Below are 111,531 nucleotides of genomic sequence, written 5' to 3'. Positions count from 1 at the left end.
TCTCATTTCACTTTCCTATACACGGTTTCAAGAACCCAACATACTCCAATCGAATTTCAAAAGGCGAGAGTAAAGCTGATCGGTTTTGACTACGGATTTAAAATCCAAGAGACCGCACGATCTACTTTTCTCTTTAACTATAAAAAATAGCTATGAAAAAATCTATCGTCATAGATTTCTTCATAGCTAATCTTAGTATGTTTTCTCTCTAGTCAAAGACCATTATCTCCCAGCCTCATAAGGTCACTTTATGAAGAGGTCACTATCAACCAGTGCGATACAGATACAGGAGTTTGAAACTGCATAGATAAGCGTTTGGTAAAGGGCAGGAAAAGATGTGCGCGCCGTGGTTACTATTTGGTATATGAAGAAGTGTATGGTAAATTATCTATAAACTAAAAGTAACAAAGTTTGCTGAAGTGCGATGAGGAGGACGAGTCATGCACTCTCAATCACCAGTTCAAAAACGTACGGTTCAACATATCTTATGGGTGACGTTTGATCTTTTAAAGTCTAATTACTTCGATGTGCTTACAGTGCAACAAATTTGCGAAGAAGCGGAAATTAACCGCAGTACTTTTTACCGTTACTTTGAAGATAAGTATGATTTGCTTTATCACTTATCACAGCTTATAGGACAACAATTTGAAAAACGAAGTAAAAATACTGAGAACAATTTAGATAGTTTTGTTTCTTACTTTGATGAGAATAAAAAAGTATTTAAGCATTTGATCACTTCTGAGCGTTCCATCGATGTCTTAAATGAAATTAAGCGTATACACAGTAAGATGATGTTGGAGGCGTCTCGCTTTAATGATGACGAGGTGGCTAGAAAGGTGCGTGAAAGTAAGCATCCAGAAATGCTATGCGACTTTATGAGCAGTGGCGTGGTAGAAATATTACGAAATTGGGTTAATAATAAATATGAGCAAGGTACGGAAGCGCTCTTTGATTTCCTAAATGATAGAATGAATAGCGTTTAATTTGCCTTTTGGGAGCAGGACAGAAATCTTTTTATTCAAATTAGATTTCTGATCCGCTCCCCTTTCCTATGATTAGTCAAGTGCTTCAACAATAAACTAAGCATGCTTAACTAAACCATTTTTGCAGTAATTTAAGGAAATTATGTCTTAGACGTTACTCTAGATGATTTGTGCGTAATATTTAACTAAAAAAGAGAAGTGAGACCACAAACAACATTAGCGCTACCTCACAGATTGCTATATAATAATATATAAAGTATTGAGAAAATTCAGATATAAATCTAGCTTTTACTCAAAAAGAGAAAATTTGATTAACGCCACTTTAAGATAAGCTGCTTCAAATAATAGACAGAATGAAAAAGGGGTTGGAGAAGATTAACATACTTAGATTCATCACTATTACCCTGGCACTTGCACTTACTACTCAGCTTGTGAAGCTCCATTTGAGTGAGCAAGCACAAGAGAAAGAGTGGCTAGCGTTTGTAGAGGAACAAGAAGAGCGACTCGAGTTGTACACACGCTATAATTATGCTCACGTCAACGAGATAGATATTAAAGCGGGCGACATTAATTTCATTAAGAAACATGATAAGATGCCTATAAAGGTTATCATTAACAAAGATACGACTAAGACCATCGATGTTGAGTTAAATCAGGAAGCGGTATTTAATGGAGAGCATTGCCGTAGTAGTAAAGCTTTACAATCGCAGCAACGCTACCCGTCATTAATGACAGTATCTAAAATTTTAGACGCCGAGCATACTGATTCTGTCGAGGAAGCCCTACACCATGTAGAACAAGAAGGTGAGCAGCATGATTAAACTGAGAGACATTTGGATTCGTGGAGCGCGTATCGTAGGCGTGTTGTTTATTATATACACTATTGGCGTTTTACTATTATTAATTATTAATTTGTGCTCAATCTTTATCATGCCGCACTACGTCTTAACGCTTCATACTTGGTGTTTGAAAGCAGCAGTATTTGTCATTATAGGGGCGATGATTGCTGTTATAAACTCGTATTTTAGACCGACGCAACATCACTCACAGAGCATACTACTGTTATATATCTTAGTGATGTTCTGTTTAATCATGGCAATAGAAATGATTAAGCACATACATTAAAGTTTGGGAGGATCGACTTTAAAGGAGGTCATATGTTTGCGTTTATTTAAAGGTTTGCATCTGAAAATCATTTTCTACGCGCTGGTTCTGACATTAGTATTATATTTCAGTATGCTCCTCATAGATTTGATATTCCAAACACACTTGGGCGCGCTATTATTAAATTTAGATTTTTTACTTCCCCCACAAAAGACCCCTTTTATACTTGAATTAGGGTGTCATTTTTTGATAACGCTCATCATTACTTATGTGAGTATATGGGTAAACCATCGGCACATATGTAGTTTGAAGTTATGGATAAGCATGTTAGTGCTGTTTTTTGTTGGTCTCTATCCTATTATGACAACCCTGTCGGTACGCAGCATTTTTGATTATCAATGGAGCGCACATCTCTTATGGGTTGTGGCTCATAGTATCTTCCTAGGTGGGCTGTATTGGGTAGTTAAGTATCTTAGATAAAAGTACTTTAGTGTTAGAAATAAAATTATTTTCAAGGAAACGGTTCATTTAAGTCAATTTTGTGACAACCCGTTGAAATTTTTAGAATCTTTTCCTTTTCTGTGACATTAATTTAGCAAAAAGGGTATGGATTAGGTAAGTGTTAAGAGAACGACACTGATTTACTAATTCAATCGAGAAGGAAGACGAGGTCTCTGGTTATTTACTTATTAAATAGCCACTAACTCGTCTTTTTTTTATTAAAAGTTATTTTTAAGGTGGATGCGTTATCATTTTACAGTATTTAAAAGAGTAGAATTGTAGAGGGGTAATGGAGGATATAATCAGCTTATTGTCACATCAGTTTGCACTCAATTTACATATTGGTGGCGGGTGTTGAAGTTATGGGAGCGGGACAGAAATCTAATTTGAATAAAAAAGATTTCGTAGTCCCGCCCCGGCAAAGATGACTAGAATTGAAAAAAGCTTGATACAAGCGCATTTTCAAATCAGTCATCTACTGCCAAGATACTGAAAGAGGGAGCGGGACAGAAATCTAATTTGAACAAAAAAGATTTCGTAGTCCCGCCCCGGCAAGGATGACTAGAATTGAAAAAAGCTTGATACAAGCGCATTTTCAAATCAGTCATCTACTGCCAAGATGCTAAAAGAGGTTGAGGACATTACATTTTCTCCCAGCCTCTTTTTCTCTAGTCAAAGACCTTTATGTCCCAGCCTCTGTAATAAGCTCAATAGCTTCTTGCAACGCGTTCTAGAAACCGACCATTAAATAGATCAACTTCAGGCGTTTATTAAAAGTGTAATTGAGGAAATTCACAAAATGGCCAGGAACACTTAGCACTTAAGAAGTAATAAACTTTCTATTTGATTTTAATTTAATTGTTAAGACGATATTATTAACTATAGCAATTAAGTTGTATAATAATTATTTTGCAAGCGTTTACATTAATATTTATATTGAGAGGTAATGAGATGGCTCAAACTAATACACAGCAACTCATTCGTGAAGGTAAAGTTTCAGTTGGTATTGAGTTGGGTTCTACGCGTATTAAGACCGTTGCAATTGATCCTAATTGTCAAACTATAGCTACAGGGTCATATGAGTGGGAGAACCAATATCGGGATGGTTACTGGACGTACTCGATCAATGAGGTATGGATTGGGATTCAACAGAGTTACCATGAAATGACGAAGCAACTTAAAGTAGACTATGGCACGTCTCTTCAACGAGCGGCCTCCCTCGGCATAAGTGGAATGATGCATGGGTACCTCGTGTTTGATGACCAGGGTGACTTACTCGTGCCATTTCGAACGTGGCGCAATAATAATGCTAATCAAGCAGCTGAATTATTAAGAAATGATTTTCATGTTAATATACCTGAGCGCTGGAGTATTGCTCAACTCTATCAATCAGCTATCAACGAGGAAGCGCACGTTTCTCAAGTCAATTATATGACTACTCTGGCTGGTTACGTCCACTGGTACTTAAGTGATGAGAAGGTGTTAGGTATTGGCGATGCTTCAGGGATGTTTCCAATTGATCATGAAACGTTGACCTATCGTGAAGATCTGCTTAAACGTTTTGACGCGCTCTTCCAACATAACGGCTACAAGCAAAGTATTAAAGACTTATTGCCTAGAGTCGCTGTGACGGGTGAGTCTGCCGGCACTCTAACTGATATAGGGGCTAAGCTAGTAGATCCAAACGGCGAACTGCAGTCTGGTGTGCCTATGTGCGCTCCAGAAGGCGACGCTGCTACAGGGATGGTAGCGACAAACAGTGTGGCGCCTAGAACAGGAAACGTCTCTGCGGGAACAAGCATTTTCTCCATGATCGTCCTTGAAGCTCCGCTTAAACACCTTTATCCAGAAGTAGATGTTGTTGCTACGCCTGATGGACATGAAGTAGCGATGATTCATGCGAATAATTGTACCTCAGACATTAATGCTTGGGTTAATTTATTTGAAGAAGTCCTACAAATGATGGGCGTGGCTTACGATAAAGATGAGCTCTTTACACGTTTATTTGAGAGAGCTTTAGCAGGTGATGAAGACCTTGGGAAATTGCTCTCCATGGGTTACGTCTCCGGTGAGTTTATCACAGATGTTCATCAAGGCTACCCTCTTTTCATGCGCGCGATAGATAGTAACTTTACTTTAGCTAACTTTATGAAATCTCATATTTGTAGTGCCTTTGCTACGCTTAAAATAGGTATCGATTTATTGAAAGAAAACGAAGACATTAAGATTGATTCCATAGTAGGACACGGTGGAATCTTTAAGACAGAGCAAGTGGCGCAAACGCTGATGGCTGCAGCTTTGGAAAGTCCAGTCAGTGTGATGCAGACAGCTTCTGAAGGAGGCGCGTGGGGGATAGCCGTACTCGCACGCTACTTGATTGAAGAGGATGAGGAGGATTTAGCTCAATATTTATCTGACTTTGCTTTTAACTATACTGAAGCTATGACCATTGACACGAATCAAAGTGAGATCACACAGTTTCGTGATTACATGACTCGTTTTAAAGCGGGAGTTAAATTAGAGCAGAACGCTAATGCGCTATTTAACAACGCTAAACATACTGAAGGTTAGATTGGAGTAGTGAAAGATATGCAAACGTCAAATCAGAAACAATTTCTAGGTTTACCTCTTATTCTAATCTGGGGTTATATCGCAGTGGCGATCTTTATGACAGGAGATGGTATCGAACAAGCCTTTCTATCTAAATATATTAAGATACTTGGGTTCACTTCTAGTAACGCCACTAATGTGCTGACAGTTTATGGTTTCGTCGTCGCAATCGCTTCATGGTTGTCAGGTGTACTCGCTGAAGTATTTAGTCCGCGCAGGATAATGACTATCGCCTTTATCATGTGGATTGTCTTTCATGTCGGTTTCTTAACTCTCGGTCTAGCACAACATAGTTATCCTCTGATGTTAATCATGTATGGTATCCGTGGCCTAGCATACCCAATGTTTATCTATAGCTTTGTGGTTTGGATCACTATTTCAGCCCCGAGACATAAACTCGCTTCAGCCATGGGTTGGTTCTGGGCTATGTACTCTATAGGAATAGGGGTGATCGGCACGTATCTCCCTAGTTTCACGATTCCATTCATCGGTTATATGGGCACGTTGTGGTCTTCGATCCTCTTTATCTTCATCGGCGGTATGCTTGCGATGTTCTTAGTTAAAGATAAAAAAGGTGCTACGTCAGATTCGAAAAATATGTCTAAAACCGAGATATTACGTGAGTTTGTGAAAGGGGTAACGATACTTAAGAATCCCCAAATCGTAATTGCCTCTTTAATCAGAATCATCAACCAACTCGCACTCTTCGGTCTTGTTGCCTTTATGCCAGCAGTCTTTACTGATCAATTCGGTTATTCCATGTCAGAATGGTTGAGAATTTGGGGCTTGATGTACATCATTACTATTTTCACTAATCTGTTATGGGGGCTCGTAGGAGATAAGATTGGTTGGAAGCGACAAGTGCGTTGGTTTGGCTGTATGGGTATGGCAGTTTCAACGCTTGCATTCTATTACTTACCTTTATGGAGTGGCCCTCAATTTTGGAGTGCGCTCATAGCGGCGATCTTATTCGGTTTTGCGGTAGCCGCTTTCGTACCTATGACAGCTGTATTTCCTACACTTGAACCAGAACAGAAAGGTGCCGCTATTTCGATTCACAACCTATCAGCAGGGTTAAGTAACTTTATCGGACCATTGATTGCGACAGTCTCGTTACAAATCGGAGACGCCGAATTTGCGATTTGGGTTTATACAGCGATTTATATTATCGGGTTTATATTAACCTTCTTTATGAAAGTTAAGCAACCCAAGGAAATATATCAGAAAGGTGAATGACAATGACAAACGTTATGGAACAATTTAAATTAGATGGAAGGGTTGTGATTGTGACAGGTGGTGCTATGGGTTTAGGGAAAGCCATGGCACAAGCGCTTGCTCAAGCAGGAGCCAATATAGTCATAGCAGACATTAACCTACCTATCGCTCAGAAGACAGCTCATCATATTAGTGAGGCAGAACAAGTTACTGCGTATGCCATTGAAGTCGATGTGACGGAACCTCAAGCTGTTGAGAATATGGCGCATAGTGTAGTTAAAGAATTTGGTAAAATAGACATTTTAGTCAATAATGCAGGAATGACGATCAATGAAAAGGCTGAAGATATGTCTTATGAAAGTTGGAAAAAGGTCATGGATCTCAATTTAAATGGCATTTTCTTAGTAGCCCAAACGGTAGGACGAGTGATGATCAAGCAAGGGTTTGGTTCTATCATCAACACGTCATCCATGTCAGGTCTAATAGCTAATAAGCCTCAAGAGCAGTGTTCCTACAACGCGTCTAAAGCGGGGGTTATTATGCTGACGAAAAGTTTAGCTATGGAATGGTCTAAATATGGTTTGAAAGTAAATACTATAGCGCCTGGCTATATGAAGACAGAATTGACAAGACCTTTCTTTGATGAAGGGGGCGAGATGATAGACGATTGGATGGGCTTCACTCCAATGGGGCGACCAGGTGCTCCTCACGAACTAGGAGGTATTGTCGTCTACCTCGCTTCAGACGCTTCATCATATGCACAAGGTAGCGTGTTTACGATAGATGGCGGCTATACAGCTTTATAATGAGTTGCTTTCCTCTATAGGTTGCTCTGTTTAAGAGGCGACTTATAGAGGCTTTTTTCTAGAGTCATAGATTTTAAGGTTTGACTTTTGAAGATCACAATTTATGTGCATTTTGAAAATAAAAAACTTTTTCTTTATCTTTCTTATATTAGGAACTTTATTGTGCTACTATAGTTGTTGTATGACCTGCTATTAAACATTCGATTCTGTTGCACAGTTAGAAGATTCCTATCTAATGAGCGCCTGCATAAGTGGAATTATTCTTAACTCACTAACTTGTGCCGAATGTCGGAATACGGCGAAATCTATCGCTGGGAAGAGACCTACGATTCCTTTTATTTGAGTCTGGGGCATAATGGTCTTTGACTAGAGAGAAAGAAGCTGGGACATAAATCCCAGCCTCTTCAACATCTCGGCAGTAGATGACTGATTTGAAAATGCGCTTGTATCAAGCTTTTTTCAATTCTAGTCATCCTTGCCGGGGCAGGACGACGAAATCTTTTTGTTCAAATTAGATTTCTGTCCCGCTCCCATTCAAGTCGTTTAAGTGTATGCTTAACGAATGGTGTAATAGAGTGTTTCATGAACATAGAAGCTGAGTGAGGATCACTTTTTTACGTAGCCATCTCTAAAGATAGACCAGCAGCGTTAATAGCGAGGTTTAAATCATATTAATTTTCTTTATTTAGTTACATATTTCATCTATTTATTATCTTTGTTTAATTACATAACGTATTAGTTTAGCTCATTAGATGGGGATGAATGTTTTAAATAATAAGAAAGAGAGGTAGTTTATGGACTATTTATTAGAAGTCAATCGGTTAGAGAAGTCGTATAAAAAGAACGATTTCAATATTAGAAATATCTCGTTGACAGTTCAACCTGGAGAAGTTGTAGCTTTAGTAGGGAAGAACGGGTGCGGGAAATCCACACTTATTAATACATTGGTCGGCAATCGCTTCAAAGATAACGGAGAGATTAAGTTCTTTGGTGAAGTGGTAGCTGATTCGGACAATAAGCATAAAGAGTATTTAGGCGTAGTATTTGATGACTTGCGCGTGCCACACAAGTTAACGATCTCAGAAATTGATAAAGCATTTGCTCAGATATATCAAACATGGGATAGTGATCAGTTTAATTCTCTCATAACTGAGTTTGATTTACCTTCAAATAAAAAAGTTAAAACTTTTTCACGTGGGATGAAGATGAAAGCGGCGATCGCAATTGCGCTTGCTCATGATAGTCGCTTGCTTATTCTAGACGAAGCGACTGCTGGTATGGACGCTTCGGGTAGAGAAGAAGTGCTAGAAATCTTAGAGGACTATGTGAAAGAAGATAATGGAATCATGCTATCGTCTCACATCTCAAGTGATATTGCTTCTCTAGCCACTAAGATTATTTTTATGAAAGATGGCAGAATAGTACTCACAGAGGAGAAAGATAATCTCTTTGATCATTATGGCATCGTTGAACAATCAGAGGAGGAATTCAACGTCCCTGAAGAGTTGATAGTTGCTAGTCGTCTGTATCAAGGTAAACGCCGCACTTTAGTTAACGATTGTGCTCAAGTTGAGGGAGCGGAACCGCTGCGCCAGATTGACGATGCGACTAAATTATTAATGCGAGGTGAACTTAAATGAAGGGTCAATTTATAGCTCATTTGTATGCATCGAAAAAGGTATTTATTACATATTTCATTATTTCAATACTAATGTGTGTTGGTTTTAACTTTCTTAACCCGATAATGACGTGCTTTTTACCAATGATGTTTCTGTTATCACCTATCAGTGACAATATGAAACAAGAGAAAGAATCACATTGGATGTATTATGTAGCTACTTTACCAGGTGGCAGAAAAGGTTATATCAATAGTTATTTTACCTTTGTTGTTATAGCCTTTGTGATTGGCTCAATATTAGGGGTTGGAACATTGTTAATCTTTCAACAGTCATGGAGCATTATTGTATTGTCATTCTGTTTGGGAGTAGGAGCTATGGGGATCTATTCATTTATCTTCCCTTTTACTTTTAAGTTTGGTACTGAGAATTCGAATGTGATCATGATTACTGTCACAATCGTCTTAATGCTATCGTTCTTCGGACTTTTTTACGGTATGATAATGCCTAATATAACTGAGTCAGGATCATTTGAAAGAATTATTTATCAACCCATCGCAGCGACGAGTATTATAAGTTACGGCGTATTAGGAGTGATACTACTCATCGTTTCTTATCTCTGCTCGATCGCAATATTTAGTAAACAAGAACTATAGTGATAAGCAGACAACCAGCCATTAGAGTGAGAGGCAATATAATTGTTCTAGTCGCTCATAAGGCTGGTTTTTTATAATAATAATACTTTGGATTAAGGTGATTGATCATCAGAATGTGCCTTTTAGTAAGCGTATATAATAGGAGACTTGAAATTAGTGTGAAGTCAAAGGAGTCAGATGTTCACTCTACATAATTCCGGTGTAACTATAAGTTTTTTGCCCCATTTTTAGCGGGTATAAACACATTAGGATCATACTAATGAGGAGGATACCATTGAAAAGTGCTAAAGATCTCAATCAATTATTACATTCAATCGATGGTGGTAAATACGGCGCTTATAAACGTTTAAATGGCAACCACTATCAGTTTAGTGACTTTCAATTTATAGTTGAACATGTACAAGCAGATCCCTTTGCGCCACCTTCTAAAGTGCGCGTGTTAGTAGACCGGCAGACTGCTGGCATACCTAGTGAGTTGCTCGATACTAAAGATAAGGTCATTGCAGTGACTGATTTTTTAACTCGTGCGGTAGGAAGAGAAATTCAACTCGCTCAAAAGCATGCTAAAGGATCCAAAGGGAAGATGACTATCGATCGCTGTGGCCAAGAAATACTCGAGCGCTCAGCAGTTCAAATAGATGACGACTCCATCGAGGTAAGATTTGAAATAGGCCTCCCAGCTGCTGGGCGAAAGATATTAGGAAAAGCAGCGGCAAACATTATGATGAGTCAAATGCCACGAGTTATAGATCGAGCTTTGAAATACCATCATCTCAATCAAGAAGCGCTTCATGAGCAAGTGCGCTTGTATGTAGATCAACAACACATTCGAGCAGTACTAGATGACAAACAACTCGTTGCGTTTGTAGGTAATGGTGCTATTCTACCGCGAAAAAACGGTGTTTCTGATTTACCATTAAATGACGCTATCCCCTTTAATAGCCCGAGCAATTATGAAATCGCTATAGACTTACCGAGTGGTACAACTGTAAAAGGAATGGGTATACCTGATGGCATTACACTGATTGTAGGCGGAGGCTTCCACGGTAAATCGACACTTTTAGAAGCTTTAGAAATCGGTGTGTATAATCATATCGCGAAAGATGGCAGAGAAATGGTCATCACGCGTGCAGACGGTATGAAGATTCGAGCTGAAGATGGTCGCAGCGTTGAGAAAGTCAACATTACACCCTTTATAGATAATCTGCCTGGTAAGAAAGATACTGCGCGCTTCTCAACTACGAATGCGAGCGGTAGTACCTCTCAAGCTGCCAATACGATGGAGGCACTTGAAGCTAAGTCCTCTCTCTTACTTATCGATGAGGATACGACAGCTACGAACTTTATGATTCGTGATGATCGCATGCAAAAACTTATCGCGCCTGAAAAAGAACCGATCACACCTTTTGCTAGCAAAGTAAAACCACTGTACGATGATTACAATGTTTCTACTATTCTCATCGTCGGAGGCTCAGGTGATTACTTTGATGTAGCAGATCAAGTCTTTATGATGGATGAGTATCGCTTGAAAGACGTGACGAGTGAGGCGAAGAAGATAGCGGATTCACCGGAATATCATCGCGACGATATTTCTGATCGCGAATTTGGTAATATACCGGCACGTGTGCTCGCGCGCTCAAGCTTTAATCACAAAGGAAAAGCAAGCCGTTTGAAAGCGAAAGGTAAGCATTCAATTATGTATGGCAAGGAACCGATTGATATTTCAGGTTTAGAACAGCTAACCGATCCTAGTCAGACCAATTGTATCGCATTAATGCTAGATTATTATCAACGGAAGTTAGCGGATGGTCAGTCAACTTTATATGAAATTGCTGATGCGATTTATAATAAGATTGAAGAACAAGGGTTTGATGCGATAGCTCCGAATAATCGTTACCCTGGTAACTTAGCCTTGCCTCGTAAACAAGAATTTATCGCAGCAGTTAATCGCTATCGTGGGTTAGATATTAAATAAGAGAGAAAAAGCGATAGTAAAGTGATCTAAAAAGGTAAAGTCACAGATTCGATATCTCATTTTCAATTCACATAATTACAACTATGAATTCATAAAATTTGAGCCAGCACTTCTTAGTCATGATTTTCTTTAGCAATCAGGCTAAGTGCTGGCTGTTTATCTGTGTATTGAATTAAGAGCTTTAAGTCGTGGCTAACTCATCATCAAGTAAGTTAACGGTCAGAAAGGTCATGCATAGCGTGTTAGTTACCTTATCTTGAGAAGGGTATTTTTACTAGTCACACTTTTAAATAAAGACCGCTACTTAAGTGTAACTTCACTATGAGCTTGCTTGATGGCATTATAGCTTACGACTTGAAGGAATAGAACAGTCGAATTTAACCCTTAATTATTCCATTTATTTCCCGGGAAAACAGGACTGAACTGAAGTCGAGACAAAAGCGCTTAGGATTTGAGCAGGGGCCCCAACACAAAGAAACTGGTAAACCAGTTTCAACAAGCAATGCGAGTTGGGGTGGGGCCCCAACACAGAGAAACTGATAAACCAGTTTCAACAGGCACAGCGAGTTGGGGTGGGCCCCAACACAGAGAAACTGGGACATAAAGGTCTTTGACCAAAGAGAAAAAGAGGCTGGGACATAAATCCCAGCCACTTCAACATCTTGGCAGTAGATGACTGAAATGAAAATGCGCTTGTATCAAGCTTTTTCATTTCTAGTCATCCTTGCCGGGGCGGGACTACGAAATCTCTTTATTCCAATTAGATTTCTGCCCCGCTCCCCTTACTTGAGCTCTAGTCGTTTCGTTTCTAATGATTGTTATGAACGCTAGCGTAGGTAATATAACCTTGGTTTTCAAAGAATTGTACATGTTTATTACCGAGTGTATAAGAATACACTTTACCTTTAGGTGTCTTTGTCACCTTAGATTCTGACTTTCCGTAAGCTTTGATAATTTGTTTTTCTGACACTTTGCCGTACTGAAGATCAAACCATACGCCATTAGCTGTGTGAGTACTAGCTTGGTAAAATTTCTGGTCGTATTGCTTTACGTTCGTACGTGTATTGTGTTTGTTTTTAGTAATTTTATAACCATTGATAGTAAAGTTGTCGTGCTTTAAAGCATTAATAAAGTTTTTATCTAAGATGAATTTGCTTTGTGCAGTAGTATAACCTTTGTAAGAATAATAAGGTTTTGTAGCTGCTTGTGCTTGATGGTGAGATGAACTAATATCAGTTATCCCTGTGTATCCTACGCTAAGTCCTAAAGCGAGGGTGCTAGCTAATAGACCTTTAGTTAAGATTTTCATAGTTATCTCTCCTTTAAGTTCTTACTGTAAGCATACATTCATTACAATGTTATTACAACTATTTATCATTTTGTAATAATTTACAGAGGTCTCTTTTTGCTTGTTTAATAAGTCAGGGATAGCGACGTTTGATTAGAGTGAATAATAGTCAACTCAGTATGAACATAATAAAGCCAGAGGTTAATGAGGAGATTAATTGAAACGATATAAAATAGTTTAGGGTCTTCATCCTCTTGTTAAAGGGTAAGTGTTCGGTTTGTCTGATGTCAGTGTGAGGGAAGTCTAAAGATATGAGGGGTAGTGAGTTGAGCGCTTCTTTCTCATACCTTTATACCGCGAAACATCCTCAGTTCAAAAGTACAGATGTATATAGAGGTTAAGGAACTTGTATAATAAAGTTAAAAGTTTGTAATTAAAGAAGGTGAGACGCTGAGCAAGACGAACGGGGTAGGTGAGTGGATAGAACGCACTGAGTATTATCAGCATATAGAAAGTATGGTTGTGTACGCTCTTATATAAGTGATCATTCATTAACGACGTAAGAGTAGGGGGCAGTTTACCACGAGTCAACTTAAATAATGAGGGGGCGGGACAGAAATCTAATTTGAACAAAAAGATTTCGTAGTCCCGCCCCGGCAAGGATGACTAGAATTGAAAAAAGCTTGGTACAAGCGTATTTTCAAATCAGTCATCTACTGCCAAGACGCTGAAAGAGACTGAGACATTACATTATGTCCCAGCCTCTTTCTCTCTAGTTAAAGACCATTATGTCCCAGCCTCTTCCAATACCTTAATTATCATAATTTAATACATAGATTAAAGCCAGCGCTCAGTCTGAGGCCTAGAGGTAGAGTAATAATAGATGACTTTAGAGCACTCCTAGGCAAGCAAACACGGAGGCTGGCTAAATTTTTACACAATAGTTTCCATAAATATTTCAAATGACATCGCATTATAACTTCCCACTCTATATTACTCGCTGCACTTATCTAAATGAAAGTGAACATGGTCAGCTATAACTTGAGTAATCTTGGGATGAGAAAACTGTTTAAAGTAATCTTGGAAACGTGGATCCTCATCGTAAGTATCAGCAATACAACAGAGTAAGTCATCTGAGAAATCTGCATACTGGTTGAGCATACGCTTCCAACGTTCAACAATGTGTTTAGAATCTTCGTAAGGTGCATTGCGTTCAGCAAGTTGATTAAACGCTTCGAAGATAGAATCCATTTGTGCTACCTCCTCCTCTGAATAAGATGCCTCGTTCCCTCTTCTCTTGTCCGCTAAGCTTTGATATACAGCCGTATGCCCATAGCGGTAAGATGCTTCTGTTGCATATTGCTGTTGTAACGGTAGCTCATAAATATCTAATTTCAGTAACGGTGTGCCGTCTAAAAATGATAGAAGGTTGTCGTTAAGTCGTTGTAGATTGTTAATTTTTTCTTTCATCTGCGTTTGATAGGTTTGCAGTGACCGGCGTAGCGTCTCCTCGTCTAAGTCGATCATTTTATTAACTTCATTTAATGATATGCCTAAACCTTTGAGAAAGATGATCTTTTGTAAGCGTATAAGATTGTCCTGGCTATACTGACGGTAGCCATTATCTTGACGCTGACTAGGAGTTAATAAACCTATTTCGTCGTAATGGTGTAAAGTTCGCTTCGTCACACCGGTGATTTCTGTTATTTGTTTCATAGAATAATAATGAGTCATTTCGTTCCCTCCAATATTCAGATTAAAGGTAATTGAGCATACTAGTTCAGAGGCCTCTCAATTTTCACATCATCCTAATTATAATCTCTAAGATGAGTGAAAGAAGAAATACACAATTCCTTTCTGATATAAACTTTAGAGGGTAACGTTACGTGAAGGTCAAGCTATGATGAACAATTTTTTTCGTATTATGGTAATGCTGTGAACAATCGGGCTTTACACCGAAAGATAGCTCATTTGTGAGAGATTTTAGCTACGTATATTAAATCACCTTTGAGGTAAAAATTGACTACAAACTTTTATAATCGCTTGTTCGTATGATTTAATTCTGCATTGCTGCACTTTCTGCATAATATGATCGGGCGACTTAGTGAGAGCGACAGCTTTATTGTTAAATTAAACCACGTGCTTAATCCACTAGTGAGTCGAACGAGCGCTAGAGTGATAGCACCATTGAGGAGCTGCTACACTATGTGCTTGACTTACCAGGCAGCTTGAGGCCTCTCTTCATTTTTAAATTCTACTGTTAATAGGACTGTACTTTAGATGTTTCAGGGTTGAAATAATGGATAAATTCTTTTCGCAATTGCTCTTTTTGACCATTACTTAAAGCGTGTTGGTTATGATAAACGGTTGATTCTCAATTGCCATACATAGGGTTAGGGAAGATGATATCCTTTTTACCAAATTTTTTACTATGCTGGCCTAAAAATTCATTTCTTGAGTGGGAAGTCGGTTGTTCAGGGTTATCAAAGTCTAATAAATTATCTCCAAACAACATCACTAATTTATGGTTGCGTCGAACTGTTTCACGACGACTTGATTTATCTTTATCAATTTTAGCTTTTAATTTAATATGTGAGGCGCTCGTTTGAGGTAAGCCGATATTTCTTAACTTGCGTTGGGTGGCTTTGAAATCTTTCGCAGCATCTCTATCTGATATGTAATAAATGGCGACTCCTTTTTTATCCGCATATTTTAAGAAATCTTTCGCACCATAAACGGGTTTAGCTTGAGCGGATTGAACCCATTCGTGCCACCCTGTAGGAAGAGAGACATTATTTAATGATGCGTATCCTTGATATGGAGAGTTATCTAGAACTGTTTCATCTAAATCTAATGCTATAGCAAGCTTTTTCTTACCTTTATTTAAATCTAATGCTATAGCAAGCTTTTTCTTACCTTTATTCTTTTTAAGTTCCTGCTGTAAATGTGTCTTGGCAGTATTATAGCCTTGAGCATATAAAGCTTTAGCTTCAGTAGAGTTTTAGTACCAGGAGACGGCCATGATGTTTTCTGAGCCTATGTCTGCTTGCTCCACAGAAGCACCATTTTGCGCTTGTTATTGAGAAGTCATATTCACGGTAGGACTACCTGATGCGTTCGCACTCATGGGAGCTAAGAGTGTTACAGAACTTGCAATCGTTAAAGCTGAAATGTATTTAGATAATCTTTTCATCTTAACACCTCTATTAATGAGGCTGGGACATAATGGTCTTTAACTAGAGAGAAAGAGGCTGGGACATAAATCCCAGCCTCTTCAACATCTCGGCAGTAGATGACTGATTTGAAAACGCGCTTGTATCAAGCTTTTTTCAATTCTAGTCATCTTTGCCGGGGCGGGACAACGAAATCTTGTTATTCAAATTAGATTTCTGTCCCGCTCCCTCTTTCAGCATCTTTGCCGGGGCGGGACAACGAAATCTTTTTATTCAGATTAGATTTCTGTCCCGTTCCCACTATAGCTAAGCTACTCTGAATAGAGATTGAAGTAAAGAGACACTGTTAGGGGAGAGTGAACGAGCTGCAAGTGTGAGCGCTAACGGTCGAGAACTTTCTTTAAAGATTTTGTAAAAATTGTAAACCACTGCACCCAAAGGACACTATCTAAATATTTTCCACAATTAAATATAATTGATTTAAAGTAAAAAGCCAGATAATATTGTCTTATCAATTGCAATCTCAAATAAAAAGAGTATATTAATACTATACAACTAAGAGTGGCTAGTAGTTATTGTGAAAATAAAGGAGGAAAATATGGAAAAGTTATTATCCATTATTGTTCCTGTCTATAATAAAGAGAAATATTTAAGGGAATGTTTAAATTCGCTCACTCATATACGTTTTAAAGAAGAGGAGCTGGAAGTCATTCTTGTTGACGATTGTTCAACAGATAGCTCAGTAAGTGTTATTCAGGAATATGTCGATTGCTATCCATATATACGTTTGATTCAACTGGAAGAGAATACAGGAAGCCCATCTGAGCCACGCAATATCGGTATGAGAGAGGCTAAAGGCAAATATTTGACCTTGTTAGACGCCGATGATTGGTTAGACCAAGAGGGGTTCGTGCCATTTGTCTATCAGGTAAATGAAAATGATGCTGATATTGGTTTTGGGAGATATTATCGTCACGTAGATAATAAGATATCTTATGTCGCTCGTTTCTCTTCCTACCAAGATAAATCAAATTTAGTGCCGTATGAGATTCCAAGTATCTTTAGAGGCGTAGGTCCACCAGGTAAAATTTTTAAAAAAGAACTTGTCATAGATAACGATATCAAATTCGAACATCTGCAGTATGGGGAAGATAAGTTATTCTTTAGCGAGCTATTTAGTAAAGCGCGTTCTGCCACGATGTCAACGTATGATACGTATCATATCAATCGGTTCGGAGACAATGCTTCACTCGTTAAATCGACTTCCATACTAGAGAAAACTCAAATTAATTTACGAGTATTACGTAAAATTTGCGATTTAGACATCCCGCAGACTGCTCTTAAAGAAATCATGTCTCGATATATGGAAGTAGACTTCATGAGCCGACTCTTCTATACTAAAGCTTTTACGAATGCAGTTGATAAATCACCGTATTATGACGCGTTTGTGCAATTTATCGAGTTGGTGCAGTCACAAGGGTTTAAACCTGAAGACTTACTTCAGAAACCTAAATTTCGATACACGTATGAGATGTATAAGCGTGTAGAACAAGAAACCTTTGAGAAATATGTGGCAGCACTTTACAAGGATGAGGGTGCTCAACGTTATGAGGAAGATGGTTTAATATATATCACTCCGTCCGCTGACTTTGCTGAAATTGAACCACTAGCGGTTGAAATTTACCCGGTATATGAGGGAACCGTTAAAAGCAAAGATGCCTTCTACGATGTGGTTCGCTTGCACAAAGATGAGACTGTAGAGGTTGAAAAAATATTAGCGGTACAAATCAATAATGCGCAAAAAGCATGTGAACTTGACTGTCATATCGAAAGAGACTTAGTTTATATACCGATTGCCCAATATGCTCAAACAGGGATGGAAGGTTTTAACATCACAGTTCGATATAATCGTTTTGAAGAAGCTAAAGTATTTGCATCTCATCCAAGCACGCAGCTTAATCAAGCGAAAATGAAGCGGAAGCGTTTTAAGGTGGAAATGGTAACAGCTAAACCTTCAAAAAAGAAACCTGAGTATTTGACTGAGGCGCCGCCTAAAGTAATAACGCTGAAGAAATGTAAATTCTATGAGGATGCCAATTTCAAATCACCTATATATGAAATAGAGCCAGGTTCTGTGATAGATATCAAACAAATTTCGCAGTCGGGAAATGGGACGCCTAGATTGGTAACGACTGACGGATATTATTTAACAGCGAACTTGAAGTTTGTCAAAAGCTTTGAAATTCCTCAAACGACGAAATACATTACAGAACCGCCTCGTGCAGTTGAAGTGCTTAAAGGATGTAAGCTATATTCAACTCGGGATTTCAATGACGATTTCTTACGGCTCATACAGGTTGGGGAGAAATTTGAAATTGAAACGATAATTTATACTGAAAAGTTAACCCCACGTTTAAAAACGACGAACGGTTTCTATTTAACCGCAAACGCATCTTATGTGAAGCCAATTTAATAATTAAGAAGCGCAGGCTTAATGTTAATAGGAATAGAAGAAAGGTATATGGTGTTCATTCCTGTAACTTGAGAAGGGCGGGTCTCCGAAATCTTTTTATTCAAATTAAATTTCTGTCCCGCTCCCGAATCGTGAGTGTTTCTGGACACTCCTACCTTTGGGACGCCGTTAATCGGTTTTCCAGAGCACAAAAGCTTTATGTCTCAAACTCTGCTATTTAGGTTCTGTTTCAATACTGGATCTTCCTATAATTTCAACAAAATTTTGAGATTTTATATATTTACCCTTTCCAATTCAGGGACTTGAATAATTAAATGATTGATGTAATAGTCCCTTTGTAAATTTCTAAAAAATTTTAAATATGAGTTATAGGGACTAATAAATTTATGAATAAGGGAGCTTACTATGGAAACTGTTGCGACAATATTAGGCATACTTCTTGTACTACTTGCTATAATAACAATTGCTCTGTTAATTATAGAAGTTATTACCAAAGGGCCTGAGACGAGAAATTTTAAATCAACTTATATTTTTGCTGGCTTAACGATACTTTGTTTAGTGGTATTTTTAGTACTAATTAATATTTTAATATAGCTATATATTCTTCCGGAGCCTGAGTCATAAAGCCCAAAAAAAGAGAGGTCAGGACAAAAGTGTTTAGGATGTGAGCAGGGGGCCCCCAACAAAGAGAAACTGGTAAAACAGTTTCTACAAGCATAGCGAGTTGGGGCGGCCCTATAAAAGCGAAGTCGGAGGCTGAGACATAAAGGTCTTTGACTAGAGAGAAAGAGGTTGGGACATAAATCCCAGCCTCTTTAACATCTCGGCAGTAGATGACTGATTTGAAAACGCGCTTGTATCAAGCTTTTTTCAATTCTAGTCATCTTTGCCGGGGCGGGACTACGAAATCTTTTTATTCAAATTAGATTTCTGTCCCGCTCCCTCTTTCAGCATCTTGGCAGTAGATGACTGATTTGAAAATGCGCTTGTATCAAGCTTTTTTCAATTCTAGCCATCCTTGCCGGGGCGGGACTACGAAATCATTTTATTCAAATTAGATTTCTGTCCCGCTCCCTCTTTCAGCATCTTGGCAGTAGATGACTGATTTGAAAATGCGCTTGTATCAAGCTTTTTTCAATTCTAGTCATCCTTGCCGGGGCGGGACTACGAAATCATTTTATTTAAATTAGACTTCTGTCCCGCTCCCTAATCGTGAGCGTTTCTGTCGACAATCCTACCTTTTGGATGCTGTTAAGCTGTTTTCCAGAGTACAGAAACTTGCTCTCTTAATCTCATAGTTCAAATCTTTAGGTCATACAACATCTCCTAACTGTTTAAAGTATTATATCTTTATAACTATCAATCACTTTCATTTGCAAATTATATCATCATGTCAAAAGGGGAAATATCATCAATGTAGTGTAGATGTTTTAAAATAATACATAAACGCTAGTTTGTCGCATGTTTTTTATAGGTCAATACAGCGAATGTTTAAGGTTTATTTTATAACTACAACACACTGTTTAAGATAGAAAATAATACACCATTATTTATATATCGTGGTATGATCCAACATAATAAGAATGCTGCTTAGCGGCAATGTTTAATCGCAAAGAACGACAAATGAATGGTGCACGTATGAAAGGTATAAATTACACTCCTTGGAGATAGGTTCATATCATCATATAATACCTGGTGAAACATTTAATACGATTGATGTATATACGCATGTCACTTTACATCAAATCGTACACTTCGCTTGTTATAAGGTATAGAGGGGAGAATAATATATGAAAAAAACTACATATTTATTGCTACTTGGTGGGGTTTCATTATTGCTCGTTATAGAACTTGTTATGATGCTATTAAATAAGAGGATTAACTTGCACACACCCTTTAATCCACTGCATATTATCATTACAGTTGCTGTTTGGGTAGTGTTGCTAATTGTTATTCTAGCTATGCGTGCTATAAGTTTACGAAAAGACCAACAAGGTGCCAGTGAGCCAGAAGAAATGAGGCGAAAATTGATCTCAGAAAAACTAAATCTTCAATCTAATGAATACTTTTTTCAAACACCCTTTTACTATATTGGTGAACGTTATGTCACTATTTATAATAGTGATAATATAAATATGTACTTTAGAACTACTTTCAATACTCAAATAGAAAAGTGGTTATCGCTAATAGGTGCAGCTATGTTCATAGGCATTGAAGTGATTTCTGAGAATCATAGTGTGAAAGTGAAAAGGATTAAGTACTTCTCTTATCCAGCCTCCTATAGAGTTATATTAGACGACCATCCTATTGGTGAATTTAGAAGGCAAAAGTTTGTTAGTGAGAAAGGCTATAAAAAGCGATTCGGTTATAAGTTGTTTACCGACAAGTCAGAATACACATTGAATAGTCCATATTTAACTAAAGAAACAACTATTGAGAAAGACGGTAAACCTTTCTATTACGCTAAACGTAATTTTTTAGATGTTTCGAAAAATAAAGCTACAAAGAAACGTGGAGAACAACAGCGCATTAAATTTGATGACAGTCTACAAGACTACCCGGTTGAAGTCTGGTTAGCCATTTATACTCAAGCTATAGTGATGTTGCACGTAGAAGAGAAAGCGAGCGTATCGACAGTCGCTACGTAATATGATGTAGTGAAGGGGGGATTTAAAGGTGATACTCATAAGTGCTTGCTTGACAGGTGCACAGGTGCGTTATGATGGGAGTCATAAACTTGATCGTCGGCTACGTCAATTAGTAGAAGAGGGCAAAGCGATTAGCGCCTGTCCTGAAGTCCTCGGTGGATTAAGTACTCCTCGTGATCCAGCAGAAATTGTGGGTGGCGATGGGAATGATGTGTGGACAGGTCAAGCACAAGTTCGAACGATACGAGGTGAAGACGTTACGGCACAGTATAAAGCTGGTGCGTTGCAAACCTTGAGGATGGTGCAAGAACTCAATTGTGATACAGTGATATTGAAATCTAAGAGCCCCTCATGTGGTTCTATAGAGATCTATGATGGCACGTTTACTGGTAGCAAGAAAGTAGGTAACGGTGTGGTTACTGCACTTCTTAAACAGTACGATATTAAAGTTTACGATGAGATTAGCTTTTTTAAAAGGTAATACGAGGAGCAGGGAGTAAGGGGATCAGTAAATCATTTTATAAATATATACGATGGTCATAATCATAGCAATGAATGAATTCAGTGAACGAACATCGCAAACGGGTGTACGATAAAGGCACGATGTCGCCATCATCTCATCTTAAATGTATAGGTTACCACTTAAAATTGGAGTAGTAAGATTTTATTAGAAATATCAGAAAAATATTTACTAATCTATAGCTATAGTATAAACTAAAAGTGGTTATAACCAGTTAGGAGATAAAATGAGTCATTTGCAAAAACCTTTGTATCTTCAGGTGTTTGAAGATATAAAAGAAAAAATCAAAAATCGAATTTATAACGAAGGGGATAAACTACCTTCTGAAAGGCAGTTAGCTGAAGAGTACGAAGTCAGTCGTATCACGATTCGTGAGGCGTTAAAGCACCTTGAAGAACATCGATTTCTACGCACCGAACATGGGCGCGGGTCGTATGTATTAGGCAATCAATACAATCAAATGTTGGATAAACTCTATAGTTTTAAAGATGAAATAGAGAAAAACGGCGATACTCCGAGTACAATGATGTTGAGTATTGAGCCAATTGATCCACCTACTTATGTGCAGCAACACATGGGTTTAACTCGTTTCCAAAAGGTGTACAAATTGCGGCGCTTGAGACTTTCGAATGACACACCGCTTATTTATGAAACGACGTACTTACCTTTACATGTTTGTGAAGGGTTAGATCAATTTGATTTCAACCAGCATTCGCTTTATGAAACTTTGCATGATTACTACAATATTGCAATCGATTACGCTTATGAGACTTTAACTTCGCGTAAGATGTCAGAACAAGAAGCGAGTTACTTAGAAACAGATAAGGAATCGGTATGTATGTTTATCGAACGTCATAGTTATGTAGAGGATAAAATTGTAGAATTTACAGAATCTGTAGCGAAAGCTCAGGATTACAAATATACAGTTAAATTGATTCAACAGTAAGCGTTTGAAAGTAATAGTGACATCGACGTTGGTACTGAAGTCATAACACGGTTCATAGTTACTGCTGTTAGGCAATCTTTCAACTCATTAGTACATTAAATAAGCTATGAAGCACCGCTTTAATTTAAAAGTGTAGGGCCTTTAACTCCGAGTCACTATACTTAATATTACAACTGGTTATGACAACATGACCAATATGGAGGTGGCAGCTGTCCTCCATGACCCCCATACTTATCAAAATAAATAGCAAGAACTAGAAATATGACGCCAACTCCAAGCAATAGTTGCTGATCGCCAGCTAGCGTTGGAAGACTTCAATCGACACGCGAATTGATAATGAAACTTAGCGATTGTTCAGGAAAGCGTGTTGAGATTTCACGTGAAACAACGTTAGTGTTTCATCATATACCTAGAGTTGGATTCTATGAGAATACGCTATAGGTAATGTTAAGACATAGTGAGCCATATCGACGTTGATATGAGAACGACTTTAATCTTGAAGATGAAAGTGGACAAACAGAATACAAATTTTGAACCTGGGTAGCGACGGAGCTGATTCTGACTATGCTACAGCACTAGATTTCGCAACTGAGTTTAATGATTTGGTACGGGCTATAACTTATTTAATGTTCAGCCGGTTTGTTATGGAAACGACTGTGAGTTATGGCTTCATTCCTGATAATCCTAGTCTAGAGGGTTACAACAATCGCGTGGTTAGAAATGTGAAGTTACATAATTACGAAGGGTAAGGAGACTATGACATGATATTGACACATACATTCAATCCTTCGATAGACATCACCTATACTGTTCCCGAGCTGAACGTAGGTGATGTGCATCGAGTTAGAGAAATGATTAAGAACCCAGGTGGTAAAGGTATTAATGTTTCTAAGGTGTTAAAGCAACTTGGTGCGCCACTGCATGCCTTGTTGTATAGTGGTGGTGCAAACGGGAGATGGTTAACATCGAAATTAGCCGACCTTGATCTTTCTTATACCGCACTTCAAATTGAAGGGGAGACGAGACAATGCATTGCGATCAATGACGGTAGAGCACAAACAGAGATATTGGAGGCAGGACCCGTAGTCTCACAAGAGGCACAACAATCCTATTTAGATGAGATGGCAGCGCAATTAGTTCAAAGTTCAGTCGAGGTCATGACTATTAGTGGAAGTTCGCCCCAATTAGCTCATATAGACGCAGAGACGCATTTAAAGCGAGTGCTTGCATTGTCTCCTCACAGCTATAATATTCTAGATACTAAGCCTGAAGATTTAGTTTCAGCATTAAAAGCAGGCTTAGCTGTAGATTGTATTAAACCTAATAGAGACGAGTTTAGGCAATTGCTCCGCCTTGAGCAGGATAAAGGGTCTGTTGATGAAGCTGATTTCGAAGAGAATAATATGTGCCACATTATGACAATGCACCCATTATTTAAAGATATCGACGTATTTCTGACATTAGGTGCACAAGGAGCCATCGTCAAATACCAAGGACAAGTTTACCGCGCTACTGTACCGATTATTCAAGCTGTAAATCCTGTAGGATCAGGAGATTCGACAGTAGCAGGTATTGCCTACGGTATTCAGCATTTTTCTCGCCAACCGGAACGTCTGATTCAACACGCGTTAGCTTGCGGTATGTCTAACGCGATGCAGCAAGAAACAGGTTATATCAATATTAAGCAAGTACAAGAGTTAACGACAGAAATTAATGTGGAGATGATATAAATGACGATCAAAGATTTAACACCATTATTAGATGATAACGGTATTTTTAGTGCCATAGCGATAGACCAACGTGGTGCTTTAAAGAGATTGTTGAAAGACCAAGTGACTGATGAGAACATCTCAGAGTTTAAAGGCTTTGTTTCTGAAATTCTGACACCTCATGGGTCTAGTATCTTACTCGATCCAGAATACGGTTTGCCGGCTGCTAAGAAACGAGATAAGCATGCAGGTCTTATCCTTTCATATGAACAGACAGGATACGATAAATCAGACTCTAGACGATTGCCACGACTAGTGCTTAATCAATCTGTGAAACGTTTAAAGGAAGTAGATGCTGACGCAGTTAAGATCTTAATCTATTATGACGTAGATGATGAAGTAGAGACTAACGAGATTAAACATGCGTTTGTAGAGCGAGTAGGAAGTGAATGTGAGGCTGAGAACGTCCCATTTCTACTAGAAATCTTAACCTATAATAATCAGATAGGTGATGAAAAAGGTGAAGCATTTGCGAAAGTGAGACCAGATAAAGTAAATCGTGCCATGAAAGTATTTAGTGATGCGCGCTATAAAGTGGATGTATTGAAAGTAGAGACGCCAGTGAATATGAACTATGTAGAAGGTTTGGGAACAGACAATCCAGTTTATACTCAGGAAGAGGCCGCGGCATACTTTAAAGCACAAGACGACAGCACACACCTTCCTTATATTTACTTAAGTGGTGGAATGAGTGCTGATTTATTCCAACAGACATTGAAATTTGCCAAGCAAGCCGGTTCAAAATTTAATGGCGTACTTTGTGGACGTGCTACGTGGAAAGGGGCTACTGAAGCATTTGTTAATGACGGAAGTCTGAGCGCGAGAGAATGGATTGAACAACAAGGGTTAAGTAATTTGAAAGCTTTAAATGAAGTTAATGAGCGCTATGCCACGCCGATTAAGTAACCTTGAAACTCTTGAGTCAGCGTTGCTGAGTGGTTTGTCTATGGGGCTATTAAAGGGGAGCGGGACAGAAATCTAATTTGAATAAAAAGATTTCGTCGTCCCGCCCCGGCAAGGATGACTAGAATTGAAAAAAGCTTGATGCAAGCGCATTTTCAAATCAGTCATCTACTGCCGAGATGTTTAAGAGGCTGGGATTTATGTCCCAGCCTCTTTCTCTCTAGTCAAAGACCTTTATGTCCCAGCCTCTGGCTTCGCTTTTATAGGACCGCCCCAACTCGCTGAGCTTGAGGAAACTGGATTACCAGTTTCTTTTTGTTGGGGCCCACCCCAACTCGCAGTGCTTGAGGAAACTGGATTACCAGTTTCTTTTTGTTGGGGCCCACCCCAACTCGCAGTGTTTGTTGAAACTGGATAACCAGTTTCTCTTTGTTGGGGCCCCACCCCAACTCGCAGTGCTTGTTGAAACTGGATTACCAGTTTCTCCGTGTTGGGGCCCCCTGCTCAAATCCTAAACGCTTTTGTCCTGACCTCGTACGTGGATAGCTAACTATTTCCTATTTTCACTCACACTCTTGTCTGCCTATTTTAATAAATGAAATGATTAACACAATCTCTACAGCCCTTTTACCATAATTAAAACTCTAATCTTTGTAGTGATGTTTAAAGAAATCGCTACTCAACGCTTTTACTTTAGGCGATAAGAGGAGAACCGCAATAATGTTAGGTATCAGTACAAATGCTAAGGCTAAATCGAGAAGACCCCACAGTTGTTTACCCACACCGATAGCACCTAAGATAATAGAAATGGTGTAAATGACTTTAAGAACCCAGCCTCCAGTTAGGCCGAAGAGATATTCAGCCATGCGAGATCCGTAGAATATAATGACGATGACCGTAGAGAACACGAAGAAGATCATCGAAATAGCTATCAACACGCTGCCCCATGAACCAAAGACCTCTTGATAAGCGCGGGCAGTTAGAGCGGAGGAATTTACCTGAGCATCACTCGCTTTCCACACGCCTGAAAGTAATACGACCATTGCTGTAGTTAGGCAGATGAGTACGGTATCAACGATGATTTCGGCTACACCCCAGAAAGCTTGGCGTGCAGGGTGATCAGTCTTGGCAGCCGCATGAGCGATAGGAGATGTACCGAGTCCAGCTTCATTCGAGTAAATACCACGCGCAAAGCCCCAGCGAATCGTATTAGAAAGTACTGCACCAAAGCCTCCGCCAGTCGCTGCATGAGGATTGAAGGCTTCTTTAACGATGAGCGCGACGATATGAGGGATAGCTTGGACGTTAATGAGTATAATGATGAAACCAAGTAAGAGGTAGATTCCAACCATGATAGGCACAATTTTTTCAGTGAAAGCCGCGATACGACTTACGCCTCCAAAGACGACGAGAGCAGCTAATGCAGCGATCACAATCCCTGTGATAAGTGGATTAATATGGAAGGTATCTTCTACATTCGCAGTGACAGAATGGCCTTGCACCATGATACTAGGTATGATTTCAATCATTAATGCAAAGGCGAAGATTAAAGCGAATACCTTTCCGAGTTGCTTGTTGTTAAACCCTTTACTCATATAGTGGGTTGGACCGCCAATAAATTCTCCTTTTTTATTCTTCTCTCTATACGCCACACCGAGTATATTTTCACTATATTTCAACGCCATGCCAAAGAACGCGATGACTAACATCCAGAAGACTGCACCTGGACCACCCATCATTATGGCGGTAGGTACGCCTACAATATTAGCAGCGCCTACTGTAGAGGAGAGCGCTGAGGTAAGTGCTTGTCTCGGGGTAATCGTCCCTTCCCCTTTAGGGCGCTTATTAATACTGCCGAAAGTTTGCTTTAAAATGTAGATAAAATGGCGAAATTGGACAAAATTCAGATAAATTGTTAGAAAGATACTGGCAATTAATAATAAAGTAATGATCGGATAACCCCATAACCAATCAGTAAATGCTAAGATATGCTTCACTTGGATGTCCCCCTTGTTTAAGCATATTGATTTAAATAAAGAATTAATTTATAATACAACCTAATTAATGAAAGCGCTTACTTATAAATAGTGTAAACTTTTAATTATTTAATTGCAATTTTTAATAAAAAAGGGGCTGTAACATGGAACACTTATATTGGCAAACACCAGAGCAAAGGGAAGACTTGCTTAAGGCACTGGTGAACTTTAACACTGTTACTCATTCTGAAGGGGAGAAGGCCTTCCCTGAATTTCTAATCAATCAACTGACACAATTAACGTATTTTAAAACCAATAGCAATCACATCCACTTGGTAGATACTGAAGATAATAAACAAGCCGTCGTAGCGTATTATCAAGCACCAAACACGAAGCGAACGGTCACGCTCATTAGTCACTTCGATACTGTTGATACTGACGATTATAGTGATTATGAACCTTATGCGACTCAAATGGATCTTCTCACTCGCAAGTTCAATGAGGATTCATCCTTTTTAGATGAGAATGCTATTGCCGATTTGAAATCTGGTGATTACCTCTTTGGACGTGGGTCTATGGATATGAAGCCAGGGCTGATGTTACACATGTCACTGTTGGAGAAAGCGATAAGCGAACTGTGGAATGTTAATCTAGTGCTTATTGCAGTCCCAGATGAAGAGGTGAACTCTTCCGGAATGCGCGCCGCTATGAGTTTTCTTAAGAAGTTGAAAGATCGAGAAGACCTCGATATTCGTCTACATCTAAACAGCGAACCTACATTTCAACAAGAAACTGGCGATAATAGCCACTACACCTATACCGGTTCTATAGGTAAGATCATGCCATCGGTGCTTGTTTACGGTCGTGAAACACATGTCGGCACGCCTTTGAATGGCGTAAGCTCTAACTTCATTCAAAGTTATATCAATCAGCAAGTTGAATATAGCACCGCATTTCAAGAGACATTTGAAAGTGAAGTCTCACCTCTTCCCGTGTCTCTCGTCATGCGAGATATTAAGCATCATTATGACGTGCAGACACCATTTAAGACACTTACTTTGTACAATGTATTTCTGTTCAAACATACTCCAGCTGAGGTGTTCGAGAAGTTTAATACGCTTGTTCGTAAAGGGGTCAATCAAGCAAAAGCCGCCTATGAAGAACGTTCTCAGACTGCCGGAAGTCATCGGCGTATAGACATTCCTGTCATTACTTATGACTCATTGTATTATAAAGCGATTGAATTATTAGGAAGTGCGCGTGTAGAAGAAGAGATCGATCAAATCTTAGAGAGGGAACAAGATATCTTACAGCAAAGTGTGAAAATCGTGGATCGATTATTGAGTTTATGTCGATCACTTACACCTACAGTCGTCACATTCTTCGCGCCGCCATATTACCCAGCGGTCAACAACTCTTATGAAGACTTTGTGGAAAGATTAGTTACAAAAGTTTCAACGACTGCTCAGTCTCAATTTGGACGTCCAAGTCGACGAATTCATTACTTTAATGGCATTTGTGATTTGAGTTATGTGCGATTGACTCATGCGTTAGGAGATATGGAAGTCTACCGTCACAATACACCTAATTTCGAACGCTCCTATACGATTCCGTTTCAAGACATCTATGAGATTAGTGCTCCCGCATTCAACTGTGGACCTATAGGTAAGGATGCGCATCGTGTGTCCGAGCGGATATATAAGAAGAGCGCATTTGAAGAACTGCCAGTATTAGTTGAAGCAGTGGTGAGAGAAGTGGAAGCGCAGTGACGTGAGTGTTAAATGTTAGAAATGATGAAGGGTAATTTAGTGTGAATAGTAAAACTGATCGAGTTAAAGTTGAGAATTTGGTTCTGTAAAGCGCATGCTTATGTAACCTGGAAGTACATTAAGCTCGGAAGCTATTACAGGGTTTCCCCGTTCACTTTGCACGTCTATGCTTTAGATAATATATAGTGTTGTTTGGATGAAAAGGGCTTCCTTACCATCGAAGAAATAAAAAATGCATTCATTAATATTTCCTATAAAATGTTATGCTATAAGTGAGCAACAAATAGAATTTTAGGGAGGATATCTATATGAAAAGAACAGCAGAAAAAGTACTCACATGGATCGGCTTCGGTTTTAATATTTTAGTGTTCTTTGGTTGTATCTTATTTACATTGCTATTGACTACGAGTAAAGAAGAATTTTCTAAAGCTTTAATGGAAGAAAATGCATTTTCTCTAAATGAGGCAGGAACGATCGCTGATATTTATACATTTATGAGTATGGTAGGGCTTGTCTTAACCGCTATCTATTTTATACTTTGTATTTTAGCGGCAGTTTGGATAGGTAAGAAAAATAAAGCAGCTGGAATTATTTTAATTGTTATCGGAGCTTTAAGTTTCATATCTCCAAACTGGATAGCGGGTGTATTATGGTTGATTGCTGGTATTATGCTACTAGTAAGAAAGCCTAAAGCGTATCATTCTAATTTAGCTAATGACTATAATTATAATAACGATTACACTCGTTCAGAAAATCGCGACCAGAATGATTCAGGCTATGAAAGAAATTTAGGAGAAAATACTTCTAAGAAGGTGGACGAAGATCCATATAAGTACTAATTGAAGTTTAGACGGGGTATATCGCTTTGGATGTGGGATTAAGTAACCGTTTGGTGCTTAGTCCCTCTTTTTATGTTTATAATTCGAAAGAGGGAGCGGGACAGAAATCTAATTTGAATAAAAAGATTTCGTAGTCCCGCCCCGGCAAGGATGGCTAGAATTGAAAAAAGCTTGATACAAGCGCGTTTTCAAATCAGCCATCTACTGCCGAGATGTTGAAGGGAGCGGGACAGAAATCTAATTTGAATAAAAAGATTTCGTAGTCCCGCCCCGGCAAGGATGACTAGAATTGAAAAAAGCTTGGTACAAGCGCATTTTCAAATCAGTCATCTACTGCCAAGATGCTGAAAGAGGGAGCGGGACAGAAATCTAATTTGAATAAAAAGATTTCGTAGTCTCGCCCCGGCAAGGATGGCTAGAATTGAAAAAAGCTTAATACAAGCGCGTTTTCAAATCAGCCATCTACTGCCGAGATGTTGAAAGAGGGAGCGGGACAGAAATCTAATTTGAATAAAAAAGATTTCGTAGTCCCGCCCCGGCAAGGATGACTAGAATTGAAAAAAGCTTGGTACAAGCGCATTTTCAAATCAGTCATCTACTGCCAAGACGCTGAAAGAGACTGAGACATTACATTATGTCCCAGCCTCTTTCTCTCTAGTCAAAGACCATTATGTCCCGCTCCCACCCTCTTCCTACGATTAGTCAAGCGCTTCTACAGTAAATAAGCATACTTAACTAAACTGTTTTAAATGATACACATACTGATTCTTTCAAATTATTTGATATAATTATTAGTAAATCTATTTTCCTAAAGGAGTCTTATTTTGGGTATTAAACATAAATTGAGTAATTTCAAAAGGAATCAAGGCCCTTATCATTATGCGAGTGCACGACGACACAAGCCTATTAAGAAGAATTGGTTTTTGCTTGAAGCGATGCATGGAAGCGGTGTTTCAGGTCAAATTTACTACCTATTGCCTGAAATTCAAAACGTTGCACCTGGGAGTAAAATATTTATAGTTTCTCAAAATCCTAAGCAGGATGAGGCGTTTTTGAAGAAGCGGGGGTATACTCATTTTTCCATAGTTGAACACCTCTCTGTTAAGTATTATGACTTATTGGCAACCTGCGAATTTCTAATCAATGATACGACTTTCTATCCATTTTTCAATAAAAGAAAGGAACAGAAATACTTTATCATTTGGCATGGCACCCCTCTCAAAAAGATGGGGAAGGACACCCAACCTATTGCTGATTTAGCGAATGTTCAACGGAATTTCTATATGGCGAACCAAGTTATCTTAAGCAACGAGTACTCGAAAGATGTGATGGCACATGCTTGTAATTTAAATGCTATTTATGCAGGCATGATGATTGTGGGACCGATGCCACGTAATAGCGTGTTCTATTCTCATAAGTTACGGGAGGAAGTACGAGATAAGTTAGATTTAGGAAATAAAAAAGTGCTATGTTACATGCCGACGTGGCGAGGACATATCGGTGGGGTGAGTGATGCTCAACACATTGAAACAATGCTGATGTACCTTAATCGACGTTTAGATGACGATACCATCCTGTTTGTGAAATTGCACTATCTCGTTAGACAACAGTTGAAAATGAATTTTGAGAAGATTAAATATGTGCCAGAGAACTATGAAATTTATGAGTTTTTAACAGCCACAGATGGATTGATTACGGATTACTCTTCAGTGATGTACGATTATTTAAATATGGATAAGCCAGTCTTTTTATATGCTTATGATTTAGAGCATTATACGAATGAGCGAGGGCTATACCATTCACCTGCTCAGTACCCATTCACTTTAGTTAAAAGCTTAGAAGCTCTCAATACAGCAATCCAACAGATGGATAACCAAGTGAGTTACCAAGAACTTAAAGCAGAAATGGTAGCTCATGATAATAGCAACGGAGCGCAAGAACTCGTTCAGTATATGATAAATGGTAAGACTTCAAAGAATATAAATGAATATAAAGTAGCTAATAATAAAGACAATATGGCTATCTATTCAGATGAGCAGGATAAGTATTCGTTACTTAAGCACTTAAATCGATTTAATGATGTAACCCAGAATGTAATTTACTTTTTTGATAAACGTGTCTATACAGACGCTGAGTACGAAGCATTATTACAATTGCCTAAAGGAATGATGATTTATTCAACACTAGGCGATATTAACGGAAACATAGTTGATCGTCTAGTGAAGAAAAAGTCGATTCTTAAAAGATTAGCGCAAAGAAGAATGACTCAACTCTATAATGAAGAATTTGACCGCTTGTTTGGAGATGTTCCACTAGATTGGTTAGTTTATTATATGAATGAGACAGATCAAGTTTCTGAGATGGTGAAATATTACAAAGGTCAGACTGCCGTGTGGCTCAGTGATGATATTGTTCAAAATAATAGATTGAAGTGGGAACAATTGTCTAAAGTGGATAGAATCGTCGTTAATCACTCCGATATAAGAGATCTGTTACCAACAAAATTACAAAAGAAAGTCGAACTAGTTGATGCTTTCTTTAGTTAGATAAACGCAGAATTTAACGAAATGAGCAGAAGATAAGAGAGAACCAATTTGAGTTCTCCGTCTCATCTTCTGCTCATATTTAGTAGTCCATCTCATTGATACTCCAACTAAATCGAAATCGATCAAACGAAAAAGTTCAACAGTAGGACGAGTAATAATATCAACGAACCTATAGCCTGAATATAGGAACCTTCTATCACCGCTATAATAACCAAGATCGTGGTTGCAATGCAAAAGAGGAGCTGAATTATAAAAGAGAGATACATGGGTATTTCCCAGCCCAGTAATTTTGCCGTCCATTCTATAAGAAGAGCAACACCCCCTATAATTGCTAGAGGGAACAATAACAAATACATTATTTCAAGGTGGTTGCTTAACGGTTTCTTCTCTCTACTCAAACTACATCCTCCTTCTAAAATGCCTTATTAAACAACTCGCAATAAACGAAAAGTAACGTACGACCTGCTACATAAATCACGACGTTGCATGGTCGAGACTACCAACTTGGCGAAATCTTCTAAACTTACACGCAAAGTCGGTGGCACCAATTTAATTCATCGTTAATCCTCCATCAACAGTAATATTTTGACCGGTAAGCCCTGTAGCGTGCTCTGATGCGAGATGAACCACCATATTCGCCACATCTTGAGGGGTTGTCACTTTCTTCAATGACGTAGTATTGGCGATTAAATCAAACACTTCAGGTGCCGTCGCAGAACTAGCATCCGTCGTCTTAAGCAATCCGCCTGAGACTACGTTTGCGGTAATTCCATATTGACCAAGTTCCGACGCTATATTGCGTGTGAAGCCGATCAAACCAGCTTTAGCAGTAGTGTATTCGTGATATGGGACTACTGGATTTTGGTAGAGGTTAGTACCGATACTAATGATGTTCCCCGCCTGACGCTCAATAAATTGTGGTATGATGCTTTGAGTAACGTTAAAGGCCGCTTTAAGCGTACCATCAATTTGCTGTTGGTAGTCTTCCCAAGTGAGGTTCTTGAATGACTGCTGATTGTTAGGGTCAAATTTAAAGTCTACTAACGCGTTATTGATAAGGACATCAATATGCCCAAAGTGATCAGTGGCGTGTTGAACCATTCGTTCTACTTGATCTCTTTGTGTGACATCTGCTTGCACGGCGATAGCACGTGACCTATCTACGTTAGCGATTAACCGCTCAGCAGCAGATCGACTCTTATTGTAATTGACTATGACGTTGAATTCTCTATCTAATAATGTTTGTACGATTGTCGAACCTAAACCTCTACTTCCTCCTGTAACTAGTACTGTTCTTGTCATTCGTAACCTCCTCTAGTACGGCTCTTTTATATATAAAACGAGGTCGAGACAAAAGCGATTAGGATTTGAGCCGGGGCCCCAACAGAGAGAAACTGGTAAACCAGTTTCAACAAGCACAGCGAGTTGGGGTGGGGCCCCAACACAAAGAAACTGGTTCATCAGTTTCCGCCAGCAATGCGAGTTGGGGTGGGCCCCAACAGAGAGAAACTGGTAAACCAGTTTCAACAAGCACAGCGAGTGGGGGCGGCCCTATAAAAGCGAAGTCGGAGGCTGAGACATAAAGGTCTTTGACTAGAGAGAAAGAGGCTGGGACATAATGTAATGTCTTAGCCTCTTTCAGCATCTTGGCAGTAGATGACTGATTTGAAAACGCGCTTGTATCAAGCTTTTTTCAATTCTAGTCATCCTTGCCGGGGCGGGACTACGAAATCTTTTTTATTCAAATTAGATTTCTGTCCCACTCCCTCTTTCAGCATATTGGCAGTAGATGACTGATTTGAAAATGCGCTTGCATCAAGCTTTTTTCAATTCTAGTCATCCTTGCCGGGGCGGGACTACGAAATCTTTTTTATTCAAATTAGATTTCTGTCCCGCTCCCTCTTTCAACATCTTGGCAGTAGATGACTGATTTGAAAATGCGCTTGTATCAAGCTTTTTTCAATTCTAGTCATCCTTGCCGGGGCGGGACTACGAAATCTTTTATTGAAATTAGATTTCTGTCCCGCTCCCATCTCAGTTCGTAAACACCCCTAGTGTCTGTATGTAGTTCTACTCTAAATGTAAAAGTTTTGAATGTGAGAGTCAAGAATGCTTCGTTTTGCCGAGGAAATAAGGTGAGACACTAAGTGGGAAGGGGGGCTTAAATGTTCTGAAATGACGCAATCTTAATAGCGTAAAGACGTAATAGAATATAACCTTTAAGGGTATAAGGTGATTAAAGCCACTCCTAAATTTATTTATAAGATGTATTAAAGACAAGAGAAATATTGTGTGAGCACTTAGAAGGAATTGTAACTCGAAGTGGTTCATGTGGTTATCATTATTTCTTCTCTATCTCATTTAGAAAGAGCTGAATTGAAACTTAAGTTTAAAGAACAACGCTGTGATTGAATGGCTCACCTCTTATTACGTACTCCTTATATTAAATATCAACCGGCTTATGTTGTAAAAGTGAAGAATATCTATTAAGATTGATAATTGCCTGTGACAATTATGATTTTAATAAAAGTATAAGAACTTTTTAAAATGATTAAAGAGTTCTTTTTGTTTTGAATAGTTTATAGATAAATTGTCATGTAAAAATTCTACTAAAGGAGCTTGGTTTTATAGCAGGAAGGGAGGACAATTCAATATGAGTAAAAAAGCGATTCAAATTCACTCAAAAAATATTATTTTCTGCCTATTAGGTACATTTCTCATTGCTATCGGGGTTAATACTTTTATTATCGCCTCTAATCTAGGTGAAGGTGGCACAGTGGGTATTTCCCTAAACTTGAAGTATACGCTCGGCTTGTCTCCAGCACTGACTTCATTCATCATCAATATCATTTTAATTATAGTAGGATGGAAATTCTTAAGTAAGACGACCGCCATTTATACGCTCGTTACCGTGATTGCGAGTTCTGTGTGGCTGGCTTTAACAGAGTCATTTAATTTACATCTACAATCTGATTTCATCAACACGATCTTCGGCGGTGTGTTTATTGGTATCGGTACAGGATTCGTAATTTCAGCGCGCAGTACCTTAGGTGGAACGTCAGTCATTGCGAAGATCATTGACAAATATACGGAAGTGAAGACGGCGCAAGCGTTGTTTGTGTTAGATACGCTGATTGTCCTCTCTTTCTTAATAACCATTAATATTCAAGATGTGCTCTTCACTATTGTGATGTTATTTATAGTGGAGAAATGTATGGCGTTTGTCATTGAAGGGTTCAATCCTAAAAAAGCAATCACTATTATTTCTGAACGAAATGAAGAAATTAGTGATCGTATTCATGACCAAACAGGTCGTGGGTCCACTCTATTAAATGGCGTGGGAGGTTATGAACGCCGACAAACGAATGTGCTTTATGTTGTAGTACCTCAAAATCAGCTTGCTCGTATTAAGAAGATTGTTAATGCACATGATGAGAAGGCATTTCTTGTCATCCACGATGTGCGAGATGTCTTAGGTAATGGCTTTATGAAATTATCATAAGCGTAGTAGCTTAGAAATAAAATACTATTAGCGTTGCACCTTAAAGGTCGGGACAAAAGCGTTTAGGATTTGAGCAGGGGGCCCCAACACAGAGAAACTGGGACATAATGTAATGTCTCAACCTCTTTTAGCATCTTGGCAGTAGATGACTGATTTGAAAATGCGCTTGTATCAAGCTTTTTTCAATTCTAGTCATCCTTGCCGGGGCGGGACTACGAAATCTTTTATTGAAATTAGATTTCTGTCCCGCTCCCGAGAAGAAACACTCAGATGAAATGACTTAAATCATCTGAGTGCTATTTTTTCTGGGATTTATGTCTCAACCTCTAGGGTGCATTTACTTTGTTAATAGGAAGCGCATTTTTTAAGAGATGTTTGTGATTTTTATAAGGAAGAAGTACAGATTGTAGCTAATGATTTTAAAGGTTTTCGTCAAAAGTATATCTCTTGTGCTAGAAGGTGGTATTACCATTGATGGGAGTAGGAAAGGGATGGTTAACTGTTTGTTTGAGAGAAGTTTATAAAGTGACGATAGAGAAATAAACAGAAGCGGTTAGCGCTGTATTTTTTTACTGTATATGTAAACTTAAATAATAAATAGGTTTACATTCAAACATTTATTATTTAAGCTATAAATATAGAATATAATTCGGAATGCAACGGGTGGATAGAATGAAAATTTTTATAACGAGTACAAATACGGATATTGGAAAGACGTACATTACTCAAAATTTATATCACTTTTTTAAAAATCACGGTTATTCAGTTACAATTTTTAAACCGTTACAAACTGAAGAAATGCCAGATGGAACGTATCCCGATTTAGAAACCTATAAAAGGGATTGTGGGCTCAGTTATGAGGAAACCGCTTTATATAAATTTAAAGATCCCGTGTCTCCGCATTTAGCTTTTAAAAGACAACCGGAGCAGATATTCAAAAGAGAATTAATCATAGAAAAATTGAATACGCTAACTAAAAAATATGAGATTGTGCTCATTGAGGGAGCTGGTGGTATAGCTGTTCCCATTTACGAGGGTAGTGATAACTTCTATATGACTACGGACTTAATAAGCGATCTCAATCCCGAACATATCATCAGTGTAGTGCCTTCGAAATTAGGAGCGATTGGAGACACCGTTGTGCATCAGCAATATTTGAACTTCAATGAGTTAACACACAATATCTTAATAATGAATGACTATACAGGTACGGATGTAGAAGAAGATAATAAACAGACTATTGAAAAGCTATTACATAAGCAGGTACTAACCTTTCCTCATAATGGACAATACACAGACTTTGACGTGCAGTTACTAAAGTTATTGGAGGAGGACGTCGTTGATGAAGTTGAATAAACACAATGAATTGGTAGATAAAAATTTAGAGTACGTGTGGCATCCCTTTACACAAATGGGTGTGTATGCGCAACATGACCCTATCATTATACAGAAGGGGAGTGGGAGTTACCTGTATGATACGAAAGGTAACAAATATCTAGATGGTTACGCTTCTTTATGGGTTAACGTTCACGGCCATAATAATAAGAAATTAAATAAAGCGATACATAAACAACTGAAAAATATTGCGCATTCCACTTTGCTCGGCTCTTCCAATATTCCGTCGATACAACTCGCTGAGCAGCTTGTGAAGCTCACACCGACTCGATTGCAGAAGGTCTTTTATTCAGATACTGGCAGTGCAGCGGTTGAAATTGCGATCAAAATGGCTTATCAATACTGGAAAAATTTAGATCCAGTGAAGTATAAGAATAAAAATAAATTTATTACCTTACATAATGGTTACCATGGCGATACGATAGGTTCAGTAAGTGTGGGAGGAATCGACGCATTTCATAAAATTTTCAATGACCTCATATTTGAGAATATTCAGGTGGACTGCCCTTCTTTCTATCATAGTGACTATGAAACGGAAGAAGAGATGGTCGAATCGATATTAACACATATTGATACCATTCTTAGGGAGCGCTCTGAAGAGATTGTCGGTGTTGTAATGGAGCCGCTAATCCAAGGGGCAACTGGTCTTTTCGTACATCCACAGGGATTCTTGAAAGGCGTAGAGCAGTTATGTCGAAAGCATAATATCTTACTAATTGTAGATGAAGTTGCAGTTGGATTCGGAAGAACGGGTCAGATGTTTGCTTGTTATCACGAAGATGTTGAGCCTGACATCATGTGTCTTGGAAAGGCTATAACGGGAGGTTACTTACCTTTAGCTGCCACGTTGACTTCTCAGAAGATATATGATGCTTTCTTAAGTGATTCACACGCGAAGAAGACGTTTTTCCATGGCCACACCTATACAGGAAATCAGCTCGTCTGTGCCGTAGCTTTAGAGAATTTGCATTTATTTAACAAACATAAGTTGTTAAAACATATCAACAAAACGTCCAAAACGTTAAAGCGAAGTTTAGAAAGCCTCAATAGCCACCCTAATGTAGGAAATGTTAGAGGCCGAGGTTTAATGTATGCAGTAGAACTCGTAGAAGATAAAGAAACGAAACAACCATTAGATATTCCGACTGTAGAACGACTGATTATGATGTGTAAAGAACGAGGTCTAATGATTAGAAATTTAGAGAATATAATTACTTTCGTTCCAGTGCTGAGTATGAGTAATAAAGAAGTGAAGAAGATGACTAACATATTTACTGAAGTCCTCTTTGAGGTGTTAGGTAAAGCTTAATTTGAGCGCGAAAAAAGGATAGTAATATTTCGTAAATTGGGTGTGACAACATGGACTTTAATAAAAAGCTGGAAAAAATTAGAGAAGCGGGGCACTTACGCACTTTAACTGATATTCATTCAATCGAAGGCAAATTCATTACGAGCACACGTGGCCGCTACATCAACTTCACATCAAATGATTATCTCGGCTTAGCACAAGAACAGGAATATCTACCTGTTCACCCTCAGAATCATATGGATTTAGCGAGTTCTCGTCTCGTTAGTGGAAATTCGATACTTTATACCACAATAGAAAGACGAATGAGTGAAATGTTTGGCTTTGAAGCGGCGCTCGTGACGAATAGTGGTTATGATGCGAATTTAGCGTTATTTAACATATTTAAAGGGGAAAGTGTAGTGGCGTTCTCTGATGAAGATAATCATGCGAGTATCATCGACGGATTACGGTTGAGTGATATTTCCAAGGAAATATATTCGCATTTGGATTACGACATGTTGGAGGCCAAACTACAGCAACACCCCAATTCTACAAAACTAATTTGTACGGATACGGTATTTTCAACTACTGGTGATATGGTGGATGTTGAGCGGTTACGAAAGTTAAAGCAGAAGTATCCTCAGACCCTCATTATGATAGATGACTCGCACGGGCTAGGCCTTGGCTTAATTGAGGATTACCGAGATATTGATATGCTAACTGCGAGTCTATCCAAAGGGATAGGTGCATACGGCGGGGTTATTCTCTGTAATAATACTGTTAAGCAGCTCATACTGAACTTAGGAAGACCAGTGATCTATTCAAGCAGTATGCCTAATAGTCAATTAACGCATATTTTGCTGAATCTTGATTTAGTCCAGAAAGCTGACGATAACCGAGCGCACGTGAAATATTTGAGTCAGTATTTTAATCATTTACTTGAAGCGCATACGGGTAGAAAGAATGACGCTCTTAGTCCTATTAAATTCATTGAATATGAAAGTCAAATTAAGGCCGAAAGTACTTATGAAAAGTTATTAGAAGCGGGTATTTGGGTGAGTTATTTCAGATACCCGACAGTGCAGAAACCAACTTTACGGCTGTCGCTCAATTATTATCATAGCGCTGAAGATTTAGAAGTAATTTTTAAATATTTAAATTTGATAAGTGAAGGTGGGACCGAGCGTGTATAGTGTGAAAATGAGATCGAGTCAACAAGGCGAACATCTGAGTGGCGCCGAAACGATTTGTGAAGCACATCAAATTGACCAGACAATAAGTAAGTTTTTTCATAAAGGGTTCACCCATCAAAATGGAGATAGTGATGCGCTTAATATAAAAGTACAAAAAATCACTCAACCTCTACGACACCTCAACGCACTCTCAATACTAGAGGAGGAGTCTGCTGATTTAAGCGCTCTCAGCCAGTCTCATGGGATTACAGATCAAGCGCTCCAACGTGGACTTGAATATATCCATGATAAGACGCGTTATACAGGCGCTTTGATTCTTTCTAAGGAGACAGGTGAACGCTTAGATCGAACAGGAGTGCGAGGTATTAGAGCTACTCATTTTTGCTTTAAATCTTTACAAGAACGTAGATTATTAAATGATCGTGTTCAAGATGCTTTAGCGATAGCGACGATAATAACGAGTTACCCTGGTGTTATAGGGGAGTTATGTGTTTCTGATGATCTTCATTATACGACGGGGTATTTTGCTTCTAAGGATACAGGTTATCATCGTCTCTATCATGTTAAAGAAGATCATTCTAGAGCGGGCGGCCGAATTATTTTCGTTAACGATGATATAGCTATCAATGACTTCATAGAATTCCTAGAAATTATACCGAAACAAGTGAATTACTAGTGAGGATTAAGATGTAAGTAATTGATTCATTTTTGAAAACGCTTGTTTGATGATAGCAGTACTTGTATGTGTAGGGAGGGGATTGAGAGTCATTTGGAGAACTCTATTCCCTATCGCAAGGCTAGCTGTAACGCCCCTTAGCGACTACGAGCATACCTATTTTTATAAAGGAGGCTGGGACATAATGTAATGCCTCAACCTTTTTCAGCATTTTGGCAGTAGATGACTGATTTGAAAATGCGCTTGTATCAAGCTTTTTTCAATTCTAGTCATCCTTGCCGGGGCGTGACTACGAAATCTTTTTGTTCAAATTAGATTTCTGTCCCGCTCCCATTTTTATAAACACTCACTTGTTGATGATATTCTCTCTTTGAACATGACGAGTTGGTTATTAATATACTTTAGACAAACTTCAGGCTTCCTTCTTAAGTGGGTAGTCATACATTAATGATATTTTCGAAAATGAGTAATTGGTATTGACGGCGTGCGCTATTTTGAATAGAATAAATATATTCTTATCGAATTACTAAGGATTTACATTTAAGGAGGACGCCGGTTTGATTGAGTTCAAAGAGGTAAATAAGGTTTTTCATAAGAAGAATGAGTCTACCCACGCTTTAAAGGATGTATCTTTCACTATTGAAGAGCGCGATATCTTTGGCGTAATAGGCTATAGTGGCGCAGGGAAAAGCACGCTGCTTCGACTAGTAAACCAATTAGAACGTGCCACCTCAGGACAAGTCATTGTTAATACGCATGATCTAGATACATATAATAAAAAAGAGTTACGTAAAGTTAAAAAAGATATCGGAATGATCTTTCAACATTTTAATTTACTGAATTCTGCTAATGTTTTTAAAAATGTGGCTATGCCTCTCATTTTAAGTAAGAAACCAAAAAAAGAAATAGAAGAAAAAGTAAGCGAAATGTTGAAATTCGTCGGGTTAGAGGATAAGAGAAACCAATATCCTGACGAGTTGTCAGGCGGCCAAAAGCAACGTGTGGCTATCGCACGAGCATTAGTTACGAATCCTAAGATTCTATTATGTGATGAGGCAACGAGCGCTTTAGACCCTGCTACGACTGATTCTATATTGAAATTATTGAAGAATGTAAATCAAACATTTGGGGTTACAATATTACTTATTACGCATGAAATGAGTGTGATTCAACAAATATGTAACCGCGTTGCTGTCATGGAAGATGGGGCAGTTGTAGAACTCGGTACAGTTAAAGACGTCTTTAGTCAACCTCAAACAGAGACGGCGAAAGACTTTGTTTCAACTGTGATTAATACAGAGCCTTCGAAAGCATTAAGAGAAGCTTTTAACTCGAGAGAAACGCAGAACTACACAGATTACAAGCTATTTCTTGAAGCGCATCAAATTACACAACCATTCATTACACAACTAGCTGAGGCGTACGACTTAGACGTTAATATTCTATTTTCTTCAATGTCGACCATACAAGAAGAGACAGTATGTTACCTCTGGTTAAGATTTGAGCACGATGCTAAGTTTCGTCCTTCAGATGTGGAAAGTTATTTTGCGGAAAAAGGTATTCAATATGAGGAGGTGCATGACTAATGTTCGGTTCAAGTATTGATGCCTCTCAACTGACGCAAGCACTTTACGAAACACTGTATATGGTGACGGTGTCGTTAATTATAGGTGCTATTATTGGTATACCCTTAGGCGTATTATTAGTAATTACTCGTAAAAATGGTATTTGGTCAAATCCTATCTTGCATCATCTACTTAATCCAATCATTAACATTCTAAGGTCGATACCGTTTATCATCTTACTTATTGCTATCGTACCGTTTACGAAGCTGTTAGTAGGGACTTCTATCGGAACGACAGCCGCGATAGTTCCGCTGACGGTCTACGTAGCGCCATACATTGCCCGCTTAATAGAGAATTCATTGCTCGAAGTGGATGATGGCATCATTGAAGCAGCTAAAGCGATGGGAGCGTCGCCGATACAAATCATTCGTTATTTCTTACTTCCTGAGGCTCTAGGATCGATAATTTTAGCGATTACTACAGCTATTGTAGGATTAATCGGCGGTACAGCAATGGCCGGAGCTGTAGGTGGTGGAGGTGTCGGTGATCTTGCGCTGGCTTATGGTTATCAGCGATTTGACACTGTAGTTATTATTATCACCGTAATTGTTCTCGTCATATTAGTACAAATCATTCAATCATTGGGTAACTTAATTTCTAAAAAGGTACGTCGCAATTAAGCGTACATTTCAAAAACGTATTGTAGTAAAAACTAAAAGGGGGATTACATATTATGAAAAGAATTATTACATTAGTTATTGCAGCGCTACTCATTCTAACTGCATGTGGAGGAAATGATAAGAAAGTGACTGTTGGAGTCGCTTCTAACGATACGAAAGCTTGGGAAAAGGTTAAAGAATTAGCAAAAAAAGATGGTATTGATGTAGAAATTAAACAATTTTCTGATTACAACGTTCCTAACAAAGCTTTGAGTGATGGCGATATTGACATGAACGCTTTTCAACATTTTGCATTTTTAAATGAATACAAAAAAGCCCACAAAGATGCCAAAATTTCAGCAGCAAGTACAACGGTTTTAGCTCCATTAGGCATTTATTCTAAGAAGGTAAAAGACGTTAAAGATATCAAGGAAGGAAGCAAGGTTGTTATACCTAATGATGTATCTAACCAAGCACGAGCGTTAAAGCTTCTTGATAAAGCGGGTTTAATTAAATTAAAAGATAATGCAGGTCTCAATGCCTCTACTAAAGACATAGCAGATAATACAAAAGATCTTAAAATTAAAGCAGTTGATGCCCAACAAACGGCGCGTTCATTAGATGACGTAGACTTCGCAGTAGTTAACAATGGCGTTGCATCAAAAGCAGGCTTGAATCCTAAAAAAGACCCTATTTTCCTAGAAAAAGTAAGTTCTGACGAAGTAAAACCTTATATTAATCTCATCGCAATTAATGACAAAGATAAAGATAATAAAACGTACAAGAAAATTATCAAACTTTATCATTCTAAAGAAGCTCAAGAAGCATTAAAAGAAGATACGAAAGATGGAGAAAAAGCAGTTAATCTTTCTCAAAAGGAAATTAAAGAAATTGAGAAAAGCTTAGAGAAATAATAGAAATTGGAAGAGGTAGGGAATGAACCGTAAAGCTCCTAATACGGTTCTCTCCTTACCTCTTCTTTATGTCATTGTTGAGCTAATAAGTGAACGATCTTAATTGTTTTTGTGTCTTTAACCATTGAATGGGAGCGGGGCAGAAATCTTTTTGTTCAAATTAGATTTCTGTCCCGCTCCCTTGAAGTATTAAAGCTTTAAGTAATATTAATTTCGCCAGAATCATTATTAATACTAATAATATTGTCTCCACTACCAATCTGATGATGTTTCAATTCAGATTTAGAAATGTTAATCTCTCCAGAATCATCAGTAGAGTTGTTTTTTATTTGAGTATTCCTTAGCTTCTCATCGTACGAGAGGTTAATTTCCCCAGAATCGTTATTTAAATTCATCGGAATATCTGTTGGCGTGTTAGAGACGTTGATTTCGCCAGAATCATTACTTAAGTTAGTACGTGTAAATTTAGAGTTTCGGAAGTTAATTTCGCCAGAATCGCATTTACCTGTAAGTTCACCTAAATCACTCCCATCTACGTCGAGATCTTCAGAATTGACGTTTAGGATAGACCGTTCAGCTTTCACACCACTAATATCTATTGAACCATTTTGAATTTCTAATTTTTTTAGTTTTTTAGGAAGTGTGATGATAATTTTATTTTTATCATTACTAAAAACATTGAATGAAATAATTTTCTTTTTTAGTTTGCTTGTGATATTTAACGTATCCCCTGTGGTCTCAGCTTTATTTGTAACTTTGTCTTTCGGACCACGCATCTTCACGTGAAGTTTATCGCCCCTTTTAACTTTAACCTCTGCTGAATGCGCATCAATTTTTAAGTTATGAATGTTGTCTTTGATGTCTTTATTGACCATTGTCGTGATGGTGTTCTTTTTAGCTTCTGTGCGCATTTCTTTAAAGGTTAAAAATCCGAATACGACTGCGAGGATAAATCCGATTATAAATATGATACTCAACGTTTTCTTCATGCTTTTACACTTCCTTTCACAATGTCTATATTCCATTTAAGATATTTAATGAATAGTATAGTTGACCACTTAATTAATATGATTGTGATGACTAGTAATACAAGTCCCACGCCGAATGAAGCAAGCGTCACATAGATATCTAGAGGGATGACTTCGCCTAAATCAGGTATGATCGCCTTGATTGCTAAGAAGACGGGTAAAGAAAGTAGTGAAATGTCTGTCATTATTAATGAAAATAAGATTCCTAATATGATGACGACAGGCACCATGACTACAAAGAAGTTCAATAATCCTAACCCCATAACTGCTACGATAGCTTTACCTATATTCGCAGTATCATGAGAGGCTTCAGCATGTCCGATGGCTAAGGTAGCATTAAGTTCACGAGCGACTTGTCTGGGGCTACCCAATTCTTTTGAAATATCTTCTTCAGTCTTACCGTCTTTTTGGCCGCTAATAAAATGTGTTTCGTACTCTGAAATAACATCTTCTTTATCTTCAGTAGACACGTGTTTTAAATATTTGCGGAGTTGAGCTAAATATTCATTTTTACTCACCTAAATCACTCTCCTCTAAGAATAAGTTGATAGCATCTGTAAAGTTCTGCCATTCTTCTAACAAGTGCTTTAATCTTTCGCGACCACTGTCAGTAATACTATAGTATTTACGTGCAGGACCTTCAGTAGAAGCCTGATAGTAAGTCGTGAGATATTCATCTTTAACGAGACGGCGCAATATAGGATAGACCGTGCCTTCTGAAATACTAATTCGCGGCGTGATTCTTTGAACCAGAGAATAACCGTATTGATCCTCAGCTTGAATGATGAGTAGCACAATAAACTCCAACGCGCCTTTTTTAAATTGTATATTCAATATTTCAACCTCCACATCGTTCAGTACTAAACAATGTATATTAGTTCTATAAGTAATATAGCACCGTCTATTATACATTGCAAGGTACTGGATATAATTTAATTATAAATATATATAATAGTGGGAGGACTGAGGTGATAGTGAAGAAATCGTTATTTAAGATTTAGTAAGAATAATAGCTCAATACTTAAGGAGATTTCTAATCATTATGAGTGAAGTAGAAGTGAAATCACTAAGTGATAAAGAGACAAAAATACAAACGACAACTTTAAATTCTCACTATTAAGTCAGTGATCATTGAAGGTTGTTGTAATCTTAAAATTTTCTCACATATAAAAGAGTGAATCAGAATATTAAATTTTACACATCTAAGAAAAATTTAATATTTTTCTAAAAAATTTATCCATATTTAAAACAAATTGATATATATCAACGTTCGGTAAATTATATGATTTTCTATAAAAAATTAGCTTAAAATTTATTGACTTTCACTAATTACCCGTTGTAAAAACCGCTTAAAAAAGTAACGGTAACTATTAGTAGTAAGTCGTTACTTAGACGAACCCTTATTTTATCTATATTAAATTAAAGTAAGTTAATAATTAGAAATGAGTTATATTTGAATAATAAATAGAATTTAAAGTTATGCGCAACAAAATTTAATATTCTAGTTATTTCTATTTAGATATAAAAAGCCATTAATAAGAAAAAGTTATAGAAGTGAGTAATTATATTTAAAAAAATATAGGTAGCGGGCTGTTTAGTGTTGTGGTACATTGTGGTAGATATAATAATAGTTAACTCTATTTTGGGAACTAACATTTTTATCAATCAATATTTTCGGAGGTAATATATTTGAAAAAGAGAAAACCACAAGGAAAGTTAGATTTCTTACCGAATAGAAATAATAAATATTCTATACGTAGATTTACAATCGGCACCGCTTCAATATTAATAGGGGTTACCTTAGTGTTTAGCACAGGTGGCGAAGCTAAAGCTGCCGAGAATTCTAATGTGCATAATAATACAAGTACCAATAATGATGGAGCGGCAAATGCTGAAGAGAACACTCAACAAGATCAAACTAACGAAACGAAATCTAAACACACAACTGATCAAGTAGATACTCATCATAATGACAACACGAGCCAAAATGAAGAACAAAATAATCAATCAAACCAGGAACCATCTGCCTCAGAAGATCAAAAGCAAACGTCTTCTGCTCAAAAACCTGATTCTCAAGACTCTGATCATACAGGTACTTCACCAAATTCTTCCTCTGACTCGGGTAATGAAGCCCCATCTCACAATAGTTCAGACCAAAGTAATGATCAATCACAAGAGGAAACACAGGATAATCAGTCTGCGGACAACCCAGCTAACGATAATACTAATACACAAGATAACCGTTCAAAAACTAACTCAACAGATCATGAAGCGCAAGACAAAGAACTACAGTCAGATGATACTTCTAAAGACGCTCACAGTGAAACACCTTCTAAAGATGGCAAGACAGACAATGTGAAGAATGACTCTAAGTTAGATAATGAGAATGATACTGAAAGAAAAGAACAATCAGATTCAGAAAAGTCAGATGTTGAAAAAGTGAAAAAGGGCGCTGAATCACGTACACATCACGACAAAAAATCTGATTCTAAGAATAAAGAGAACCAAACTTATTCAGTTTCAAAGCAAGAAGACAACAAAGCGTCCTCACAGGATACAAACCATAATCCGAAAGTAGACAAGCAAGCATCAAAAGAGAATGAGTCCGCGCAAGAAAAATCCACCGAACAGAGACGCTTCCCTACTAATAAAGCGCAAAAATTCTCATCTCAAAAAGACGAGTTATATTCAAAAATTTCAAAAGCCAAAGATAAAGAGAGCACCGTTAATACCTACTTAAAAGGTCAATTGGGCGATAAGCAAAGTAAAGAAATAGTAAAAGATGCAAATATTGATTATGAGAAAGACTCAGATCAAGAAATCTCAGATAAAATCTTAAAAACAGCGTTAATCAAATTCGCAAATGAACAAGATAAAAATTCACCTAAAGCTACACGTGAAAGTGCAACGTTCTTTAGAAAAGCATACTCTGTCGAAGCTGTTTCAAAAGCAGCCCAAGATTCAAAAGTTGAAAAATCACTCGGTTATGAGGACAACTATACATTTGCTTCATTGATGTTTGAACCGGGAGATTTAGAAAGTGATAGTGCGAAGAAATCGACATCCATACCATTTAAGATTCATAGTTATATGTCTGGTTCAAACTCTCTATCACGGTTTAAGATAGATCTTGGACTCGATCCGCGTTTAGCTAAACACGTAACTAAGATTAGTGTGAATCCGTCCGGAAGTAATCAGCCGGTAGAATTTCAACGTATGACGGATGAAAATGGTAATTTAACAGATAAATGGGAAATTAACTTTATCCGTGCTCAAGGCGGTTTATTCGGTGGGGCGGAAATATTATCTCAATACACTGCCGATAACGGTAAGATACAACTTGATGACACTATAGAGAACATCTTGAAAGATGAAGAATTAGACAACGACAAACTTAACTATAAGATGTATGTACGTAATGCAGATTCAAATAAGATCATCAGAACGAGTGAGTCTAATGGTTACTTCTTAACTACTGAAGATCAAGATTTAAATGATAAGAAAAAAGATCTATCATCAGCTAATAAAAATTCTTTCTTAAACAGTTCTGGTTCAGCCTCTTATCATTCTGATATCGGCAAACACGGCGGCGTTATATTAGATCAAACGATTATGAAAGACGGTATATTCTCATATACTTTTGCTCAAAAGAAACAGTGGAAATATAACTATCAAATTGATCCGGACCTACTACCTTACATTTCTGGTGCGGAATTACATCTTCTTGATTATGGCGGATTAAAAGGCTTCGATAAAGATTATCATGAAGGGAATAAAGTAGCAGATCTAACCTTAGATAAAGATGGTAAAGGGTCAATTACTGCAAAAGATTTAACAAAATTAATTGAGTTTAACAATTCTTTACCTGAGCCAATCGGCATTCGTATTGTATTGAAATTTAATCAAGATCCTAATAATATTTTAACGCGAGATGCAGAATATGATGATAAGGGTAATCTAATCAAATCTTCAGTTAAGCAAAAAGAGATATTCAACTTCTATGGTTACTTAAGCGATAGCGATAACAAAATGATTACGAATACCTTAAGCACTTCCGCCTTACAAATTCAAGACTACGATAAAGACGGTTTGCTTGATAGCTATGAGCGTCAAAACTCTTTAACTGATCCGTTCAATTCGGATACGGATGGTGATGGTAAGAATGATGGTGATGAAGTCGTTCGAGATAAGACTTCACCACTTGTAGGACAGCCTAATGCGAGCGATATCACAACAGAAGATAATATGGTCAGTGGATATGTCCCACTTAAAGAAGGTGCAGGTCAACAAACTGCAAAAATTATTAATAGCAACGGCGAAGTAATTGCTCAAGGGAATGTAGAGGACGACGGTGCTTTTAATATTAAAGTAGAGGGTCTATCTGAGGGCGACTATACTATAGCTATCGACTCCCCAGATTATGAGAACGATGAAACAAATACATTTAAAGTTATAGATGCGTCAAAAGTTCCTACGCCATCTATCAATCCAGTAGATGATAATGACAAGAATATTATCGTTAATGGTCAAGAAGGAAGTACAGTTACAGTACGAGACGATAAAGGTAACACAGTAGGAACAGTTCAAATACGTGAAGGAGAAAGCTCTGGCACTATTACACTTGATCAACCGCTCAAAGCAGGTACTCAATTGACTTCAACTGCTAGTAAAAATGGGAAAACAAGCGAAACATCAAGTGAGGTAACTGTAGAAGACAAAACGGCACCAGATGCTCCAACTATTGATGAGGTTAATCCAAAAAGCACTCAAATAACAGGACAAGCAGAAAAGGGTTCAACAGTACGTGTGACGCTTCCAGGAGGCACAACAGCGGTAGGTAAGGCTTCAGATGATGGTCATTACACGATCGATATACCTGATGGCGTGAAGCTCCACCCAGGTGATCGTATTGGTGTAACTGCAGAAGACGACGCGGGTAATACTTCTCAAGAAGAAACGATAGATGTTGTTAATCAGAAAGCACCCGAGACACCGACGATTAATCCAGTGACAAGCAAGGACCGTAATATTACAGGTGACGGAGAAGCAGGGTCTACTATCACTGTCACATACCCAGATGGTACGACAAGTACGGGTACTGTGGATCAGGATGGTCATTACAGCATCGATCTTCCTGACAACAAGACATTGGAAGGAAATGAAACGTTAAGAGTTTCAGCAAGTGACGATGATGGAAATAGTTCTCCTGAAACAACTACTATAGTTGAAGATAAGACGGCACCGGACAAACCAAGTATCGATGAAGTCCGTAGTGATTCTAGCGAAATAACAGGTAAAGCAGAAGCAAATTCAACAGTCATTGTTCAGTTCCCTAATGGTCAGTATCAAGAAACGACTGCTGGAGGAGATGGACGTTACTTAGTTGATATACCAGAAGGAATTAAATTAGCAGGTGGAGAAGAAATAACCGTTCAATCTAGAGATAGAGCAGGAAATAATTCAGAAGATGCAACGACTACAGTATCAGATCACACTCCGCCAAATGCACCAGATGTTAATGGTGTAAATAGTACAGATAACTCTGTTTCAGGTAAAGCTGAACCAGGCTCTACCGTTACAGTAAAATTCCCAGGGGATCATTCAGCGACTGCTACTACTGATTCTGAGGGTAACTATAAAGTGGATATCCCAGAGTCGGTTAAACTTAAAGGTGGCGAGACGTTAGAAGTTTCCGCAAGAGATAAAGCTGGCAATACGTCAGAAACAACGCTTGCTCCAGTAGCTGATAAATCTGCTCCAGAGGCACCAACAGCTAATCAAGTAAATAGTAACGATAGTCAGGTCCATGGTGAAGCAGAACCAGGTTCCACTGTAAAAGTAACGTTCCCGGGTGGTCAGGAAGGCTCTGCCACTGCAGATAATAATGGACATTACTCTGTCGATATTCCTAAAGACGTGAAGTTAAACGGCGGCGAACAATTAAATGTTACTGCTACAGATAAAGATAATAATACTTCCGCTCCAACAACTGTGACAGTAGAAGATAAGACAGCGCCAAACGCACCAACAGTTAATGGTGTGAATAGTGGAGATAAGACAATTACAGGTCAAACTGAACCAGGTGCAACAGTGACAGTCCGGTTCCCTTCAGGCGATAGTAGCGAAGCTAAAGCGGATAAGGATGGGAAGTTTAGCGTCGACGTTCCAGAGAATGTAACTTTAACTGGTGACGAAGAACTTGAAATCACAGCGACAGATAAAGATGACAACACGTCAGCAGCGACTCATCAAATAGTAGCGGATAAGACGGCGCCAGAACCTCCATCTGTTGACCAAGTTACTAGTAAAAGTGACAAGATTAGTGGACAAGCAGAAGCTCACTCGACAGTAACTATCCATTTCCCAGGCGGACAAGTCACTACTGCCACTGCAGATAAAGATGGTAACTTTGAAGCGGGAATACCAGCAGGTTTAACTCTTAAAGGTGGCGAAAAAATTACTGCTACGGCAACAGATAGAGCGGGTAACACATCAGATGAAACAACTACTAAAGTCTCAGATAAAACAGCACCTGATGTTCCACAAGTGAACAACGTAACGAGCGATAGTACACAAGTGACAGGCAATGCAGAACCAGGTTCAACGGTAAAAGTGCAATTCCCTGGTGGTAAAGTTCAAGAAACTACTGCAGATCAAAATGGAAACTATGTGGTTAACATACTAGAAGATGTGAAATTTAAAGGTGGCGAAAAAGTAAGCGTTACAGCAACTGACCAAGATGGAAATGAATCTGACGTGAAAGAAGTCACAGTTAAAGATACGACTGCACCGGATAAGCCAACTGTTGATCATATTACAAGTAATAGTACAGAAATTACTGGTCAAGCAGAGCCTAACTCAACAGTAACTATTCATTACCCTAATGGTGAAACAGCAGAAGGACAGGCTGATGAGGAAGGAAATTATTCTATTCAAATACCATCTAGAGTTAATCTCAAGGGCGGCGAAAATATAAGTGTGACAGCTACGGACAAAGATGGTAATACATCTAGCTCAGCAGAGACGACTGTAGAAGATAAAACAGCACCAGATACTCCACAAGTTGAAGGTATGACAAGTCAAGACCATAAAGTGACAGGAACAGCAGAGCCTGGTTCTCAAATTACAGTTACTTTCCCAGATGGCAAGAAAGTAACTGGACAGGCAGATCGAGATGGAAACTATAGTGTAGACGTGCCTTCTGACGTTAATCTTAAAGGTGGCGAAGAAATTTCAGTTACGTCTACTGACGATAATGGTAATGTGTCGACGCCATCTAAAGTGACGGTCGTTGATACTACAGCACCTAGCCGTCCTGAAATTAATGGCGTGAATAGCACAGATAAGCAAGTGAGTGGTCAAGCAGAACCAGGATCAACGGTAACAGTGACGTTCCCAGGCGGTGTAACAGCGACAGGAACAGCAGATGATGACGGCAACTTTACGGTGAAAATACCGGATAACGTGACGCTTAACGGTGGCGAAACAATCAGTGTAACGGCTACAGATCAAGCAGGTAATACGTCATCAGAAGGAAGCACAACAGTAGCGGATAAGACAGCACCGGAAGCGCCGACGGCGGATGACGTGACAAGTGAAACAGACAAGCTAACAGGAACAGCGGAACCCGGTTCAACGATCACGGTGAAGATAGATGGACATGAACCGATCACAACGACAGCGGACGATGATGGTCGTTATGCCGTAGATTTACCGACAGATTTAAATGGTGGGGAGCACATCACTATTACAGCGACAGATCAAGATGGAAACACGTCAGGAGAGACGACGAAGACGGTGGCGGATAAGACAGCGCCAACTCAACCGTCAGTGAATGGCGTGAATAGCACAGATAAGCAAGTGAGTGGTCAAGCAGAACCAGGATCAACGGTAACAGTGACGTTCCCAGGCGGTGTAACAGCGACAGGAACAGCAGATGATGACGGCAACTTTACGGTGAAAATACCGGATAACGTGACGCTTAACGGTGGCGAAACAATCAGTGTAACGGCCACAGATCAAGCAGGTAATACGTCATCAGAAGGAAGCACGACAGTAGCGGATAAGACAGCACCGGAAGCGCCGACGGCGGATGACGTGACAAGTGAAACGGACAAGCTAACAGGAACAGCGGAACCCGGTTCAACTATCACGGTGAAGATAGATGGACATGAACCGATCACAACGATAGCGGACGATGATGGACGTTATGCCGTAGATTTACCGACAGATTTAAATGGTGGAGAGCACATCACTATTACAGCGACAGATCACGATGGAAACACATCAGGAGAGACGACGAAGACGGTGGCGGACAAGACAGCGCCAACTCGACCATCAGTGAATGGCGTGAATAGCACAGATAAGCAAGTCAGTGGTCAAGCAGAACCTGGTTCAACGGTGACAGTGACGTTCCCAGGTGGCGTAACAGCGACAGGAAAAGCAGATGATGACGGCAACTTTACGGTGGAAATACCAGACAATGTGACGCTTAACGGTGGCGAAACAATTAGTGTAACGGCTACAGATCAAGCAGGTAATACGTCATCAGCAGGAAGCACAACAGTAGCGGATAAGACAGCACCGGAAGCGCCGACGGCGGATGACGTGACAAGTGAAACAGACAAGCTAACAGGAACAGCGGAACCCGGTTCAACTATCACGGTGAAGATAGATGGACATGAACCGATCACAACAACAGCGGACAATGATGGACGTTATGCCGTAGATTTACCGACAGATTTAAATGGTGGAGAGCACATCACTATTACAGCGACAGATCACGATGGAAACACGTCAGGAGAGACGACGAAGACGGTGGCGGATAAGACAGCGCCAACTCAACCGTCAGTAAATGGCGTGAATAGCACAGATAAGCAAGTGAGTGGTCAAGCAGAACCAGGATCAACGGTCACAGTGACGTTCCCAGGCGGTGTAACAGCGACAGGAAAAGCCGATGATGACGGCAACTACACGGTGAAAATACCGGATAATGTGACGCTTAACGGTGGCGAAACGATCAGTGTAACGGCCACGGATCGAGCAGGTAATACGTCATCAGGAGGAAGCACGACAGTAGCGGATAAGACAGCACCGGAAGCGCCGACGGCGGATGACGTGACAAGTGAATCAGACAAGCTAACAGGAAAAGCAGAACCCGGTTCAACGATCACGGTGAAGATAGATGGACATGAACCGATCACAACGACAGCGGACGATGATGGTCGTTATGCCGTAGATTTACCGACAGATTTAAATGGTGGAGAGCACATCACTATTACAGCGACAGATCACGATGGAAACACGTCAGGAGAGACGACGAAGACGGTGGCGGATAAGACAGCGCCATCCCAACCATCGGTAAATGGTGTGAATAGTACAGATAAGGAAGTGAGCGGTCAAGCAGAACCTAGGTCAACGGTAACAGTGACGTTCCCAGGCGGTGTAACAGCGACAGGAAAAGCAGATGATGACGGCAACTACACGGTGAAAATACCGGATAACGTGACGCTTAACGGTGGCGAAACAATCAGTGTAACGGCCACGGATCAAGCAGGTAATACGTCATCAGAAGGAAGCACGACAGTAGCGGACAAGACAGCGCCAACTCAACCGTCAGTAAATGGTGTGAATAGTACAGATAAGCAAGTGAGTGGTCAAGCAGAACCTGGATCAACGGTAACAGTGACGTTCCCAGGCGGTGTAACAGCGACAGGAAAAGCAGATGATGACGGCAACTTTACGGTGGAAATACCGGATAACGTGACGCTTAACGGTGGCGAAACGATCAGTGTAACGGCTACAGATCAAGCAGGTAATACGTCATCAGAAGCTGAAGTAAAAGTTGAAGACAGAACTTCACCACAAGAACCAAAAGTGAATAATATTCATAGTGGGGATTCTACAATTAGTGGAACGGCTGAGCCAGGTTCAACGATTACGATCACGTTCCCAAATGGGTCAACTGTTACAGGGAAAACTAATCAAGACGGCACGTTTATCATTGATGTTCCGAGCAATATCAATCTTAATCCAGGAGATTCTTTAACGGTAGTATCTACGGATCAAGCTGGTAATTCATCTCAACCATCTCATGTTGTTGTTCAGCAAGGTATGAATGATGGTGACACTCACAATAACCATAATAATGGCAATAGTACGAGTCCTAGTAATCAAGGTGGTAAAGAACCTAGCATAAATGGACATGATCAACCTGGGTCAAATCATTCAGGAGCTACTAAAAATAGTGAAAATCCTAACGGTACTGAAAAACAGCATTCAAATGATAGTACTGAATCAAATAAAAATCCTGGAGCTCATTCTGAAGGTATAATACCATCAGTCAATCCAATTCATACAGGTGATAATCAAATTACCGGACAACATGGAACACCTGGAAATATGATTCATATTACTTTGCCTGATGGTACTGAATTAACAGGTAAAGTCAATGACGATGGTACTTGGAAGATCGGAATTCCTAACCATATTAAATTGAAGAATGGCGAAAAGATTTATATTGAGGAAATAGATCAAGCAGGTAATGCGACAAGTTCAACAGTGGTTACAGTGGGTAATTCAAATATTGCTCAAGGAAGTCATCAATCTTCAGATGTGAAAAAACATAACTTACCTGATACTGGAGAACAAGCTACTAAAGGCACATTATTTGGTTCTATTTTCGCAGCATTAGGTGTTATATTCCTATTTGGTAGACGTCGTAAGAAGGAAGAAAACGAAGAATAAATAGAAAAAGTTAGATATTATTAATTTAATAATAATAGGGAGCGGGACAGAAATCTAATTTGAATAAAAAGATTTCGTAGTCCCGCTCCCTTTTTTGATAAGATGAAGATAAAGTAGATATTGATATTAGAAAAATGTCTTAACGATATATAGATTTAATTAGCTATTAAAGCGGTGAGAACGGAAATGCGATTGTATAAGCTTATCGTAGAAGGTGCATGCATAGTAATTGGTTAAAGATCGTGATACGGCTAACAAGCATCTCTCTTATCTCGTCTTTCTATGGTGTAAGACGAATTGAATATTATTAGTTAGATGAGCATTAACCGCGAATAATAATATTATCGATTAAACGTGCTTTTGAGAAATTAACTGCTAATGAGATAAAGATTTGACCTGTAATATTATTTTGTTTCACTAAATCTGGGTAACTATAGATAGCTACTTCTTGCACCTCTCCACTTATATACGAATTCAAATATTCTGTAACTCGGTTAATAATATTCTCACTATCACGTTCCCCTTGATCATAAAGTTGCTTAGCTAGCTGCAAACTCTTTGATAAATAGGTAGCTTCTTTACGTTCTTGTGCTGTTAAATAGACGTTGCGAGAACTCTTAGCAAGCCCATCTTCCTCACGGACAATGTCGACACCCTTTATTTTGATAGGATGGTTAAAATCTCGAGTCATTTTTTCTACTATAGCAAGTTGTTGTGCATCCTTTTTACCAAAATAGGCGTTATCAGGACGTATAATATTAAATAATTTATTAACAACAGTAACTACGCCTTCAAAATGCCCTGGTCTCTGAGCTCCTTCAAGAACTTTAGCCATACGACCTACTTCAAGTGTGACGCCTAGCTCATCTGGATACATCTCTTCTACACTTGGAGCAAAAATATAATCGACGTTAACTTTACTTGCAGCTTCAGCATCTTGTTCCAACTGACGTGGATACGTCTCAAAATCCTCATTTGGCCCAAATTGTAATGGGTTTACGAATATACTAATGATTGACACATCATTTTCCTCAGCAGATTGTTCCATCATACTTAAATGACCATCATGTAGTGCACCCATAGTTGGTACAAAGCCTATAGTGTTCCCCTGTAACTTTATTTTGCGGGATAAATTACTCATTTCATTAACGGTCGTAATGAGTTTCGTCATCTCTCATCGACCTCATTCATAATCTGCTTCTTATAGGTATATTCTTCAGAAGGGAACGCTTGTGCTTTAACTTCTTCGTGATACTGATTAAGAGCAGTCACCCCTATAGAGAAATCAGCGAATTGTTTTACAAATTTAGGTTTATGATCGGTGCCGTATTTCACTAAATCGTGGTAAACCAAGACCTGTCCATCTGTATCTTTGCCAGCACCTATACCGATAACAGGTATAGAAACGCTATTGCTGATTGTTTTGGCTAGATCACTAGGAATGGCTTCGACTACAATCATAACGGCGCCAGCCTTTTCAACTTCTTGAGCATCTTTAATGAGTTGTTTGGCAGTCTCTTTAGTACTAGCTTGTAATTTATAGCCTGTCACACCAACGCTTTGCGGGGTTAGACCAAGATGGGATACAACAGGAATTCCCATCCGTGTTACATTTTTAATAAAAGGGGCAAGGTGAGCTCCTTCAGCTTTAATAGCGTTAGCTTCAGTTTCGCGATATAGTTTAACTGCTTGCTGAATATCGTATGAATCACTGACACCTACAGAACCAAAAGGGACATCAACAATTACAAAAGTGTTAGGGGCTCCTCGACGGACAGCTTTAGCATGATGAATCATATCATCTAATGTTACTTGCACTGTACTTTCATAACCGAGGACAGTCATCCCTAGGGAATCCCCTACTAAAATGGTATCTAGACCTGCTTCTTCTGCTTGTTTTGCGCTAGGATAGTCATAAGCTGTCACCATGCTAATTTTTTCTTTTTCTTGTTTCATAGCTATTAAATCTTTTAGTTTTTTCAATATAATACCTCCCTTTGTTTGATATACTTATCTTTAGTATAGGTAATATCTATAGGAAAGGAAAGTTAAAATGATTCGTTACGGTATAGTGGGACCAGGTGCAGTGGGAACGACAATTGCTTATGAAATATTGAGAGCGCACAAAGATGTAACTTTGATGGGGAAAGTTGATAAAAGTGTTCACTATTTCCCGGGTAATGATCAGGATAAAAGTGAAATTCCGGTAAGTAGTCTTTCACATACGCACGAGAAGTTTGATGTGGTATTTATTGCTGTAAAAGCGCATCAGTTAAGCGGACTTATTCAAGATATACAACGTATTACTCATGAAAGTAGTATCGTTGTACTAGCCCAGAATGGTTATCGAGAACTTTCCTCACTACCGTTTCAACATATTTATCAAGCTGTGGTATATATTAGTGGCCAAAAAGAGGGGAATGAGGTTAAACATTTTAGAGATGAAATTTTGCACCTTCAAGACACCCCTCATACTCAATATTTAAAAGAAGATTTAAGTAACTCAGGACTTAAACTTAAACTAGAATCAGCTATTGAAAGTAAAATTTGGTACAAATTGCTAGTGAACTTAGGGATTAATTCTGTAACTGCTTTAGGTCGTCAACCGGCTCGTATTTTAAAAGTTAAAGGGATGACCACGTTAATTAGTCACTTAATTAATGATGGGATTAAAGTAGCGCAAGCCGAGGGACTTAACTTTACAGACAATATGATAGATGAAATTTTAGATATTTATAGTGGTTATCCAGAGGAAATGGGGACGAGTATGTACTATGATGTATTAAATGGTGATCAATTAGAAGTTGACTACATACAAGGTTATATTTATTCGTGTGCTCAAAAACATCACTTAGCTGTTCCGTATTTAGAAAGTATTTATACACTGCTATCTGCTTATAAAAGTAATTAGTATTTATGGTAAAGAACAATCGAATGATTTTGGTGTAAAATTAAACGATTAAGTTATGTGAGCGCCACAAAGGGAGCTATAAGCTTCCCTCAGAGTAGATTTTATAAATTTTCAGAAAAAGGGTTGACTTACGTACTAAAAATGGTTACCTTATTAACATATAAATCCGACAAAGTTGGTATGTGTTGGATGGATTGGTCTCGTAATGTAAGGGGGAACATATATGGCTGACGAAGTAATAACTTATGACAGTTTTACATCTGACCCATTTAGAAATTTCGAGCCAGATGACGAAACTAAAGGTGCTTACCACGTGTTGAAATGGGCATACGACACTTATGGTAACGATATTATTTACTCGTGCAGTTTCGGTGCTGAAAGTATGGTGCTAATTGATTTAATTTATCAAGTTAAACCAAATGCGCAAATTATATTCTTAGATACGGATCTTCATTTTCAAGAAACTTATGATTTAATAGATCGAGTACAAGAAAAATATCCAGAATTACGTATTAAATTAAAGAAACCGGACTTAACATTAGAGGAGCAGTCTCAAGAGTATGGTGCGGCATTGTGGAAGAAAGACCCCAATCAATGTTGCTATATTCGCAAGATTAAACCTTTAGAAGAGGAATTATCTGGAGCAGTAGCATGGATTTCCGGTTTGAGAAGAGCTCAATCACCTACGCGGGCAAACACTGATTTCGTTAATAAAGATGAACGTTTCAATTCAATTAAAATCTGTCCTTTAATTTTTTGGGAAGAAAAAGAAGTTTGGGATTATATTAAAGCACATAAATTACCTTATAATGAACTACACGATCATCACTATCCTAGTATTGGATGTATCCCGTGTACTTCTCAAGTATTTAACTCAGAGGATTCACGTGCTGGAAGATGGTCTAACTTTGGCAAGACTGAGTGTGGTTTGCATACGACTAAACCATAATTTTTTTAAACAAAAATCCTAGTAAAATGATTGGATATATAAACTTTTGGATGGTTGAACATGCGTCTTTGAATTATAAAAATCGCACAGAATAGATTCTAATGATTGAAGAACAGTATGATTATAAATTACGAACTTCATGACCTAACTAAATCAAGTTATAAGAGGTGGAACTTATTGAACTTAGATGTGACTAATAGTCCGTTAACTGAAGAACAGGCAGCTAAAGCGAATGACTTATTGTCTTCTTTAACGGCAGATCAAAAAGCATGGTTTAGTGGTTATCTAACTGCTATACAACATATTGGAGATAATAGTAAAAGTACACAAACAACTAGTACTGAAGCTAGTGAAACAGCAACACCACTTCAAACAGGATCTGCACAAAGTAATGTAGCTCAACCTAAAGCGCGCGACATTACAGTGTTATATGGTTCTGAAACTGGAAATGCTCAAGGTGTAGCTGAAATGTTTGGCGATAGACTTAAGGGCTTAGGGCATACAGTTGAAGTTAAAGGCATGGATGAAATTAAGCCTCGTAACATTAAAAAGGTTGAAGATTTATTTATTGTAACTGCAACACACGGTGAAGGGGACCCACCTGATAATGCTATAGAATTACATGAGTTTCTTCATGGGAGAAAGGCACCGAAGTTAGAAGGAGTACGTTTTTCAGTTCTAGCTCTAGGTGATCAATCTTATGAGCATTTTTGTCAGACGGGTAAGGATTTTGATTCGAAACTCGAGGAGCTCGGTGCAGAACGCCTATACGAAAGAATAGACTGTGACGTGGATTACGATGAAGATGCTGAAAAGTGGATTGCTAAAGTCATAGATGCTTTAAACGAAGAGACAGGTAGTACTGCTCAAGCTGAAGAAGTGGTTAGTGAAACTATTCAATCTGAACAACAACATAAGCATTCAAAGGCGAACCCGTTCTATGCAGAAGTACTAGAAAATATCAATTTAAACGGACGAGGATCGAATAAAGAAACACGTCACATCGAATTATTACTAGAAGATTTTAATGAAGAATATGAACCTGGTGACTGCTTAGTAGTGCTCCCAGAGAATGATCCAGCTTTAGTTAACCAACTTATAGCTGTTTTAGGATGGGATAGAGGACAAGAAATTAAAGTTAACGAAGATGGCGATAAGATGAATTTACAAGACGCCTTAACTCGTCACTTTGAAATAACTAAATTAACTAAGCCACTGATTCAAAAGGCAGCTACTCTGTTTAAGAATGACCAATTAACTGAGAAAGAACAAGATGAAGAATGGATCAAAGACTACATTTATGGACGGGACTTAATAGATCTACTAACAGATTTTAAGACCACAGATTTACAACCTGATGATTTGTATCAATTATTACGCAAACTCCCAGCTCGTGAATATTCAATTGCTAGTAGTTATCAAGCAGCTCCGGATGAAGTACATATTACAGTTGCAACTGTTAGATATGAAGCTCACGGAAGAGAACGTTCGGGTGTATGCTCTGTCCAATTTGCAGAACGTGTTGAGCCTGGGGATAAAGTACCAATCTATCTTAAACATAACCCTAATTTTAAATTTCCAAAAGATAACGAAACGCCAGTAATAATGATTGGACCTGGCACGGGGGTTGCTCCATTTAGATCTTATTTACAAGAACGTGAAGAATTAGATTTAGAAGGAAATACGTGGCTTTTCTTCGGTAACCAACATTTCACAACCGATTTCTTGTATCAAACGGAATGGCAAAAATGGATCAAAGATGGATACCTTGAAAAGTTAGATGTAGCTTTTTCTCGTGATACCGATGAAAAAGTTTACGTGCAACATAAAATACTTGAAAACAGCAAATTATTTAATGAATGGCTAGAGAACGGCGCAGCTATATACGTTTGTGGTGATGAAAAGCATATGGCTAAAGATGTTCATGAAGCGATTAAACAAGTTATTGCAAAAGAAAGAAGTATTTCTCAAGAAGATGCGGAAGAATACTTGAAACAATTGAAACGTGATAAGAAATATCAACGGGACATATATTAAAAGAAAGGATAGATTGCATGGTTAAGACGAAAGTGGATAATGGGGATAATCTAGTCGATGGCTTGCATGCGAACGAAAAAATAAAATATAACAGTAACTTTCTACGAGGAACCATTGAAGAAGGCTTAGCTGACCCACTTACTGGTTCAATATCTAGTGATGATACACAACTGACTAAATTTCACGGCACTTATCAACAAGATGATCGTGATTTACGTGAAGAACGACGTAAACAAAAGCTCGAGCCAGCATATATGTTCATGATACGCGTTCGTTTACCAGGAGGCACTTGTACACCGGATCAGTGGTTAGCGATGGATAAAATAGCTGATGATTACGCTAATGGAACATTGAAGCTAACAACGCGACAAACCTTCCAATTCCATGGAATTCTTAAACGTAATATGAAAAAGTCAATGCAAGGTATAAATAAAGCGTGCTTAGATTCGATTGCTGCATGTGGGGACGTTAATCGAAATGTCATGTGTAATTCAAATCCTAACCAATCAGATGTACATGAAGAAGTGAACCATTTTGCTAATGAAATTAGTAATCACCTTTGTCCACAAACTGGTGCATACCATGAAATTTGGTTGGATGGAGAAAAAGTAGCTGATTCTAAGGACGAAAGTGAAGAAGTAGAGCCTATATACGGTAAGACCTACTTACCGCGTAAATTCAAAATCGGTATTGCAGTTCCTCCTTCTAATGATATTGATGTCTACTCCCAAGATATTGGTTTAGTAGCTATAGTTGAGGGAGAACAGTTAGTCGGTTTTAACCTTCTCTTAGGTGGAGGTATGGGAATGACGCATGGTGAGGACAAAACGTATCCTCAAATTGGTAAATTAGCTGGCTATGTACCGAAAGAAAAGGTAGTAGATGCTTGTGAAAAGATAGTGACTGTACAACGTGATTACGGGGATCGCGAAGATCGTAAACAAGCGCGCTTTAAATACACCATTGACCGCTTAGGGTTGGATAGTATAGTTAGTAAAATCAACGAACGTCTTGGTTGGGAAATAGAAGAACCTAGAGAGTTTGAATTTGAAGACAATGGTGATCGTTTAGGCTGGGTGGAAGGAAAAGGTAAACTTCACTATACCTTGTTTATACAAAATGGTCGTGTTAAAGATACAGAAAATTATAAGTTGAAAACCGCGATCAGAGAAATTGCAGAAGTGCACAAAGGTTTATTTAGGTTGACACCTAATCAGAATTTAACGATATCCGAAGTTAACCCAGAAGATAAACAAACAATTCAATCATTAATTGATAAATATGATCTAACTGATGGTAAGAACTATTCCGGCTTAAGACGTAATTCAATGTCATGTGTTGCTTTTCCAACGTGTGGACTTGCTATGGCTGAAGCAGAGCGTTACCTTCCGTCATTGCTCTCTAAGATTGAAGATCTTCTCGATGAAGCAAATGTAGATGAAGAAGAGATTACTATTCGTATGACAGGTTGTCCTAATGGGTGTGCGAGACCAGCTTTAGCTGAAATAGGCTTTATTGGTAAAGGGCCTGGTAAATACAATATGTATCTAGGTGGCGGTTTCAAAGGTGATCGTTTAAGCAAGTTATATAAAGAAAACATAGGGGAAGACGAAATTTTGCAAAGTCTACGACCTATCTTGATTGATTATGGTAAGGACAAACAAGAAGGAGAACACTTCGGTGATTACGTCATTAGAGCAGGAATTGTAGAGAAAACGACCGATGGACGTGATTTTCATCAAAATATTAAATGATAAAGTGGTGAGATGATGAGCAAAGTATTTATAGTTGGAGCTGGTCCTGGAGATCCGGAGTTAATTACGATTAAAGGTTTGAGGGCTATAGAACAAGCAGATGTTATTCTATATGATCGGTTAGTTAATAAAGAAATTTTAAATTACGCTAAACCTTCTACTAAACTTTTATACTGTGGTAAGAATCCTAATCGACATTCACTTCCTCAATCGGAAACTAATAAAACTATGATTGCTTTAGCTAAGAGAGGTTATACTGTGACTCGACTGAAGGGGGGCGACCCTTTTGTATTTGGTCGCGGCGGTGAGGAAGCTGAAATTTTAAGCCGAAATCATATTAATTATGAAATAGTGCCTGGTATAACTTCGGGGATTGCTGCTCCTGCTTATGCCGGAATCCCTGTGACTCATCGAGGACTAAGTTCATCAGTAGCTTTCGTAACTGCTGTAACTAAAGAAGGAGTGAATGAGGACGTTCATTGGGAACATTTGGCTCAAGGTCCAGAAACGTTATGCATATACATGGGTGTGCGTAAATTGCCTTATATCACTCAAATGCTAATTGACAATGGACGCCCTCTCAATACTCCCGTTGCACTCGTACACTACGGGACTACTGAAGAACAACAGACAGTAACAGGTACGCTAGAAGATATTGTAATAAAAGCCAAGGAGATTTCAAATCCCGCGATGATTATCGTTGGTGAAGTAGTAAATTTAAGAGAACGCCTCAGTTGGTTTAAAGAAATAGTAAGTGACGAACTAACAAGCGGTACACTAAGTTAATATGTGACTAGTGTAGAAAGAGGGTTTATAATGACGAGTCATATGCCGCTCATGGTTGATATACGTGATAAACAAGTAATTGTAATCGGTGGAGGAAAAGTTGCTGCTCGGCGAATCTTGGTATTAGCGCGATATACTGACAACATCCTTGTCATTAGTCCTACTTTACATCGAGATTTAACAGAATTTGTTACGAATAAAAAAGTGACTTGGTGTAAACGTAAATATCAAAAGTCAGATGTTACTCAAGCTGATTTTGTGGTCATTGCTACAGATAATTCCGAGTTAAATGATGAGATTAGTCGTGAAGCTTCTTCTTCTGCGTTAATTAATGTAGCAAGTGATGCTGAAGCGGGCAATGTGACTTTTCCTAGTATTCTACAGCGACATAAATTAACGATAAGCGTTTCTACTAACGGTGCAAGTCCACTTTTAACGAAAGAGATTAAAAAAGAGCTTGAAGAAAAATATAACGAAGATTATGAAAGTTATATTGATTTCTTAGATCAATCTCGTTCAATTATAAAAAAATTAAATATAGAAGGGACAGAAAAGCAAAATTTATTAAAATCACTCCTTTCTAAAGAGTATTTAAGTATTACTAAGCAACAAGCTATGCTGAATGAATTAAAACGGATGATGTAGAGATAAAGCGGAGGTGTATAAGGGTATGCGGAAATTATTAATATTTGCTTTAGCTGGTTTCGTAGCACAGTTAATTGATGGCTCACTTGGAATGGGGTTTGGTGCCTCATCGTCTTCAATTCTACTTACCTTTGGCATAACTCCAGCGGTTGTTTCAGCAACGGTACATTTTTCAGAAATTGCTACTACAGCGGCATCAGGAACGTCTCATTTGAAGTTTAAGAATGTTCATAAGCCTACTATGTTCAAATTAGCCATACCAGGCGCTGTAACTGCGTTTGTAGGCGCAGCTCTATTAACGCATATTAAAGGCGATAATATTAAGCCGTTTATTGCATTGTTCTTATTATCAATGGGTCTTTATATTTTATATCAATTTTTATTTAAGAGAAACCACCCAACTGAACAGCGTAAAACTGGAAATATAAAGAGTTATGTAGCAGTATCCCAAGGTGCAATCGCAGGTTTTCTAGATTCTATTGGCGGTGGGGGTTGGGGTCCCGTTAATACACCTTTATTGCTCTCTAGTAAAAAGCTGGAACCTCGCTTTGCAATTGGCACAGTATCTGCAAGTGAATTCTTCGTAACTTTATCCGCCTCTGTTAGTTTTGTGATTTTTCTAGGGGTGAGCCAAATTAATTGGGGGCTAGTCATTGCATTAAGTATTGGCGGAATGATAGCAGCCCCTATTTCAGCATTATTAGTACGAATTCTTCCAGTAAATATCTTAGCTATTTGTGTGAGTGGTTTAATCATTTTTACCAATAGCAATGCATTGCTTCAATATCTAGTACCAAGTGCCTCTATAGCTAACATTATTAAAATAGGCATTGTGCTAGCGTTTATAATTCTTATGCTGTTCGTTATAAATCGCAATCGCAGTTTTAAGCAAGCAAAAAATAAAAAGAAAGTAGAGGTATAAATTCGATGACGTTATCTGCAGAAGTACTGAATCATACTATTGAACCTCATGGAGGAAAGTTAATCAATCGTTCCGTTGAAGGTACCGAACGTAATGAATTGATTGAAGCATCAAAGGATTTTCCTAAAGTAACTCTAAACGCTTGGAGCTTATCCGATTTAGAATTAATAGGTATAGGAGGGTTTAGTCCTCTTATCGGTTTTATGGGAGAAAATGATTATAAAAACGTAGTTGAGCATACTCACCTTGCTAATGGGCTAGTATGGAGTATTCCTATAACTTTGCCGGTCAGTGAAGATAAAGCAACAGAATTAAATATAGGTGATAAGGTAGCATTATACGGTGAAGACGACCATCTATACGGTGTATTAGAACTTGAAGAAAAATACACCTACGATAAAGACCACGAAGCTCAGAAGGTTTATGGCACTACAGACGAGAAGCATCCAGGTGTTAAAAAAGTTTATGAAAAAGGTTCGGTATATTTAGGAGGTCCTATCCGTCTTCTAGATCGACCTAAACACGATGAATTTTCAAATTATCATCTTGATCCTTCCGAAACACGTAAGTTGTTTTATGATTTGGGTTGGAAAACGGTAGTAGGATTCCAGACACGTAACCCAGTTCATCGAGCGCATGAGTATATACAAAAATGCGCACTAGAAATAGTGGATGGTTTACTACTTAATCCACTAGTAGGGGAAACTAAAGCGGATGATATCCCAGCAGATGTGAGAATGGAAAGCTATCAAGCCATATTAAATCATTATTTCCCAGAAAATAGAACGCGCTTAGTTATTTACCCTGCGGCAATGCGGTATGCGGGACCTAAAGAAGCTATCCTTCACGCTACGGTACGTAAAAATTACGGTTGTACGCACTTTATTGTAGGTCGAGATCATGCAGGTGTTGGAGATTATTACGGCACATATGAAGCTCAGGATTTGATTTCTCAATTTGAAGAAGAATTAGGTATTCACATATTGAAATTTGAACATGCTTTTTATTGTGAAGTTTGCGGAAACATGGCGACGGCTAAAACGTGCCCACATGACAGTTCTAAACATCTTCATTTAAGTGGAACTAAAGTCAGAGAGAAATTACGTAATGGTGAGGCATTGCCGAAAGAATTCTCTAGACCGGAAGTAGCTGAAGTGCTAATCAAAGGGTTACAACAAACTTAAGCTAAATGGGGGACAAGTATGAGCAAATCAACCAATATTACATGGCATGAATCTGAAGTCACTAAAACTGAAAGACAACATTTAAATAAGCAGAAGAGCGTTACAATTTGGTTTACTGGTTTATCAGGTTCCGGTAAATCTACTATATCAGTAGCACTCGAAAAAGCTTTATTTAATAGAGGAACACACACTTATCGTTTAGATGGCGATAACGTGCGACATGGTCTAAATAAAAACCTCGGATTTAGTCCTGAGGATCGACAAGAAAACATCCGCCGTATCGGTGAAGTAAGTAAATTAATGGTCGATGCTGGCTTGATAACGATAACAGCATTTATATCACCTTATCGTGCTGACAGAGATAAAGTCCGTGAGATTCTAGATTCTGGGGAATTTATTGAAGTTTACACGCAGTGCAGTGTAGAAACATGCGAGAAACGCGATCCTAAAGGGTTGTATAAGAAAGCGAGAACTGGTGAAATATCTGAATTCACTGGTATAAGTGCGCCTTATGAGGAGCCTCGCAATCCAGAGATTACTATAGATACTGAGCAAACAGATGTGAAAGCAGCAGTAAATCAAATCGTTAACTATTTAGAAGAAAATGATTATATATAAATATTTGGGAGGATATCACATGGGCTTAATCAGTAGCGCTGTTATTATCTTATTTATTATATTTCTAGTTAGTACAGTCACTGGTATATTTCTATTAGAAAATGGAAACAAACGTAAAAAGTTTGTTTTTGAAGTGAATATATTGTCTAAGTTCATGTGTGTTTCTTTCATTATTCTCAGTTTAATCTTAGTAATTATAGGACATTTTTCCACGAGTTAAGAAGAGAGCAGGACCAAAACGCTGAGGATTTGGGCCGGGGCCCCAACAAAGAGAAACTGGTTCATCAGTTTCCACCAGCAATGCGAGTTGGGGTGGGCCCCAACAAAGAGGAACTGGTAAACCAGTTTCAACAAGCACAGCGAGTTGCCGGGGCCCCAACAAAGAGAAACTGGGACTACAGTTTCCACAAGCTATGCAAGTTGGGGCGGCCCTATAAAAGCGAAGCCGGAGGCTGGGACATAATGGTCTTTGATTAGAGAGAAAGGGAGCGGGACAGAAATCTTTTCATTCAAATTAGATTTCTGTCCCGCTCCCAATATTTATTTTAGGGAGTAATTGCTTCAAAGTGAAATATTATACTATTTATAATTTCAGAATTATGATAATATTTAATGAAAAATCATCTTGTTGTAGAGGGGAGAATAAAAGATGGAATGGCTGAAACTTATCGGGATACTCATTATTATAATTGGCTTTTTAGTTAAGATGGATACTATAGCTATCATATTAATAGCAGCAATCGTTACAGGTCTAGTTTCTGATATGGACTTTTCAACTATATTAGCTACCCTGGGCAAAGCTTTTGTAGATCAAAGGCTAGTCACACTATTTATCCTTACCTTACCAGTTGTTGGACTCATTGAGAGATTTGGTTTGAAGAAACAAGCTTCTAACCTTATCGGTAAAATAGATAAAATAACCAGTGGCAGATTACTTACCTTATACTTATTACTCAGAGAAGTAGCAGGTGTAGCGTCGATTAGAATTAATGGCCACCCTCAATTCGTTCGACCACTTATTAATCCTATGACGCAAAGTGCATTACGAACGAAATATGGGCTGACAAATCAACAGGTCGACGAGAAAGATATTGATAAGATAAAAGCTAAAACGTCAGCTGTAGAAAATTATGGCAATTTCTTTGGACAGAATCTATTTATCGGTTCAGCTGGTGTTCTCTTAATGGTTGGAACATTTAAATCGTTACATATTAAAGTAAATGCAGTTGATCTCGTATTAGCCTCTTTACCAGTGGCAATTATAACGTTAGTTATTGTTTGGATTAGTAATATTAGTTTTGATCGATATTTAGAAAGAAAATATGGTCGTAGTAAAAGGGGTGACGAGGAATGAGTGAAGTAGTAATTAATCGTATACTTGAAGTTTTCTACATTATAGTCGGGCTGCAATTTATATATACAGCATACAGAGCTGTTACATCACCTGCTAAAGGCAAGCGTATAGGAACGGCGTTGTTTTGGTTGATACTCGCCATTCTCTTTATGTTTGGGCCCTATATACCGAATGTTATGAATGGGGTATTAATTGTGCTGTTGGGACTGTTAACGTTGTTTAAGCAAGTGAAAATTAAAAATATTGTTGACGTTAATGATCAAGAAGTTGAACGGGGAGCAGAGCGCTTTGGTAACAAATTATTTATACCAGCTCTTGTATTAGCTGTGGTTGCAGTTATTGTCTCAAATTGGACGCCACTAGGAGGTGCTATAGGGTTAGGTATCTCGTCAATTGTAGGTTTGATATCAGCTTTATTAGTTATTAAACCTAAAGCTAAATATATACTGTTAGACAGCGACCGATTAACTCAACAAGTTGGTGCTGTAGGTATATTACCACAATTTTTAGCTGCCTTAGGTGTTCTCTTTACAGTGAGTGGAGTGGGGGAAGTAATCTCCCAAGGTATTTCTTCTTTCTTACCAGAAGGAAATCATCTTCTCGGATCGATTGCATACATTTTAGGTATGGTAATTTTTACTATGTTAATGGGGAACGCTTTTGCTGCATTTACCGTTATAACTGCAAGTATCGGTATACCATTTGTTATTTCACAAGGAGGGGATCCAGTTATAGCTGGAGCATTAGCGATGACAGGAGGATTCTGCGGAACGTTAATGACACCTATGGCTGCAAACTTTAATACGTTACCTGTAGCACTATTAGAAATGAAAGATGAGTTTGGTGTGATTAAGACTCAATTGCCAGTAGCTTTAATATTAATTATTGTACATATTACATTAATGTATTTTTGGGCTTTTTAGAGCGGAGTTGAAGATTGCAGAAAATATTTAAACTCAGGCTAACGTGAAATCAGTTTAATCAATAGTTGATAAGGAGCGATAATAAAATGAGAATACTCGTAGCAGCTTTTGATCCATTTGGAAACGAGAGAATTAATCCTGCATTAGAAGCGGTGAAGAAACTAGATAATAAAATTGGTGAACACGAATTATATAAATTAGAAATTCCTACTGTGTTTTATAAATCAAAAGAAGTACTAGAAAAAGAATTGTTGAAGGGTCAATATGATGGTGTGCTAGTTATTGGACAAGCCGGTGGTAGATTTGAAATAACTCCAGAGAGGATAGGCATCAATATTGATGATGCGCGTATCGCTGACAATGACAACAACCAACCTATAGATACAGTTATTCAAAAAAAGGGAGCTGCTGCTTATTTTTCAAATATGCCTGTTAAAAGGATGACTAAAGCTATCATTGAAGCAGGCGTACCAGCGCGACTTTCAAACACTGCCGGAACTTTCGTTTGCAACCATATCCTTTACCAAATGGGTTACTTACACGAGACAAAGTATCCTGAAATATTATTTGGTTTCATTCACGTGCCCTACATACCGAGCCAAGTAACATCAAAGCCTAATCAGCCTTCTATGTCTCTAGAGACGATCGTTAAAGGTTTAACGTCAGCGATTAAAGCAATTTCTTTAGATGAAGATTCTAAAGTCACTCTAGGAGAAACGCATTAGAAATCTCTATGAGGGTTTTATGAAAATGAGATAGTAATTTGTATAGTTAAGAGTGAAAGATAATACTTTAACTTCGACCTCTTTAGATTGATGTTATAGAGATTGTATCCTAAAGAGTGTTAAAGGCGCAACTTACATTAAATTAGAAAGTAGCTAAAAAATGCCTAGGGAGCGGGCCAGAAATCTTTTTATTCAGATTAGATTTCTGGCCCGCTCCCTACTGCTGTTTTTAAGGTTTTATGTCCCTTATTCTTAGATTATTGTTTAGCGAATGATTTAAAGTTTTTTAAACGCTCTTGTTTTTCTTCTTCGCTAATATCATGACGTTTAACGTAGCGATTGCGCTCATCTGCAGCACATTCATAACTGCAAGCACCAAGATAACGTTTTTCATTTTCTTCTGATACTAGAATCTGTTTGTTACATTCAGGATTACTGCAATTAATGTAGCGTTCACATGGTGTGCCGTCAAACCATTCTTTACCTACGATAGTTTTATCAACTTGGTTTACGTCAACGCTAATACGTTCATCGAAGACGTACATCTTGCCATCCCAATATTCGCCTTGTGTTTCGGGATCTTTACCATAAGTTGCTATTCCGCCCTCAAGTTGACCTACATCTTCAAAGCCTTCACGTTTTAGCCAACCAGAGAATTTTTCACAACGAATGCCACCCGTACAATACGTAACAATTTTTTTACCGGATAATTCATCTTTGTGATCTCTAATCCAATCAGGGAGATCGCGGAAACGTGTAATATCTGGACGTACCGCCCCTCTAAAGTGGCCTAGGTCATACTCATAATCATTACGTGCATCTAAGATGATAGTGTCATCTGAGAGAAGCGCTTCCTTAAATTCACTTGGTGAATAGTATTTACCTGTGAGCTCTTTAGGATTGACATCTTCATCTAAATCGAAAGCTACGATTTCTTTTCTAGGGCGCACATGCATCTTTTTAAATGCGTGCTCTTCTGCTTTATCTTCTTTAAAGACGATATCTTCAAAACGTTCATCGGAGCGTAGATGTGCTTTATACTTTTCTGTCGCTTCTTTGGGGCCAGAAAGCGTACCATTTAATCCTTCTGTAGAAACGAGAATACGTCCCTTCAAGCCTAATGATTTACAGAAATCTAAGTGCTCTGCTGCAAATGTTTCAGGATCGTCAATAGTGACGTATTTATAGTAGAGTAATACTCTATAATCCATACTCATAATTACCTTCTCCTTTTATTTTTTAATTTATAAAAATGTCTCATGAAATGAGGTCCGTTAATTTAGAATATAAGTCTTACAATAATTCTCATATAGGGGAAATAAACCGTATAACAGTAATATTTTAACATGCTTGTCAATTTCACATAATATTCCCGCCTCATTTTAATAATAATTAAATTGCTACAAACTTTCTTTGAGTGAACAAAAGGGAGCGGGACAGAAATCTAATTGGAATAAAAAGATTTCGTAGTCCCGCCCCTAATCAAAACTGAATATTTAGAGGTCCGGCAGACTAACCGCATCTACAAATATTAGAGAATGACTCGCTCATACACTGAAAGTTGTATTTTCATAACGGATGTGATAAACCATAAAATTAAATAGAGACTATTAAAAAATCATGAAAAAAGGAAGATCTACGTTGGAAAATGTTGTAGTAGGTATTGATATCGGTACAAGTTCAGTTAAAGCAATTGCGGTCAATCGACAAGGAGAGGTAGTAAAGGTTGGCAAAAAAGAATTGAAAATATTTCATGATCAACCAGGCTATAGTGAACAAGATCCGAATGACTGGGTAGCAGCGGCTAAGTCATGTTTGAAACAAATTAATGATTATTGTCAGCGCGAGAAATATGTTATTAAAGGAATATCTTTCACTGGACAAATGCATAGTTTAGTATTGCTTGGTAAGAATTTCGAACCGTTGCGTAAAGCTATTCTATGGAATGACACACGGTCATCTAAACAGTGTGAACAAATTAGAGAAGAATTAGGTAAATATGTCTTAAGTAATCCAGTATTAGAAGGATTTACGTTAACTAAGTTGCTATGGGTGAAAGAGAACGAACCGGCTATTTGGGATAAAGCTCATGTGTTTATGTTACCGAAAGATTTCGTGCGTTATAGATTAACTGGAAAGGTTCACATGGAATATTCAGATGCCTCAAGTACGCTTTTGCTGAATCCTAAAACGAATGATTGGTCGAGGAAAACTGGTGACATCTTTGGTATGAAAGATTTATATCCTGCTCTTGTAGCTTCAACTGACCGAGTGGGGACGCTGTCAGATTCCATAGCTGAGGAACTAGGTTTAAGTAATAAGATTGAAGTGTTTGCTGGCGGTGGTGATAATGCTTGCGGCGCAGTAGGTGCGGGAGTAATGAATGAGGATGCAACGTTATGTAGTATCGGCACTTCAGGCGTCGTCTTATCTTGTGAAGCGCAAGAGGATAAAACGATGTATCATAATATCCATATGTTTAAGCACGCCAAAAAGCAGATGTCCTATGCAATGGGGGTAACGTTAGCGGCTGGAGATAGCTTAAGTTGGTTACAGAGAACAATTTTTCCCGATTTGAGTTTTCCTGAAATTGTAGATTTAGCTAGTCGATCTGAACCGGGGAGTAACGGTTTATTGTTTGCACCATATTTGTCAGGAGAACGTACGCCACACGGTGATGCGAGTATACGGGGCAGCTTTATTGGTTTGAGCGGTATGCATACTCAAGCTGATATTGCTCGAGCTGTATTAGAAGGTATTACCTACTCGTTGTATGATTCTATTTCATATTTACGTCAAACTGGTAAGTCGATAACAGAGATAATATCTATAGGTGGAGGCGCACAAAGTCAATTTTGGTTGCAACTTCAAGCCGATATCTTTAACTCTACTATCAAAAGTCTGCGTAATGCTGAAGGCCCAAGCATGGGCGCTGCGATGATAGCTGCTTATGGACTCGGATGGTTTAATAGTTTGGATGAATGTGTTCAACAATTTATCGAATATGGAGAAACCTACAGACCAGATGAAGAAAGGCATGAACGCTATCAACAGTTCTATGATGTTTACAGAGATATTTATCAGCGAACGAAAGGAATGACCACGAGACTATTAGAATTGGCACGTCATTCTAAAATTCAATCTTAAACGAAGGCGCTTGCAAGAATAGATCGCTTGCGTTAATATTGAGATGTATTGAGTAAAAATAATAAATGAACCACTGGAAGTGCTTTTGTTAAGGGCTGAGACTAAAGTATTGACTTTAGAATTCCTGGAACCTGATCCAGTTCATACTGGCGTAGGAAAGTGGCGTTAAAAAGAGTGGAAGTTACTAATCGTGACGTTATTTTTCTAGCCGGAAAATAACGTCTTTTTTTAATGGAGTGACAAACTTGTTTATTGCAATAACGCCTTATAGAGAATTGTTAGATCAAGATGCAACTCACTATAGTGCATTAGCACCGTGGTTAGATGGGTTAATATTGCGAACTCCTATGAAACGAGAAGCTTTAAAGCAATGGGTAGAGAAGCTCGTAGCGCTGGGTTACCCCCGGCAGAAGCTGATCGCTCATAGTGATGTGTCACTATTAGAAGTGTGCAATTTACAAGCTATACATTTTACAGAAAGTGAAGAGAACATTGCACAATTTAAACGAGCTCATCCGACTATTCAAATGAGTCAATCAACCCATTCCAGCGATGCCATTCAACGCTCGGAGGCTTGTAACTTAGACTTTGTATTATACGGTCACATATTTCCTACCGCGTCTAAGCCTAATTTGCCACCGCGTTCTGAAGAGGAAATTGTACGAGCGACAAAGCATCAAATTCCTGTGTTAGCACTAGGAGGTATCTCACTTAACAACATCAAGCATTTACCTAAAGGATTTTCGGGAGTAGCAGCTATATCATTATTTGAAAAAGCTACCATCACGGACATGAAAAGTTTGAGAAAGGAATGGTCCGAGTATGTATGATGTGATTATTGTCGGTTCTGGTGTAATGGGCATGTCTATAGCTCGAGAACTAAGTCAAAATAATCTGAATGTAGCAGTTATTGATAGAGATGTAGCTGGAAAACATGCTTCGTATAAAGCAGGAGGGATGCTTGGAGCTCAGAATGAATTCACATCGTATAGTCCGCTCTACCGACTAGCTCGTGAAGCGCAAACGAGGTTTGAAGGTTTAAGTGAGTCACTTAAGCAAGAAGTGGGAGTTGATATTGAGTACAAGCAGACGGGTTTGATTAAACTTGCTGCTCAAGATTCAGATAATGATTTTGTCGAAAAACAGTATCACTTTTTACACCAGTATAATCCTAGTGTAGAGTTATTATCTTCCCAAAACTTGTCGCTAGCTACACACGGCGAGGTTGACACACGTGGATTATCAGCAGCACTGATACCAGATGATCATCAGATTAATGCTAATAAGTATACTAAGGCCTTGCTTAAATCGTTAAACAAACGTGATATTCATCGCTGGTATCAAACAGAGGCGCTCAACATTGAAAGCATTTCTAATGGGTACCAAGTAGTGACGAATCGTGGATGTTTAACAACAGAGAAAGTGATTGTTGCAGGCGGGGCATGGAGTGCAGACTTAATTGAAGAACCGTCACTAAAGAGACAAGTAACCGGCGTTAAAGGCGAAGTATTATTGGTTGAAAATAAATCTCTCAAGCTCGATACGACTATATTTATGACGAATGGTTGTTATATCGTCCCTAAAAGTAAACACCGTTATTTAATTGGAGCAACGAGCTTAAACAATGATTATTCGGTAGGTGTGAGTGAAGCTGGCAAACAGTGGCTCTTTCATCAAGCTTGTGCTAAGGTGCCTGGCCTTCAAGATAGCAAGATGATCAAGCACTGGTCTGGTATTCGACCGTACACCCTTAATGAACAACCCATCATGGACGAAATTCAATCGGGTTTATTTATTATTACAGGGCATTATCGCAATGGTATCTTACTTTCTCCGCTCATTGGCGAACTCATGTCTGAATGGTTAGTCAATGATAGTCGGCCAGAAGTGTTAGAAAACTTTATCTATAAACGAGGTGAGCTCAATGAAGTGTGTGATTAATGGCGATACTTTTACTTTTGATTCCGAGTTATCTGTTCAGTCTGTAATTCAACAATTAGAACTAGATGAAAAAAGAGTGATAGTTGAGCATAATGAAAATTTACTCAAGCGAGAACAATATGAATCAGAAATTGTTAAAGACTCAGACAAACTTGAGCTATTAGAAGTCGTAGGAGGCGGTTGATATGTTTAAAATTGGAAATTTAGAGTTTAATTCAAGGTTATTTTTAGGAACGGGTAAATTTGAAGACGAAGAAACGCAGAGTAAAGCAATTGAAGCTTCTGGAACAGAAGTGCTTACATTTGCGGTGCGTCGGATGAATTTATATGACAAATCCTTACCTAATCCTCTGGCGAATGTGGATTTAAGTAAGTTCACTACTTTTCCTAATACAGCTGGAGCGAAGACAGCTCAAGAAGCTATTCGCATTGCAGAAATAGCTAACCACGCTGGCTTATGTGACATGATAAAAGTTGAAGTGATTGGCGATGATGAAACGTTATTACCAGATCCGTTCGAAACTTATGAGGCATGCAAAGTATTGCTGGATAAAGGTTATATAGTCTGTCCGTATATATCAAACGACCTGGTGTTAGCTAAACGTTTAGAAGAGCTAGGCGTACATGCAGTGATGCCACTTGCTTCCCCTATTGGTACAGGAAGAGGTATCAATAATCCGTTGAATTTACGCTACATCGTAGAACATACTTCAGTGCCAGTGATCGTAGACGCAGGCATCGGTTCGCCTAAAGATGTAGCTCAAGCTATGGAATTAGGTGCAGATGGCATTCTCTTAAATACTGCAGTTTCTAGTGCGAAAGACCCAGTTAAAATGGCAGAAGCTATGAAATTAGGTATTCATGCAGGTCGTCTAGGTTATGAAGCTGGTCGAATTCCAGTAAAATACACAGCTCAAGCCTCTAGCCCAACTGAGGGCCTCGGATATCTATGATGACTAGATACGCGCGTCAAGCACGCTTTAATGAGTTCGGCGAAGTAGGACAAGAACATCTTTCTGCAATGCATGTCTTGATTATAGGTGCTGGCGCATTAGGTAGTCATACTGCTGAGATGTTAGTAAGAATGGGGGTTAACCATCTCACAGTGATAGATATGGATATCGTAGAGTTATCTAATCTTCATCGCCAGGCGGTTTATGATGAAGAGGATGTTTCCGCGTTGCTACCTAAAGTTGAAGCGCTCAAAGAAAAGTTGCGTCGCGTTAACTCCAGCGTTCAGGTCGACGCACTTTATGAAGAAGTAACGAATACTAATATGCTGGAGTTATTAGAGCGAGTTCAACCAGATATAATCATGGATGGCATGGACAACTTTAAGATGCGTTATTTAATAAATGAAGCGGCTATCCAAACTGGCATTCCATGGATATATGGGGCAGTCGTTGGTAGTAAAGGAAGTGTCTACGCTTTCGATCATACAGGGCCGTGTCTAAAATGTTTATTTGGTAGTATGCCAGAAACAGCAGAAAGTTGCGCTATTAATGGTATCTTGCCGCCTGTAGTGCAACAGGTGGCAAGTATTCAAGTTTCAGAGTTATTGCGGTATGCAAGTACGAAAGGTTTTTCTAAACTGCTCATTACGGTAGATAGTTTTGATATGCAGTTTAAAACTTTAAATGTTGACGCTTTAAAAAATGCAGATTGTGAAATTTGTACCCATTACAACTATCAATTACTTAATCAGAATGAGCATTCTCCAATAGAAGATTTGTGTGGCGACGCGACTAGATTTCGCTTTAATCCTCAAGCGTTTGACTATGCAAATCTTATTCCAGGAACTTTGTATAAAAGTAATTCTTTTGCGAAGATGATTCGGTATGAGGATTACACATTTACCCTTTTCAAAGATGGACGGATGAATGTTCATGGCCTCACTGAAAATAGTGAAGCGAAAAAGCTATATGACCTTATTTTGAAAAGTCTAAAGTAACACGTCGTAAAGGTGGGGTGCTCAGTTATCAAGACTTATAACGCTGCCCCCAATAGGTGCAATGTATGCGAATACTGTAATGTGACGTGAGACACAAGACAAGTTCGAATAACTCTGAAACGATTAACAAGTGAATTATAATGCTAATTAGTGGTTGAGGTAGCAGAATTTCACAATTGATACGATACCTCATCCCTATTGCGTGAGTTGATTTAAACCACCATTCTTTCCCATAGGTATATAGAATTTACTTAATTAGATTTAGCTAATAACGCTTAAGACTGTAATTGATAGTCAGCCCGAACTATAATTAAGCAATCTAAACTCAAATCGATACCTTACCATGTGATTCTAGATTATTATAGGCGTTATTAGTGTGAGAGGCTGGGACATAAATCCCAGCCTCTTTCAGCATCTTTGCCGGCGCGGGGCTAGGAAATCTTTTTATTCAAAATAGATTTCTGTCCCGCTCCAAAGCTCTCAACCCTAAAGCTACATTCACTTGCTGTAAAAAGTCGAGATGAAATCTTTGAGAGACAAAGGTGACTAGAGTTTAACTATTAGCTCAAAGTGCTAAGTTATCGTCATCTTTGTCTCATGTTTTATAAGCTTTCAGGTTACAGTTATTTATGCCTCAAAGTTAGGACACTAGCCTTTTTTAGGATGTTTATACCACTCTTTTAAAAATTGAGTTAATACTTCAGCAAACTGTTCTAGCTCCGTTACTTTAATCTTCTCATCAACGCTATGCGCTTCCTTTAATTCTCCCGGACCATATAAGATGGTAGGTATACCGAAGAATTCAAGCCAACCACCATCAGTCACTGTCGAACTCATATTAGATTGAAGAGGTTGATTTAAGACTTTCTCATGTGATTCTTTAAGCAAATGATAACCGGGATGATCGATAGGTAAAGTGAAACTAGGAAATACTTCATTTTTGTCCTCAATCATCGAAGTGCCTCCCCAGTCATATTGAAGGGGATTATTACGTAGCCATACATCCGCTTCAGCCATCTTATTTAAATGTGATTCTACCTCTGCAATGACTTCTTCATGATTCTCGTCAGGTAAATAATGCACCGTCACCCATAGGTTACATTGATCTGCCACGAAAGCAGGATGCCGCCCACCTTCGATTACAGCAGGATTTATAGTTGTAGAGCCTGCTGGCATACCAGGATAGCTCTTCGTGACGGCCCAATGACGCTCTAGTTCATTTAAAGATTGAATCACTTTGGTCATTTTTTCAATCGCACTTGCACCATAAATTCCTCCACCGGCGTGAATCATATTTAAGCGTGCACCATCATGAATAGTTTCTCTGCTACTTACTGTTATCCATCCTGTTACCACGCCGCCCTGACCTTGCGCCATTTGTTCACTCGTATCTAATACAATACCTAAATCTGCTTGGGGTGCATGTTCACAGGCAGTCTTAGTGCCTGCTTCACCAACTTCCTCACCAACGACGGATTGAACGATGATATCACCTAAAGGTTGTAGTTGCTCAGAATGGAGTCTTTCAAGAACATAGAGCAAAGCAGCCATTCCACCTTTCATATCTGCCACGCCACGTCCGTACAAATACTCATCTACTTCAGTGAGTTGAAATGGCGGGTAAGTCCATTCTGAACTCTCGCCCACCTGAGCGACGTCAATATGACCATTTAGAATCAATTTAGGCGCTGTCGGATCTTTACCTCTAAGTGTAGCGTTGATTACACTATCGTTCTTATACAAAGGGATGCGTTGAATCTCAAAGCCTATCTCTTCCAATATTTGTTGAATTTCATCTTGTAATGGGTCAGTATTGCGTGCGGGTGGACTTTCAGTTTGATATTTCACGAGCATTTCAAGAATATTTTTAAAGCGTTGTTCCATTGTTTCCTCCTCCTTTATTCTATTATATAGTTGTTACTCTAGAGTGTATCAAACTAAGCTTTGAAGACAATTGAGAGCAGAACCTCTTCGCAAATACTTACTTATGAGTGAGGTAGTGAACTTTAGTTCAATGAACAACTATAGTGACAAACGAATTCATGTAAGCTAAAGGGGGAGTCAAAACTCTATATCTAAGAGATGTATTCAATTCTATAATTAAAAGTTATTGGAAAAGCGAACTTAGTGGAAGGGTGCAGCTATTCAAAAGAGGGGTTTAAAGCCAATAGTTGTGTTAATAAACTGAATATAGACGGCAATAAATTGATTTGCAACCTCATTTTGTCATGCTTTCAATTAAGATAGACGTTGATACTTTCGTTATATAAAGATTAGTCTTTTACTAAGTTTTTAGAACAGTTTTCACAAAGGACTTTTTGACCAGTAGCCCATCCTTTCAAAAATGTATACCCTTTGATTTCATTAGAATTAGTCGATATTGTTATATTTTCGTTCTTTTGAATATTATTATTGCAAGATGTACATTTTAATTCATCAAATAACAATTATATCCCCCCCCTTCATTTTTTACGATATACCTAAATTGTCGCACCGCACATGTAAGGTAGGATGGCTAGGTAGTAAACTTCTTTTTCTTATTCAAAGATATTTGAATTAATAAACTTTTGTACAGATCTAATGATATCTACTTTCTTCACATAGTTGAGAGCGGGACAGACATCTAATTTGAATAAAAAGATTTCTGTCCCGCTCCCTTTCTCTCTAGTCAAAGACCTTTATGTCCCAGCCTCAGGTTTAAGTTCCTTGGTTCTTATCTATTTAAAAGTAGTTACTATATGTCCAAAGCATAATGCCATACATATTACTGTACTACAAGCTCATTGAAGTAAGCTGAATAATCAAGTGCAATATCAAAACGTTGAATCATTCATATCATTTTTTATTTTTAAATTTCATCACTATTGAGCCGATACCTAAAAGTACAAAAAAAGTTATAATCCAACTTATAATAGTGGTGATCATTCTATTCTCCTCCTGTCTTACCTAATTCACATCATCATATACCTTTAATCCTTTTCCCCAAAAAAAGTGAACCGAAAACAAAATCTTTGATTCACTTCTCTAATATCGTAAAAATAAACATTCTCTATTTATGTAATTTTATACTAACATTTCAAGTTTGAGATATCGACCATTTGTCGAACTATTTTTGATAGTTTCAATTCTTTAATTGCTGCCATTAAGCCTTGAAAAAGTGATGAAATTGTAGAATAATACAAAAATGAATAGGAAATGTTTATGGCTGAGCTTAAATGTTTTCTTATATAAAGTATAATATTACAACCTCGAGAATAATGAATTGAGCGTACTTTAACATATATTTATAAACACTTGTAGGCAGTCAGCGGGCGATGATTGCTTTTATTAATAGGCATCGTTAAAGCGCTTTCAATTCTATAAGTACCGTGAGACATGGGGGGCTATGCAACACGGTAGCTAGGTTGGATTATTGAAACTCTATAGTGGGGGATATAGATATGACATTCTTAACTGTATTGCAATTAATTATCAATGTGTTAGTTGTTGCTGTGTTAGTCTTTGGTTTGTTGATTGCTGTAGCATTTTACTTTAAAGATAAGACTCAGAAACATCATAGTGTATTACGTAATTATCCATTACTTGCACGCGTGCGTTACTTTTTAGAGAAGATAGGACCTGAAATGCGTCAGTATCTATTCTCAGAAGACACACAAGGTAAGCCATTTTCTCGTGCAGATTACACTAATATAGTTATAGCTGGTAAGTACAATTCACGTATGTCTAGTTATGGAACATTATATCCTTATGAAGAAGGTTTCTTCATACAAAACGCGATGTATCCTAAACAAGAGTCTGAACTGAACATTGATCAATCACGTATGATATCAACATTTATCTATAAGGTTAAAAATGAGCGTTTATTCAATCGTGATGAGAAAATTCATAAGTCAGAAATCGATCCTTACTATCTTGCAGATGATGACGCCGTTGTGCTCGGAAGTCATTTGCAGCGCCCGTTTAAGATTAAGCGCCTAGTAGGTCAATCAGGGATGAGTTACGGCGCATTAGGTGGTCGTGCTATTACCGCTTTATCTATGGGTCTTGGTCAAGCGGGCACTTGGATGAATACTGGTGAAGGTGGTTTGTCTCAATATCATCTAGAAGGTGGAGCAGATATCATCTTTCAGATAGGACCCGGAATGTTTGGAGTACGTGATAAAGAGGGGTCTTTCGACTTAGATATGTTCTTGAAAGTTGCCCGCAGAGAGACGGTTAGAGCATTCGAAGTTAAACTTGCTCAAGGTGCTAAGACACGTGGTGGACACATGGAAGGTAATAAAGTGACAGAAGAAATAGCTGAAATTCGTAACGTTGAACCGTGGAAAACCATTAATTCACCTAACCGTTTCAGCCATATTAGCAATAATAAAGAATTGCTAAGTTGGGTGAATAAATTAGAAACACATGGGCAAAAACCAGTAGGATTCAAAATTGTAGTCAGCCGAGTGAATGAAATAGAAGAGCTTGTAAAAACAATGGTTGAGACGGATACATATCCAAGTTTCATCACTGTAGATGGTGGTGAGGGGGGTACTGGAGCGACCTTCCAAGAACTTCAAGATGGCGTAGGTCTACCGTTATTTACCGCTTTACCCATTGTGTCAGGTATGCTAGAGAAATATGGTGTGCGTGACAAAGTGAAGATCTTTGCTTCTGGTAAACTGGTCACACCTGATAAGATTGCTATTGCGCTTGGCTTAGGTGCAGATCTTATTAATGTGGCACGCGGTATGATGATTAGTGTAGGTTGTATTATGAGTCAGCAATGTCATATGAATACATGTCCAGTAGGTGTGGCTACTACTGATCCTAAACGTGAGCGCGCTTTAATTATCGATGAGAAGAAGTACCGTGTAACTAACTATATTACAAGTTTACATGAGGGACTCTTTACGATTGCTGCTGCAGTAGGCGTATCCAGCCCTACTCAAATCACTCGCGATCACATCATATTGAAGCGTAAAGATGGATCTATTCAGACCATTCACGATTACAAATTGAAGTTAATTGATGACAGTAAAGTCAGTTAATGTACTTAGTTATTAAGATTTTAAACACTTTATAGTAAAATGGTATATAGCAAGTTGAAATAACGTAAATGTCGAAAGAAGGGATAGTATGTTATTTCAATTAGATCTCTTTTTAAGAATAATCGTCGCTGCGTTTTGTGGCTCCATAATAGGTTATGAAAGAGCGCAAAGAATGAAGGCTGCAGGTGTACGTACTCACATTTTGGTCAGTACCGCATCAGCATTATTCATTATTATTTCAAAATATAGTTTTGATGATTTATTAGGTCATACTAACATTGCGCTCGATCCATCGCGTGTAGCTGCACAAGTGGTCAGTGGTATCAGTTTCATCGGTGCAGGTACAATCCTAATAAGAAACCAAAATATTAACGGTTTAACGACAGCAGCCGGATTGTGGATCATGTCTGGTATTGGTATGGCATTAGGCGCAGGTATGTATTTTATAGGTATTGTTACTACGATTTTGATTGTCGTCGTTCAGTATTTCATGCGGGCACGCTTCCTCCATGAAATTATTATTCGTAAAGAGAAGGTTAAATTCACTATAGAAGCGAATTATTCAGCTCACATTAAACAAGATATAACTCAACTATTAGAGAGTAACGGTATAGAAAACATTTCTTTCACTATTTTTAAGATAGATAGAGGGACTATTTATTTAAATGTGACAGGTAAAGTTGCAGCTAAAGGTTATAGTAATAATAAAATGATAGAAAACCTTATCGATTTAGACGATATTAATTCAGTAACTTAGCGTTTATTGAAGAATCTATCAAAGCATGGGGTAACATGCTAATGCCATATATCATTGTCAAAACAGGATTGCTTATAAGTTTTAACCAGCACTGTTTCAGTGTGCTGACTTGAGGGCGTTTTCTCAACTAATCAAACCAACCTGAGCTTTGGTTTATAGACTTCGAAAACGCAGAGTGATAGTAGAAGTGCCTTCTTGAAAGTCTTTCTATTATCGCTCTATCTCTAGTTAGCATACTAAGTGCTGGTTTTTTTAGTATAGTAAAAGTTGTGAGGGAGAGTATGTAGCAGCAATCTTATCGTCTGCGATGAAACGGTTACGTATAGCTGACTATTATCTTCAAGAGGTCGGGACAAAAGCGTTTAGGATTTGAGCAGGGGGCCCCAACACAAAGAAACTGTTAAACCAGTTTCAACAAGCACAGCGAGTTGGGGTGGGGCCCCAACACAAAGAAACTGGTTCATCAGTTTCCACCAGCAATGCGAGTTGGGGCGGGGCCCCAACAAAGAGGGAGCGGGTCAGAAATCTTTTCATTCAAATTAGATTTCTGACCCGCTCCCGAATCTGAGCATTTCTGTCGACAATCCTGCTTTTGGGAGGCCGATAATCGGTTTCCCAGAGCACAAAAGCTTTATGTCCCAAACCCCAATTCTGCATTATAATGTACGTTTATTCCTCGTACTTTTTATTGAGCTTCGTTTTTGATTTTAGATTTCTATTTTTCCCGAGCTATCAGGTGTTTTTATGGCAGCTCGCACTCCTTCTATAATTCCTATAACACCAGGAATACCAGTCCAACTAAAGGCAAGATATAATAAACCCAATCCTGTTTTTTTGCTATAGAACTTATGGATGCCGAGCCCTCCCAAAAAGAAAGCTAATGCCGCATAAACTATTTTGTCTACTTTCATAAGGTCGCCTCATTTCAAATAAATTATTTGATTATTATTATAAACTATTTCTATAAAAGGTTCTGTTGCAAAGTTAATTTTGTAGCATAATTTTAACAAAAAGAGGCATTTTCTATGAACTATTTCAGATATAAGCAATTTAACCAAGATATCATAACCGTAGCCGTTGGCTACTACTTAAGATACGCATTGATTTATCGTGATATATCTGAAATATTAAGAGAACGTGGTGTTGATGTTCATCATTCAACCGTCTATCGTTGGGTTCAAGAATATGCACCTATTTTATATCAAATTTGGAAGAGGAAACATAAAAAAGCGTATTATAAGTGGCGTATTGATGAGACATATATCAAAATTAAAGGACAGTGGTGTTATCTGTATCGTGCGATTGATGCAGATGGACATACATTTGATATTTGGTTGCGCAAAAAACGAGATCATCAATCCGCATAAGCGTTTATAAAACGTTTCGTTAAACAATTTGGTCGACCCCAAATAGTAATTATAGATCAAGCACCTTCAACGAAGGTCGCAATGACTAAAGTTATTAAAGAATTTAAGCTTAATCCTAAGTGCCATTGTACATCTAAATATCTTAATAATATCATTGAACAAGATCATCGTCATATTAAGGTATGAAAGACAAGGTATCAAAGTATCAATACGGCCAAAAATACACTTAAAGGCATTGAATGTATTTATGGATTATATAAAAAGAACCGTAGGTCTCTTCAGATCTACGGATTTTCGCCATGCCATGAAATAAGTTACATGTTGGCGAGTTAATAGCAAAAAAACATCAAAACCATCACTAGTGATTTATTTTTATAACTTTGCAATAGATCCTTAAAAATCAATTTTTAAAGCTTCTTTATCATAAAGCTTTAATACAAAAACTTCTTTCTTAAGAGGCTGGGACATATTGTAATGTCCCAGACCCTTTTAGCATCTTGGCAGTAGATGACTGATTTGAAAATGCGCTTGTATCAAGCTTTTTTCAATTCTAGTCATCCTTGCCGGGGCGGGACTACGAAATCTTTTTGTTCAAATTAGATTTCTGTCCCGCTCCCTTTTTAGTTGAATAAACGAAAGTTAAAATTCAGCATAAAATGTTGAGCTATATTCATTAATTCTTTGTTTGTAATCCTTCCAATAATTTCAATATTTTTTCCGCCATTTTGAGTATAATCTAAACTATACACCTGTTTGGTATTAACCTTACTCTTTGGTTTTAGGCTTTTGTTATTAATAGCTATAAAATAAGGTCGTTTTTTGTCAGTTGATGTAATAGGACAGACAATAATCAAATTGGAAGATAGGTTATATTCATCTCGACTTAATACAATAGCAGGTCTTCTTTTTCTTATTTCGCTCCCTTTTGATGGTTCAAAATCAATATAAACCAACGTCCCTTGTTTAATTTTCATTGTCTAACTCATTACCCCTCGTTGAAAAATTCTTGGCTATTGTATCTTCTTGGTCTATGAACTGACCGGGTTCAGCGTTTTCAAAATAATCGTCTACTTTTGGAATAAGCGAAATTGTACCATCGTCTTCTTTTGTTACGAAAAACTCTTTGCCTTCTGGAACGTTGAACTTTTTTGCTAAAGTGACCATAACAGCATTACCTTGTTTTCTTGCTTTAACAGTATCCATTAGTAGCCTTCCTTACGTTTTAAGTATACATAAAATATCAGTAATTATAAGTAATATAAAAGTATCCTCCTAACTTTGCAACAGAACCAATTAATCTTTGTGTCCTTTAATATAAGTAACATAATAGTTAATTATTGCGATGAGAAAAACCATAGATAACTAAATATATAAGCATAATAACTATGAAATGAATAGCTCCTAAAAATAATGCGAAAATATCTGTAGTAAGAGGTTTAAAATAATCTGATGAACCGTAAATATTCATAAACAAATGAACGCATACCCAAGAAAGAAATATTCCGATGCATCTACTTATTATAATACTTATGTTATTTTTAAAGCCGAATTTAAAAATAGATCTACTTATTAATATGGCAACTATTATAAATGGGATGTACCCTATTAATAAACCTGTTTGATAATCAGTAAATAATCCGATAAATTCTATTGGAACTAAAGATAATATTAATATAATGATTTTTAACCATTTCATTTTAAAAGTTCTCCCTTCAATGTATTTATTCTTTTAATATCATTTTATTTAATGCAATGTTTAATTGTAAATAAAATTAAGTAAAGGAGAAAATGAAATAATGAAAAAGTTAATATTTTTTGTACTTGCATTCATATTAATCCTTTCTTTTCCGTCAGTTGGATTTTTTGAAACTGCGCACGCTGAAAATTCTAATGTTGTAGATTATCAATATTTAAAGGAAAAAGGTATTTTAGAAAAGTCTTTTGATGAAGAACAATGGAATAAGTATTTAGAAGAAAGTAAACAAGGCGAACAGTCACTAGCCAATGATTCTGATGGAACAGGTTATAGATCTGCTTTTCATTTAAGAGCGGGAGATGTGTTGATTTCTAATAAAACTAGTTCTTGGGGGTTTAACTGGACATGCTGCAATTGCTATAAGTAGTAAAAAGATTTTACATATTTATGGTTCAGGTCATCACCCTGCTGTACATAGTTTATCTTGGTTTAAAAAAAGATATTCTGGAAAAGGATCTTAGTTAAAAATATATCGTTCAAAATATTCTAAAGCTGGACCTAAAGCTGCTGCTTGGACTAAAAAAATTATGTAGGAAAAAATATAACTATGGAATTAATATGAATTTAAAATCCAAAAATCCTACTTACTGTTCTAAAATTGTTTATCAAGCTTATAAATATGGAGCTAGTAAAAAATCAATATATGATCCTGGTTCTCATATAATTTCTCCTTATGCATTACCTAATATTTCATCAAAAGCATATAAACTAAGAAAAGTTAAAACATATTAAAACTCTTTTTTTAGTCTTTTAAGTCGCCTACTTTATTTTTAGGCGACTTTTTATATTTAAATATTTTTCTCTAAACATATTGAAGTTCATAAATGGTTCTGTTGCAAAGTTGAATTTATAGTATAATTTTAACAAAAAGGAGTCTTCCTTATTATTCATATTATTTCTCCTTTTCAGATTAATTAGTTATTTAACTACTAATAAAAACTAGGCTTATCGTAATTAGTATTAGGTTCATTCACTCCAATACTCTCATATGAATACATTTTTGGATTATTTATAATATCAGTTATTAGTTGTGCAACAGCTTGTCTCGTCACCTGAGCCCCTAAAAATGGGTCACCCTTATGAGTTATTTCATATTTTTTTCCTTCTTGATCATAAAGCCAGGTTAACCTTAATATTGTATAGTTAATAGCTGAATTTTCTACAACTTCAGCTGCAGATGCTCTTTCTGGTGTTCCATTTCCGACCATCATTCTATTCCACTTAGCAAATTCTCCTACGACTTCACCATAAATATCTAATACACTTGCTACAATAAGGCGATTTACTTTTAAATCTTCTATTGTCTCAACTATTGGTTTAGCTTGTTCTACATTGCTTAAAGTATTTGAATATACTATATCTACGTCTTTCATTGCTTCCATCAATTGTTGTCTATTTTTCAAATCACCATCTATGATTTCGACATTGTCTTGTTGTAAGTGATTTAATCTTTGTGAAGCATTTCTAGCAAATAATACTAATTTATGTCCGTTAGCTAATAATTTAGGAATTAAAAATCTTGGGATTTGACCTGCTGCACCTATAATTAATATCTTTGTCATACAAAGTTCTCCTTTTCTATTTAATTAAATTTAGCTGACTTTACATCCAATTCTTCTTCTTTAGGCTTCAATGATATTTCATAATAGTCTATCTTTTTATCTAACAATTGTAGAGTATTTTCCATTTGTTGTATTTTACTAATTAAAATTTTTCTTTGTTCTGATAAAATACTTAATCTTTTTTCTTGCGTTTTTTCACCTTGTTGAAACAACTTTAAATATTCAGTCAGTGCTTCTATCGAAAGACCCGATTGACGCATACATTTTGCTAGATTAATCCAATTCAAATCATCTTCATTATATTTTCTAATTCCACTATTAGTACGTTCTATTTCAGGTATAACACCAATTTTTTCGTAATAGCGTAGAGTGTCAGCTGAAATATTCATTTTTTGACTCACTTCTGAAATATTCATATATAAGCTCTCCTTAAATATAGTATTTTAACTTATCTTAAAACTTGGAGTTAACTTCAAGTCAAGAGATTAATTGATTTTCTATTTTTCTTGACATGAAGTTAACTCCAAGTTGTACATTAACATTATTATTAAATCTTTAAAGGAGAGATAAAATGGAATATCATAAGTTTGGAAATACAGGTATGGACGTATCTAAAATTGCACTGGGAATGATGAGTTTCGGAGAATCGAATGTAGAAAATGGATTATTTCCATGGGCAAGTAATGATAAGAATATGGAAGATGTTTTTAAAAAGGCTATAGATTCTGGAATTAACTATTTTGATACAGCTAACGTTTATCAATCAGGTACTAGTGAAATTACGACTGGTAAATTAATAAAGAAATTTAGTTTAAATAGAGATGATATTGTTGTAGCAACTAAAGTTAATTTTCCAATGAGACCAGGAAAACCGAATAGCGGTGGACTATCAAGAAAAGAAATCTTATCCGAAATTGATCATAGTTTAGAAAGGCTACAGTTAGACTACGTAGATTTATATCAAATTCACCGTTTAGATCCTCAAACACCTATGGAAGAAACTATGGAAGCATTACATGATGTAGTAAAAAGTGGAAAGGCGAGATATATTGGTGCTTCAAGCTTAGATGCTTGGCAATTAGAAAGAATGCAGAATATAGCAAAAATAAATGGATGGACAAAATTTTCATCGGTGCAGCCTCAATACAATTTATTATACCGTGAAGAGGAAAGAGAAATAATGCCATTAGCTTCTGACTCAAATATTGCAGTTGTTCCATGGAGTCCTTTAGCTGGTGGTAGAACTGCTCGCCCATGGGAGGTGGAAACAGAACGTTCAAAAACAGATGAAATATCTAAAAATGTGTGGGGTAAAAATAAATCTATTGATAAACCAGTCGTTGATACTATTGAAAAAATTTCTGAAGAAACTGGTTATTCTATGGCTCAAATATCACTAGCTTGGATGTTAAGTAAAGATTATATAACTGCACCTGTGATTGGAGCAACTAAAATTAAACACATTGAAGAAGCTGTGTCATCTTTAAACATAGAACTATCAAAAGAACATTTAGAAGAAATAGAAAATGCATATGAACCTCACGCCAAAATGATAGGTTACTAATTTCTTAGTATTAGAATGAATAAAAAATTATTATTGTGATTTAGGAGGTATAAATATGAATGGTTCTGTTGCAAAGTTAATTTTCTAGTATAATTTTAACAAAAAGAGGTATTTTCTATGGACTATTTCAGATATAAGCAATTTAACCAAGATATCATAACCGTAGCCGTTGGCTACTACTTAAGATACGCACTGAGTTATCGTGATATATCTGAAATATTAAGAGAACGTGGTGTGAACGTTCATCACTCCACCGTTTATCGTTGGGTTCAAGAATATGCACCTATTTTATATCAGATTTGGAAGAGGAAACATAAAAAAGTGTATTATAAGTGGCGTATTGATGAGACATATATCAAAATTAAAGGACAGTGGTGTTATCTGTATCGTGCAATTGATGCAGATGGACATACATTAGATATTTGGTTGCGCAAAAAACGAGATCATCAATCCGCATATGCGTTTATAAAACGTCTTGTTAAACAATTTGGTCGACCCCAAATAGTAATTACAGATCAAGCACCTTCAACGAAGGTCGCAATGACTAAAGTAATTAAAGAATTTAAGCTTAATCCTAACTGCCATTGTACATCTAAATATCTTAATAATATCATTGAACAAGATCATCGTCATATTAAGGTATGAAAGACAAGGTATCAAAGTATCAATACGGCCAAAAATACACTCAAAGGCATTGAATGTATTTACGGATTATATAAAAAGAACCGTAGGCCTCTTCAGATCTACGGATTTTCGCCATGACATGAAATCAGTCATATGTTAGCTAGTTAAACGAACATTGAAATGATGAAAAAGGAAATTAGATGTTTTTTCTAACTTTGCAACAGAACCATAAATCAGATGAAAGTTATAAAATACAAAGTTATGAAGATATAGAAGATTTTACAAACAATAACAAAGAGGATATACTGTAAGTAAGTTGAGAAATAATTGTTTCAACAGACATGTTGAAGCACCAAACGCCATCTACTATTGCCGTAGTAGATGGCGTTTTTTAGTGCCTGGTTATTTAAAGCCATCAACGCTTACGATTATTCAACCAATGTTTATAAGTCGTATGAACTATGCCAATAACTATTGGCGCAATAAGTGTTGAGTAAATAATTGCTAATACAGACATATTGCTAGCACCTCCTAACTTGTCCTATTTCAACAGTTAGGATTGTTGATGACATGTGTCATTATACCACTAAGCTAGTGTATAATTAATTATAAAAATGATTGTGGTAAGGGGTAAGTACATTGATAAAAATAGGGGAAAACCAATATAATGACTTTTATGATTTAGAAGAAAACTTCAAAAAAACATTAGAGCCTAAGTTTGGTAATAAAAATCGTTTAAAGTATACAGATATGACGATTGATGATGAAAAAGAGAACATTAAAAAAATCACATATGGTAAATATACAAACCCATCACTTCATGGTATGGGTTTGATATACGTCTGTATCGCTTTTATGACGTCGTTTTTTAAATTTTCTTGTAACTCATCTTTGTAATTATGATAATGAGCATTAAGATCTAAAGCACGTATCTGAATGGTATCTATAACACCTGTAACTAATCCATTTTTAGTTTTAACTTCTATATCCGTCGGAAATCTCACATCACGACTTGTGATTGGTAATATCCAAACGAAGTCAGTTCCGTCTATTGTCATTTGATTATTGACTACTAAGCATGGTCGTATCTTCTGTTTTTCACGCCCTCGTGTGGGGTCTAGGTCGATATAGAGTATATCGAACTGTTTGATACTCATATTTCTCGACCTACACTTTCGCCGAAATCTATTTCTGATTCGGTGTATTTCCCACCTTTTTTGAAAAAGTTTGTTATTCTATCTTTGATTGTATCTTCTTTTTTTGTAATGAATAAACCACCATTCATTTCTTGTACTTCAACTTTATCTCCTACTTCAAAATCGACTAGTTGAATGGTTTGTTTGCTTAAACTTATGGCTTTACTATTTCCATTTTTGAATACACGTTCAGATGTTTTTTTGATATCAATTAACGTTTCAGACATGGTATCATCTCCTTATATTTATCATATATTAAGTACTTACGAACGTAAATACTTAATGTGTGAAGATTAGTAAATCGAAAGTTGATACGATGAAATTGAGCATTTACTACTTTTTCTTGTGCTTTAAAATATTCTATGGAAGTTACTCAAATTTACAGACTCATTTAGTCTTGGCAGAGTCTATACAGTTTAGTTCAGTAATTATTAAGCCTTGAGGAGATGTTTAAAGAGAAATAAAGTGTTCCTCCAAAGCTCATTACAACACTCAAATGCTATTACTAACGTATTTACTATTCAACCAGCTACTATATAGTAAATTATTAATATATTTAAGCAGTCAGAAACATTTTAATAACTGAAAAACTTCGAGGTCTTCGTATAAATTTACGATAAATCTCGAAGTTTTTACTACTCATTTCTTTACATTTACTACTATAGGGACGAAATCCACTCCACGTTCTACTTTATTTAGTCCTCGTAGCAACATGCGTTTGAACTTTTCTATTTTGTGTTCAGATAGAATAGTCATAGAGATAAGGTTTAGCATCATCTATGGATGGTAAGAAGTAGCACCTCAATTCAATTCATCATCATATATTGAGTAACTTAGTAAAGTATTAATTAGAACTTTAACATTTACTAAGTGAACTCAATTTATCATCTAATGAAGTAACTAGTTCTTATTGACATAATCTAATATAGCTTTTGCTGCTACTTGATAACCTGGTTGCGTGTATGGGTGTTGCTCGTTAATGCTTTGAATATTCTTCTTATATAAGTCTAAATTGTTTAATAATGCAGTTGCTTCTTGTTTAATTGCCGCAGCGTTCGTTTCAGCACTATTCATTCTAGCGCCTAATTGTAGGCCTTCAATTTGTTTAGAGACAAATGGCTGGTCAGCACCTTGAGGAAAGGCCATCATTGGTACTTTGTAAACCAGTGCTTCGTTTGTACTATTCATACCACCATGAGTTAAGAACAAGTCTGCTTTTTTAAGTACCGCTAGCTGAGGCACATAATTTTTAACTATAAAATGGTCAGGCAGAGAACCTAAATCATCTATTGAATTATTATGACCCACTGACATGATGACGTTAACATCTAAATCTGTAAAAGCTTCAACGCACTGTTTAAAGAACACATGGTTACTGTTGAAAACAGTACCGAGCGAAATATAAATTAGGGGTTTAGACTCATCAATTGAATCTAGGACATCGAGATTCTTTTCATTAAGCCTCAAGGAAGGACCCGCAAAAATAAATTGGTCTTCCGGGATCAGGTCTAAGTCAGGTTGGAAACCTTTAAGCATAAAACTTATGTTTAAGTCAGCAGGGTTATACATGACCTCATATCTCGATGGAATGGTCACGTCATATGTAGACTCCACATGATGTTTGAGTTCACTGAAAATCTCATCTACTGTATTGAGCTCTTCTTCACTTAAGCTTTTAGCCATATTATTAAACTTTTTATCAAATGTCGCTTTGCTTTCCGCAAACGATGTATAAAGTGAGATAGATGGTATATCCATGTGTTGAGCGATACACCATCCTAGGCTGAACATTGAATCATAAATGACGTAATCATAATGCTCACTTTCGATATCGCTCAAAAGACGCGGGATGATAATATCGGCGGTACGTAATAACCCATTAATCACTTGGAATAAGTTCTCATTACCGTAAGCTCGAAATTCTGTCATGATAGACTCGGTAGAAATTGTACGAACTTCTACTCCTGTATTCTCAAGTTTATCAGCGAACTGTTCTGAAGCGTAGTATACGATGTCTTCTCCTTGTTGAGTTAAGTAGTTCATCAAAGAAATAGTAGGGTTTACATGACCTTCTGACCCGACATTTATAACTAGTACCTTACTCATATGGGGACCCCCTTATAGTTATTGAATTAAATTTTTTCTTCTTACCATCTTATCAAAAATAAATATTGAACAATAAATGTTTAGTATAACTTAAGATACATTTATTATTAATTATAAAAAAAGAGCAGAGACGAACTCTAATCACATCATAGATAGAATTCGCCTCTGCTCACATTAAGTCAACAGAAAATATCACTTAATTATATAAAGAAATGTAGTGTTTAGTAATTACTCGTGAGTATTGGGATAAATTAGTCTTTTTTAAGCGCATATATAAGTGCACCAATTAAACCGAAAGTTGCTACAGCAAAGACTACGTTCATTATGACCAATGTTTCAATAATAACCGAGTCCTTACCTAATCGCTCAAATGCATTCTGCTGCATTTCTCTTTCAGAATTACAATCGATATCACCTTCGGCACGAGAAGATTTCTCTTCGATATCTTTCGCCATCCGTTCATCAATCATACTCATTTCATATCACTCCTTAATGATTTCATAATTAATTTTCCCGTTTATCTCATATTAAACCATGAAATAACTGCGTTCCTAACTGACTATCCTTTTCTATTATGTAGTTTAAATCGATGTATAGAATCATGGTAGGGGAGATTGAGACGAAATCGGGACTTGAGGGTGGGAAGTTAATGTGGGATACTTCTAGAATTTCGAAAACGCTAAGTTATTATTTACGTCTCAAGTTGATATTATTTTGCTCAAATGTACCTTTAGAGTGCGTAACTGTAAATTTATTGTAAATATAAAGTCGTAATATTAAATTAAGTTGAATTTTGTAAGGAGAAAGTTAATTTATTGTTTCCTAAGTGTTAAATATTACTTCCCAACTGTCGAATAATAATATAGTATTGAATGTAATAATTATTGCTGTCGTACGGGCTAGTTGGCGAGGGTTAGTGAAGCGAGACGATTAATTAATGATTAAGCTGAGATGTCATCGCGAGAAGATTTGTGAGCTCCATACGCAGTAGTAGTGGTTTGAATTCGAATGGTATTGCAATCTCGCTTTTGAGTGCTTTAGTCGATTGGTTCAAGATGAGACAGTGTAATTATATAGAATCTTGTCTCACATACTGATTCATACTATTAGTAAACAATAGGACGTAAATATGCTATCGTTTACTTAACAGAAGGTTTCAGTCACGCATGATTTAGTAATTATTTAAGGGGGAATTACACATGCCAAAGAAATTATTTAATATCGACTTAAATAAAAAAATGGACCAGCAAGATCATCCAGGACATAATCGGTGGCATCCAGACATACCAGCTGCATTCTCAGTAGATCCGGGGGAATCTTTCAGAATGGAGTGTTTAGACTGGACGGATGGTCAAGTAGGTAATAATGACGATCCAAGTGACATCAAATATGCTAACTTAAACCGCGTACACGTATTAAGTGGTCCAGTACATGTTAACGGAGTTGAACCAGGCGATTTACTCGTTGTTGATATTCTAGATATCGGGGCATTTCCGGAACACGAATGGGGCTTCAATGGAATCTTTGATAAGACGAATGGAGGAAGCTTCTTAGTAGATCACTACCCTGACGCACAGAAATCAATTTGGGATTTCAATGGCGTTTACGCGACGAGTCGTCATGTGCCTGGTGTAGAATTTGCTGGTGTAATCCATCCAGGTCTTATCGGTGTAGCGCCTTCACAAGAAATGTTGGACGAATGGAACCGTAGAGAGCAGAAACTTGTTGACCAAGATCCTGATCGCGAGCCACCATTTGCATACTTACCTGATACGGATCAAGTTGTCGCTGGAACGTTAAAAGGCAAAGCGTTTGATAAAGTAGCTAAAGAAGGTGCCCGTACTGTCCCTCCACGCGAGAATGGTGGTAACTGTGACATAAAGAACTTATCTAGAGGTTCACGTGTATTCTTCCCAGTCTACGTAGATGGAGCGAAATTGTCAGTTGGTGACTTACACTTCTCTCAAGGTGACGGTGAGATTACTTTCTGTGGCGGTATAGAAATGCCAGGATGGGTCGACCTGCGAGTGAATGTGATTAAAGGCGGAATGGATAAATATCACATTAAGAAAAATCCAGCGTTTAAACCGAGCCCGCTCTTACCGAATTATTCAGATTATCTAGTATTTGAAGGTATTTCTGTGGATGAATTTAGTGGAGAACAAACATACTTAAATGCAAATACAGCTTATAGAAATGCGTGCTTAAATGCAATTGAATTTTTAAAGACGAGAGGATTTACAGGAGAACAAGCCTTTATGCTTCTAGGATCAGCTCCTGTTCAAGGTACCGTAGCTGGCATTGTAGATGTGCCTAACTCTTGCTGTACAATTGCGATCCCGCGCGAAATATTTAAAGGCGATATCATGCCGAAGTTGGATCCTGAAGAATAATGCCTAATTATACGTATAATTGTCCAAACTGTACTGAATTTACTATCAGACAGTCTATGAATGATAACCATGACATAGCTAAGTGTCCTCAGTGTGGAGCTGAAGCGAAACGCGTCTTCAATACAATTCAAACCACGCGTATGGATTCGAAATTGAAGAAACGTATTGAACGAGGTCAAGAACCGCGTCTGGTTAAAGGGAAAGATTTGCCGAAGCAGCAACGACAACCGAATAAAAACGCACGGCCTTGGATGACGGGACATTAATTAATTAAGCCGCTCATTGAAGATGATTAGAGATGTCAGTTCTTCAATTGAGTGGCTTTATTGCGTCTTGATAACAATTTCGCTAAAGATTACTTCATAAATGCTAGACTATAATATTGATAAGTAAAAATACATAGGAAAGTAGTTAGCAACGTAACGAAAAGAAGAAAGATGTAACACGAGGTCGAGACAAAAGCATTTAGGATTTGAGCATGGGGCCCCAACACAGAGAAACTGGTAAACCAGTTTCAACAAGCAATGCGAGTTGGGGTGGGGCCCCAACACAAAGAAACTGGTAAACCAGTTTCAACAAGCACTGCAAGTTGGGGTGGGGCCCAAACACAGAGAAACTGATAAACCAGTTTCCACAAGCACAGCGGGTTGGGGCAGCCCTATAAAAGCGAAGCCAGAGGCTGGGACATAATGTAATGTCTCAGCCTCTTTCAGCCTTGGCAGTAGATGACTGATTTGAAAATGCGCTTGTATCAAGTTTTTTTCAATTCTAGTCATCCTTGCCGGGGCGGGACAACGAAATCTTTTATTCAAATTAGATTTCTGTCCCGCTCCCTTTTTAAAGTTAATCTAATTCTATTGTTCGAGGTGAGTTTACTTTATCGTCATTCATTACTTTGACTTGTTTAGGCGTTGCTTTAATCACACATAAATCAGGATCATCTTTAGAATCGAAGAATGACTTATCTTGTTTCTCCCACAACCAATCAATTGTTTCTTGATCTTTAAGAATTTCAACTTCTGCATCAATTTCTAAGAAACTGCGATTTTGAGTATCATCGTATCCTAGTAAGATATGTGCACGAGGATTATCTTTAAACTCTTGAATTTTATTTGATTCGATATTCGTTTTAGTATAGAGCGTAAAATCATCATTGTAGAAAATCATATATCTACTGTTTGGCACATTATTATGAGCGGTGGAAAGGACACCTACTTTGGACTGTTCTAATATGTTTTCAATTTCTGTTTTTACTTGTTCTCTACTCATATTCTAATCACCTCATTAGTACATTACCCACTCATTTTTCTGATTACACTTAGGGTAGTAGAATAAGTAGAAAGAAGAGGGATGATTTAGCCTAAATAAGGGAATATAATTACTATTATATAAAAGTAGTATAAGGAGAATAAGATATGAAAGAACGTGGACGCATTGAAGTCTTGTGGCGTACTGAAAAATATAGAGTACTTTGGCACAGCCATAGAATGTATGATGAAATACGTGAGCTATTAAAGCAAGACCCTTCTTATAAAAAAGTAGAACAATACATTATTAAAGCTTTAAATTATACTCCGAAGAGCAATAATGTAATTAATTCTGCTGATCATATGTGGGGATACTTTAAGGACGCAGCAACGACAGAAGAAAAAGAGCAGTATTTATCGCTAAAAAGTAAATATAAACAACAGCAGGTCGATAGTGATGAACTACGCCTATATCTAAAGGCACTAGCTCAGAAATACGATGTAAAATACTTACTAGAAAGTCGAATACTTCAATAATAGGAGAGTAGGTGGAGCATTTGTTCTTAGCATGGAATGAAATTAAACGCAATAAACTAAAGTTCAGTCTTATCATCTGTATTCTTGTCTTGATCAGCTATTTATTATTTCTCTTATCAGGACTAGCCAAAGGTCTCATAAGTATGAATACAGAAAACATCAATCAGTGGGATGCAGATGCTATAGTTATGAAGAAAGATGCTAATCAAACGGTAGCGCAATCATTATTTAACAAGGACCAGGTGAATAATCAATTTCATAAAAAAGCGACCTTAAAACAAACTGGAGTGATTATCTCTAATCAGCATCATGAAGAGAACGCTTTACTGTTTGGCGTAGAGAATAATTCTTTCCTGGTGCCTAAGGTGATTAAAGGTGAACACCCTCATCGTCATAATGAAGTTTTAGCAGATGAGACATTGAAAAATAAAGGGTTTAAGATCGGGGATAACGTATCTCTTTCTCAATCGGATGAAAAGCTAAAAATAGTAGGGTTTACAGAAAGTGCTAAATATAATGCTTCACCAGTGTTATTTTGTGATAATGCAACGATCAAGAAAGTGAATCCACAGTTAACTGAAGAGAAAACGAATGCTGTCGTTATTAAAGATAAAGCGTGGAAGGACATCGTCTTACATCATCAATTAGAAGCAGTGAGCATTAATCAATTTATAGAACATTTACCTGGTTATAAACCACAGAATCTTACTTTAAACTTTATGATTACTTTCTTGTTTATTATCTCTGCGACTGTTATTGGTGTCTTCCTCTACGTGATGACTTTACAAAAGAAAAGTTTATTCGGTGTATTGAAGGCACAAGGATTTACCAATGGTTACCTCAGTAAAGTCGTGGTATCTCAAACGTTGATACTTTCACTTATTGGTACGCTGATCGGACTGATATTAACAATTATAACTAGCATGTTTTTACCGGATGCAGTCCCTATTAAATTTGACCCCGTTACGCTTATTATATTTGGTATAGCGCTCATACTCATTTCATTATTAGGTAGCGTCTTCTCAATACTATCAATTAGAAAGATAGATCCACTGAAAGCTATTGGTTAGGAGGTATAAAGATGTTAAGTTTTGAACAAGTTACAAAGACATTTAATGACGGCGACCAAGAGATTGAAGCGGTTAAACCCAGTACTTTACGAGTTGAGAGAGGGGAACTCGTCGCTATACTCGGACCTTCCGGGTCAGGTAAGAGCACTTTTCTAACTATGGCAGGTGCATTACAAACACCTACTTCAGGTAAAATTCATATAAATGGTACTGAGATTACATCGCTTAACCAGAAACAGCTTTCTCAACTGCGTATGAAAGAGGTAGGCTTTATCTTACAAACATCTAATCTTGTGCCTTTTTTAACAGTGAAACAACAATTTAAGTTATTGCGTAAAGAAAAGAAGGAAGTCTTAAGTGAAAACGAGTTAGCAACAATGCTGGATAGTCTCGGCCTAAGCTCTGTAACGCATAAGCTTCCTAACCAAATATCAGGAGGGCAGAAACAGAGAGTGGCGATTATTAAAGCGCTCTATACGAACCCTTCACTCATACTAGCAGATGAACCTACAGCTTCTCTGGATACCGATAATGCGATGAAAGTTATAGAGATTCTACGTACAGAAACGAAAAAGCGCAATAAAGCATGTATAATAGTAACTCATGATGAACGATTAACTTCCTATTGTGATCAAGTCTTTTATTTAAAGGATGGAGCGTTAACGAGATAAATGAATCGAGATTAGTTAGACCTAGCTTTGGTGTTGTTATTTAACATGCCAATATGTAGCTTTCTGATAACATCTAGGTTTCATATTAAATGCCGAACAACAGAATGTGTCTGCGGAGAGACTATATTGCACTCTTTTTCAAATTGTAATAATTTGATATTTAAATTTAATGGCTATTTTATTGTTAAAATGTAACAATGTAATTTGAATTTAAAAACAGGAGTGTATCTATAATGAAGTTAAATAGATGTAGTCGAACTTCATCCTTTGCTATACGAAAATGTGCATTAGGAGTAGCTTCCATAACTATTGGGCTATTAATATTTGCAGGGGCGAGTCATTCAGCACGAGCTGCAGAAAGTGAAGCAACTTCACAAACTAAAGATTCGGTGACCCACCAACAGATTCAACCAGAAACAGGGACTTATGCATCAGACTACGGTTCAGCTGAATGGCTAAATAACTATTACGTATCTTATGGCTTTGGTCCTTACGATTTACCTAATAATAATGGTATGCATTATGGAATGGACTTTCCAATGAACCTCGGGACACCAGTACAAGCGATTACAGGAGGAACCGTCCAATATGCTGGCTGGGATCCGATGGGTGGTGGAAACACAATTACTGTACAAGAACCAGACGGTCTACATACACAATTCTATATGCACTTAAACGGATTCAATGTCAAGGCGGGTCAACAGATTCAAACCGGTCAAATTATCGGTTACTCGGGTAATACTGGCGCTTCAACTGGACCACATTTACATTTCCAACGCATGAATGGCGTCGCAAGTAATGAAACAGCTGAGAACCCTTTACCATTTCTGCAGTCGCTAGGTTATGCCAATGCTTCTGAAGGTTCTAACTCTTCTAATACAAACGGCTTTAAGGAAAATCAATATGGAACTTTATACAAAGAGGAGCACGCTTCATTTACGGCTAACACTTCAATAATTACACGCAAGACAGGGCCATTTATCACTATGCCACGTGGCGGTACGTTGAAAGCAGGACAAACGATTCAATATGATGAAGTGATGAAACAAGACGGTTACGTTTGGTTAGGTTACGATTCAAATAAGGGTCGACGTTATTTACCTATTAGAACTTGGAATAAATCTACAAATCATCTGGGATCCATGTGGGGTAGTATAAAATGACGCGTCACATGTGATGAACTATAATTTTTCGCGCTTAGCTTAACGTTGTTTCTTGTTTAAGAAAAGGACGACGTATAATTAATCTACAAATCGAATACAATATAACGGGTGCACGAAATTGAACGAGATGGTAAATGATTGAATATTGCCACCTCGTTCTTTTATTAAGATTAAATTACTGTTATTTTCAATTAAGCGCTATAAGTATGGTAAATGATTATTCTAATTGCTAGACAAGTAGGGAGTGTATATGCCGTTACTTTAAGACAAAAGAGATAAAAGATTTAATTTAAACGTTGATTTACAGATTGAGACTTCAGGTTTCTGCGCTCTGGACAACCGATTTACGGCGTCTCAAATTCAGTATTGTCGATAGAAACGCTCATGATTCGGAAGCGGGACAGAAATTTAATTTGAATAAAAAGATTTCGTAGTCTCGCTCCTGCTCACATCCTCAATGCTTTTGTGCCGACCTCAGGAGTATATTCAACCTTAACAAGGATAATTTGCATTAAATATTACATATACAGTAAAATTATGTTAAATGACTATCTAAACAACTCAATTTAGTGTTAAAATAAAAAACAATACAATATAAAAAGTTAGATACCAGTTGAGGTCATAACTCAACTGCACAGCCTATAGGTAGATTGTTTTTTAAAAAGCTTTAAATAAAGAATAATGTACAATAAAATGTAACATTATTACTATTAACAATTTGATAAGATATCTGTTAAAATTATAGTAAGGTATCACAAGCTAAATGCGAACTCCGAGTAAAGCGAAAGGAATACTAAACTTTTAGTGCGCCCCCAGGATTCGATTATGACAGCTGTAAGATTTTGAGGTGAAGTCATGAGTTTTTACGAATTTTTGCAAAGTTTCGTGGGAGATGACACGCCATTAGGAAAGCTTGCAGACTACGTAGAACAAGATGTTAATTTCCCCAGAGAAGAAACCTTACCAGAAAACATATTAGAATACTTTAATGCGCAACCATTAGTTAAAGAAGAGTATATCGAAACGGTTAAACGTTCTCTAGCTGTGTTTGAGGATATGTTTATGTAAAAAAGAGAAGTGTCTGGACAGAAATGCTCTAGAGATTAAAAATGAAGGAGCGGGACAGAAATCTTTTTATTCAAATTAGATTTCTGTCCCGCTCCCTTTTTCATTAATATTTTGATGATAGTTAGGACGTTGAGCTACTAGTTTTCTTATATTAGGTGCAATTAATACAAAACTAAGTTCTCTTTTAACTTTATTGATGCCTTTAATCGACATTCAATTGTAACCGAAACTAGCCGTTATAAATACAAAACGGGGTTCTACATTAATTTTTCTTTGACTATAGTTTTTTTAGTTTATGATTCTAAAAACTTTTGGTTAATTTGACGTTTGAAGTACTTCTAATTATAGTTTTCATTATATTTGAAACAATAACAGCGATATTCTCACACCTCCTAAATATAATCCTCTCTCTCAAGACCGCTCAACTTGCTTACCATTTTTTATGACAACTCACCTTGTTTAATAACTTTTTGAGAAAGAATACTTTTAGTCTCTATATAGTCGTGTTCCAGGTTTTGGATAGTCATTATTCGTAAAAAGGATATATGGAATCAATCACGCAATTTATTCATATATAAGACGAGGTGGTTAACATGACTGAAGATCAAACTGTACAGCAGCCTCTCTGGACGAAAGACTTTATCAACGTCACTGTTGTTAACTTTTTAATGTATATGGTACACTTTGCGCTATTTGTGACAGTGACATCTTATACGATACATGAATTCCACACGAGTGAAAGTTTAGGTGGGCTCGCTGCTGGAATATTTATTATAGGTATGTTGTTTGGTCGATTAGTTGCTGGCAGGTTTATCGATTCGGTACAACTCAAATACATGTTGATATTTGGAGTAATCTTTTCATTTATAGCAGTTGTTCTATACTACGTGGCTGTCTCATTACTATTGCTTTACATCGTGCGCTTTCTTCACGGTTTGGCATTTGGAGTAGGATCGAATGCTACGAGCTCAATGGCTTCTAAAGTTGTGCCAGCTGAGCGAAAGGGCGAAGGTATAGGGTATTATTCTTTAAGTAATATACTTGCTTCTGCTATAGGGCCATTTGTAGGTATTCTCATATCACAACAAGCAAACTTTCAACAAATCTTCTTATTTGGTTTAATTTTTATAGTGATTGCTTTCATATTAACGCTATTTATTAAACGTATCCCGATAGCAAGACCTACTGAGGACGAACAGTTAGCGAAACCTAAAGGGTGGCGAGCATATTTACAACCAGAAGCGTTACCGATCTCAATCGTTATTTTTATCATAGGTATATGTTATTCAAGTATTCTTTCTTATATTAAAAGTTTCGCAGAGACCATGGATCTAGTGACAGCATCAAGTTTATTCTTTATTTGCTATGCAGTTATTTCATTTGTATCACGGCCTTTTACAGGTAAAATATTCGATCACAAAGGCCCCAACTACATTATTTTTCCGACGTTTATCTTATTTGCTTTAGGACTTCTAACATTATCAGGGGCTATGAACACATGGCTATTTATGCTTGCAGCTATATTCGTAGGCATAGGTTATGGCACTTTAGTACCAAGTAGTCAGACTTTAGCTATTCAACAATCACCAGCAGATAAGATGGGATTAGCAACATCAACTTTCTTTATTTGTCTCGATTTAGGTTCCGGCATAGGTCCGTTTGTATTAGGCTTTGTAATTTCAGCTATAGGTTATCGAGCGCTCTATATCAGTATCGCTGTAGTAGTATTGCTCGCTATGGTGCTATACTATTTTGTACAAAAACGCTATAAACATCTTAATACGAACGTGTCATCTTAGAAGATAGTTTTAGATGAGCTATGAAGAAGAGGTTGAGGCATCAAGTTTTTGTGCGCTGGGAAACCGATGAACGGCGTCCGAAAAGCAGGATTTACGACAGAAACGCTCACGATTCGGGGGCGGGACAGAAATCTAATTTAAATAAAAAGATTTCGTAGTCCTGCCCCGGCAAGGATGACTAGAATTGAAAAAAGCTTGATACAAGCGCGTTTTCAAATCAGCCATCTACTGCCGAGATGTTGAAGAGGCTGGGATTTATGTCCCAGCCTCTTTCTCTCTAGTCAAAGACCTTTACGTCCCAGTCTCCGGATTCGCTTTTATAGGGCCGCCCCAACTCGCTGTGCTTGTGGAAACTGATTACCAGTTTCTTTGTGTTGGGGCCCCACCCCAACTCGCATTGCTTGTTGAAACTGGTTTACCAGTTTCTTTGTGTTGGGGCCCCCTGCTCAAATCCTCAACGCTTTTGTCCTGACTTCCTCTGTTTATTTATTATTATTCGTCTGATTTATTATCAAAATTCCGTCCTTCAAGACCAGCTAATTCTTCTTTTGAAGCTGCTGGAGCTTTCATCTCGAAGATTTTGTCTACCACTGTGTAGTCGTAATAACCTAAACGAGCGATAGGACGTATAGAAGGGATATCGATTTTACCTTCGTCAGTAATGAAGTTATCATCTATATGAACTTGCGCTACACGGCCAATAATAATATCTACTGTTGAGACAGGATCACCTGTAGGGATACGAATAGTTTGAACATATTCACATTCGAAGTGAATAGGTGATTCCTTAACTCGCGGACCAGGTGCATCGATACAAGATTCCTTCGTCACACCTGCATACTCAAATTCGTCTACTTCAGGGTCTAAAGCCTTAGCTGATAAGTTAACAGCCTCGCGTAAATCATATGTTGCCATGTTCCATACGAACCAGCCCGTCTCTTCTATATTTTTAACTGTATCTTTACGTTCGTGATCCCCTAATACAGATTGATTAGATGCGAACATAACCATAGGAGGATCCCACGTTAAGTTTTGGTATTGACTGTATGGAGCTAAGTTATCATTTCCATCCTTAGAAGTGGTTGAAATCCAACCTATAGGTCTAGGAACAGTACTACTCTTGAAAGGGTCGTGAGGTAAACCATGACTTCTTGTGCCTTGTTTTGGTGAATAATTCATTTTCAATTCCTCCTTTTGTCTCTCATATTAACACTTCACTTTGTATATCACTAATATAATTTACCTATAAATTCATAACTTTAATGTTATGATAGGTAAAATTAGTGTCTCTCTATCATTAAAATAGGTTACGCTTAAATGGTGAAAACAAAATATATACTCGGCACGAGTGAAGAAGAGATGCGTTTGTGTCAGTAAATTTAAATACGCCTCAATTTGCCAGAGGATAGTTGATTCAAACTTTATAGTTCTAATTTATTCATTAGCGATTACATACAATATATTAAAAGGATTGCTCAGTTTGGGGAGCTTAAAAAGGTAAAGAAATAACAGAAGCTACAGTTTAGTAGTCGTTCAGTAAGCGAGATATTGAGTACAAGAAAGATGGACCAACCAGTGGTTAGTCCATAACTTTCTTATCATTATCTTGAGCGTTCTGGCTCATGACATGATAAACAGTCGCCTTGAACACTTCTTTAGTGTAGAAATGGCGTTTACTGTTTTCGATAGAGAAAGGTGCAATGATTTGGTTCTCGACCCAATTGACTAGTAAGGCTAAAGGGAAACCTGCTTCGAGAAGTTCCTCTTCATCTACAGTAGCCTTATTCCAGTCGATATTGAGTTCTTTGGGATCGAGAGCTATGTCAAAATGGTCTTGCTCAGACATGCAATATCATCCTCCCAATAAGTATTGGGACCGCCAGTAATATGCCTATTCACGCAAGCCTTTCTCTAAATACCAGTATAACGAGATACTCATTTAAAGTTCAAAAGTTATACTTACACACGATTTATTTCAGTAAGTATAGTACGCTTACCGTTAAACTAGTTATAGTAAACTTAATATATAAAAGTATATAATAACTTCAATAACATCAATCGATAATGATTTTATTTCCTTCTTTATAAAATGTTGTGGTAATTATTTTAGTGAATAGGAGTTTCTTAGTACAAAGATAAGTGATATTCTAGAGAAACTATGCGCGATTAAATCTTTATAGGGAGAGAAGAAGTATGGAAACAGTTTATCTCGCCGGCGGATGTTTATGGGGCGTCCAAGCATTCGTAAAGACCTTACCTGGTGTAGTAGATACTGAAGCAGGCAGAGCTAACGGCCTAACTCAAACGCTGGATGGCCCTTATGATGGCTATGTTGAAGTAGTTAAGACGACATTTGATCCTAATCGAACAACGGTAACTGACTTAATGTATTATTTATTTGAGATTATTGATCCTTACAGTTTATACCAACAAGGGGCAGACAGAGGGATTAAATACCGAACGGGTTTATATAGTAAGGAAGAGAAACATTTGAAAGAAGCACAAGCTTTTATTGACCAGATAGATGATCATCATTTAGTGACCACAGAAGTCCTTCCTCTGATAAACTACATCAAAAGTGCAGAAGAACATCAAGATCGTTTAGCGAAACATCCTAAAGATTATTGTCATATTTCTAAATCATTGCTCAATAAATATCTATAAATAATAAAAATAGTTATTAATAATTTATAAATATTTGTAATTTAAGATTATTTGATTTTAAATAGGGGATAAGTAAAGAACAAGGAGGTAACATACATGATTAAAAGAACTGGTGAAAAGGTCCTAACTTGGATTGGGATTATCATTTCAATTATCGGCATTATATTCTTTGCGGTAATCAAACCATTTTTAAATGACAGCGATGTGAAAGACAGTGCTGCTAAATCAGGTCAAAGTATTGAGGAGGCTAAAGAAGGGGCTAACGTGCTGAGCTCTTTCGCAAATACCGCTCTAACAACAATGATTATTTCAACTATATTAGCCCTTATAGCTTTATTCTTAATTAAGAAAAGTAGAATTTGGGCAGGAATATTATTAATCATCGCTGGCCTAGTCGTTTTAGGTTGTTTCAATTTCATAGTTACAATTCTCTTCGTCATAGCAGGTATTATGTTATTAGTGAGAAAGCCTAAGGGTTCAGATCAAGAGAATAAATATGAGGGTAGTAAAGATGAGAATTATCGCAACGATTATAATAAGGAAGATTCTCGTCACACGAACTCAAACAATCGCGACGCTGAAAGCAGAACTGTAAATCAAAACGTAGATCATTCAAATCGTGAGTCACATAGTGAGAATGCTCGTCCTGGGTTTACTGAAGCAAATTCTGAACAAGAGGAACCAACTCAATTTGGTACTACGAAAAAAGACGAACAACTGAACCAACGTGGTAATTCAGATAATCATAACTTTACGGAAGCTAATGCGAATGAAGAGCAACAACCTCGGTTCGGGAAAGAACATAAAGCGGATGATATTAAAGAAGATATTCAAGAAAAATCAGATGACCTTCACATTAAAAACCCTGATAACAAATAATGTGATATGTAGAGAGAAGGAAGAGGCTGGGACATAAATCCCAGCCTCTTCAACATCTCGGCAGTAGATGACTGATTTGAAAATGCGCTTGTATCAAGCTTTTTTCAATTCTAGTCATCCTTGCTGGAGCGGGACAGAAATCTTTTATTCCAATTAGATTTCTGTCCCGCTCCTTTTTTTAGGTTAAATCTCAATGCTCTACATAGTGACCTTACTATTAAGGGGATTAAATTAAATTGTTAGTCGTACTGGTAAAGTTTGTCGATAATAAATACAAGAAATTTTAGTGAGATATTCAAGAACTTTAAACGACTATACGCTAATCAAATTACGCTTTTTAAATTGAATAGAAAAAACAGACTAATTCAATGGACTTGGTTTAATTAAAGACTCCCCCAATGCTTACTTATACAATTGTTAAATTATGCTACTTATTGAATTTTAAGAGTAAAAAACAGCACCGTGCCGGCACCTATGTTCATATTTATACTTATTAAATATTTAGCTCTATAAGTCTTACTGTCAAGATTATTATTTCACTAATTAAAATAAAGGAACTCTTAAACATAAATGCATAAAAATAACAATATATCTAGTAGTATAAATTTTATTTAAAATTAAGTTGGTTATAAAAACACTGGTGCCTGTTTTAATTGTGTGGTATATTAATTCTGTCAGATTTCGACTTCAAGGATTTTAAATCAAATACTATGGGGAGGATCAATCTTTGAACAATAAGAAAAGAAAGAGGAGATTAGATTTCCTACCGAATAGACAAAATAGATATTCTATTCGACGTTTTACCGTAGGAACAGCATCCATACTAATCGGTGCTACACTAATCTTTGGTGCTAACAGTGAAGCTAGAGCTGCAGAAGAAAATAAAGAAAATAGTAGCCAACCTGTGGGCAACAAAGATAAAGATGAGCGTACCACTGAAGATGATAGTTCGGATGAAACACAATCTACTCCACTAACATCAGAAACAACGTCACAAGATCCGCAGACAGATAAAGTTCAAACAGATGCTGAGTCATCAGAAGAGAGCCAATCTCAAGATATTACTGAACATGAGCGTAACAAGACTAATGGCGATAACGAGAAGCAAGTAGACGATCGTAAAGAAGTGACTCAAGATAGTGATAAGCCAAAGGAAGATAGTGAAGAGCTAAAGACAGATAGTGCAAAAGATAAACAAACTACTACTTCAGAGGAAGTTAAAGAAGAGGCTAGTTCTTCAGAAGATAGCTCGGTAACTCAAGATGATTCTGTTAAAGATAAAAAAGATAATCAAGCAAATTCATTAGAAAGTCAAAATAAAACGGAAAAAGAATTATCACAATCTTCTAATAACAAAGAAGATGAAACAACTAAGCAGAAGACAGCTGATGCTCGTAGTGTAGCAGCTGACCTTTACGCAGAAGCAACAGGCGTGTCATCAAGTGAAGCGCAAGCGGCTGTGAAAGATTTAGATGTTGACAAAGCGAGTACTGCAGAAGTTGAAAAAGCTGTCTTATATAAAGCGTTAAAAGATTATAGTGACGCTCGTAACCAGCAGCCTAAAGCTACAACAAGTTATACTGGCTTTAGAAGAGTGGAGAATGGGCCTGTCTTCAGAGCGGCGCAAGGAAACTTGAAACGTGTAAATGGGTTAGATAGCGCTTATACAATGTTAGGTGCTCCACGCCACGATAGTTTTTACGTAGGTAACAATGAATATGTGGATACGTATTCATTAGCGCTTAAAGCTGGGAGCAAGACTGGTTTCTTACTTAAAGATAAGATCAGCTTTAACAAAGACTTTACCTTTACTTACGATATTGGCAATAATTACCAAGGAAATACATCTAATGCAGACGGCTGGGGCTTTATGTTCGCAGAGAACAATATCTCAGACTTTTCACGATTGGGTGGAATAACTGCCGCTAAAGGTCTACCGAACGCTGCAGGATTTAAAATTGACACTATGTATAATCTAGCTACGGATAAGGGTTTTATGAAACCAGGCCAAAACCTTGAAGGTTATGGATCCTTCGTTAAAAACGATGCAAGCGGTAACTCACAAAATGTAGGTGAACATAAGTCTTTTAACTATGCTAATAAATTTCAAAGACAAACTGGTGTAGGTAAAAATATTGATGGAGCTAACTTGAACCCTATTACATTAAGATATAGCGCTTCAACAGGTACATTAACTGTTAACTACCTCAATAACACATGGTCAACAGATATAGCTACGTTAGGTATAGATAGAAATAAAGAATATAATTATGCTGTAACGAGCACAATGGATCCTAGTCTTCATAGCGAATCTGTATTTAATATTGCTATAGATTCTGCAGTGTCAGAATATGGACCTGCTGCGCTAGAGGCAGACGAGCATGCGCCAGGATATAATGATATAACAACGAAACCGGGAGTAACGGTCGAAGTTCCACAAACGAAAGATACTGCGTTACCATCAGGTACAACATTCGAAGGACCAGCGACGCCACCAGCAGGTTGGACGGTTAATGTAGATCGAAACACGGGTAAAGTGACAGCGACGCCACCAGCGAACGCGGAACCAAACACTAGAGTGTCTATTCCAGTTACGATAAATTATCCTGATCATTCAACAGACAGAGCTAACGTCAATGTAACAGTGCTACCGACTGATGCGCAAGCTAACGATCCAGGTTATGAAGATAAAAAGACAAAACCAGGCGTACCAGTAGAATCTCCACAAACGAGAGATAAAGACTTACCATCAGGTACAACATTCGAAGGACCAGCTACGCCACCAGCAGGTTGGACGGTTAATGTAGATCGAAACACGGGTAAAGTGACAGCAACGCCACCAGCGGATGCCAAACCAAATACAAAAGTGGAAATTATAGTCAAGGTACATTATCCTGATAAGTCAATAGATACACCAAATGTGCATATAACCGTTACACCAAATGATGCACAAGCTAATGATCCGGGTTATGAAGACAAATCGACGAAGCCAGGCGTGCCAGTGGAATCCCCACAAACGAGAGATAAAGACTTACCAACAGGTACAACATTTGAAGGACCAGCGACGCCACCAGCAGGTTGGACGGTAACTGTGGATCGAAATACAGGTAAAGTGACAGCGACGCCACCGTCAAATGCAAAACCAGGTTTAAAAGTGGATATTCCAGTAACAGTACGCTATCCAGATGAGACGACAGATAGAGCTAACGTTATTGTAACGGTGCTACCGACTGACGCCTATGAAAATGATCCAGGTTACGAAGATAAATCGACGAAGCCAGGCGTACCAGTAGAATCCCCACAAACGAGAGATAAAGACTTACCAACAGGTACAACATTTGAAGGTCCAACGACGCCACCAACAGGATGGACGGTAACTGTAGATCGAAACACAGGTAAAGTAATAGCGACGCCACCGGAGGATGCGGCAGCAGGCACAAAAGTAGATATTCCAGTGACGGTACGCTACCCAGATAAGTCAATAGATACGCCAAATGTACACATCACGGTAATACCGACTGATGCTCAGGTAAATGATCCAGGCTACGAGGGTCAATCAACGAAACCAGGCGTACCAGTAGTGGTGGAACAAACGGATGATAGTGAGTTACCAACAGGTACAACATTTGAAGGACCAGCGACGCCACCAGCAGGTTGGACAGTGACTGTAGATCGTAACACAGGTGCGGTAACAGCGACACCACCAGTGAACGCGAGACCAGGTACAAGAGTGACTATTCCAGTGACAGTACGTTATCCAGATAAGTCAATAGATACACCGAATGCATATATAAGAGTAGTACCAAATGATGCCCAGGAATATAACCCAGGTTATGAAGATAAATCGACGAAACCGGGAGTGGCAGTGGAAGTGCCACAAACGAATGAGGATGAATTACCAACAGGTACAAGATTTGAAGAGCCAACGAATCCACCAGCTGGCTGGACAGTGAAGGTTGATCCAGATACAGGTACAGTGACAGCGACACCACCGGAAAACGCGGAACCAAACACTAGAGTGACCATTCCAGTGACGGTACGTTATCCAGATGACTCAACGGATACGGCAAACGTACACATCACGGTAACGCCAAACGATGCTCAGAGTAATGACCCAGGTTACGACGATCAATCGACGAAACCGGGAGTGGCAGTAGAAGTTCCACAAACAAAAGATGGTGAATTACCATCAGGTACAAGATTTAAGGAGCCAGCGAACCCACCAGAAGGCTGGACAGTGAAGGTTGATCCGAATTCAGGTAAGGTAACAGCGACGCCACCGAAGGAGGCGGCACCAGGTACGAAAGTGGATATTCCAGTAACGGTAAATTATCCAGACGGCTCAACAGATACGCCAAATGTACACATCACGGTAACGCCAAATGACGCTCAGAGTAATGACCCAGGTTATGAAGATCAATCGACAAAACCAGGCATACCTGTGGAAGTACCACAAACAAAAGATGGCGAATTACCATCAGGTACAACGTTTGAAGGTCCTAAAGATGTACCGACAGGCTGGACAGTGAAGGTTGATCCAAATACAGGTAAAGTGACAGCGACGCCACCGAAGGAGGCGGCACCAGGAACGAAAGTAGATATTCCTGTAACGGTACGTTATCCAGACGGCTCAACAGATACGCCAAATGTACACATTACGGTAACGCCAAATGACGCTCAGAGTAATGATCCAGGTTATGAAGATCAATCAACAAAACCAGGCACACCAGTGGAAGTACCACAAACGAAAGATGGAGAATTACCATCAGGTACAACATTTGAAGGTCCGAAAGATGTACCAACAGGCTGGAAAGTAAATGTTGATCCAAATACAGGTAAAGTGACAGCGACGCCACCGAAGGAGGCGGCACCAGGAACGAAAGTAGATATTCCTGTAACGGTACGTTATCCAGACGGCTCAACAGATACGCCAAATGTACACATTA

92 protein-coding genes, 4 pseudogenes and 1 riboswitch are annotated in these 111,531 nt (G+C 37.7%); of the genes and pseudogenes, 68 read left to right on the top strand and 28 right to left on the bottom strand.

Annotation, left to right across the window (positions count from 1 at the left end; translation table 11 throughout):
• Positions 1-440: 440 nt before the first annotated feature.
• From N9R04_RS06630 to N9R04_RS06585, 10 genes are all read left to right on the top strand, one after another.
• On the top strand, positions 441-983 hold the full coding sequence (locus tag N9R04_RS06630; RefSeq protein ID WP_262855883.1) for a TetR/AcrR family transcriptional regulator: 543 nt from the start codon (positions 441-443) through the stop codon (positions 981-983).
• Positions 984-1,336: 353 nt separating this feature from the next.
• Positions 1,337-1,804, top strand: a complete 468-nt coding sequence (locus tag N9R04_RS06625; protein WP_262855882.1) for a hypothetical protein — start codon at positions 1,337-1,339, stop codon at positions 1,802-1,804.
• A complete protein-coding gene (locus tag N9R04_RS06620) occupies positions 1,797-2,108 on the top strand; it encodes a hypothetical protein (RefSeq protein ID WP_262855881.1) in 312 nt (103 codons plus the stop codon). The genes N9R04_RS06625 and N9R04_RS06620 overlap by 8 nt, the downstream gene beginning before the upstream one ends.
• A gap of 1,431 nt (positions 2,109-3,539) precedes the next feature.
• On the top strand, positions 3,540-5,159 hold the full coding sequence (locus N9R04_RS06615) for a xylulokinase (protein ID WP_262855880.1): 1,620 nt from the start codon (positions 3,540-3,542) through the stop codon (positions 5,157-5,159).
• Positions 5,160-5,177: 18 nt separating this feature from the next.
• Positions 5,178-6,434 (top strand): MFS transporter, encoded by a 1,257-nt coding sequence (locus tag N9R04_RS06610; RefSeq protein ID WP_262855879.1) that lies wholly within the window; start codon positions 5,178-5,180, stop codon positions 6,432-6,434.
• Between the two features lie 2 nt (positions 6,435-6,436).
• Entirely contained in the window at positions 6,437-7,219 is a 783-nt protein-coding gene (locus tag N9R04_RS06605) for a glucose 1-dehydrogenase (RefSeq protein WP_262855878.1), read from the top strand.
• A 794-nt stretch (positions 7,220-8,013) separates the two neighbouring features.
• On the top strand, positions 8,014-8,859 hold the full coding sequence (locus N9R04_RS06600; RefSeq protein ID WP_262855877.1) for an ABC transporter ATP-binding protein: 846 nt from the start codon (positions 8,014-8,016) through the stop codon (positions 8,857-8,859).
• On the top strand, positions 8,856-9,491 hold the full coding sequence (locus N9R04_RS06595) for an ABC-2 transporter permease (RefSeq protein ID WP_262855876.1): 636 nt from the start codon (positions 8,856-8,858) through the stop codon (positions 9,489-9,491). The genes N9R04_RS06600 and N9R04_RS06595 overlap by 4 nt, the downstream gene beginning before the upstream one ends.
• A 274-nt stretch (positions 9,492-9,765) precedes the next feature.
• On the top strand, positions 9,766-11,466 hold the full coding sequence (locus N9R04_RS06590) for an ABC-ATPase domain-containing protein (RefSeq protein ID WP_262855875.1): 1,701 nt from the start codon (positions 9,766-9,768) through the stop codon (positions 11,464-11,466).
• 451 nt (positions 11,467-11,917) lie between these two features.
• Positions 11,918-12,070, top strand: a complete 153-nt coding sequence (locus N9R04_RS06585; protein ID WP_262855874.1) for a hypothetical protein — start codon at positions 11,918-11,920, stop codon at positions 12,068-12,070.
• 204 nt (positions 12,071-12,274) lie between these two features.
• Here the strand turns inward: N9R04_RS06585 and isaB are convergent, their stop codons facing one another.
• The 3 genes and pseudogenes from isaB to N9R04_RS06570 all read right to left on the bottom strand — a co-directional run bounded on the left by isaB (position 12,275) and on the right by N9R04_RS06570 (position 15,947).
• Positions 12,275-12,775 carry an immunodominant staphylococcal antigen IsaB family protein gene (isaB, locus tag N9R04_RS06580; RefSeq protein WP_262855873.1) on the bottom strand — a complete coding sequence of 167 codons (501 nt, stop codon included), beginning with the start codon at positions 12,773-12,775 and terminating at the stop codon, positions 12,275-12,277.
• 972 nt (positions 12,776-13,747) lie between these two features.
• The gene (locus tag N9R04_RS06575) at positions 13,748-14,488 is read right to left on the bottom strand and encodes a MerR family transcriptional regulator (protein ID WP_262855872.1); all 741 of its coding nucleotides are present in this window, start codon (positions 14,486-14,488) and stop codon (positions 13,748-13,750) included.
• A gap of 526 nt (positions 14,489-15,014) precedes the next feature.
• Positions 15,015-15,947, bottom strand: a pseudogene (locus tag N9R04_RS06570) (5'-nucleotidase, lipoprotein e(P4) family).
• Between the two features lie 578 nt (positions 15,948-16,525).
• On the opposite strand from N9R04_RS06570, the gene N9R04_RS06565 reads away from it, so the two are divergent.
• The 6 genes from N9R04_RS06565 to N9R04_RS06540 all read left to right on the top strand — a co-directional run bounded on the left by N9R04_RS06565 (position 16,526) and on the right by N9R04_RS06540 (position 25,189).
• Positions 16,526-18,400, top strand: a complete 1,875-nt coding sequence (locus N9R04_RS06565) for a DUF5776 domain-containing protein (RefSeq protein ID WP_262855871.1) — start codon at positions 16,526-16,528, stop codon at positions 18,398-18,400.
• Positions 18,401-20,190: 1,790 nt separating this feature from the next.
• A complete protein-coding gene (locus tag N9R04_RS06560; RefSeq protein WP_262855870.1) occupies positions 20,191-21,048 on the top strand; it encodes a hypothetical protein in 858 nt (285 codons plus the stop codon).
• 28 nt (positions 21,049-21,076) lie between these two features.
• A complete protein-coding gene (locus N9R04_RS06555) occupies positions 21,077-21,529 on the top strand; it encodes a 2-thiouracil desulfurase family protein (RefSeq protein ID WP_262855869.1) in 453 nt (150 codons plus the stop codon).
• A gap of 265 nt (positions 21,530-21,794) precedes the next feature.
• A complete protein-coding gene (locus tag N9R04_RS06550; protein ID WP_262855868.1) occupies positions 21,795-22,514 on the top strand; it encodes a GntR family transcriptional regulator in 720 nt (239 codons plus the stop codon).
• Positions 22,515-23,275: 761 nt separating this feature from the next.
• A complete protein-coding gene (locus N9R04_RS06545) occupies positions 23,276-24,244 on the top strand; it encodes a 1-phosphofructokinase family hexose kinase (RefSeq protein ID WP_262855867.1) in 969 nt (322 codons plus the stop codon).
• On the top strand, positions 24,245-25,189 hold the full coding sequence (locus tag N9R04_RS06540) for a tagatose 1,6-diphosphate aldolase (protein ID WP_262855866.1): 945 nt from the start codon (positions 24,245-24,247) through the stop codon (positions 25,187-25,189).
• A 231-nt stretch (positions 25,190-25,420) separates the two neighbouring features.
• Here N9R04_RS06540 and N9R04_RS06535 read toward each other — a convergent pair whose 3' ends face one another.
• Positions 25,421-25,630, bottom strand: a complete 210-nt coding sequence (locus N9R04_RS06535) for a hypothetical protein (RefSeq protein WP_262855865.1) — start codon at positions 25,628-25,630, stop codon at positions 25,421-25,423.
• A gap of 200 nt (positions 25,631-25,830) precedes the next feature.
• A complete protein-coding gene (locus N9R04_RS06530) occupies positions 25,831-27,183 on the bottom strand; it encodes an alanine/glycine:cation symporter family protein (RefSeq protein WP_262855864.1) in 1,353 nt (450 codons plus the stop codon).
• A gap of 143 nt (positions 27,184-27,326) precedes the next feature.
• On the opposite strand from N9R04_RS06530, the gene N9R04_RS06525 reads away from it, so the two are divergent.
• The 3 genes from N9R04_RS06525 to N9R04_RS06515 all read left to right on the top strand — a co-directional run bounded on the left by N9R04_RS06525 (position 27,327) and on the right by N9R04_RS06515 (position 32,316).
• Positions 27,327-28,931 carry a M20/M25/M40 family metallo-hydrolase gene (locus N9R04_RS06525; protein ID WP_262855863.1) on the top strand — a complete coding sequence of 535 codons (1,605 nt, stop codon included), beginning with the start codon at positions 27,327-27,329 and terminating at the stop codon, positions 28,929-28,931.
• A 308-nt stretch (positions 28,932-29,239) separates the two neighbouring features.
• Positions 29,240-29,770, top strand: a complete 531-nt coding sequence (locus tag N9R04_RS06520) for a DUF4064 domain-containing protein (RefSeq protein WP_262855862.1) — start codon at positions 29,240-29,242, stop codon at positions 29,768-29,770.
• An 824-nt stretch (positions 29,771-30,594) separates the two neighbouring features.
• Positions 30,595-32,316, top strand: coding sequence for a CDP-glycerol glycerophosphotransferase family protein (locus tag N9R04_RS06515; RefSeq protein ID WP_262855861.1), 1,722 nt, complete (start codon positions 30,595-30,597; stop codon positions 32,314-32,316).
• 549 nt (positions 32,317-32,865) lie between these two features.
• On the opposite strand, the gene N9R04_RS06510 is transcribed toward N9R04_RS06515, so the two are convergent.
• Positions 32,866-33,618 (bottom strand): 3-oxoacyl-ACP reductase, encoded by a 753-nt coding sequence (locus N9R04_RS06510; protein ID WP_262855859.1) that lies wholly within the window; start codon positions 33,616-33,618, stop codon positions 32,866-32,868.
• 65 nt (positions 33,619-33,683) lie between these two features.
• On the opposite strand from N9R04_RS06510, the gene N9R04_RS06505 reads away from it, so the two are divergent.
• From N9R04_RS06505 to gmpC, 9 genes are all read left to right on the top strand, one after another.
• Complete coding sequence (locus N9R04_RS06505) at positions 33,684-33,899, top strand: hypothetical protein (protein WP_262855858.1); 216 nt, start codon at positions 33,684-33,686, stop codon at positions 33,897-33,899.
• A gap of 1,070 nt (positions 33,900-34,969) precedes the next feature.
• A complete protein-coding gene (locus tag N9R04_RS06500) occupies positions 34,970-35,818 on the top strand; it encodes a YitT family protein (protein ID WP_262855857.1) in 849 nt (282 codons plus the stop codon).
• A gap of 672 nt (positions 35,819-36,490) precedes the next feature.
• Positions 36,491-37,174 (top strand): dethiobiotin synthase, encoded by a 684-nt coding sequence (bioD, locus tag N9R04_RS06495; RefSeq protein ID WP_262855856.1) that lies wholly within the window; start codon positions 36,491-36,493, stop codon positions 37,172-37,174.
• The gene (bioA, locus tag N9R04_RS06490) at positions 37,161-38,522 is read left to right on the top strand and encodes an adenosylmethionine--8-amino-7-oxononanoate transaminase (protein ID WP_262855855.1); all 1,362 of its coding nucleotides are present in this window, start codon (positions 37,161-37,163) and stop codon (positions 38,520-38,522) included. The genes bioD and bioA overlap by 14 nt, the downstream gene beginning before the upstream one ends.
• A 50-nt stretch (positions 38,523-38,572) precedes the next feature.
• Positions 38,573-39,694 carry an aminotransferase class I/II-fold pyridoxal phosphate-dependent enzyme gene (locus N9R04_RS06485; protein WP_262855853.1) on the top strand — a complete coding sequence of 374 codons (1,122 nt, stop codon included), beginning with the start codon at positions 38,573-38,575 and terminating at the stop codon, positions 39,692-39,694.
• Positions 39,687-40,370: a 6-carboxyhexanoate--CoA ligase gene (locus N9R04_RS06480; protein ID WP_262855852.1), complete on the top strand. Its 684-nt coding sequence runs from the start codon at positions 39,687-39,689 to the stop codon at positions 40,368-40,370. The genes N9R04_RS06485 and N9R04_RS06480 overlap by 8 nt, the downstream gene beginning before the upstream one ends.
• A 557-nt stretch (positions 40,371-40,927) precedes the next feature.
• On the top strand, positions 40,928-41,956 hold the full coding sequence (locus tag N9R04_RS06475) for a methionine ABC transporter ATP-binding protein (RefSeq protein WP_262855851.1): 1,029 nt from the start codon (positions 40,928-40,930) through the stop codon (positions 41,954-41,956).
• Positions 41,956-42,615 (top strand): methionine ABC transporter permease, encoded by a 660-nt coding sequence (locus N9R04_RS06470; RefSeq protein ID WP_262855850.1) that lies wholly within the window; start codon positions 41,956-41,958, stop codon positions 42,613-42,615. Before N9R04_RS06475 ends, N9R04_RS06470 begins: the two co-directional genes overlap by 1 nt.
• Before the next feature lie 53 nt (positions 42,616-42,668).
• The gene (gene gmpC, locus N9R04_RS06465; RefSeq protein WP_262855849.1) at positions 42,669-43,508 is read left to right on the top strand and encodes a dipeptide ABC transporter glycylmethionine-binding lipoprotein; all 840 of its coding nucleotides are present in this window, start codon (positions 42,669-42,671) and stop codon (positions 43,506-43,508) included.
• A 197-nt stretch (positions 43,509-43,705) separates the two neighbouring features.
• On the opposite strand, the gene N9R04_RS06460 is transcribed toward gmpC, so the two are convergent.
• Genes N9R04_RS06460 through N9R04_RS06450 form a run of 3 tightly spaced genes read right to left on the bottom strand, consistent with a single transcriptional unit; the run spans position 43,706 to position 45,370 of the window.
• Entirely contained in the window at positions 43,706-44,497 is a 792-nt protein-coding gene (locus N9R04_RS06460) for a DUF4097 family beta strand repeat-containing protein (RefSeq protein ID WP_262855848.1), read from the bottom strand.
• The gene (locus tag N9R04_RS06455) at positions 44,494-45,054 is read right to left on the bottom strand and encodes an HAAS signaling domain-containing protein (RefSeq protein WP_262855847.1); all 561 of its coding nucleotides are present in this window, start codon (positions 45,052-45,054) and stop codon (positions 44,494-44,496) included. Before N9R04_RS06455 ends, N9R04_RS06460 begins: the two co-directional genes overlap by 4 nt.
• Complete coding sequence (locus N9R04_RS06450; protein ID WP_262855846.1) at positions 45,047-45,370, bottom strand: PadR family transcriptional regulator; 324 nt, start codon at positions 45,368-45,370, stop codon at positions 45,047-45,049. Before N9R04_RS06450 ends, N9R04_RS06455 begins: the two co-directional genes overlap by 8 nt.
• An 855-nt stretch (positions 45,371-46,225) precedes the next feature.
• Here N9R04_RS06450 and N9R04_RS06440 point away from each other — a divergent pair.
• A complete protein-coding gene (locus tag N9R04_RS06440; RefSeq protein ID WP_306439832.1) occupies positions 46,226-55,282 on the top strand; it encodes an Ig-like domain-containing protein in 9,057 nt (3,018 codons plus the stop codon).
• Positions 55,283-55,604: 322 nt separating this feature from the next.
• Here N9R04_RS06440 and panC read toward each other — a convergent pair whose 3' ends face one another.
• Entirely contained in the window at positions 55,605-56,453 is an 849-nt protein-coding gene (panC, locus tag N9R04_RS06435) for a pantoate--beta-alanine ligase (RefSeq protein WP_262855845.1), read from the bottom strand.
• Positions 56,450-57,265 (bottom strand): 3-methyl-2-oxobutanoate hydroxymethyltransferase, encoded by an 816-nt coding sequence (gene panB, locus N9R04_RS06430; protein ID WP_262855844.1) that lies wholly within the window; start codon positions 57,263-57,265, stop codon positions 56,450-56,452. The genes panC and panB overlap by 4 nt, the downstream gene beginning before the upstream one ends.
• A gap of 73 nt (positions 57,266-57,338) precedes the next feature.
• Here panB and N9R04_RS06425 point away from each other — a divergent pair, with 73 nt between their 5' ends.
• From N9R04_RS06425 to pcp, 14 genes are all read left to right on the top strand, one after another.
• Positions 57,339-58,193: an oxidoreductase gene (locus tag N9R04_RS06425; RefSeq protein WP_262855886.1), complete on the top strand. Its 855-nt coding sequence runs from the start codon at positions 57,339-57,341 to the stop codon at positions 58,191-58,193.
• A gap of 223 nt (positions 58,194-58,416) precedes the next feature.
• Positions 58,417-59,142 (top strand): phosphoadenylyl-sulfate reductase, encoded by a 726-nt coding sequence (locus N9R04_RS06420; RefSeq protein WP_262855843.1) that lies wholly within the window; start codon positions 58,417-58,419, stop codon positions 59,140-59,142.
• A gap of 177 nt (positions 59,143-59,319) precedes the next feature.
• Positions 59,320-61,179: an assimilatory sulfite reductase (NADPH) flavoprotein subunit gene (locus N9R04_RS06415; RefSeq protein ID WP_262855842.1), complete on the top strand. Its 1,860-nt coding sequence runs from the start codon at positions 59,320-59,322 to the stop codon at positions 61,177-61,179.
• 17 nt (positions 61,180-61,196) lie between these two features.
• Positions 61,197-62,933, top strand: coding sequence for an NADPH-dependent assimilatory sulfite reductase hemoprotein subunit (locus N9R04_RS06410; protein ID WP_262855841.1), 1,737 nt, complete (start codon positions 61,197-61,199; stop codon positions 62,931-62,933).
• A gap of 15 nt (positions 62,934-62,948) precedes the next feature.
• The gene (cobA, locus tag N9R04_RS06405) at positions 62,949-63,719 is read left to right on the top strand and encodes a uroporphyrinogen-III C-methyltransferase (protein ID WP_262855839.1); all 771 of its coding nucleotides are present in this window, start codon (positions 62,949-62,951) and stop codon (positions 63,717-63,719) included.
• 30 nt (positions 63,720-63,749) lie between these two features.
• Positions 63,750-64,364 carry an NAD(P)-binding protein gene (locus tag N9R04_RS06400; RefSeq protein WP_262855838.1) on the top strand — a complete coding sequence of 205 codons (615 nt, stop codon included), beginning with the start codon at positions 63,750-63,752 and terminating at the stop codon, positions 64,362-64,364.
• A 25-nt stretch (positions 64,365-64,389) separates the two neighbouring features.
• Positions 64,390-65,286 carry a sulfite exporter TauE/SafE family protein gene (locus N9R04_RS06395; protein ID WP_262855837.1) on the top strand — a complete coding sequence of 299 codons (897 nt, stop codon included), beginning with the start codon at positions 64,390-64,392 and terminating at the stop codon, positions 65,284-65,286.
• A gap of 5 nt (positions 65,287-65,291) precedes the next feature.
• A complete protein-coding gene (gene sat / locus N9R04_RS06390; RefSeq protein WP_262855836.1) occupies positions 65,292-66,470 on the top strand; it encodes a sulfate adenylyltransferase in 1,179 nt (392 codons plus the stop codon).
• An 18-nt stretch (positions 66,471-66,488) separates the two neighbouring features.
• On the top strand, positions 66,489-67,088 hold the full coding sequence (gene cysC, locus N9R04_RS06385) for an adenylyl-sulfate kinase (RefSeq protein WP_262855834.1): 600 nt from the start codon (positions 66,489-66,491) through the stop codon (positions 67,086-67,088).
• A gap of 19 nt (positions 67,089-67,107) precedes the next feature.
• The gene (locus N9R04_RS06380; protein WP_262855833.1) at positions 67,108-67,308 is read left to right on the top strand and encodes a hypothetical protein; all 201 of its coding nucleotides are present in this window, start codon (positions 67,108-67,110) and stop codon (positions 67,306-67,308) included.
• Between the two features lie 80 nt (positions 67,309-67,388).
• Positions 67,389-67,565 (top strand): hypothetical protein, encoded by a 177-nt coding sequence (locus N9R04_RS06375; protein WP_262855832.1) that lies wholly within the window; start codon positions 67,389-67,391, stop codon positions 67,563-67,565.
• A gap of 172 nt (positions 67,566-67,737) precedes the next feature.
• Positions 67,738-68,442: a DUF969 domain-containing protein gene (locus N9R04_RS06370; protein WP_262855831.1), complete on the top strand. Its 705-nt coding sequence runs from the start codon at positions 67,738-67,740 to the stop codon at positions 68,440-68,442.
• Entirely contained in the window at positions 68,439-69,365 is a 927-nt protein-coding gene (locus N9R04_RS06365) for a DUF979 domain-containing protein (protein ID WP_262855830.1), read from the top strand. Before N9R04_RS06370 ends, N9R04_RS06365 begins: the two co-directional genes overlap by 4 nt.
• 86 nt (positions 69,366-69,451) lie before the next feature.
• Entirely contained in the window at positions 69,452-70,090 is a 639-nt protein-coding gene (pcp, locus tag N9R04_RS06360) for a pyroglutamyl-peptidase I (protein ID WP_262855829.1), read from the top strand.
• 257 nt (positions 70,091-70,347) lie between these two features.
• Here the strand turns inward: pcp and trhO are convergent, their stop codons facing one another.
• Complete coding sequence (gene trhO / locus N9R04_RS06355; RefSeq protein ID WP_262855885.1) at positions 70,348-71,301, bottom strand: oxygen-dependent tRNA uridine(34) hydroxylase TrhO; 954 nt, start codon at positions 71,299-71,301, stop codon at positions 70,348-70,350.
• Between the two features lie 430 nt (positions 71,302-71,731).
• On the opposite strand from trhO, the gene xylB reads away from it, so the two are divergent.
• The 6 genes from xylB to N9R04_RS06325 all read left to right on the top strand — a co-directional run bounded on the left by xylB (position 71,732) and on the right by N9R04_RS06325 (position 77,129).
• On the top strand, positions 71,732-73,237 hold the full coding sequence (gene xylB, locus N9R04_RS06350) for a xylulokinase (RefSeq protein WP_262855828.1): 1,506 nt from the start codon (positions 71,732-71,734) through the stop codon (positions 73,235-73,237).
• Between the two features lie 65 nt (positions 73,238-73,302).
• Positions 73,303-73,412: riboswitch (TPP riboswitch) on the top strand.
• Positions 73,413-73,482: 70 nt separating this feature from the next.
• Positions 73,483-74,067 carry a thiamine phosphate synthase gene (locus N9R04_RS06345; protein WP_262855827.1) on the top strand — a complete coding sequence of 195 codons (585 nt, stop codon included), beginning with the start codon at positions 73,483-73,485 and terminating at the stop codon, positions 74,065-74,067.
• A complete protein-coding gene (gene thiO, locus N9R04_RS06340; protein WP_262855826.1) occupies positions 74,060-75,178 on the top strand; it encodes a glycine oxidase ThiO in 1,119 nt (372 codons plus the stop codon). The genes N9R04_RS06345 and thiO overlap by 8 nt, the downstream gene beginning before the upstream one ends.
• Positions 75,162-75,362 (top strand): sulfur carrier protein ThiS, encoded by a 201-nt coding sequence (gene thiS, locus N9R04_RS06335; protein WP_262855825.1) that lies wholly within the window; start codon positions 75,162-75,164, stop codon positions 75,360-75,362. Before thiO ends, thiS begins: the two co-directional genes overlap by 17 nt.
• A gap of 1 nt (position 75,363) precedes the next feature.
• Entirely contained in the window at positions 75,364-76,131 is a 768-nt protein-coding gene (locus N9R04_RS06330; protein WP_262855824.1) for a thiazole synthase, read from the top strand.
• The gene (locus tag N9R04_RS06325; RefSeq protein ID WP_262855823.1) at positions 76,131-77,129 is read left to right on the top strand and encodes a ThiF family adenylyltransferase; all 999 of its coding nucleotides are present in this window, start codon (positions 76,131-76,133) and stop codon (positions 77,127-77,129) included. Before N9R04_RS06330 ends, N9R04_RS06325 begins: the two co-directional genes overlap by 1 nt.
• A gap of 648 nt (positions 77,130-77,777) precedes the next feature.
• Here the strand turns inward: N9R04_RS06325 and N9R04_RS06320 are convergent.
• On the bottom strand, positions 77,778-79,031 hold the full coding sequence (locus N9R04_RS06320) for an acetylornithine deacetylase (protein WP_308445806.1): 1,254 nt from the start codon (positions 79,029-79,031) through the stop codon (positions 77,778-77,780).
• 1,538 nt (positions 79,032-80,569) lie between these two features.
• Between N9R04_RS06320 and N9R04_RS06315 the strand changes: the two genes are divergently transcribed.
• From N9R04_RS06315 to N9R04_RS06305, 3 genes are all read left to right on the top strand, one after another.
• Positions 80,570-82,162, top strand: a complete 1,593-nt coding sequence (locus N9R04_RS06315) for an FMN-binding glutamate synthase family protein (RefSeq protein WP_262855820.1) — start codon at positions 80,570-80,572, stop codon at positions 82,160-82,162.
• 88 nt (positions 82,163-82,250) lie between these two features.
• Positions 82,251-82,919, top strand: a complete 669-nt coding sequence (locus N9R04_RS06310) for an MgtC/SapB family protein (RefSeq protein WP_262855819.1) — start codon at positions 82,251-82,253, stop codon at positions 82,917-82,919.
• A gap of 369 nt (positions 82,920-83,288) precedes the next feature.
• Positions 83,289-83,462 (top strand): hypothetical protein, encoded by a 174-nt coding sequence (locus tag N9R04_RS06305; RefSeq protein ID WP_262855818.1) that lies wholly within the window; start codon positions 83,289-83,291, stop codon positions 83,460-83,462.
• 164 nt (positions 83,463-83,626) lie between these two features.
• Here the strand turns inward: N9R04_RS06305 and N9R04_RS06300 are convergent, their stop codons facing one another.
• Positions 83,627-83,830, bottom strand: a complete 204-nt coding sequence (locus N9R04_RS06300) for a TM2 domain-containing protein (RefSeq protein ID WP_262855817.1) — start codon at positions 83,828-83,830, stop codon at positions 83,627-83,629.
• Between the two features lie 114 nt (positions 83,831-83,944).
• Here N9R04_RS06300 and N9R04_RS06295 point away from each other — a divergent pair.
• A pseudogene (locus N9R04_RS06295) lies at positions 83,945-84,619 on the top strand (IS6 family transposase).
• A 287-nt stretch (positions 84,620-84,906) separates the two neighbouring features.
• Here the strand turns inward: N9R04_RS06295 and N9R04_RS06290 are convergent.
• The 3 genes from N9R04_RS06290 to N9R04_RS06280 all read right to left on the bottom strand — a co-directional run bounded on the left by N9R04_RS06290 (position 84,907) and on the right by N9R04_RS06280 (position 85,982).
• Positions 84,907-85,260, bottom strand: a complete 354-nt coding sequence (locus N9R04_RS06290; protein WP_262855816.1) for a type II toxin-antitoxin system PemK/MazF family toxin — start codon at positions 85,258-85,260, stop codon at positions 84,907-84,909.
• Complete coding sequence (mazE, locus tag N9R04_RS06285; protein ID WP_262855815.1) at positions 85,250-85,489, bottom strand: type II toxin-antitoxin system PemI/MazE family antitoxin; 240 nt, start codon at positions 85,487-85,489, stop codon at positions 85,250-85,252. The genes N9R04_RS06290 and mazE overlap by 11 nt, the downstream gene beginning before the upstream one ends.
• Positions 85,490-85,616: 127 nt before the next feature.
• A complete protein-coding gene (locus tag N9R04_RS06280; RefSeq protein ID WP_262855814.1) occupies positions 85,617-85,982 on the bottom strand; it encodes a hypothetical protein in 366 nt (121 codons plus the stop codon).
• A gap of 100 nt (positions 85,983-86,082) precedes the next feature.
• Here N9R04_RS06280 and N9R04_RS06275 point away from each other — a divergent pair, with 100 nt between their 5' ends.
• Positions 86,083-86,409, top strand: a complete 327-nt coding sequence (locus N9R04_RS06275; protein ID WP_262855813.1) for a hypothetical protein — start codon at positions 86,083-86,085, stop codon at positions 86,407-86,409.
• 191 nt (positions 86,410-86,600) lie between these two features.
• A complete protein-coding gene (locus N9R04_RS11555) occupies positions 86,601-86,774 on the top strand; it encodes a hypothetical protein (protein ID WP_506005086.1) in 174 nt (57 codons plus the stop codon).
• Between the two features lie 197 nt (positions 86,775-86,971).
• Here the strand turns inward: N9R04_RS11555 and N9R04_RS06270 are convergent, their stop codons facing one another.
• Positions 86,972-87,604, bottom strand: coding sequence for an NAD(P)H-binding protein (locus N9R04_RS06270; protein ID WP_262855812.1), 633 nt, complete (start codon positions 87,602-87,604; stop codon positions 86,972-86,974).
• Between the two features lie 20 nt (positions 87,605-87,624).
• Positions 87,625-88,020 carry a MerR family transcriptional regulator gene (locus tag N9R04_RS06265; protein WP_262855811.1) on the bottom strand — a complete coding sequence of 132 codons (396 nt, stop codon included), beginning with the start codon at positions 88,018-88,020 and terminating at the stop codon, positions 87,625-87,627.
• Positions 88,021-88,175: 155 nt separating this feature from the next.
• Between N9R04_RS06265 and N9R04_RS06260 the strand changes: the two genes are divergently transcribed.
• The gene (locus tag N9R04_RS06260) at positions 88,176-89,168 is read left to right on the top strand and encodes an aldo/keto reductase (protein ID WP_262855810.1); all 993 of its coding nucleotides are present in this window, start codon (positions 88,176-88,178) and stop codon (positions 89,166-89,168) included.
• 117 nt (positions 89,169-89,285) lie between these two features.
• Positions 89,286-89,930 (top strand): annotated as a pseudogene (locus tag N9R04_RS06255) (IS6 family transposase).
• A gap of 277 nt (positions 89,931-90,207) precedes the next feature.
• On the opposite strand, the gene N9R04_RS06250 reads toward N9R04_RS06255, so the two are convergent.
• The 5 genes from N9R04_RS06250 to N9R04_RS06230 form a co-directional block, all read right to left on the bottom strand.
• Positions 90,208-90,309, bottom strand: a complete 102-nt coding sequence (locus N9R04_RS06250) for a type I toxin-antitoxin system Fst family toxin (RefSeq protein WP_262855808.1) — start codon at positions 90,307-90,309, stop codon at positions 90,208-90,210.
• 301 nt (positions 90,310-90,610) lie between these two features.
• Positions 90,611-90,949, bottom strand: a complete 339-nt coding sequence (locus tag N9R04_RS06245; protein ID WP_262855807.1) for a type II toxin-antitoxin system PemK/MazF family toxin — start codon at positions 90,947-90,949, stop codon at positions 90,611-90,613.
• Complete coding sequence (locus N9R04_RS06240; protein WP_262855884.1) at positions 90,946-91,194, bottom strand: AbrB/MazE/SpoVT family DNA-binding domain-containing protein; 249 nt, start codon at positions 91,192-91,194, stop codon at positions 90,946-90,948. The genes N9R04_RS06245 and N9R04_RS06240 overlap by 4 nt, the downstream gene beginning before the upstream one ends.
• Before the next feature lie 694 nt (positions 91,195-91,888).
• Positions 91,889-93,094: a macrolide family glycosyltransferase gene (locus N9R04_RS06235; protein WP_262855806.1), complete on the bottom strand. Its 1,206-nt coding sequence runs from the start codon at positions 93,092-93,094 to the stop codon at positions 91,889-91,891.
• Between the two features lie 251 nt (positions 93,095-93,345).
• Positions 93,346-93,570, bottom strand: coding sequence for a hypothetical protein (locus N9R04_RS06230; RefSeq protein ID WP_262855805.1), 225 nt, complete (start codon positions 93,568-93,570; stop codon positions 93,346-93,348).
• Between the two features lie 723 nt (positions 93,571-94,293).
• Between N9R04_RS06230 and fmdA the strand changes: the two genes are divergently transcribed.
• Both fmdA and N9R04_RS06220 read left to right on the top strand, forming a co-directional pair.
• Complete coding sequence (gene fmdA, locus N9R04_RS06225; protein WP_262855804.1) at positions 94,294-95,487, top strand: formamidase; 1,194 nt, start codon at positions 94,294-94,296, stop codon at positions 95,485-95,487.
• Positions 95,487-95,753, top strand: coding sequence for an FmdB family zinc ribbon protein (locus N9R04_RS06220; RefSeq protein WP_262855803.1), 267 nt, complete (start codon positions 95,487-95,489; stop codon positions 95,751-95,753). Before fmdA ends, N9R04_RS06220 begins: the two co-directional genes overlap by 1 nt.
• A 577-nt stretch (positions 95,754-96,330) precedes the next feature.
• Here N9R04_RS06220 and N9R04_RS06215 read toward each other — a convergent pair.
• The gene (locus N9R04_RS06215) at positions 96,331-96,756 is read right to left on the bottom strand and encodes a pyridoxamine 5'-phosphate oxidase family protein (RefSeq protein WP_262855802.1); all 426 of its coding nucleotides are present in this window, start codon (positions 96,754-96,756) and stop codon (positions 96,331-96,333) included.
• A 146-nt stretch (positions 96,757-96,902) separates the two neighbouring features.
• Between N9R04_RS06215 and N9R04_RS06210 the strand changes: the two genes are divergently transcribed.
• The 5 genes from N9R04_RS06210 to N9R04_RS06185 all read left to right on the top strand — a co-directional run bounded on the left by N9R04_RS06210 (position 96,903) and on the right by N9R04_RS06185 (position 101,243).
• Positions 96,903-97,271, top strand: coding sequence for a YbgA family protein (locus N9R04_RS06210; RefSeq protein ID WP_262855801.1), 369 nt, complete (start codon positions 96,903-96,905; stop codon positions 97,269-97,271).
• A gap of 20 nt (positions 97,272-97,291) precedes the next feature.
• Entirely contained in the window at positions 97,292-98,341 is a 1,050-nt protein-coding gene (locus N9R04_RS06205) for an ABC transporter permease (protein WP_262855800.1), read from the top strand.
• Positions 98,342-98,352: 11 nt separating this feature from the next.
• On the top strand, positions 98,353-99,012 hold the full coding sequence (locus tag N9R04_RS06200; protein ID WP_262855799.1) for an ABC transporter ATP-binding protein: 660 nt from the start codon (positions 98,353-98,355) through the stop codon (positions 99,010-99,012).
• Between the two features lie 233 nt (positions 99,013-99,245).
• On the top strand, positions 99,246-100,175 hold the full coding sequence (locus N9R04_RS06190) for a peptidoglycan DD-metalloendopeptidase family protein (RefSeq protein ID WP_306439829.1): 930 nt from the start codon (positions 99,246-99,248) through the stop codon (positions 100,173-100,175).
• An 855-nt stretch (positions 100,176-101,030) separates the two neighbouring features.
• A complete protein-coding gene (locus N9R04_RS06185) occupies positions 101,031-101,243 on the top strand; it encodes a YozE family protein (protein ID WP_262855797.1) in 213 nt (70 codons plus the stop codon).
• Positions 101,244-101,354: 111 nt separating this feature from the next.
• On the opposite strand, the pseudogene N9R04_RS06180 reads toward N9R04_RS06185, so the two are convergent.
• Positions 101,355-101,581: pseudogene (locus N9R04_RS06180) on the bottom strand (transposase); the annotation flags it as partial.
• 255 nt (positions 101,582-101,836) lie between these two features.
• Here N9R04_RS06180 and N9R04_RS06175 point away from each other — a divergent pair.
• A complete protein-coding gene (locus N9R04_RS06175) occupies positions 101,837-103,042 on the top strand; it encodes an MFS transporter (RefSeq protein ID WP_262855796.1) in 1,206 nt (401 codons plus the stop codon).
• Between the two features lie 492 nt (positions 103,043-103,534).
• Here N9R04_RS06175 and N9R04_RS06170 read toward each other — a convergent pair whose 3' ends face one another.
• Together N9R04_RS06170 and N9R04_RS06165 are read right to left on the bottom strand one after the other, a co-directional pair.
• On the bottom strand, positions 103,535-104,221 hold the full coding sequence (locus N9R04_RS06170; RefSeq protein ID WP_262855795.1) for a flavin reductase family protein: 687 nt from the start codon (positions 104,219-104,221) through the stop codon (positions 103,535-103,537).
• Positions 104,222-104,621: 400 nt separating this feature from the next.
• Entirely contained in the window at positions 104,622-104,888 is a 267-nt protein-coding gene (locus N9R04_RS06165; protein WP_262855794.1) for a hypothetical protein, read from the bottom strand.
• A 347-nt stretch (positions 104,889-105,235) separates the two neighbouring features.
• Between N9R04_RS06165 and N9R04_RS06160 the strand changes: the two genes are divergently transcribed.
• From N9R04_RS06160 to N9R04_RS06150, 3 genes are all read left to right on the top strand, one after another.
• Complete coding sequence (locus N9R04_RS06160; RefSeq protein WP_262855793.1) at positions 105,236-105,706, top strand: peptide-methionine (S)-S-oxide reductase; 471 nt, start codon at positions 105,236-105,238, stop codon at positions 105,704-105,706.
• Positions 105,707-105,802: 96 nt separating this feature from the next.
• Positions 105,803-106,585 (top strand): DUF4064 domain-containing protein, encoded by a 783-nt coding sequence (locus tag N9R04_RS06155; RefSeq protein WP_262855792.1) that lies wholly within the window; start codon positions 105,803-105,805, stop codon positions 106,583-106,585.
• Between the two features lie 727 nt (positions 106,586-107,312).
• Positions 107,313-111,531, top strand: a 4,219-nt coding sequence (locus N9R04_RS06150) for a YPDG domain-containing protein (protein ID WP_262855791.1), incomplete at its 3' end; no start/stop codon positions are given.

The sequence above is a fragment of the Staphylococcus marylandisciuri genome (genome assembly GCF_025519785.1).
Classification (GTDB): Bacteria; Bacillota; Bacilli; order Staphylococcales; family Staphylococcaceae; genus Staphylococcus; species Staphylococcus marylandisciuri.
Note: the sequence above shows the minus strand (reverse complement) of the source record. Positions and strands in the feature narration are given on the sequence as shown.

What these genes read in the sequence shown, in the direction of transcription:
- N9R04_RS06245 (WP_262855807.1), bottom strand. Translation starts at nt 90,949, where the DNA reads ATGAGTATCAAACAGTTCGATATACTCTATATCGACCTAGACCCCACA.
- N9R04_RS06620 (WP_262855881.1), top strand. Translation starts at nt 1,797, where the DNA reads ATGATTAAACTGAGAGACATTTGGATTCGTGGAGCGCGTATCGTAGGC.
- pcp (WP_262855829.1), top strand. Translation starts at nt 69,452, where the DNA reads ATGAGAATACTCGTAGCAGCTTTTGATCCATTTGGAAACGAGAGAATT.
- fmdA (WP_262855804.1), top strand. Translation starts at nt 94,294, where the DNA reads ATGCCAAAGAAATTATTTAATATCGACTTAAATAAAAAAATGGACCAG.
- N9R04_RS06170 (WP_262855795.1), bottom strand. Translation starts at nt 104,221, where the DNA reads ATGAATTATTCACCAAAACAAGGCACAAGAAGTCATGGTTTACCTCAC.
- N9R04_RS06315 (WP_262855820.1), top strand. Translation starts at nt 80,570, where the DNA reads ATGACATTCTTAACTGTATTGCAATTAATTATCAATGTGTTAGTTGTT.
- N9R04_RS06160 (WP_262855793.1), top strand. Translation starts at nt 105,236, where the DNA reads ATGGAAACAGTTTATCTCGCCGGCGGATGTTTATGGGGCGTCCAAGCA.
- N9R04_RS06330 (WP_262855824.1), top strand. Translation starts at nt 75,364, where the DNA reads ATGTTTAAAATTGGAAATTTAGAGTTTAATTCAAGGTTATTTTTAGGA.
- N9R04_RS06250 (WP_262855808.1), bottom strand. Translation starts at nt 90,309, where the DNA reads ATGTCTGTATTAGCAATTATTTACTCAACACTTATTGCGCCAATAGTT.
- N9R04_RS06310 (WP_262855819.1), top strand. Translation starts at nt 82,251, where the DNA reads ATGTTATTTCAATTAGATCTCTTTTTAAGAATAATCGTCGCTGCGTTT.
- thiS (WP_262855825.1), top strand. Translation starts at nt 75,162, where the DNA reads ATGAAGTGTGTGATTAATGGCGATACTTTTACTTTTGATTCCGAGTTA.
- N9R04_RS06630 (WP_262855883.1), top strand. Translation starts at nt 441, where the DNA reads ATGCACTCTCAATCACCAGTTCAAAAACGTACGGTTCAACATATCTTA.
- N9R04_RS06325 (WP_262855823.1), top strand. Translation starts at nt 76,131, where the DNA reads ATGACTAGATACGCGCGTCAAGCACGCTTTAATGAGTTCGGCGAAGTA.
- N9R04_RS06200 (WP_262855799.1), top strand. Translation starts at nt 98,353, where the DNA reads ATGTTAAGTTTTGAACAAGTTACAAAGACATTTAATGACGGCGACCAA.
- panC (WP_262855845.1), bottom strand. Translation starts at nt 56,453, where the DNA reads ATGACGAAACTCATTACGACCGTTAATGAAATGAGTAATTTATCCCGC.
- N9R04_RS06400 (WP_262855838.1), top strand. Translation starts at nt 63,750, where the DNA reads ATGACGAGTCATATGCCGCTCATGGTTGATATACGTGATAAACAAGTA.
- mazE (WP_262855815.1), bottom strand. Translation starts at nt 85,489, where the DNA reads ATGGATACTGTTAAAGCAAGAAAACAAGGTAATGCTGTTATGGTCACT.
- N9R04_RS11555 (WP_506005086.1), top strand. Translation starts at nt 86,601, where the DNA reads ATGAATTTAAAATCCAAAAATCCTACTTACTGTTCTAAAATTGTTTAT.
- N9R04_RS06300 (WP_262855817.1), bottom strand. Translation starts at nt 83,830, where the DNA reads ATGAAAGTAGACAAAATAGTTTATGCGGCATTAGCTTTCTTTTTGGGA.
- N9R04_RS06510 (WP_262855859.1), bottom strand. Translation starts at nt 33,618, where the DNA reads ATGACAAGAACAGTACTAGTTACAGGAGGAAGTAGAGGTTTAGGTTCG.
- N9R04_RS06230 (WP_262855805.1), bottom strand. Translation starts at nt 93,570, where the DNA reads ATGAGTATGATTGATGAACGGATGGCGAAAGATATCGAAGAGAAATCT.
- N9R04_RS06470 (WP_262855850.1), top strand. Translation starts at nt 41,956, where the DNA reads ATGTTCGGTTCAAGTATTGATGCCTCTCAACTGACGCAAGCACTTTAC.
- N9R04_RS06275 (WP_262855813.1), top strand. Translation starts at nt 86,083, where the DNA reads ATGAAAAAGTTAATATTTTTTGTACTTGCATTCATATTAATCCTTTCT.
- N9R04_RS06165 (WP_262855794.1), bottom strand. Translation starts at nt 104,888, where the DNA reads ATGTCTGAGCAAGACCATTTTGACATAGCTCTCGATCCCAAAGAACTC.
- N9R04_RS06485 (WP_262855853.1), top strand. Translation starts at nt 38,573, where the DNA reads ATGGACTTTAATAAAAAGCTGGAAAAAATTAGAGAAGCGGGGCACTTA.
- N9R04_RS06520 (WP_262855862.1), top strand. Translation starts at nt 29,240, where the DNA reads ATGAAAAGAACAGCAGAAAAAGTACTCACATGGATCGGCTTCGGTTTT.
- N9R04_RS06595 (WP_262855876.1), top strand. Translation starts at nt 8,856, where the DNA reads ATGAAGGGTCAATTTATAGCTCATTTGTATGCATCGAAAAAGGTATTT.
- N9R04_RS06605 (WP_262855878.1), top strand. Translation starts at nt 6,437, where the DNA reads ATGACAAACGTTATGGAACAATTTAAATTAGATGGAAGGGTTGTGATT.
- N9R04_RS06215 (WP_262855802.1), bottom strand. Translation starts at nt 96,756, where the DNA reads ATGAGTAGAGAACAAGTAAAAACAGAAATTGAAAACATATTAGAACAG.
- N9R04_RS06365 (WP_262855830.1), top strand. Translation starts at nt 68,439, where the DNA reads ATGAGTGAAGTAGTAATTAATCGTATACTTGAAGTTTTCTACATTATA.
- N9R04_RS06410 (WP_262855841.1), top strand. Translation starts at nt 61,197, where the DNA reads ATGGTTAAGACGAAAGTGGATAATGGGGATAATCTAGTCGATGGCTTG.
- bioA (WP_262855855.1), top strand. Translation starts at nt 37,161, where the DNA reads ATGAAGTTGAATAAACACAATGAATTGGTAGATAAAAATTTAGAGTAC.
- N9R04_RS06420 (WP_262855843.1), top strand. Translation starts at nt 58,417, where the DNA reads ATGGCTGACGAAGTAATAACTTATGACAGTTTTACATCTGACCCATTT.
- N9R04_RS06545 (WP_262855867.1), top strand. Translation starts at nt 23,276, where the DNA reads ATGATATTGACACATACATTCAATCCTTCGATAGACATCACCTATACT.
- N9R04_RS06615 (WP_262855880.1), top strand. Translation starts at nt 3,540, where the DNA reads ATGGCTCAAACTAATACACAGCAACTCATTCGTGAAGGTAAAGTTTCA.
- bioD (WP_262855856.1), top strand. Translation starts at nt 36,491, where the DNA reads ATGAAAATTTTTATAACGAGTACAAATACGGATATTGGAAAGACGTAC.
- N9R04_RS06270 (WP_262855812.1), bottom strand. Translation starts at nt 87,604, where the DNA reads ATGACAAAGATATTAATTATAGGTGCAGCAGGTCAAATCCCAAGATTT.
- N9R04_RS06235 (WP_262855806.1), bottom strand. Translation starts at nt 93,094, where the DNA reads ATGAGTAAGGTACTAGTTATAAATGTCGGGTCAGAAGGTCATGTAAAC.
- cysC (WP_262855834.1), top strand. Translation starts at nt 66,489, where the DNA reads ATGAGCAAATCAACCAATATTACATGGCATGAATCTGAAGTCACTAAA.
- sat (WP_262855836.1), top strand. Translation starts at nt 65,292, where the DNA reads ATGACGTTATCTGCAGAAGTACTGAATCATACTATTGAACCTCATGGA.
- N9R04_RS06625 (WP_262855882.1), top strand. Translation starts at nt 1,337, where the DNA reads ATGAAAAAGGGGTTGGAGAAGATTAACATACTTAGATTCATCACTATT.
- N9R04_RS06380 (WP_262855833.1), top strand. Translation starts at nt 67,108, where the DNA reads ATGGGCTTAATCAGTAGCGCTGTTATTATCTTATTTATTATATTTCTA.
- N9R04_RS06370 (WP_262855831.1), top strand. Translation starts at nt 67,738, where the DNA reads ATGGAATGGCTGAAACTTATCGGGATACTCATTATTATAATTGGCTTT.
- N9R04_RS06540 (WP_262855866.1), top strand. Translation starts at nt 24,245, where the DNA reads ATGACGATCAAAGATTTAACACCATTATTAGATGATAACGGTATTTTT.
- N9R04_RS06175 (WP_262855796.1), top strand. Translation starts at nt 101,837, where the DNA reads ATGACTGAAGATCAAACTGTACAGCAGCCTCTCTGGACGAAAGACTTT.
- N9R04_RS06155 (WP_262855792.1), top strand. Translation starts at nt 105,803, where the DNA reads ATGATTAAAAGAACTGGTGAAAAGGTCCTAACTTGGATTGGGATTATC.
- N9R04_RS06185 (WP_262855797.1), top strand. Translation starts at nt 101,031, where the DNA reads ATGAGTTTTTACGAATTTTTGCAAAGTTTCGTGGGAGATGACACGCCA.
- N9R04_RS06260 (WP_262855810.1), top strand. Translation starts at nt 88,176, where the DNA reads ATGGAATATCATAAGTTTGGAAATACAGGTATGGACGTATCTAAAATT.
- N9R04_RS06575 (WP_262855872.1), bottom strand. Translation starts at nt 14,488, where the DNA reads ATGACTCATTATTATTCTATGAAACAAATAACAGAAATCACCGGTGTG.
- isaB (WP_262855873.1), bottom strand. Translation starts at nt 12,775, where the DNA reads ATGAAAATCTTAACTAAAGGTCTATTAGCTAGCACCCTCGCTTTAGGA.
- N9R04_RS06460 (WP_262855848.1), bottom strand. Translation starts at nt 44,497, where the DNA reads ATGAAGAAAACGTTGAGTATCATATTTATAATCGGATTTATCCTCGCA.
- N9R04_RS06265 (WP_262855811.1), bottom strand. Translation starts at nt 88,020, where the DNA reads ATGAATATTTCAGAAGTGAGTCAAAAAATGAATATTTCAGCTGACACT.
- N9R04_RS06525 (WP_262855863.1), top strand. Translation starts at nt 27,327, where the DNA reads ATGGAACACTTATATTGGCAAACACCAGAGCAAAGGGAAGACTTGCTT.
- thiO (WP_262855826.1), top strand. Translation starts at nt 74,060, where the DNA reads ATGTATGATGTGATTATTGTCGGTTCTGGTGTAATGGGCATGTCTATA.
- N9R04_RS06280 (WP_262855814.1), bottom strand. Translation starts at nt 85,982, where the DNA reads ATGAAATGGTTAAAAATCATTATATTAATATTATCTTTAGTTCCAATA.
- N9R04_RS06500 (WP_262855857.1), top strand. Translation starts at nt 34,970, where the DNA reads ATGAGTAAAAAAGCGATTCAAATTCACTCAAAAAATATTATTTTCTGC.
- N9R04_RS06375 (WP_262855832.1), top strand. Translation starts at nt 67,389, where the DNA reads ATGCGAGTTGGGGTGGGCCCCAACAAAGAGGAACTGGTAAACCAGTTT.
- N9R04_RS06220 (WP_262855803.1), top strand. Translation starts at nt 95,487, where the DNA reads ATGCCTAATTATACGTATAATTGTCCAAACTGTACTGAATTTACTATC.
- N9R04_RS06610 (WP_262855879.1), top strand. Translation starts at nt 5,178, where the DNA reads ATGCAAACGTCAAATCAGAAACAATTTCTAGGTTTACCTCTTATTCTA.
- N9R04_RS06190 (WP_306439829.1), top strand. Translation starts at nt 99,246, where the DNA reads ATGAAGTTAAATAGATGTAGTCGAACTTCATCCTTTGCTATACGAAAA.
- gmpC (WP_262855849.1), top strand. Translation starts at nt 42,669, where the DNA reads ATGAAAAGAATTATTACATTAGTTATTGCAGCGCTACTCATTCTAACT.
- N9R04_RS06560 (WP_262855870.1), top strand. Translation starts at nt 20,191, where the DNA reads ATGAAAAAAACTACATATTTATTGCTACTTGGTGGGGTTTCATTATTG.
- trhO (WP_262855885.1), bottom strand. Translation starts at nt 71,301, where the DNA reads ATGGATTATAGAGTATTACTCTACTATAAATACGTCACTATTGACGAT.
- N9R04_RS06565 (WP_262855871.1), top strand. Translation starts at nt 16,526, where the DNA reads ATGGAAAAGTTATTATCCATTATTGTTCCTGTCTATAATAAAGAGAAA.
- N9R04_RS06600 (WP_262855877.1), top strand. Translation starts at nt 8,014, where the DNA reads ATGGACTATTTATTAGAAGTCAATCGGTTAGAGAAGTCGTATAAAAAG.
- N9R04_RS06290 (WP_262855816.1), bottom strand. Translation starts at nt 85,260, where the DNA reads ATGAAAATTAAACAAGGGACGTTGGTTTATATTGATTTTGAACCATCA.
- N9R04_RS06550 (WP_262855868.1), top strand. Translation starts at nt 21,795, where the DNA reads ATGAGTCATTTGCAAAAACCTTTGTATCTTCAGGTGTTTGAAGATATA.
- N9R04_RS06210 (WP_262855801.1), top strand. Translation starts at nt 96,903, where the DNA reads ATGAAAGAACGTGGACGCATTGAAGTCTTGTGGCGTACTGAAAAATAT.
- N9R04_RS06395 (WP_262855837.1), top strand. Translation starts at nt 64,390, where the DNA reads ATGCGGAAATTATTAATATTTGCTTTAGCTGGTTTCGTAGCACAGTTA.
- cobA (WP_262855839.1), top strand. Translation starts at nt 62,949, where the DNA reads ATGAGCAAAGTATTTATAGTTGGAGCTGGTCCTGGAGATCCGGAGTTA.